Origin of the sequence: Nonomuraea turcica, assembly GCF_030718205.1 — a bacterium.
In the GTDB taxonomy this organism is placed as follows: Bacteria; Actinomycetota; Actinomycetes; order Streptosporangiales; family Streptosporangiaceae; genus Nonomuraea.
This window is the reverse complement of the sequence record NZ_JAUZQF010000015.1, coordinates 56,630-171,972: the sequence shown is the minus strand read 5'-3', so window position 1 is coordinate 171,972 and position 115,343 is coordinate 56,630. Positions and strand designations below refer to the sequence as shown.

Below are 115,343 nucleotides of genomic sequence, written 5' to 3'. Positions count from 1 at the left end.
CGCTGAGGATCGAGACGAAGGAGTGTCGGAGCTCCCGTACCTTCCAGCGGTTCCCGATGCCCGCCTTCTTGGTGATCATTCGCAGGCCGCGCAGGACACGCATGGGATCAAGTGCCCGGCGCGACTTTTTGATCTTGGTGTCGCCACCGACCCGATCGGCGCGAAGAACCGAGATGGACGGTGGAATGGGCGGTTTCGCGTTCGGTCTTCCGTCGAGGTCCACGGCTTCCCAGAGGAGCTTTCGTGCCTCCTCTGGCCGGATGCCTGTGAGGAGGGAGGTAATGACGTACGCGCCGAAACTCTCCCCGTTACAGGCCTTGAGGACCGCTACGGCCAGGTCCAACGTGAGGGACTTGCTTGGCCGGCCTTCCTGCCCGTGTGGTGTCTCACACAAGGCCGAGACGTTCCGACCGACGAGTTCGCGCTTCTCTGCCATGCGGATGGCTCGGGTCAAGAGGTTGTGTATCTGGATGATCGTTTTGGTGGCGAGGCTTTCGGCGAGTTCGTCCAGCCAGAGATCGACGTGTTCGGCACGAAGATCCTTCAATCGATAGTTGCCGATCTTTGGTTTGATCTGGTTCTCGGCCATCGATCGTGCGTGCGTGATGGTGCCAAGGCTACGGCCCTTGAGTCCGTGAGTGAGGAAGTCTTCGACAGCGTCGTTGACGCGGTAGTTGGCCTTGGTCTTGATCCCCTTCTCGGCCTCTTCGCGGAGCTTCTTGATCTTTGGGGTCAGCAGGCGAACGCGGCGGCCTGCGCCGTCGAAGCCGAGGGAGACGGCAGCGATCCAGGCGTTCTTGCTCGCATCGAAGTAGATCGAATAGTCGAGCTCCTCTCTGCTCATGCCGCTCTCCGTTCGAAGGCGAGCGATGTACTCCCTTCGCCGCTCATGGTCGCGGGGACTAGATGCTGTACTTGAACAGCGCTTCCCTGACGAGCCTGAAACCGAAGAGTTTCGCGAACTGCTGCGCTCACTCCGCTGCGCCTCCCGCCAGTCCATCGCCGTCACAGTTGACCATCCATTCCCTGTGAGAACTTTCTTCTCATACTTAAAGCGGCCCTGACCGGGCCGCACGCGCCGCCGACGCGGCACGGGCCGGGCACTCCCGCTTGGGCTCCCATGCCCGACCCGCACAACGCCGGTCGGCTGGCGCGGACGAAGGACAGGGCCGCAAGGGGAAGCGCACTACTCGGGTCACGGGCCGAGCTCATCAGCGCAAGCGCACGCGGTCATGGCGCCTGGCCTTACTTCATTGCCTCCGGCGGGGGCGCTCCGGCTCCGGGCAGGCCAGGGGCTTTGCGAGGGATGTACATGCTTACCGCAGAGATCGACAAGCGGCCCTCGACATACCGCGAATATACCGACCACCACTACGGTTTTGCCACCAGCGCCATTCAGCGAAAGGCGGGCTCGTGCGGAAACCAATCACGTTAGCGACAAGACGACTCACCGTTGGAATAGCCATATCCATGGTCGCCATGGGCACCATGCTGGTCGCTCCGCAAGCGGCTTCGGCATCTCCAGGCTACCTGTACACCAAGTGGGGTGCGACATGCAAGAAGGGGACGGGCAAAAAGTCGTACGACACCGGCATCCCACGACATAAAGTCGACGAGCAACACATCCGATGGGCGTATGGCCCCACAGGGAAGAGTACCGCCCGGCAACGGGCCTACAACCTCGCGAATGTCAGTGCAATCTGCACTAAAGGAATCGGTCCTAATCTCTGGAGGTGGAGGCTGGACTACTACGGCCTTGAACGCGGAAAGGTCAGTCGGCTGAAGTTCGGGAAGCATAGGTGCAATGACGGCGTCTGCGGCCCAGCATACCAAATTACGTACGGAGCGTGGCGAGCGGGCTGGACCCACGAAAAGCTTTGACGTGTGGTTGCCGCAGTCGAGCTGCGGGTTCAACTCTGCGACGAGAGAGACGTGATTGGCTGAGCGTCCGTAGGGGAGCCAAGACGGGAGCCACGCGCGCTGAACGAGCCGGACCGGATGCGAACTCAGACGAACGGGCTGACCTCGCATCTGGATCCGCATGAACTGATCCAAACGGCGGGCAGCTGGTTCGAGTCCTATCGCGGGAGCCACTCATCAAGGCCTCTTCCCGTTCGGGAGAGGCCTTGTTGCTTTGTGGGATCACCTTGACGCGTTTATAGGGATCATAGATCACTGAAGATCACTTCGGGTGTCTTAAGCCCCGCTTCAGGCGCCGCGTACGACCCTCCAGGAGTCCGAATCACCTCGGGGAGGGAGATCCCATGTTGAAGCGGCGCCTCGCGATCGTCGGGACGGCGGTCGTGCTAGGACTGGCCGGCATGGCCGGGACCGCGCTGGCCGACCACGAGCCGATCAGAGTGCACCCCAAGCCGGGCCACGAAGGCTCGGTCAAGGTGCACGCCGAGCCGGCCGAGCCGGTCTTCGTCAGCGGCAAGCTGACGTGCTGGATCAGTGGCCGCGGCAAGGCCGTGACATTCTCCAGGGCCAAGGTCGCCGAGCTCATCGATGAGAAGGTCATCGAACCGGAGAACACCTGGGAAACCGCCGCGGACGGCGTCACGCTCGTTCCCGCCGACCGGGTGTCGATCGCCGTTCCCGCCAAGGAACTGCCGCGTAAGGTCGTCGGCAAGCGCTGGCACGAGCGCCGCGTCCTCCACCTCACCTGCGTGTGGGACGACTTCGTGGCGAAGTAGAGCGTCGTGCCCCCGGAGCCGCCGGGGGCACGCTGCCTTTTCACGCTTTGTGACACGACGAGCACATGATTTTTCATTTGGCGGGACAAAGGCGGGTGGGGCGGGCAAGGATGGAGACACCGGTCCCCTGGGCCGGAGCCGCGGGAAGGTCGAGACGGAGGCGAGGAAAGGGCGCCCCCGCCAAGGACGTGCCGCCGAACCCGGAACCGGCGGGGCGATCCGCTGATGGAGAAGTGCTGGTTGCCGCGTGCGTACCTGGATCACGTCCCTGCGTCCCTTCGACGCGCCCGCCATGCGGTCATGGCTGGAGCGAACCACCGACCTGCGCGAGGCGGAGCGCTTCATCAGGCTCTACCACGCCGAGAACCCCTCCGTGGGCGGCCTCTACGCCCGGCTGCGCGACGTCACCAGGGACGTCGCCCGTACCGGGACCTACACGCACACGTTCGAGGAGCTTGAGTTCGGCGCCCGGGTGGCCTGGCGCAACAGCAGCCGATGCATCGGCCGGCTCTACTGGCGCTCGCTGCGGGTACGCGACCGCAGGCAGGTGAGCACCGCCGAGGGCGTGGCCCTCGAGTGCGTCGACCACCTGCGCGAGGCCACCGGCGACGGCAAGATCAGGCCCACGGTCACCGTCCTGCAGCCCGACACCCCCGCCCTGCCGGGGCCCCGCATACTGAACGACCAGCTCGTCCGCTACGCCGGGCATCGGGTTCGTGGCGGCCAGGTTGTTGGCGACCCGAAGAACGCCGAGCTCACCGACATGGCCAAGGCGCTGGGGTGGCGCGGCGGCACCGGCGGCCGGTTCGACGTGCTGCCGGTGATCATCCAGGCGGCGTTCGGGGATCCGCTCCTGTGCAACCTGCCCGGCGACGCCGTGCTGGAGGTGCCGCTGGTGCATCCCGAGTACCCGTGGTTCGCCGACCTGGGGCTGCGCTGGCACGCCGTACCGGCCATCTCGGACATGTGCCTGGAGATCGGCGGCATCTGCTACCCCTGTGCGCCGTTCAACGGCTGGTACATGGGGACCGAGATCGGCGCGCGCAACCTCGCCGACACCAACAGGTACGACCAGCTCGCGGTGGTGGCCGAGCGGCTCGGCCTGGACACCTCCACCGAGCGCTCGCTGTGGCGCGACCACGCGCTGGTGGAGCTGAACGTGGCGGTGTTGCACTCGTTCGAGCAGGCTGGGGTGACGATGACCGACCACCACACGGAGTCACGGCGTTTCCTCACCCATCTGGCGAAGGAGGAGAAGGCGGGGCGCGTCTGCCCGGCCGACTGGTCGTGGATCGTGCCGCCGCTGTCGGGCAGCGCCACGCCCGTCTTCCACCGCTACTACGACACCAGCGTCCTCACCCCGGCCTTCGCCCACCACCGTTAGCCGCCCGCGCGCGGCTCGCGCGCGGTGAGCCGCTCGCGCAGGGCGGCCAGGTCGGCGGCGCTCACGTGGGCGTCCAGACCGTGGAGGCCGTCGAGCGCCGCCAGCACGGCCTCGCGCGCGGTGGTGCCCGTCCTGGCCAGGTATGCCTGCACTCGCAGGTCGTCGTCGGGCTGGCCGAGCGCGGCGTAGAGCGGGCGCAGGCGGGCCGTCGACCGCTCGTAGTCGGCCAGGATGTCCGGCGCGCCGACCCCGGCCAGCGTGAGCAGCAACAAGGCGATCAGGCCGGTGCGGTCGCGTCCAGCCGCGCAGTGCACGAGCACCCCGCCCGGCGGCGCCTGCGCGACCTCCCGCAGCACGCGGGCACACCGATCCGGGTGACGCTCCAGGAAGGCACGGAGATAGAGCGGCGTGCCGCCGTGCTCGTGGGGCTCGCCGGGCTCGTGCAGCGGCACGTCGATCACGGTCATCCACGGCGGGCGATGGCCCTGGCCCGCCGCCCGGTGCTCGCCCGGCGTGCGCAGGTCCACGATGGTCCGTACGCCGTGAGCCGCTGCCGCCGCCCAGCCCGCCTCGGTCAGCCGGTCGGGCGTGTCGGAGCGCACCACGGCTCCCCAGCGGGTGCGCCGCTCGCCGGCGGCCGGCAGGCCGCCCAGGTCCCGGACGTTGTGGCAGCCGTCCCAGGCGAGGTCTCGGTCCATGGGGACACGGTACTTGCCGTCGCGGGCTAGAACATGGTTCGGTTGGAGCATGGCGGAACGCGTGCTTTCAGCTGTCGACCAGGGCGTGCTCACGCTGACCTTCAACCGTCCCGACACGCTCAACGCCTGGACGGACGCGATGGGGCGGCGCTACTTCGACCTGCTGGCGGAGGCGGAGAAAGACCCCGGGGTGCGGGCCGTGGTGGTCACGGGTGCGGGCAGGGGGTTCTGCTCCGGGGCCGACTTCAAGACCCTGAACGCCATCCAGACCGGCTCCTACGACGAGACCCCGGATCCGCGGCCCACCAGCTTCCCCACGACCATCGGCAAGCCGATCATCGCGGCGGTCAACGGGGCCTGCGCGGGGCTCGGCATGGTGCATGCCCTGGTCTGTGACCTGGTCTTCACGGCCGAGTCCGCCAAGTGGACCACCGCCTTCCCGCGGCGCGGGCTGATCGCCGAGTACGGGCTGTCATGGGTGCTGCCCCGGATCATGGGGCAGCAGCGGGCCATGGACGTGCTGTTGTCGGGGCGCGTGTTCACCGGGGGGGAGGCGTACGAGCTGGGGCTGGTCAACCGGGTGGTGCCGGGGGACGGGGTGGTGGCCGAGGCCCAGGCATACGCGCGGGAGCTGGCCGTGCACAGCTCGCCGGCGTCGATGGCGGTGATCAAGCGGCAGGTGTGGCGGGATTGGGACGTCACGCTCGAGGAGTCCGCCAAGGTGGCCGTCCAGGAGATGATGACCTCCTTCGGCCGCCCCGACTTCGCCGAAGGCGTCGCCGGCTTCCTGGAACGCCGCCCGCCGAACTTTCCCCCGCTGTAGACCCGCGGCGAAGGGGCGGCCTCGTCGGCCGGGCTCGAACCGGCGTCCACCCGGTCCCGAGCCGGGCGCTCTACCACTGAGCTACAACGAGGCCTCGCCATCGCCGACCGGGCTCGAACCGGCGTCCACCTGGATGAAGAGCCAGGCGTTCTACCACTGAACTACGGCGTGGCACCCCTAGTGTGCTCGGTTCCTGCGAACGCGCGCCACCCCTTTACGACGGGTGCTCTTTCACGGGCAGATCGCTGAGCACGACGCCGGACCGCAGCCCGTGCCGGGCGTCGGCGGCCAATTCCTCCTTGACGTGCTGGCCGCTGAACACCCCGGCGCGGCGCAGCAGCGCCGCCCACACCGGGTCGGCGATGGTGACGCCGTGGACCAGCTCCGGCGTGGGCCGGAACACCGCGGTCGCCCGTGCAGGCGCGGGCGCCGTCCAGCCAGAGGAGACCGGATCGAGGCCGGCGCGCCGGCAGGCCGCCTCGACGTCGGCGCGCGTGCAGAGTACGTCGCCGTCGAGTACCTCCCAGGGCGGCGGCAGACCCGCCCACACCTTCGTGTTGGGATCGACGTCGCCGCCGTCGGCACGGTGCCAGGCCGCCAGGTCGGCGGCCATGAGCCGCATCACCTTGCCGGGGCAGGCCGCGTCCAGCAGTTCCAGGGCGTTCAGCGCAGCCAGGCAGGCCAGCCAGCCCGCCCGGGCCGCGTTGTAGGCGACGGCCAGGTTGTTCCAGGTGGTGGAGTCGTGGCCGCGCCGCACGATCATCGTTTCGCGGTCGGTGTCCGGCCGCCAGCGCTCGCGGAGCATGGCCGCGCTGTGCCGCATCACCGACGACCAGCGGCCGAGCAGGAGGCCTCGCTCTTCCTCGTTCAGGTGCTCCAGGACGTCCGGGCTGGTACGCACCTGGGCGATCATCCACCAGTCGGAGCGGCTCGTGCACCGATCCAGCAGGAGCGAAGCGATCTCGTCGAACGGGTTGTCCCGCCCGGCGAGGCTGAACTCCCTGCGCAGCTTGCGGCGCGCGGTGTAGTAGGCCACGAAGCAGGCGGCGTCGGCATCCGCGGCGAACCGCTCGAACGGCACCTCCGCCGCGAATCCAGTGACCCCCACCATGAGCAGGCGCCGCTTTCCCTGCTCGGCAGCAAGCGTCCCAGCCTTGGCCGAGAGCCTGCGCAGCATCCGGAACCGCCGGTTGTACTGCCGCTTGGACAGCTCCATCCCGGCCGCGTCGCGGGCCTGCCGGTTGAGCCGGTCGGCCAGAAAGTCACTATGGCCGGGCGTCCACCGGATCGAGCGGCCCATCCTCGCCGCGAACTCCAGCAACGACTCCGGATCGTCCGGGTCCACCTCCACCGACCGCTCGAACAGCCGGCTGGCCGCCGCCACCTGCCGTGTCCCGCCCACCGGACGGGCATAGTCGGTCGACATCGACGAGAACGACGTCGCGCCCCGCGATGAGTGCTTGGCCGCGCGCTCCAGCACGACGCGCTCGCGCCGGGTCAGCTGCCCCTCCAGTGCCTGCATCACCAGGTCGGCGACGTCTTCGGGGCGGTAGCGACGGTCCAGCGAGCCATGCAACTCGGCCATGATCTCCCGGCGGGACGCCGGCTGATGCCTGCGCTTTGTCATGGCCGCCATCATGACGAGGTCAGCCGTCGGAATCGACTGTTTTACGGAGCTGGACGCTCCTACGCCAGGCGGTGGGCGCCGGGGGCCGGGGTGGCGGGGAGGAAGCGGGGAGGCTGGAAGCCGTGCGCGGCATAGGCGTCCACGACCGACTGCTGGACGGCCTCCAGGCGGTCGTCGGACACCAGGGCGATGGCCGAGCCGCCGAAGCCGCCGCCGGTCATCCTGGCGCCCCGGGCGCCGCCCTTGACGGCGGCCTCCACCGCCACGTCCAGTTCGGGCGACGACACCTCGTACTGGTCCCTGAGCGACAGGTGCGAGGCGTTCAGCAGCGCGCCGATCTCGGTGATGGCGCCGGCCCGCAGCAGGCCGATGAGGGCCTCCACGCGGTGGTTCTCGGTCACGACGTGCTGGGTGCGCTTGCGCTCGTCGCCCTGCAGCAGCTCCAGGGCCGCCGCCAGATCGGTCACGTCACGCAGGGCCGGGACGCCGAGCTTGCGGGCCGCGGACTCGCATTCCGCGCGGCGCTTGGCGTATTCGCCGCCCGAGTGCTCGTGGTGGACCTGGGTGTCGATGATGAGAATGCTCAGCCCGTGGGAGGCCAGGTCGAGCGGGATGTTGCGGAAGCCGAGCGAGCGGCAGTCGAGGAACAGGGCGTGCCCCTCCTCGGACAGGGCAGAGGCGGCCTGGTCCATGATGCCGGAGGGCACGCCGACGAAGCCGTTCTCGGCCTTCTGGCTGAGCAGGGCGATCTCCATGGGCGTCATGCCCAGGTCGTGCAGCTCGTTGAGCGCGGAGGCGACGGAGACCTCGAGGGCGGCGCTGGAGCTGAGGCCCGCGCCCGACGGGATGTCGCCGTCGATCGCGATGTCGGCGCCCGCCACGCGGTCGCCCAGCATGGCCAGGACGCCGACGACGTAGCGGGTCCAGCCCGTGGACTCCTCGTGGTTCGTGATCGTGACGGGCTCGCCGGAGGACTGGAGGGAGAGCAGGCGGATGGTCTTATCCGTGCGCGGAGTGACCGCGGCCGTCACGCCCCACGGCACCGCGAACGGCAGCACGAAGCCGTCGTTGTAGTCGGTGTGCTCGCCGATCAGGTTGACGCGGCCGGGCGCGTGCCAGACGGTCTGGGGGGACGCGCCGTAGGCGGCACGGAAAGCTTCAGCAACGCGCATAATCGAACACTCCTCAACAAAGACCCGACCGTAGACTAGCGCCATGGAGGAGCTCCTGGATCCAGGGCTCGGTCAGGTCCGGGTGTTCCTGATGCATGACGACAACAAGCCGCGCAAACTCAAGCACAACCTGAGCCATCGCCGGCTGCTGACCTTCGGCGGCGCCTACTCCAATCACATCAGGGCCGTCGCGGAGGCTGGGCGCCGGCACGGGATCGAGACGATCGGCGTCATCCGGGGCGAGGAGCATCTCCCGCTGAACCCGACCCTGGCCTACGCCGAGGCTTGCGGGATGACGCTCACCTATCTCGACCGGGCCTCCTATCGGCTCAAGCACACCGAAGAGGTGCAGGCGCGGCTGCGCGCGCGGTGGGGCGGGGACGTGGCGATCCTGCCCGAGGGCGGCAGCAACGCCGCCGCCGTGCGCGGGTGCGCCGAGCTGCCCGGGGAGATCGCCGTGCCGTACGACGTCGTCTGCTGTCCGGTCGGCACCGGCGGGACGCTGGCCGGGATCTCGGCGGGGCTGCCGGAGGGCAAGCGGGCGATCGGGTTCGCGGTGCTCAAGGGCGCGGGGTTCCTCGCCGGCGAGGTGGCCAGGCTGCAGCGGGAGGCGTACGGGCGCACGTGGTCGAACTGGTCTCTCAACCTGGACTACCACTTCGGCGGATACGCCAAGACAACACCAGCCTTGGACGGATTTATCGAGAAATATCGAGTCGAAGGCGTCTATGTCGCCAAGATGCTCTACGGGATCCTCGACCTCGCCCGCCAGGGCGCGTTCGCGCCCGGCACCCGCGTCGTCGCCGTCGTCACCGGTCAGCCCTCGACCCCCGTGGCCAGGTGAGACGCACCGACCGGCTTCGACTCGGGCGACCCGCGCTGGCGCAGATAGATCGACAACACCACCATCGACAACACGGCCAGCAGCTCCGACTGCCAGTTCTGCAGACTCCGGTCCCAGAACTCCGGCGAGGTGACGTACGCGCCCCACGTGACCGGATCCCGCAGGTCGCCGAGCCGCTCGGCGTTGTACGCGGCCTGTCCCGCCACCGACTGCGCCAGCCACGACAACAGGAAGAGCAGCCCCATCACCAGCCCGAGCGAGTTGCTGTACAACCGCAAACGCCACCCCTTGGCCTTGGCCCAGGAGGGGGACTGGGTCGTGGCGTGCGCCCCGATTTGCTGCTGATGGTCGGACTCCGCGCCCATCGCGTCCAGCTTCTTGGACTCGGGCGACCCCTTCTGCACGAGCCACACGGTGAGCATGACGAACAGGAAGAACTGCAGGTACTCCGACTGCCAGTTCTCGGCCACGTTCACCGCGAACGCCGAGGACGCCACGTACTGGAGCACCGAGACCGGCGGGGCCCCCTCGGCCCGCTGCTGGTCATTGAACTCCAGCGTCCCGGCCACCGCCTGGCCGGAGACCGCCAGAAGGAACATGATGAGGAAGGCCAGAGCGAGCGAGTTCTCCTTGACCCACCTCACAGCCTCGACCACCCCACGTAGAAGAACAACGTGAGACCCACCACGATCACGAGCGTGGTGAGGGCGAACATCACGCGCATCAGTCGTCCACCTCGCAGTCGTAGGGAAGGTCGGGCACCGGCTCGCAGCCCGCGGCCCTGACCCGCCAACCGTCGCTGTAGCGGTGCAGGAAGATCGTGTCACCGGCCAGCCGCACCTGGGCCTCGTCCCCCCACACGCTCACCGAGACGACCACGCCGCCGGGTCCCAGCCTGAGCTCACGCAGCGCGTCGGCGCACGACTGGCCGCGACGAGGCAGCTTGTCGGCGGTCTTGCGGGCGAGCATCCCGCACGCGGCCTCGTCCTGGCCCGCGGTGATCAGCGCGTGGAAACGCTCCGCCACCCGCGCGGGGGAGGCCGTGTCGACGGCGCAGCCGGCCAGGGCCACCGCCAGCACGATGAGCAGGATCCTCATGGGGCCCCTGCTACCCCGCCGTTAATCAAACATGCTGGCCGGTCAGCCGCCGAGCTGATCGAGGACGGGGGACACCAGCGCGTTCAGCTCGCGGGCGAGCACCGTCACCGCGCGGTGGGCACGCTGCTCGACCTCGTCGTGCGGGCCCTCCGGCTCCGGCGGCAGGTCCTCGAGCGGCACCGGCGCCTCGACCAGCAGCGACGCCCGCAGGAACGGGATCCTGGCGAGGTCCTGCTGCGACGGATCGACATATTGGCCGAAGGTCTCCTGCCAGCCCAGCCAGCCGCGATCGCGCCACCAGGCCCGCGAGCGGGTCAGCTCCTCGGGCAGCGGGGAGACCAGTCTGACGCGCGCGTAGAGCGTCCCGTCCCAGGTGTTGCGGTGGCAGGTGGCCTCCAGGACGCGGCGGTCCCACCGTACGTATCCGGGTGTGAGGGACGGCGGCGTGGCCAGCCGCCATGCCGCACAGGCGAACCGGACGGGTGCGATGTCGCCCCACTCGAACTTCTCCAGGTTCTTACGCACGTGCACGGCATAGCGCCCGTCACGGTCCCTGTCGAACTCTTGGTCGATCCAGAACGCCTTGGCCATGGGATCTACGCTACGGCGCTCCGGCGTTCCGCAGGGCGAGGACCGGAGATCTCGGAATGTCCTGTGACCGACGCGGCGCATCTGTAGCTTTTTCACATCATTAGCTGACATTGGGGTGGAGAATGGCGTCAGAAGAGCTCGACGCGGCCATGACGTGCTGGAAGGCGGGAGAGCTCGACCGGGCCGCCGCGCTGTTCAGGCAGATCGCGGCCACGGGCGACCCGGAGGCGTCTCACCTGCTGGCCGGTCTGCTGCAGGAGCAGGGTGATCTGGAGGGCGCCGAGGCGGCGCACCGGTCGGTGATCCAGTCGGGCGACCCGGTGTTCGGCCAGCGCTCGGCCATGGCCATGGGCATGATGCTGGTCACGGCGAAGGAGTGGCCGGCCGCGCACCGGGTGCTGACGATCGCCTCGGACGGCGCCGACTTCGAGGTGGCCGCCCTTGCCGAGACGGCGATGGTGCTGGTGTGCACGCAGCTGGGCGACGCGCGGGGTGCGCAGCAGGCGCTGGAGCGGGCCCGCCGGTGCGACAGCCCCGCCGTGGCCGAGCTGGCCGCGCGGCTGGAGCTGCCGGAGTTCCACCAGGACCCGGCCTCGGCCCGCGAGCTCTACGAGCAGGCCGAGGACGAGGACGACTACCGGGTGTTGCTGACCTGCGGCGACCCCCACGTCGTGTCGCTCTCGGCGTTCCAGCTCTACCGGGTGTACGCCGAGGAGGAGGAATTCGACGCCGCTCGCGCGGTATGCGAGCACGCCATCGCCGTCGGCCACCCCGACCACCTGGCCACGGCGCACAAGCTGCTCGGCGCGGTGCTGGTGGACCTGGGCGAATACACCGAGTCCGCGGCCGCCTACCGCGTGGCCGCCGAGGACCCCCGCCCCGACGTCCGGCTGCCGTCGCTGATCGAGCTGGCCAAGGTCACCGCCCAGCTCGGCGACGAGGACGAGACGAAGGCGATCTTCCGCCGGGTGATCGCCAGCGGGCAGCGCGAGTACGTCGTGCAGGCCCAGACGTGCCTGGCCCAGATGCACACCGAGGCAGGCGAGGTCTCCGAGGCGCTGGCCGCGTTGCGGACGGTGCTGGAGGCGGGGGAGGGCGAGTGGGCGTCGGTCTGCGTGACGCTGCTCGGCCTGCTGCTCGTGCAGCATCCGCAGGCGTACGACGAGGTCATGGAGCTGGCGCGGCTGGCCGCCGGGCACGTGGACCCCGACGCCGCGTTCAAGGCCAGGCTGCTGCTCGACCACGACGACCGGCGGCAGCCGCTCGCCGACCCGGTGGAGGAGCAGGCGATCCAGGACATCGACGCGGCGCTGGACCACCTGCGCGCCGGCGACCTGGCCGAGGCCCGGCGGCTGCTGCGCGGGGCCTGCGACTGCGGGGCGCCCGCGCAGTCGATCCGGGCCATGATGGCGCTGGCCGAGCTGGAGCTGGGGGAGGGTGACCGGGAGCAGGCCGACGAGCTGCTGACGTACGTGGCCGAGGGCGAGGACGTCGTGCAGGGCTTCGCCGCGGCGTTCCTCCTGCACCTGCTGCGGATCTCCGGCGAGGACCTGCACCCGGTGCTGCGCGCGGTGATCGACCACCAGCGGCTCGGGCGCGAGGAGGGGCTGACCCGCTACCACGAGACCATGAGCCACGCCGACCCGGCCGTGGCGGCGGTCGGCACGGCGGTCTTCGCCCAGGTGCTGGCCTCCTTCGGCTACGCGCTGTCGGAGACCTCCAGGCTGCTCCACGCCGCGGCCGAGTCCGGGGAGCCGCTCGCCCTGTCGTACGCGGCGGCGCTGGCCAAGGAGATCCTGCCGGACCGGGAGGAGGCGGTGGCGCTGCTGCGGCGGGCCCAGGCGGAGGGGCATCCGGTGCTGGCCCCCTGGGTGGGCTACCTGCTGGGCGGGCTGGTGGAGGACGAGCCTGCCGAGGCGCGGGCGGCGTACACGATGGCGCTGGACAGCGCGCACCAGGGATTGCGCAGCGAGGCGGCCGGGTCGCTGGCGGCGCTGTTCGAGCAGCAAGGGGACCTGCTGGCGGCCTGCCGGCTGCACGAGCGGCGGATCGCCGGGGAGAGCGGTGACGAGGCCGGACGCAGCGCCTGGTTGCTGGGCCTGACCTGGGCGCGGCTCGACGACCTCGCCGCCGCGCGCCGCGCGTTCGAGCTGGCGACGGGCGAGCCACCGGCGATGGGAAGGTTCGCCAGGCGCCTGCTCGACCGGGACTTCGACGGCGCGGCGGAGGCGCTCGCGGACGTGCCGGAAGGCGGCAACGCGCTGCTGACGAGCATGCTCGGGATGGAGAGCGCGCACGCCTGGCAGCGGCGCGGCGAGACGGCCGCCGCCGACGCGGCGCTCTCGCTGGTGGCCGCCGCCGGGCATCCGGGCTTCCGCCAGGAGGCGGACTGTTACCTGGGCGCCTTGCGCAACGAGGCCGGGGACAAACTGGGGGCGATCGAGGCCTGGTCGCGGGCCGCGGAGGGCGAGAACGAAGGACTGGCCGCGATGGCGCTGAGCGACCTCGCGCGGGTGCGGCAGGAGCTGGGGCAGCTGGACGAGGCGGCCGAGGCCTGTCGGCGGGTGGTGCGGGACGGCGACGAGCGGCGCCGGGCGGACGCGACGGTGCGGCTCGCGGACGTGCTGGTGGCGAGCGGCGAGCCCGAAGAGGCCCGCGAGCTGCTGGCGGCGTTCGGGGCCGAGGGCCGGCTGTACTTGGCGAGCATGCTGCGCGACCACGGCGACCTGACGGCCGCCCTGACGGTCCTGACGGCCCCGCACGCCGACGACTCCTCCAGCGCGGACGGCGCGAGCGCGCCATCGGGCGGGGACGGTGGGGGTGAGGCGCGGCTGCTCGGCGAGTTGCTGGCCAGGACCGGTGACCTGGCGGGTGCGAAGGAGGCGTTCGAGCGGGCGGTGGCCGCCGGGTCCGAGTCCGCGGGCGGCACACTGGTGACCGCCGCCCGGCTGCTCGGCGAGGCCGGCGACGCCGAGTACGCCCGCGCCGCCTACCAGCGGGCAGCCGCACTGGACGAGGACGGCTGGGCCGCGGCCGTGGCCCGGGTGCGCCTGGGCACGGGCACGGCCGAGGAGCGGGGATGGGTGCTGGCCGCCGACGGCGACCGGCAAGGGGCGATCGCGGCGCTGGCCGAGGTCGTGGGCTCGGCGGCGCTGGCCGAGCTGGTGCTCGTGCTCGACGACGGCGACGTGCCGCACGCCCGCCGCCTGCTGGCCGCGCTCGCCGGTGAGGACAGGCGCGACGGCCTGGTCCACGCGATGCGTGTGGCAAGGGGCAAGGACGACGAGGCGACGGCCAGACGGCTCTACCGCCTGGTGATCGAGCTGGCCGACCGGGAGACCGCCGAGGCCGCCAGGGAGAGGGCGGCGGAGGTTCGGCAGACGGCCGCGGAGGCGTACCTGTCGCTGGGTGCGAGCTGGGCCGAGGCCGGCGAGCCAGGCCGAGCCGAGCTGTGTTTCCTGCCCGCCACCGAGCATACGGAGACGGCCCACGCCGCCTGGCACAACCTCGCCATCGTCCGGGAGCGCCGCGGCGACCTCGCCGGCGCCGTGGAGGCCCTGCGTTCCGGGATGCCCGGCACGGCCGTCGCGCTCGCCGAGATGCTGGACGAGCGCGGCGACGCGGCAGGCGTACGGCAGGCGCTGGCGGACGGCGCGGCGGGTGGCGACCTGGAGTGCCTGCGCCTGCTGGTCACCCATCTGGTAGGCGAGCGGGAACACGAGGCCGCGGCCCAGGCGGCCGAATGGGCGGTGGCCACCGGCGACCCGCGGACCGTGGCCACGGGCTACTGGGGATGGGGCGACGCCTACCGGGGCCTGGGCGACCTGGCGGGTGCGGCGCAGATGTACCGCAAGGGCATCGACAGCGGTTTCCCGTCGCTCATCCCCGGCCTGCGGACGAACCTGGCCAAGGTCCTGCACGACATGGGCGAGCAGGCAGGCGCGTACGAGCAGGCGGAGGCGGCCGCCGCGGCCGGGGAGCCGGACACCGCCGCCATCGGCCACATCATGATCGGCTGCTGGCGGCACGACGACGGCGACGTGCTCGGGGCTGCCGAGGCGTTCGCCGCCGCCGCGGCCACCGGCGCCGAGCTCGCCGGGGAGGCACTGGGGAACCTGCGTGCCCTCGCCCACGAGGAATTCGAGCGCGGCGCGCACGACGTGGCCGGTCAGGTGCTGGAGCTGATGGGCGAGCTGGGCGCGGAGGTCGCGCGGGAGCTGGGGAGGAAGTGCGCGGACCCGGCCGCCGTACGGGCGTACTTCGAGCGGGCCGGGCGGGGGCCGTTCACCGAGCTGGACGTCGCCGACCGGCTGGCCGCCCTGGGGGAGCGGGCCGAGGCGCGGGCGATCTTCGAGCGGCTGAGCGAGCACGGCGAGCCCGATGTGCGCTTCGTCGCCGGCGGCAGGTTGCTGGAGCTGCTCGACGGCGAGGGTGACGACGAGGCGTTCTACGACGTCGCACGGCGGCAGGCGGCCGACGCCGACAGCCCGATCAGGGGCGTGTTCGGAAGCCTGCTCGGCATGTTGCAGGACAACCGGGGCGACACGACCGAGTCGTTGCGCACGTTGCGGGAGGCGGCCGCGGGCGGTGAGCCCATCGCGCTGGCCACGCTCGCGCAGACGCTGGTCGGCGCCGGGATGGTGGACGAGGGGCGGGAGACGTACCTGCGGGTGCTCGACTCGGGCGACGACGGGCTGGCCGCGCGGGCGATGGTCGCGCTCGGCCAGACCTATCACGACGAGGACGAGGAACGGGCGCGCGAATGGTACGTGCGGGCCGTCGAGGCAGGCGACGGGCACACCGGCGCGCTGGCCGCGATGTACCTGGGCGCGCTGGCCAAGCGGAACCGCGACTTCCCCGAGGCGCTCACCTGGTACCAGCGCGTGATCGACGCCGGCGACTGCGAGTCCGGCATGGCCGCCGCGCACCTGGGCGAGCTGTGCTACTGGCTCGGCGACCGCGACGGCGCCCTGCGTTACTACGAGCTGACGCTGGGGCTGACCGAGCAGGCCGACCTGGTGGCCGAGGCCGCCTGCAGGCTCGGGGAGATCCGGTACGAGCGCGGCGACCTGGCGCTCGCCCGCCGGATGCTGGAGGCGGCGGCGGGCACCGGCGACCCGGCCTTCGCCCCGCAGGCCGAGCTCCTCCTGGAGAAGATGGGGTGAACGTCGATGGCACGCACCTGACGCAGAGCGAGAGCTTCAAGCCTCGACCGCTACCGGCGTGGCTAACCGCCTACGTGGATGCCCGGGCGGCGAGTGGGGTCGGGCTCGCGCTGGCGGATGATCTCGCGGACGACCGGAGGTGTGTCCCCACGTCCCAGGATCAGGTAGCGGAGCAGGTGCATCACCGGAGAGCCCTCGGACCACTCGAAGTAGCAGTGCGGCCGCACGCCGGTGGCGTCCCTGAGGGTGAGCAGGATGGCCGCGATGGCATTGGGTACGGCCGGGCTCTCCGCGCGCAGCACGCGGTGCCCGTCCACCTGGGCTCCGCGCACGCGCAGCACGTCGCTGAAGTCGGACGGGTCGATGACGCCGATCTCCAGGAAGAGAACGTCGGCCCGCCCGGGCACCGGGTTGAGCCCGCGCTGCTCCGCCTCCTTGGCGTCGTATTCAGCCTTGTCACCGGTCTGGCGGCGGTTGGCGATGAGGTTGAGCGCCCCGTCGTAGGCGAGGGAGTCGGTGATGAACCGCCGGGCCGCCTCGTCGAACTCGATGCGGTCGGCCCGCAGCTCCGTCGTGCGTGACACGCGTGAGATCAGCGAGATCACGACGATGCCGAGGATGAACATCCCGGAGATGGCGATGCCGTCGGGCTTCTCCCTGATGTTCTCCGCCAGGGCGTACAGCAACACCAGGGTGAGCACGGTGAAGCCGGCGATGGCGGCCCGCTGCCGTTTGCGGATGGCGGAGATCGTCACCGCCACCGCGCCGGACACCATCATGGCCAGGATGCCTGTGGCGTACGCGCCCGCCTGCGCGTCCACGTCCGCGTCGAACGCGATGGTGAGCACGATGCAGATCGCGGTGTAGACCAGCACCACGGGCCGCACCGCACGCCCCCACTCGGGCGCCATGCCGTATCCGGGCAGGTAACGCGGCACGATGTTGATCAGCCCGGCCATCGCCGAGGCCCCGGCGAACCAGAGGATGAGGATGGTGCTGATGTCGTACGCCGTCCCGAACACGTCACCCAGCTGCCCGTGCGCCAGATATGCCAGCGCCCTGCCGTTGGCCGCGCCGCCCGGCCTGAATTCCTCGGCCGGAATCAGCACCGTGGTCACGAAGCTGGTCGCGACCAAGTAGACGCTCATGATGAGCGCCGCCGCGGTCAGCAGCTTGCGCGTGTTGGCGATGCGCGAGGCCAGCCGCTCCTCGGGACTCTTGCCCTGGGCGGCCACCAGCGGCATCATGCTGACGCCCGTCTCGAATCCCGACAGGCCCAGCACCAGCAGCGGGAAGGCCAGCACCGCCGGCCCGATGATGCCGCCGAGACCGCCACCGCCGCTGGTCAGCGCCTCGATCCAGCGCGACATCGCGTCCGGCGTCGCGAGCACCTCGGCGATCCCGACGGCCACGACGACGGCGTTGAGCCCGAGGAAGAGGGCCACCAGCGGGATCGCCACGCCGACCGCCTCGGTGAAGCCGATCAGGAACACCCCGCCGAGCACCAGCAGCAGCACCACCGTCAGCGCCACCTCGTGGCCGTGCAGGAAGCTCGGGAAGAACGGGTTTTCCACGACGTGCACGGACGCGTCGGCCGCCGACAGCGTGATCGTCACGATCCACGACGTCGCCACGAATCCGAGCAGCACCAGCACGAACACCTTGCCCCGCCAGAACGGCAGCAGCCGCTCCAGCATCGCCACCGACCCCTGGCCGTGCGGGCTCTCCTTGGCGACCCTGCGGTACATCGGCAGCATGCCCAGCAGCGTCAGCGCCACGATGAGCAGCGTGGCCAGCGGCGACAGCGCGCCGGCCGCGAGCGCGGCGATGCCCGGCAGGTAGGCCAGTGTGGAGAAGTAGTCGACGCCGGTCAGGCACATGACCTTCCACCAGGCCTGCGGTACGGCGTGCCCTTCCTGCGTCTCGGGGCCGACCGGCTGGACCTGGTGACGCAGCAACCATCGTGCCACCGGGCTCGACGGGGGCGCCGGGCGCGAAGGGCTGTCGACCACCGCGGGGACGGCCAGGTCACCGGTCACCGGATCTTTCCTCTCGTCGGAATGCACCCACCCTAGAACTTCTTCACCAAACCACCGCGATTGGCTGGGCGATTCTGTGGACAACGCGTCCGGCGCCCCGTAAATCGGTTGCCCGCGCGAAGGGCGCTCTGATGTGCTGGCGTCAGCCGACGACCGCCGACCAGGAGCACGCGATGCTGACAACGTTCATGTCCCCCAGCGAAAGGAAAGCTCGACCCGGAGGACATGACGTTCGTTGCGTACGCTCAACTTGGGGATCCTGGCGCATGTAGACGCCGGCAAGACAAGCCTGACCGAGCGGCTGCTGCACGCCGCCGGCGTCATCGACGAGATCGGCAGCGTCGACGACGGCAACACCCAGACCGACTCGCTGGCCCTGGAACGACAGCGCGGCATCACCATCAAGTCCGCCGTCGTCTCCTTCGTCATCGGCGACACCTCGGTCAACCTGATCGACACCCCCGGCCACCCGGACTTCATCGCCGAGGTGGAGCGGGTGCTGAACGTGCTCGACGGCGCCGTGCTGGTCGTCTCCGCCGTGGAGGGCGTGCAGGCGCAGACCCGCGTGCTCATGCGGACGCTGCGCCGGCTCGGCATCCCCACCCTGGTCTTCGTGAACAAGATCGACCGGCGTGGGGCCCGATACGATGGCCTGCTTGACGACCTCGCGGCCAAGCTCTCCGTCCCGGTCGTGGCCATGGGCTCGGTCACCGGCCTCGGCACGGGCGGCGCCTCGTTCGCCCCCTTCGCGGACGCGCCGGGGTTGCTCGACGTGTTGGCCGACCACGGCGAGGAGCTGGTGGCCGCATACGTGGCGGACGAGGGCTCGGTCTCGTGCAAAAGACTCCGCGCCGAGCTCGTGGCACAGACCGGGCAGGCGCTGGTGCACCCGGTGTTCTTCGGCTCGGCCATCACGGGTGCCGGCGTGGACGCGCTGATCGCGGGTGTCCGAGAGTTGCTGCCCGCGGCCCAGGGCGACCCCGGAGGTCCGGTCTCGGGCACCGTCTTCAAGGTCGAGCGTGGCCCGGCCGGCGAGAAGATCACATACGTCCGGATGTTCTCCGGGACGGTACGCACCCGCGACCGGCTGCGGTTCACCGGCGGGCAGGAGGGCAAGGTCACGGCGATCAGCGTCTTCGACCACGGCTCCGCCGCCCACCGCCAGGAGGTCGCCGCGGGACAGCTCGCCCGACTCTGGGGCCTGACCGACATCCAGATCTGGGACACGATAGGTGAGCCGCCGAAGGGCGCCGCGGAGGGTCACTTCGCGCCGCCGACCCTGGAGACCGTCGTCCTCCCGGCCAGGACTGCGGACAACGGCGCGCTCCACCTCGCCCTGGCCCAGCTCGCCGAGCAGGACCCGCTGATCGGCCTGCGCCAGGACGACCTGCGGCAGGAGGTCTCGGTCTCGCTCTACGGGGAGGTCCAGAAGGAGGTCATCCAGGCGACGCTGCTGAACGACTTCGGGCTCGACGTCACCTTCCGGGAGACCACCACGATCTGCGTCGAACGCCCGATCGGCGCCGGGTCCGCGTTCGAGCTCATCGGTAAGGACCCCAACCCGTTCCTGGCGACCGTCGGCCTGCGGGCCGAGCCCGGCCCGCCTGGGAGTGGCGTGGAGTTTCGGTTGGAGGTGGAGCTGGGCTCGCTGCCGTATTCGTTCATGAAGACCATCGAGGAGACCGTGCACGAGACGCTGCTGCAGGGCCTGCACGGCTGGCAGGTGATCGACTGCGTGGTCACGCTGACGCACTCGGGCTACTGGGCGCGACAGAGCCACATGGGCGGCGTCTTCGACAAGAGCATGTCCAGCACCGCGGGAGACTTCCGCAACCTGACGCCGCTGGTCCTGATGGCCGCGCTGAAGCGGGCCGGGACCAGGGTGTACGAGCCGATGCACCGTTTCACCCTGGAACTGCCCGCCGACACGCTGGGCCCGGCGCTGCCGGTGCTGGCCCGGCTGGGCGCTGTGCCGCGCACGCAGGCGTCGTCCCTGATCGAGGGCGAGATCCCGGCGGCCAGGGTGCACGAACTCGAGCAGCGCCTGCCCGGCTTGACCCGCGGGGAAGGCGTGCTGGAGACCGCCTTCGACGGCTATCGGCCGGTACGCGGCCCGTCCCCGGAACGGCCGCGTACCGACCACAACCCCCTCGACCGGAAGGAGTATCTGCTGCACGTCGTCAGACGTGTCTAAGAGCCGTCCTTGTCGGAGTCGGCGGCGAAGACGATGACGCCGAGGTAGCCGTCGTCCTCCTTGGTGACCTTCATGAGCATGCTGTCGTCGTAGATGTTGTCGTTGTCGTTGAACGTGTCGCGCCCCGTGTGCTCCGAGTACGGCGACATCGCCATGACCGCGCTGTTGAGCTTCTCGTCGAACATCATCTGCGTGGTCAGCACCCGCTCGCTGCTGAAGTGCACCATGGCGTGGATGTGGATCGTCCGCCCCCGGTACCAGCCCGGCCAGATGGTCGTGAACTCCACGATGCCGTCGCTGTTGGTGACCTGCGCGCCGCGCAGGTACCGCTTGTCGTCGGTGGGCGTCAGGTCGGCCATGTCGCCCTCGCCGCCGCCACCGGCCGCCGGGCCGCCGCTCGGCGGGGCCCCGGTGGGCGCGCCGCTCGGGGGAGTGCCGTTCGGCTGGCTCCCGCCGCCGGTGGACTGCGCCTCCGCGCCGGAGTAGAGACCGGCCGCGTCACAGTGCCAGATCTCCACCACCGCGTTCGGCAGCGGCTTGCAGGTCTCGCTGTCCTGCACCTTGATGGCGACCCGCAGCCGCACGCCCTGCTTGTCCTCGCGGATGTCGCTGCGGATCTTGTCCGCGTCGAAGTAGTAGGGGCCCTGCGTCGTGGTCTGGGTCAGCTTGCAGGTGCTCGCCTCGCTGAAAAGTGAGGTCAGGTCGTTGGTGGTGGTGGCCTCCGGCGTCACGGTTGCCCCCGTGGAGGTGGTGACGGCCGTCGCCGTTCCTGTGCCGGCGTCGCTGCCGCACGCGGCGAGCAGGCCGCCCAGCCCGAGCGAGCTGATGCCGGTGATCAGCCGCCGTCTGCTGACCCGCTGACCTTCGTGATCGTGTCCCACTGTCGTCCCTCTCCGCTGATCCGATGGTGCGGACCTCAAGGTAGAAGGCGTGCCCTTGATGACTTCTGTGGGAAAGATGAAGCTTTGATGAGTTCGGGGTTGAGCGGGTCCGCTCGTCGAAACCCTTTTCGGTGATATGAAACCGTGACCAAGCGCTCGTTAGCTGATCAGCGGCCATGAGCCGGAAAACAACCAGCTCAGCTCCTATGCACACAGTTGCAGTCGCCGATTGACAGCCCCTATCGACCCGTTCTACGTTCCCGAAAACCTTTTAGGTTCGCTACGTCGTTCCGGGTCAGTGATGTTAGCGCTAACACACTAAGGGGCACACTCTCATGACACGACGATGGGCGGCGGTCCTCGCCGCGGCACTCCTGGTCATCCTCGGCATCCCGCATCCCGCGCTCGCCGGCGCGCCGATCACCACCGCGATCTACACGGCCGACCCGGCCGCGCTGGTCGTCGGCGACACCCTGTACGTCTACACCGGCCACGACGAGGCCCCGTCCGGCGGCACGAACTTCGTCATGCGCGACTGGCACGTCTTCAGCTCCACCGACGCCACGACCTTCACCGACCAGGGCGCCAAGCTGTCGATCTCCAGCTTCCCGTGGGCGGGCGCCGACGCCTGGGCGGGCGAGGTCGAGCGCGGCGCCGACGGCAAGTACTACTGGTACGTCTCCATCAACGGCAACGGCCCCGGCTGGATGAACATCGGCGTGGCCGTCGGCGACACCCCGACCGGCCCGTTCCGTGACGCCATCGGCGGCCCGCTGGTCAGCGACAGCACCCCCAACTCCTCGCCGCTCAACATCGACCCGACCGTCTTCAGGGACGACGACGGCCAGGTCTACATGTACTGGGGCTCCTACTACGGCCTGCGCGCCGCCCGACTCAACGCCAACATGACGTCGATCAACGGCTCGGTGGTCACCCCGAGCGGCGTGTCGAACTTCTGGGAGGCGCCCTGGATGTTCAAGCGCAACGGCGTCTACTACCTCGCCTACGCGGCCAACGACTCCGGCTGCTCGCAGCCGAACTACGCGTGCATCCGCTACGCCACCGCCGGCAACCCGATGGGCCCGTGGACCCACCGCGGCGTCGTGCTCGACCAGGTCAGCTCGACCACGAACCACCCGGCGATCATCGAGTACAAGGGCCAGTGGTACATGGTCTACCACAACGCTGCCGCCCCGGGCGGGGGCAACTTCCGCCGCTCGGTGACGATCGACAAGCTCTTCTTCAACGCCGACGGCACCATGCAGAAGGTCGTCCAGACCGGCGGCCCGACCACGCCGGGCAACCTGGCGGCGAGCGCCACCCCCTCCACCTCCTACGTCTCGCCGTGGGAGACGCTCGCCGCGATCAACGACGGCTACACCCCCGCCAACTCGGCCGACCACAGCCACGGCGCGTACGGCAACTGGAACCACCAGGGCACCGAGTGGATCGAATACACCTGGCCCACCCCGCAGACGATCTCCAGATCCGAGGTGTACTGGTTCGACGACAACCTCGGCATCGACCTGCCGGCCTCGTGCCAGGTGCAGTACTGGAACGGCAGCGCCTACGTCAACGTGCCCGGCGCGTCCGGCTGCGGCGTGGCGGCCAACACCTTCAACACCACGACCTTCACCCCGGTCAGCACGACGCGGCTGCGGTTGAACATCACCTCGAGGTCCGGTTACTCCACCGGCGTGCTCGAATGGAGGGCCTTCTCATGAGGCGCGCCCTGTTAGCCCTGCTGCTGATCGCCGGGTTGGTCGTCGCCGGTCCGCCGGCCGTGGCCGACCAGACCATCGGCTTCCCCACCTTCGGCGGCCCGGCCGTCCCCGCCCCGCCCGGCTCGTACACGACCGGCAACATGATGCAGGCCATCTACGACGCCGAGAGCTCCGGCACCGACTTCTGGATGGACCGGCTGCTGGCCCGTCCCGGCAACGACCCGGCCGGCACCTGGCTCATGACGCGCGGGCGGGCGCTGTTCATGAAGACCCACACGCCCGGCACGCTCGGCTTCGCCGGGCAGGCGGCGTACTGGGAGAGCATCAGCAACAACAACGCCTTCACCGTCGCCGTCACCCCCGGCACCTTCACCGAGCAGGTGAACTCCCGCTGGCAGGCGCCCAGCCACTGGAAGAGCCGGCACACCAGCGGCTCGATCACGATCGACCAGACCAAGTTCATCACCGACAACAACGTGGCCGTCGCCAACCTGGCCATCTCGAACGGCGGCTCCGCCTCGACGACACTGCAGGTCAGGGCCACCTCGCCGTACGCCACGTCCGGCAGCGGCAGTGAGCTGACCGGCCAGGTCAACGCCTACAACAACCTCACCACGATCTTCCCCAGGCTCACCGGCGACGGGTTCACGGTCTCCAGCGGCGGGCTGAACAGGTCCGTCACCGTCGCCGCCGGCGCCACCGTGACCGTCAAGGTCGTCATGGGCTTCGTCACCAACGAGGTCGCGGCCTCCCGCACCGAGTACGACGCCTACGCCGGCTACACGCCCGCCACGGCGTTCGCCACCCACGTGCGCGCGTACAACCGGTGGTGGGCCGAGAACGTGCCCTACATCGACGTGCCCGAGCCCGGCATCAAGAAGAACATCTACTACCGCTGGTGGCTGATGCGCTACAACCACCTCGACGCGGACATCCCCGGCCAGACCTTCCAGTTCCCCACGTCGATGGAGGGTGTGCTGGGCTACAACAACGCGATCGCGCTGACCCAGCCCATGCACATCGACGACCTCAAATACCTGCGCAACCCGATCTACTCCTACGGCGACTGGCTGAGCGTCGGCCAGACCTCCAAGAACGGCCGCTTCCTGGACAACCCCGGCGACCCGGAGAACTGGTCCAACAGCTACACGCAGTACATCGGCGAAGCCGCCTGGAAGAGCTACCAGATCCACGGTGGCCAGCCCGCCATCGCCGCCAACCTGGCCCGCTACGCCGAGCAGGACGTCAAGGGCCAGCTGTCGTTCTACGACACCGACAACAACAAGCTCATCGAGTACGACTGGGGCGCCCTGACCGGCAACGACGCCGACGCCGTGTCCTTCCACTGGAAGCCGGGCCGTATGGACCGCGCCGAGGCCGCCTACCAGTACAGCGGTGCGCTGGCCGCGGCGCAGGCGTACGAGGCGATCGGCAACACCGCCAAGGCGACCGAGATGCGCACGCTCGCCACCCAGATCCAGAACGCCATCGTCAACGTGCTCTGGAACCCGAGCAGGCAGCTGTTCGAGCACCGGCTGAAGTCCACCAACGAATACGTGCCGTGGAAGGAGATCAACAACTACTACCCGTTCGCCGTCGGCGCGATCCCCAACACCGCCACCTACAAGCAGGCCCTGCGCCTCTTCGACGATCCGGCGCAGTATCCGATCTTCCCGTTCTACACCGCCAACCAGGCCGACAAGGCGGCCTCGGGCACCGGCAGCAACAACTTCTCCACGATCAACTCCACCGTGCAGTTCCGCCTGCTCTCCTCGGTGCTGCGGAACTACTCCAACGAGTGGATCGACACGACCTGGTACAAGAAGCTCCTCTACTGGAACGCCTGGGCCCAATACGTCAACGGCAACACCCAGTGGCCGGACGCCAACGAGTTCTGGGCCGACTGGAACGGCTCCTCGATCACCTACCGTTCCTGGATCCACCACAACATCCTGGGCAGCAGCAACTGGACGGTCATCGAGGACGTCGCCGGGCTGCGGCCGCGTAACGACGCCAAGGTCGAGCTCTCGCCGATCAACATCGGCTGGACCCACTTCACCGTCAACAACCTGCGTTACCGCAACGCCGACCTGACCATCGTGTGGGACGACCCGGCCGACGGCGTCGTGCGCTACCCGGGCGTGCCCGAGGGCTACTCGATCTACATCAACGGCAGCCGGGCGGCCACGGTGTCGTCGCTGGTGCCGTTCACGTGGGATCCGGCCACCGGCGCCGTGACCACCAGTGGCACCGTCACCCACAACGTCGCCGTCCCCGGCCTCCAGTCGCCCGCGCAGGTGAACCACACCGGCGCCCGCATGGTGGACCTGCTCGCCAAGGCCGGCGTCGACCTGACCGCCAACCTCACCAATCTGGCCGCCGACGCCACTCCCACCGCCTCCACCACCGCCTCGGGCAGCTCCATGGCGGGGGCGAAGGACGGGTTCCCGATCAACGAGCCGTTCTGGGGCGGCACCACCGCCGGGCAGGACTGGTACGAGCTGAACTTCGGCGCGGCCCGCACGTTCAACGAGGTCCGGCTCTACTTCAAGGACAGCCGCCCGGCCAGCACCACCTACCGGGCCCCGGCCTCCTACACCGTCCAGTACCACAACGGCAGCGCTTGGGTGGACGTGCCCAGCCAGGCCAAGACCCCGGCCGCGCCGCGGGCCAACTACAACGTGGTGCAGTTCTCCGCCGTCACCGCCCAGCGGGTGCGGGTGCTGGCCACGGCCGCCTCAGGAGCCAGGACCGGGCTCACTGAGATCAAGGTCCACAACCGGGGCGGGGTCCAGCCGGAACCCAACCCCAACCTGGCGCTGCAGGCCACGCCGTCGGCGTCGTACACCTCCTCGTGGGAGAGCGTCGCGGCCGTCAACGACGGGATCGACCCGCCGTCGTCCAACGACACCGTGAACCCGCGCTGGGGCTGCTGGCCGCAGACCGGGCAGCAGTGGGTGGACCTCACGTGGTCCTCGGCGCGCACGCTCAACCGGGCCGAGGTGTACTTCTTCGACGACGACCAGGGCATCGACATGCCGGCGTCGTGGAAGCTGCAGTATTGGAACGGCAGCGCGTACGTGGACGTGCCCGGGGCTTCGGCGTACACGCTGACCAAGAACGCCTACAACAACGTCACCTTCACCGCCACGAGCACGACCCGGCTGCGGGTGCTGCTCACCGGCAACGGCAGCAGCTCCGTGGGCCTTCTGGAGGTCAAGGCCTACGGGGCGTGATGCATCGAGCCGGAAGGGCCACCCCCTGCCCTTCCGGCTCGCTGTAGCCACTCTTTCACTTTCCGTGACGGAGCGCAGGAGAATCGGGCAATCGACGGGAACCTTCTAAAGGGCGGCGATCGCCTCGATCTCCAGCAACCACTGACGGTCATAGATATCAGCGATGATCACGGTCAAGGCGGGGCGGTGGTCGCCCAGGATCTCCCTGCGCACCGCCCCGTTGACGTCCGCGTAGCGGCGGTCCGACAGGTATGTCGTCACCTTGACGAGGTGGGACACGTCCAGGTCCGCCGCCCGCAGGGCCGCCAGGATGTGGGCCCAGACCAGGCGGCACTGCTCCTCGAAACCGCCGGGCACCTTGCCCTCCCGCGTCGCGGGGATCTGGCCGCTCACGAACAGCAGCTTCGACGCGCCCTCGACCGCCAGGGCCTGCGTGTAGCCGCCCTGCGGCTCGGGCACGTCGGGGGAATCGATGCGGGTGTAGGTCGTCACGCGACGGTTCTAGCATGCGCCGGGGCCATTCGGGGTGGCCCCGGCACACCTGCCGCCGTCGTCACATGTGACGGCGGCCGGCGCCCGCTCCCGCCGGGACCAGGGCCTTGAGGGCCTGGGCCGGGTCGATGCGGGTGACCAGCGTCGGGGTCCAGCCGGCGTCCGCGCCGAGCGCCGTGCCGTTGGCGGCGTTGTAGGCGGCGACCAGGTCGGCCGGGGCGCCGTCCACCAGGTTGTCCTTGGCGGTGACCGCGGTGCCGCCGAACACCGACAGCACCTTCGCCGCCGCGATGCCGTCGAAGGCGTTGCTCTCGGCGTAGACCTTCGAGCCGAAGCCCACGCCGATGCTGTATCCGTGCGTGGGGCCGCCCGTGTAGTAGTTGTTGTAGACGTGCACCTGGCCGAAGCGCACCCGGGGCGTGCGCTGGCCGAGGCCCTCGAAGTGGTTGTGGTGCAGCGTGACCTTCAGCTTGTCGGCTTCGCCGTACCTGGTCGGGTTGTCGGTGTTGCCGATCAGCGTCACCTTGTCGTGGCCGCTGAGGTGGTTCCAGGAGAGCGTCACGTAGTTCGAGCCGCGCACCACGTCCAGCAGCCCGTCGTGGACCTGGTACGGGCGCCCGAAGTGGAGCGGCTGCCCGGAGTCCGGGTTGTCGCCGTCGTTGAGCGTGTTGTGGTCCAGCCAGACGTGGGTGGAGCCGGACACCTCGACGTTGTCGAACGAGGCGTTCCAGTTGCCGTCCGCACCGTCGGTCGGGTCCCACTGCGGGAAGCAGTCCGAGGTGTCGGTGATGGTCAGGTTGCGGACGATGACGTTGTCCGCGTTGCTGATCCGCAGGCCGAAGCTCTTCAGCGCCGCGTCCCCGCCCGCACCGACCAGGGTGACGTTGGAGCCGATCGTCACCGTGACGTGCGCGGCCATTTTGTTGTACGAGGCCCGGCGCGCGTCCTCCAGCGGCCCTGACGGCACGCTGGTCCTGCCCCACACGGCCGGGTCGTACGCGGCCAGGTAGGCGGGCAGGCTGTAGCCGTTCACCGCATAGTCCGCGCAGGTGAGTGGGGCGCCGGAGTCGTCGGTGTCGGCGTCGATCGCGCCCCTCACGTAGATGATCTTGGGCGTGTTGTCGGCCGGGTCGCCGAGCGCGGCCCGAAGTTGCGCCCGGGTCGAGACGACGTGCACGTTCTCCGGCCGCGCCGCCGAGCCGCCCGTGGTGCCGGTGGTGGCCGCCGCCCAGCCGTCGTCGCGGGGGAGGGCCTCCCGGCCCATCCCGTACCCGGGGTGCGGGTGGTGGCCGCGCACGGGGTTCCAGCCGTCCGTGCCCGCCAGGTAGCGCTGCGGCGTGAACGTGGCGGCCTGCTCCGCGGTGAGCTGCGGCCGGTCGTTGTTGACCGTCGCGCCCGGGCCGTGGTTGCGGTATTCGGACAGCCGGGCGTCCCGCCAGTTCAAGCCCGACATGTCGGTCCAGGGCGCGTCCTTGAACTGCTGCCCCAGCCACGATTCCCGCACCAGCACCTGCCCGCGCGCCGTCGCCGACCCGCCGGCCGGCCATGGGCGGCCCAGATGGAACGTGCGCGCCGGGGCGTTGCTGGTCAGGTGGCTGCGATAGATGAGGAAGCCGTACGGGTTGCTCAGCTCCGTGCTCGCCGCAGTGACGTAGCCGTTGTTGTCCGTGCTGCCGCGATTGAGCGCCTTGATGACGCAGTTGTCGAAGACGGCGGTGGCGCGGCCGAAGATGAAGTCGACGTCGCCCTCGACGTAGCAGTCGCGGAAATACTGCCGGGCGGTCGTGGCGGCGGACGGGGTGTTGGCGTAGAGGGTGTCCTGGTTGCCGATGAACCTGACGTTCTCGTACACCTGCCGGTCGCCCGTCGTCCGCACCGCCACGGCCTGGCTGTTGCCCTTGGCGGCCTCGTCGTAGGAGTTCTCGAAGGTGAGGTTGCGGGCGGTGAAGTCGGGGGCGCTGATCACGTACGAGGCGCTGCCCGAGGTGCCGTAGGTGCCCGAGCCGTCCGGTTTTGGGGTGGAGGCCGAGGCGTCGAACGTGAGCACCACCGCGCGCGGGTCCCGGGTGTCGCCCACCAGCGAGATGTGCGGCTTGTCGGCGGGGACCACCACTTGCTGCTTATACGTGCCCTTGCGGACCAGGATGGTGACCGGCCAGGCGTTGCCGGACGGCACCGCGTCGACGGCCGCCTGCACGGTCGTGTGGTCGCCGGTTCCGTCGGCCGCGACCACGATCGTGGTGCGGGACTGGGCGGTCGCGGGCGGCGTCATGGCCAGCGCCAGCCCTGCCAACGGGATGAGTAACAGAAGTCGCATGCGCAACCTCGCAGAGTGCGGCAATCGGTTGCACGAAACGTTCGCGTAATGCCGTGTACACGTCAATAGGTGCAGTAAAACTGCACTTTTGCTGCAACAAGCGGTTGCAGGAGCTATCGCGTCTGTGACACATCTTGACCGCATCCGCGCGCCGCATCTACAGTCCGCCTGACATTTATCGGAATATCCCTGAAACTTTCATCCCACCCCGCAGGAGCACTGTGCGCACCCTCCGAGCCCTGGTGGCCGCCGCCCTCTTATGCCTCGTGCCGGTGTTCCCCGCGCACGCGGCGGACCTCACGTACGACTTCGAAGACGGCACGACGCAGGGCTGGAGCCCGCGCGGCGGCGACGTTTCCGTCGCGGTCACCACGGACGCGGCGCACGCGGGCACGAGCAGCCTGCTCACCACGGGACGGACCGCTACCTGGCACGGGGCCTCGATCGCCGCGCCGTTCGTCAAGGGCGTCACTTACCGCGTGACCGCGTACGCGCGGCTCGTCACCGGGCAGCCCGCCAGCACGATCGCGCTGACCGTGCAGCGCACCCCCGCCGGCGGCGAGACCACCTACGAGCGCGTCGCGGCGGCCACCGTGACCGACGGCGAGTGGGTGCGGCTGGCCGGCACCTATCTTTTCACCGCCGACTCCACCGACCTCCAGCTCTATGCCGAGAGCTCCGACGCCACTTCCCAGTACTACCTGGACGACATCGTCTTCAGCCCCCAGGGCGACCCCACCCGCGAGCAGATCAGCACCGACTTCGAGGACGGCACCGCGCAGGACTGGTCGCCGCGCGCCGCCGCCATCCTGGAGTCCAGCACGGCCGCCGCCCACGGCGGCGCCCGCAGCCTCGCGGTCACCGGCCGGTCGGCCACCTGGGATGGGCCCGCCATGAACGTGCTCGGCCGGATGGGCAAGGGCGACAAGTACGCCCTGTCGGTATGGGTGCGGCTCGGCCCCGACACCGCCGCGGGCCGGCTCGGCCTGTCGATCGAGCGGCGCACCGGCGGCACGCCCAGCTACGAGCGCATCGTGCCGCCCACGGACGTGCCCGCGGGGCAGTGGGTGCAGCTCGCCGGCACGTACACGCTCGCGTACGACGTCGACTTCCTCAGCGTCTACCTCGAGTCCGACAGCGGCACCTTCCCCTTCTACCTGGACGACTTCGCGATGACCTACATCGCGCCGAAGCCCATCCAGACCGACATCCCCGCGCTGAAGGACAAGGTGCCCTTCACCATGGGCTCGGCGCTCACCAGGCCCGACACGCTCGGCGTGCACGGCGAGCTGCTCGCCCGGCACTTCAACGGCATCACCCCCGGCAACGAGCTGAAGTGGGACGCCACCGAGCCCCGCGAGGGCGAGTTCGCCTTCGCCGACGGCGACCATCTGGTGGACTTCGGCGTCGAGCACGGCATGACCGTCCGCGGGCACACGCTCGTCTGGCACAGCCAGACCCCGGCCTGGGTGTTCGAGGGCGCTGACAAGGAGACCCTGCTGCGGCGCGTCGAGAACCACGTGCGCACGCTCGTGACCCGCTACAAGGACAAGATCGCGGCCTGGGACGTGGTCAACGAGGTCATCGACGAGAACCAGCCGGACGGGCTGCGCCGCTCCAAGTGGTACGAGATCGCCGGCCTCGACTACATCCGCACCGCCTTCCGCGTCGCTCACGAGGCCGACCCGGACGCCAAGCTCTTCATCAACGACTACAACACGGAGTTCCCGCGCAAGCGCGAAGCCCTCTACGCGCTGGTCAAGCAGCTCAAGGGCGAGGGCGTGCCGATCGACGGCGTCGGCCACCAACTGCATCTCAACATCGAGCAGCCGCCCGCCTCCTACGTCGAGGACACCATCGAGCGCTTCGCCACGCTCGGCGTGGACCAGCAGGTCACCGAGCTGGACGTGAGCATCTACACCGACTTCGTCTCCTCTTACCCGTCGATCTCGCCGGAGCTGCTGGCCGAGCAGGGCCACCGATACAAGGCGCTGTTCGACGTCTTCCGCCGGCAGGCCTCCAAGCTCAGCTCGGTCACCGTGTGGGGCGAGTCCGACGACGTCAGCTGGCTGAACACCTGGCCGATCCCGCGGCTCAACGCGCCGCTGCTCTTCGACCACGACCTTCAGGCCAAGCCCGCGTACTGGGCCGTCGCGGACCCGTCCAAGCTGCCGCCGCTGGTGCGCAAGCTGGAGGCGCCCGCGGGGACGGTGTCGGTGGACGGCAAGCGGGACCTGCAGTGGGACCTGCTGCCCGACGCCCCGCTCGACCGGGTGGGGAACGTGTCCGCGGGCTTCCAGGCGCGCTCTACCGCCACAGGCATGTACGTCCTCGCCGAGGTCAACGACACGACCGTCGGCGCGGGCGACAAGGTGACCTTCACCGTGGACGGCACCGCGCACACCGTGACCCGGGCCGGCGGGCCGAAGGCGGCGGTGAAGCGGACCGCGACCGGCTATCGCGTCGAGGCGCTGGTCAAGAAGGGCGTCGATGTGGACGTGACCGTGCGCGACGGGAGCACCGCCACCTCCTGGACGGGGAAGGTGACCGCTGTGCCCGCCGTCAAGCTCACCTCCGCCGCCCACCGCACCCCCGTTGTGGACGGCGTCGCGGAGCCGGTCTGGCGGGCTGCGCCGGATATCCGCACCGCCACCTGGATCCAGGGCACGTCCGGCGCCACCGCTCGCGTCAGATCGTTGTGGAGCGGGTCGACGCTGTACGTCCTGGCCCACGTCACAGACCCGACCCTGAGCGAGGAGTCCCCGAACCCCTGGGAACAGGACTCCGTCGAGATCTTCGTCGACCCCGGCAACGGCAAGACGAAGGGCTATACGGACGACGACGGCCAGTACCGGGTCAGCTTCACCGGCCGCGTCACGGTCGGCGGCACGTTCGACGCCGCCGGCGTCAAGGACAACGTGACGGCGGTGGCCAAGAGAGTGCCTGGTGGATATGTCGTGGAAGCGGCCATCAAACTGCCCACGATCACGCTGGCGGAAGGGACGCTGCTGGGCTTCGACGTCCAGGTGAACGACGCAACGGGCGCGGCCCGTACCGGTGCGGTGACCTGGAACGACGCCACGGGCCGCACCTACCTGGACACCAGCCACTGGGGCGTGCTCCGCCTGGCCGACTAGCGCGCAACGTGGCCCACCCTCTGACCGGTCAGAGGGTGGGCCACGACGGGCACCGCCACGAGTGCCCGTCGTACTCGACGGCGAAGGGGACTGCGTGTGGCAGCGGCGCTCCCCACACCCGCTCACCCAACCCGCACAGAGGGCTGAGGCCGGTGGTGAGGCTCGCCACATGCCCCACCACAGCGATCGTCTCGCCTGCATGTTCAGCAGCGATCGCCGTGAGCGCGGCGACGACCCGCGAGGTGACGGCGTGCCCGTCCTCTCCGTCGCCCACCGCCTCGCCCAGCCGCCCCTCCACGATCCACGAACGGAGAACGTCTGCGGTGCGGGCCCGAGTCGCTGGATCGGTGGTGCCTTCCAAACGGCCGATCCCCACTTCGACCAGATCGGGCACGAGGACGACGTCCACGCTGAGCGCTTGCGCGATGATCTCGGCGGTTTGCTGGGCCCGCACCGCCGTACTGGCATATATCCGGGCAACCCCCTCGGGGACCAGCCGCTGCGCCGCCTCAGCAGCCTGCAGCCGTCCCTTCGGCGTCAAGCCGGCGAGGGGAAGTGCGCCGGAGACCCGGGCGATGACGTTCTCCGACTCCCCATGGCGCAGGCACAACATCCGTACGCGATCACTCATCCCCTGACCATACGAGCTTGTGGTTGTCCTGGGGCGGCTTCGTCATGTCAGAGTGCTGCGGTGGTTGGTGTGTCTGTGGAACCGTTTGCGGCGCGGCACGCGGCCGAGGCCGCGGTGCTGCGCTTGGCCGCTCGGGGCGGCGACCATGGACCGATCGTGGGTGTGGCCGAGCTGCGGCCCCAGCCGCACGATCCGCGGATCGGCTTCCTGCGTCTGTTCGTGTCGCCGGAGAATCGTCGAAAGGCGCAGGATCCGCTCTGCTGACGGGGATAGTGGACGAAGCTCGCCGTGCCGGGATGGAGCGGATCCAGGGCATCGTGCCGGGCGGCGGGCCTGGGAGGCGTTCGCTTTCGGCCGGGGTGGCGTACCGCGAGCTGCTGCGCCTGGAGCTTCAGGTGCAGCGGATCGATGAGGAGGTGCTGCGCCGCTGCGGTGAGCTGGCGGCGGCGGGTCCGGATCCCGCCGCCTACGCCTTGGCACACTGGCGCGGCCCGGCTCCCGAACCGCTGGTGGTGTCGTTCGGGGATGTGATGGGCCACGTGCTGGACCCGCCTGGCGCGGCGCTGCAGATGGCGGCCCGGGCATGGGATAGGGCAGCGGTGCGTGCCTGGGAGGCGCACCTGACCGCGGGCGGCGACCACCTGATGGTGAGCTCGGTCGTGCACCGACCCACCGGCGAGGTCGTCGCCGCCACGGTGACCACGTCCCGGCAGGGGATGGGCCGGCGGCGCAGCAGCATAACACCGCGGTGCTTCCTCAGCACCGGGGACTCGGTCTGGCCCGCTGGATCAATGCCGAGCAGACCCTGCGGCTGCACTAAGCCTTCTCCTTCCTCCGCACCGTCGCGGCCACCGTCGACCAGGAGAATCTGCCGATGGTGGCGGTGAATCGGGCCGTGGGTTATCGCGCGGCCGGTGAACGGCTCCTGCTGGAAACACTTGTGGTGTGATTCGTCCCGGCGCGAGCTAGTGGACGATGGATTATGTTTCAGGCCGGTGCGACACTCGTCCTATGACCGATCAGGGGGAGTCCACCGGCAAGGTCGTCTTGTCCAGCCGGCCTTTAGGCCGGTGGGTCAAGACAGTTTTCCTAGCGCTCGTGGCTGTGTATGCGGCGATGTGGGGCGCCGAGAAACACGGGATCGCGGTAGGTGCCGTCATCGGGCTGACCTACGCATCCATGGTGGTGGGCCAGTGGATTCCAGCGCTCTCGCTGATGCGCTGGTCTCAAGAACATCCAGCGCTCGACGTGCTCTTCTTTCCCTTTATAGTGTTCAGCGGGCTCGCCCTCTTCACACCGCTTTCGCTTCTTCTGTGCCTAGCATTTGCGATTTCCGGCTACATGGTTCTGTTTGGAATTGGCTGGATCATCCGCCGGTATCGCGTGCGTGACGTGGGCTAACGCCGGTGTCGAGGATCTGCTCGGCGAGTTCGCGGGCGGAGGCGGCAGGGTCGGTGCCGGGCCGGGTGGCTCCGGCCGCGAGTGTGCCGTCGATGAGCAGGAGGAGCTGGTCGGCCGCGTGCGCGGGCCTCGGATGCCCTAGCTTGATGAGCTCGTCCTCGAGGAGTTGGTGCACGCGCCGCCGGTAGTCGCGCGTGATGGCGTGCCCGGGGTGCTCCGGGTCGGCCAGGGCGAGGTCGGCGGCCAGATAGCGGCAGCCGCGGAAGTCCGGCTTGGCGATGATCCCGGCGAGTCCGTCGAAGATGGCCAGGAGGCGGTCGCGCGGGTTGTCGCCCGCCGCCTGCATGGTCTCCTGGTAGCGGGCTTCGTCCTCGGCGGTGCTGCGCCTGAGCACCTCGGCGATCAGTCCGTCCTTGCCGCCGAAGTGCTCGTACAGGGAGCGCCGGGCCACGTTCGCGGTTTTTAGCAGGGTGTCGACGCCGATGCCCACGCCGTGGCTGTAGGTCAGCTTCTGGGCGGCCTCAAGAAGGCGTTCCCGGGGGCCGGGCGTGGCGCGCGTGCTCATGGTTCACAGCCTGCCATCCGTTGACGAGTAGATCAACCGGTCGATATGGTCTCGATAGACCGAACGTTCTATTTCGCGGAGTCTGTATGCGTACCACTGCCGATGTCATCGACCGCTTCAACCGGGCCTTCGTCGAGCACGACCCCGCCGCGCTCAACGGCCTGATCGGCGGCGACTGTGTGATGGAGGCGATCCAACCGGCCCCTGACGGCGCCCGCCACGAAGGCCGCGAGGCCTGCCTGACGTTCTGGCGGGCACTCGCCGAGGATCGGACGACGCAGTTCGAGCCCGAGGAGGTGGTGGTCGCGGGCGATCGGGCGACGATCCGCTGGCGCTACCGCTACGGCGAGGGTCCCGCCGACTCGGTGCGAGGCGTGAACCTCATGCGCGTACGCGACGGTCTGATCGTCGAAGCCCTCGGTTACAGCAAGACCGCAGGCGAGGTCCCGCTGGCCGCCGCTGATGGGGAGGAATCGCATGCGTAGTTATCACGTCGACAGCGGTGCCGGGATCGACGGTCTGTCCATCAGGAAGCACGAGGACCCCGCACCGGAGGCCGGGCAGGTCGTGGTGGCCGTGCACGCCACCTCGCTGAGCTACCGAGAGCTGATGGTGCTGCGCGGCGACTACGTGCTGCCGGTGAAACCCGACGTCGTCCCGGTGTCCGACGGGGCGGGCGAAGTCGTCGCGGTCGGACCGGGCGTCGCCGGGTTCCGCGTCGGGGACCGCGTCGCCGCCACGCTCTTTCCCAGTTGGCAGGACGGACCGTTCGGCGTCCAGCACCTGCCGCAGCGCGGCGGTTCGCTGGATGGCATGCTCACCGAGCTCGCGGTGATCGAGGAGAGCGGGCTTGTGCCGATCCCCGATCACTTGTCGTACGAGGAGGCTGCGACGCTTCCCTGCGCCGCCGTCACCGCCTGGAACGCGCTCACCGGGGACGGCATCGGCCTGCGACCAGGCCAAACCCTGGTGACACAGGGATCGGGCGGGGTGTCGCTGTTCGCGCTTCAATTCGCCAAGGCCCTCGGCGTGCGGGTGATCGCCACCACGAGCAGCCCGGCGAAAACGCAACGCCTGGCTGAGCTCGGTGCCGACGAGGTCATCGACTATCGGGCCACACCGGACTGGCCCGCCGAGGTCCGGGAGCTGACCGGCGGCCGGGGGGCCGACCGCGTCGTGGACGTCGCCGGCTTGCTGGAGCAGTCGCTCAAGGCGGTGACGATCGAGGGTCACGTCGCCTGCGTGGGCTTCGTCTCCAACGCCGCACCGCCCATCGACCCGCGGGTGCTGTTCGCCTCCGGCGCCACCATACGCCCCGTCGCCGTCGGCAGCCGCGCACAGTTCGTCGCGATGAACCGCGCCATCGAGGTCAACCGCATCCGTCCCGTCATCGACCGCGTCTTCGACTTCGACGAGGCGCCCGATGCCTACCGGTACTACGCCTCCGGCAAGGCGCTGGGAAAGATCGTCATCCGCCTCTGAGATGGTATCCGTCAGTACGTGGCGTACTTGACGTACTTACTTCGGAGGGGCATCCTGGAGGCACGCTGCAGTGGAGGTGTCCAGCATGACCGCCGTTCATTTCGACAGCTATACAGATGCCCGTGCGCATCTCAAAGCACTCTTGGACGCGGCTGAACGCGGCCGCGTGGCCACGGTTCGTCGAGAGTCCTCCACGACCGCCCTCGTGGACGTCGACAGACTGCGCCGCTATCTTGCCGCGGTCACTCCATCTCGCGCCCAGGCGGTTCCCGAGGCCGACGGTTGGTCGATCTTCATTCCTGGATTGCCGATCGCGGCCGACGGCCGGACCTTCAATGAGGCTGTTACGGAAATGGTTGACGCGCTCCGCGAATACGCGGAGGACTGGCAAGACCACTTGCTTGATGCCCCTAACCACCACGAGAACTGGGGTCTGGTGCAGTTGATCAGTCTCAGCGATGACGATCAGCTGCGCGAATGGCTGGTGGGGAAGGCTCGATGACCTGGCCCCAGCCCACGCGCGACGACCACGATCGGTTCTGTCAGATTGAAGGCTGGCGTCCGGTACGGAACGCCCGCGGGCGAACGGGGACCCACCATGTCACCTATGAGTTGAACCTTCCCGATGGCCGGATCCTGAGAACGCGGATCTCCCATCCGGTCGATCGAAGCACCTACGGCCCGAGCATATGGGGTCACATACTGCGCGATCAGCTGCAGGTGGACGAGGCAACGTTCTGGGCGTGCGTCAAGAACGGTGCCTTGCCCGACCGCGGCGCACCCCAGCCGCCGTCAAACGCATTGCCCGCTGACCTTGTTCATCTGCTGATCTCTAGAGTAGGTCTGGATGAGACCGAGGTCGCAGCGATGAGCAAGGAGGACGCCGTTGCAAGGCTGCAGAAGTACTGGGCTGAAGGCGTCTGATCCACAACACCTTCGATGACAGCTTGCTGATCGGCGCATGGGGTGTGTGCCGGCCTGCCTGCTACCGGCGGGCGGGTGGGCGTACGGAGTCGCGGACGACGATGTGGGTGCCGAGGACGACATGCTGGCGGTCCTGGCGGTTCAGGGCCAGGCGCACCGCCGTCCGGCCCAGCTCCTCCGTGGGAATGTGCACGGTGGTCAGGCCGGGGGTCAGGTCGGCGGCGAAGGGGATGTCGTCGTAGCCGGCCAGCGATACGTCCTCCGGCACGCGCAGTCCCGCCTCGCGGAGGGCGGCCAGGACGCCGATGGCCACCATGTCGGTGGCGGCGAAGACGGCGGTGAACTCGGCGCCCAGCGCGATCAGGCGGCGGGCGGCGTCGTAGCCGTCGGTGCGGTCGAAGCCCGCCGGGACGACCAGGTCCGGGTCGTGGGGTACGCCGAAGGACTCGTGGGCGCGCATGAAGCCGCGCACCCGATCGAGCCTGGTGGTGCTGAGGTCGTCGGCGGTGGCGCCTACCAGCGCGATGCGCCGGTGTCCCTGCGACAGCAGGTGGCTGGCCATGGCGTACGCGCCGCCCTCGTTGTCGTACTCCACCACCGTGGTGGGCACGTCCTCGCCGAGGGGCGGGCGGCCGCACAGCACGAGGCGGGAGCCTGCCTTGTCGAGGGCGTGGGCGAAGTGCGACATGCGCTCGCGGTAGGTGTCGTCCATCGTGCCGCCGCCGACCAGGATGACCGCGTCGGCCCGCTGCTCGCGCATGGCCTCGACGATGGCCAGCTCGCGGGCCGGGTCGCCGTGGGTGGTGCACACCATGCAGAGCCGGCCCTCGGCGGTGGCCTGCTGTTCGACGCCCTTGGCGACGTGGGCGAAGGAGGGGCCGGTGACGTCGTCGAGGATGAACGCCACCATCTTCGTGCTGGCCCCCGACAGGGCTCGGGCGTGCACGTTGAGCACGTAGTCGAGGTCGCGCATGGCCCGCAGCACTCGTGTCCTGGTGGCCTGGGCGACCGGGTAGTCGCCCTTGATCACGCGGGAGACCGTGGTGGCCGACACCCCGGCCCGCGCGGCCACGTCACGGACGGTGACGCGCTCGTCCGTCGCGCCCACTTCCTTGGGGCTTACTTTTCGCGACAAGGCCGGCCCTTCATGGTCGTTGACGACAGGCTGAGCAGCGGAGGTCCGCGACCTCAACGCAGTCTACGGCGGGAGTGATCCGCTCGGCATCCCCACGCGAGTACGCTCGATCCGCGATACCGCCCGTCTCAAGAGCGGTGGCGTAGAGAGCATCGCGAGCTGTTCCGGGCGCGATGGACGACGCCTTCGGGCGGGGGCGCACAGGGACGTGCCTCCATTCCGGCGATAGAAACCGGTACCTACGGTAGGGGTCGAGACGGGTTGCGGTCAACGGGAGGTTTGGCAAAGAGTGTCCTGGCAGGCGAAGCCAGGAGCCAGATGATTCAAAGGTAACGTGTCTGTAACGCGTTCTTGTGGTCCGTAACTCATCGCCGTAGCGTTCGCGGCGACCGGTTTCTATCCAATGGAGGCAGCCATGACACGGACGGCCATCCGCAACCCCGTCCTGCCCGGCTTCCACCCGGACCCGTCCATCCTGCGGGTCGGCGCCGACTACTACCTGGCCACGTCAACGTTCGAGTGGTACCCGGGCGTACGCGTCCACCACTCCCGCGACCTCGTCAACTGGCGGCCCCTGGGCGGCATCCTCACCGACCACCGGCTGCTCGACCTGGCGGGTGTGCCGGACTCCGGCGGCATCTGGGCGCCCGACCTCACGTACGCGAACGGCCTGTTCCACCTGGTCTACGGCGTCATGGACAACTACGCCCACGGCTACAAGGACATCGCGAACTACCTGATCACCGCCCCCTCCATCGAGGGCCCGTGGTCGGACCCGGTCAGGCTGCCCGGACGCGGGTTCGACTCCGCGCTCTTCCACGATGACGACGGCACCACCTACCTGCTCAACATGGTCTTCGACTCGCGCCCGGGACACGGCTTCGCCGGCATCGAGCTCCAGGAGCTCAACGGCGGCGCGGGAGCAGGCAAGCCGCGGATCATTCTCGAGAACCGGAACGTCACCGAGGGACCGCACATCTACAAGATCGACGGCTGGTACTACCTGATGGTGGCCGAGGGTGGCACGGGCTACGAGCACGGCGCGAGCGTGCTGAGGTCCCGCACGCTGGACGGGCCGTACGAGCCGGACCCGGCAGGACCGATGTTCACCTCCCGCCACGATCCCACCCTGGAACTGCAGAAGGCCGGGCACGGCTGCCTCGTGCGGACCCAGGACGGCGAGTGGTACGTCGCGCACCTCGCCGCCCGCCCCCACACGCAGCGGGGCCGCTGCGTGCTGGGCAGGGAATCCGCGATCCAGCGGGTCGAGTGGGTGGACGGCTGGCCGCGCGTGGCCGGAGCGGTGCCTGCCGTCGAGGTGCCCGCGCCCGCCCTGCCGCCGCATCCGTGGCAGGCCGTGGACCTCGAGCCGGCCGAGCACCACTGGAGCACCCTGCGCCGCCCCGCCTCGCCCGACTGGGTGAGCTTCGACGGCGACCGGGTGACGATCACGGGCGGGCAGTCCCCGTACGGGCTGCGTGCCCCCAGCCTCCTCGCCCGCCGGGTCACCAGCACGACATGCACGTTCCAGGCGAGCCTGACGTTCGAGCCCGACAGCGTGCACCAGTCCGCCGGCATCACCGCCTACTACAACTCCCGCAACTGGTACCACCTCGCGCTCACCACCGACGGCCTGATCCTGACCGGCAGCGATCGGGGCACGCGGACCGTGCACTTCACCGGGGAGCCCGCGACCCGGCTCGGCGTCGAGTTCGACGGCCCGGTGCTGCGCTTCTCCGCCGACGGCCGGCCCATCCCCGTGGAGCTGGACGCCACGACCCTGTCCGACGAGAACGCCGACGAGATCATCGACGGCCAGATCCGGTCCTTCGGGTTCACCGGCGCGTTCGTCGGTCTGTGGGTGCAGGACCTGGCGGGCGAAGCGTGCCGAGCCACCTTCTCCGACGTGACCTACCAGGCCTGATCAGTTCTGGGCCTGGCAGGGGAGGGTGTAGGGCCGGCCGGGGAGGTGTTGCGTCCACTCCTCCCGGGTGATCGACATGCCCGACGACTGGCAGACGCTCTCGCTCGCCTGCTCCACGCTCAGCCCCCACAGCTGAGTGGCCAGGTCGGACGTGCCGGCCAGGACGGTGCCGTCCGGGCCGAACTCCACGTCGTCGACCGCGCTCGCGCCCCCGAGCACCGCCCACAGTGCCGGCCGGGCGCGGTCGGCGACGTTCCACACCCGGATCGTGCGGTCACGGGAGGCCGAGGCGAGCATGCGGCCGTCCGCGCTGAAGGCCACCGCGGACACGTCCGCGACGTGCCCCGGGAGGGTGGCCACCCGCTTGGGCTGCTCGGGGCGGGTGACGTCCCACAACCGCGTCGTCCCGTCCGACGCCGCCGCGGCCAGGGTCTTGCCGTCCCGGCTGAACTGCAGGTCGAGCACGCCACCCGGGGCGGCGGCGAAGTCGGCCAGCCGGCGCGGCTGGGCCGGCTTGGACAGGTCCCACAGCCGCACGGCGGCGGTGCCCGAGCCGGTCGCGAGGACGCTTCCGCTGGGCCGGAACGCGGCCACGTCGAGCCGGTCGTCGGCGGCGCCCGGCGTCGCCACCCGCTTGGGGGTGGCGGGCGTGGACACGTCCCACACGATCGTCCGGCCGTCCCGCCCGGTCGTCACCACGACCTTGCCGTCCGGACTGTACGCCGCCGACCGCAACCCGGCCGTATGCCCCTGGAGCGTCGCCACGAACTTCGGGTTGGCGGGCCGCTCGACCTGCCACAGCCGGGCCGTGCGATCGAGGGACGCCGACACCACATAGCGGCCGTCCGGGCTGAAGGCCACCGCCACGACGGCGTCGGTGTGCCCGCGTAGCGTGGACACGGGAGTGGCCGACGCCGGGTCGGAGACGTCCCACAGCTTGACGGTCTTGTCGTCGGAGACGCTGGCCAGCGTGCGGCCGCCCTTGGCGATCGCCACCCCGTTGACCGGCGCGGTGTGCCGGGCCAGCCGGGCGCGGGCGGCGACCCGGGCGGGGTCGGCGACGTTCCACACGCGGGCGGCGCCGTCGGCGGACGAGGTGGCGAGGTTTTGGCCATTCGGGCTGAACGCCACCCCCGTCACAGTGCCGGCGAAGCCGGTCAGAGTGGCCGCCGGCTGCGGGTCGGTCGGAGTCGAGACGTCCCATAGGCGGGCGGTGCCGTCGGCGGAGGAGCTGGCCAGGACGTTTCCGTCGGCGCTGAAGGCCACGTCGCCGGCCGCCTGCGTGTGCCCGGTCGCGGTGCCGGCGAGCTTGGCCGTCGTGATGTTCCACAGGTGCAGCGTGCCGGTGCTGGAGGCGGTGGCGAGGTGCTGGCCGTTCGGGCTGAACGCCACGCTCCTGACGCCGCCGCCGTCCGGCGCCGTCAGTGCGGCCAGGCTGCTCGGCTTGGCGGGGGTGAGCACGTCCAGGAGCGTGACGCCGGTGGACGAGGTGACCGCGATCATGCGTCCGTCGGGGCTGAAGGCCACCTCGGTGGGGTCGGTGGTCTGCTTGAGCACGGAGACCGCTTGCGGCTTGGCGGGGTCGGCGATGTTCCACAGCCGTACGGACTTGTCGGCGCCCGCGGTGGCCAGCAGGTCGCCCTTCGGGTTGAGCGCCACCGAGACCACCGGCTCGCCGTGGCCCGTGATCGTGGCCAGGGCGCGCGGGCGGGCGGTGTCGGAGACCTCCCACAGGCGGGCGGTCTCGTCCGCCGAGCCGGTCGCGAGGATCTTGCCGTTCGCGCTGAACGCCGCCGCCGTCAGGCCCCTCGTGTGGCCCTTCACGATGCCCGCGCTCTTGGGACGGAGGGGGTCGGCGACGTTCCACAGCCGGGCGGTGTAGTCGCCGGAGACGGTGGCGAGCACGCGCCCGTCGGGACGGTACGCCACCCGCTCGACGGGGGCGGTGTGGCCGATCATACGGGCCGGGAGCGGGCGGGACAGCGTGCCGAGCAGCGCCCCGCGGGCTTCGGGGGTGGCCGAGACGCGGTAGGCGCTCAGAGCCAGCTGGGCGGCGAGCGAGGTGTCGGGCAGGCTGTTGGCGGTGGCGGCGAGCTGACGGGAGAGTGCCTGGTCGCGCTGGCCGGTCGCCTGCTTGGCCTGGGTCGAGGCCTGGCTGGACTGGAGCAGGGCCAGCACGCTGCCGGTCGCGGCCAGGAGGAGGAGCACGGAGAGCGCGGCGATGACGGCCCGGCCGATCAGCGCCCGGCGGCTGTGCCGCCGCACCGACGCCTGGAGGAACGCCTGTTCATGGGGCGTCAGCGGCCCACCCGGCGCCGCCGGGCCGCCCGCCGCCGGACCCGGCGTCGTGGCGGCCAGGGCCTGGGCGGCCGGCAGGCGGTTGTCGGTGTAGAGGTAGGCCGGGTCCTGGCCTTCCCGGTGCCACGTCGCCGCGTCCTCCGACAGGCGGCGGCGTACGAGCAGGGTGGCGCGTTCGGCGTCGATCCAGCCGCCAAGCCGGGGCCAGGCGCGGATGAGCGCCTCATGGGCGAGCTCCGCCTCGCCCCCGGCCACCGTGACCAGCCGCGCCCTGGCGATCTCGGCCAGCACCTGCCCGCCGACCGAAGGCGCGTCGGGAGCCAGCTCGGCCAGCGGGACCCGCCGCGTCGTGCCGCCGACCTGGTCGTCCACGCGTACGAGCCGGACCAGCAGGTCGCGGGCCACCGGCTCGAACTCCGCGCCGAGCCCCCGCAGCGTGTCCTCCGCGCTCATGGCCGCCGCCCCGGTGACGCCGCCGGCCGATCGGTAGCCCGCCATGGTCAGCACGCCGCCGGAGCGCCGCTGCCACGTGGCCAGCAGGGCGTGGGAGAGCAGCGGCAGTGGCCCGCCCGACCGCTCCAGCGCCGCCTCGTTGGCCCGCAGGTCCTCCAGGATCAGGTCGGCGAGGCCGGCCTCCACGCTGAGGCCGGACCGGACGGCCGGCTGCTCGATCACCGCGCGCAACTCGGCCGCGGTCATGGGCGTGACCACCTCCGGCCGCCGCATCGACTCCACCAGCCCGGAGTACGCCGCGCAGCGCCCGAAGAACTCGGCGCGTACCGCGATCACCACGGCCGCCGCACGGGACAGCTCGGCGAGCGCCTCGACGAACCGCGCCCTCGCCGCCCCGTCGGGACAGGCCGTGAACACCTCCTCGAACTGGTCCACCACCAGCAGTAACCGCCCAGGTAGGCCGCGCCGCGCCCCGCTCGGGTCGGACTCGATGATCGCACGCAGCCGCGCGGGGTCGCCGCCGCCGAGCTCGGCCAGCTCGCGGGCCAGCGCGCCCAGCGGATCGGCGCCGGGCGCCAGCATGACGCAGGACACGTCGTCGTCCTGCCGCAGGGCGGGAATGAGCCCGGCCCGCAGCACCGACGACTTCCCGCCGCCCGACGGGCCGGTGAGGATGAGTGGTCCGCCGGCCGCGAACGCCTGCGAGCCGATGACGACGGGCTTGCCGTCCGCCCTGAGCGCCTGGCGCACCCGCGTGGTCAGCGACCTGGTCAGCTCCTCGCGCCCGAAGTACAGCTCGGCGTGCTCAGGGCCGTAGGCGGCCAGTCCGCGATAGGGGCTGGACAGGTCGCCGGGCGAGCCCATCGGCGGGCCCGAGCGGTTGGGCTGCCCCGCATGGGCGGGGTTGGCGGCCAGCGGCGCCCGGTCGCCCACGTCCGTGGCCTGCCGCCGCGGCCGGGGGAATCCGGCGGCGGGCAGGGTGTGGGTCAGCCGGTGGTAGACGTGGTCCAGCGTGAACGCCGGCGGCCCGTCCGCCTCGCCCTCGTTGAGCAGCCTGAGCAGCGCCCCGCTGAGCGCGGTGTGCCGGACGCCGGGCAGCGCCCAGGCGTTGTCGTCCCTGCTGGCGGAGGCCAACACGTAAGCGCTGCGCCCCATGCCCTCGAAGATGCGGTCCGCGGCTTTCGCCGGCGCGGGCCGCCCACCGCCGGTGAAGCAGCAGTCCAGCACCACGACGACCAGCTCGGCCGGCGACGACGACAGGATGGTGCGCACCATGCCGTAGGGGAGCGCCTGGTAGCCGGGCATCCCCTGGCCGAGGTCCACGGTGGCGCGGGTGGCCAGGTGCAGCTCGCCGTCCGGGGTGAAGACGCCGTGACCCACGTAGTAGAACACCAGGACCGACGTGGCCTCCCGCGCTGCCCGCTCCAGCGCCTCGCCCAGGTTGGCCGGGGTCGCCGGGTCCAGCAGCACGGTGAGGTTGGCCGGGGCCAGGCCCGTCCGCTCGACCAGAGCCTGGGACACGTCGTTGACGGTCGCCGGGACGGCGGGGGCCTGCGGCAGCCGGGACTCCGGGCGATGCGCACCCGTGCCCGCCACCAGGACGCGGACGCCATCGGACGACAACAGCAGCGGTGGACCGTTCCACCTGGGCCGAACCAGCCGGGTCGTCTCCAGTGACGCAGACTCGTCCTCGGTCATCCAGCGCTCCACAGCGTGGTCGGCCCACAGTTATCGGGAGTTGTTAGGGTACGGAACTCCCCGTCCCCCGTCGAGTCGGGCAAACCGCCGATGACGGGCACGCATGGGTCACCCGGCCGGCGCTCCGGTCTCGCGAGCGCCGGCCGCGAGAGGCTCACCAGTTGGCCGGCAGTCCCGGGGTCGTGGCAGGCAGGGCGTGGCCCGGCGGATGGATGACGTACGCGATGCCGCCGCTGCTGGAGCTGCGCAGCCAGACGTTCTCGAAGTCGGCCCGCGGATAGACGTGCCGCACGGCGTCGTTGTCCGGGGACGCGGGATCGTTGGCGATCACGTCGCCCGTCGCGGTGAAGCCGATGATCGCCATGAGGTGCCCATTGGTGCCGTACCCGGCGCCCGGCAGCTCGCCTTTCTTGAAGGACTGCGAGGTGATGACCGGGATGCCTGCCTTGATCAGCAGCTCCAGCTCGGTCAGCGACCGCAGCCGGGTGACGAACCCGTCCAAGCCGTACCGGCCCGCGTAGGCGGTGTTGAACGGCCAGTTGCCCGCCCCCTGGTAGGCGTGGTCGTAGGTGTAGCGGGCTGCGTAGTCGACCTCCGGGTTCGGGTCGGACGGATCGACCCAGGCCGTGTCCTGCGCGCTCGGCCACTTGCCCCAGTAGCCCAGCACCATCGTGGTCGAGGTCGGGCTGCACCACGCCTCGCCGCCGCCGTCCCATTCGGGATAGTGGCCCTCGTGGACGTTCTGGGAGCGGCGCGGCACGTTCAGCTCCGTCCCCCAGGCGCCGCCGCCCGGGCTGACCGGCATGGTCTTGCGCTCGGGCACGTTGGAGGCCATGGCGCCGGACGTACGCACCCGCGGCGTCACCGACGAGCCCGGCGTCCGATAGAGCGTGAGGCGCAGCTGGTAGGCGCTGATCTGCTTGCCCGCCGCCGCGACCAGCGTGTCCACGGCGACCGAGGCGTCCGCGTCGCCCTGCCCCGGCACTGACGTGCGCCGGATGTCGCCCTCGCTGTACGCCCAGCGGCCCAGCGAATACCACTTCGTCAGGCCTTCGGCGTTCCTGGCGCGGGTCTCGACCTGCAGCCAACTGCCCGGCTGCAGATCCGCGGTCCAGGAGGCGACCAGCTCGGTCGCGGGGAACCCGATGGCCCGCTCGGGCCCTGTCCAGCGCGCGTACTCCCAGGTCTTGGTGCCGAGCGCGTCGGTGTAGGAGGTGGTGCCGGCGGCCGAGCCGAACGACAGGCCGTCGCCGGTCGTCGTGCCCTCCGGCGTGCCTGCCGAGAAGTCGGCCCGCTGGAAGACCACGTCCGCCGGCGTGGCGGGCGCAGGTTTCGCGCTCGCGGGCGGGGAGGTGGTCGTGAACACGATGAGGAACGAGAGGAACGCGGTCAGCGCACGCATGTACCCACCTTCTCGCAGGGCGCTCGATGGGCCTGAGAGTAAGCACCGAAGCCATGCCAGGCATCGGCAAATGTACGTATCGCGGTGCCGTGCCACGCCACGCGGCTTCTCAGGCGTGCAGGGCAGATGGGAAGGTGACGATGCCCGGAGAATGACCTGACCGCGAAGGCGAAGAGATATGCGCAAATATGTGATCATGGGCGTGCAGGGGAGTGGCAAGGGCACTCAGAGCAAGTTGCTCGCCGCCGACCTCGATCTGGTGCACATCAGCGTCGGCGACATCTTCCGCTGGCATGTCAAGAACCACACCAAGCTCGGCGCCCAGGTACGCCGCGTGGTCGCGGCGGGAGAACTGGTGGGGGACGACCTGGTGGAGGACGTCGTCAAGGACCGCCTCCACCAGCACGACTGGAACTACGGATTCGTCATCGACGGTTTCCCGCGCAGCCGCCGGCAGGCGGAGTTCTTCCTGGAGAGCTACGACATCGACGGCGTGATCCACCTCGATCTGCCCGACGAGGAGGTGCGCCGGCGCGTCCTGGCCCGGCGGCTGTGCTCGCAGTGCGGCATGGACTACAACCTGATCGCGCACCGGCCTGAGGTCGAGGGGCGGTGCGACGTGTGCGGCGGGGAGTTGGTGAGCCGGGAGGACGACAGCCCGGACGCGCTGGCCAGGCGGCTGCGCGACTATCACAGCAAGATCGATCCGGTGATCGAGCTGTTCCGGGGCAAGGAATATGTGATGTCTGTCGACGCGCGGGCCGACAAGTTCACCGTCCAGCAGACCATTCGCGACCGATTCAACCTGCCGCCGTTCGACCCGTCGCGGGGCGGCGAACCTGTGGAGCTACGCGGCTGACCTGCCGCCCCTTCAAGAAGGCAACGGCCCGGCCTGCTTGACGTATCTCATGACGAGGAACACGGGAAACTTGGCGGCATCGGCGCGCTGCGCCGCCCAGTCAGGAGCGGGCTCGGGCTCGGCCATCTCCTCCAGCCAGAGGCCGTGCCGGCGGAAGGTGTTGACGTAGGTCGAGAGCGTGCGGTGGTTGGCGCCGACCTGGCGGCGCAGGGACGACAGCTCGCCGTCGGCCCGCCACCAGCCCTCGGCGTAATAGCTCGCGTCCCCGGACCACGAGCCCGAGACGCCCCGGCCGCCCGGGAAGCACGGGTGCAGGATCGAGCACGCGAAGACGCCCCCGGGCCGGAGCACGCGGGCGGCTCCTGCGATCGCGCCTTCGAGGTCGTCGATGTCGGAGAGGCCGAAGCTGCAGACCACGGCGTCGAACGGGCCGGCAACGCCGGGGATGTCGGATGCGGCCGCGTCGGCGTGGAGATAGCGGATGCCGAGCGGGGCGGCCTGTTCGGCAGCACGTGCCTTCTCGATCAGGGCTGATGAGAGGTCGACGCCCACGACGTCGGCTCCGCTGCGGGCGAGCGCACGGCTGATCCGGCCGTGGCCGCAGGCGATCTCCAGGACCCGGCGGCCGGTGATCGGCTCCAGCAGGGCGAGCAGGCGGACGGCTGCGGGGTCGTCGACGGCGTCCGTCCAGCCGGCTGTGTAGAAGTCGGCGACGTCGTCGTAGCGCGCGGCACCTGGCATGCCCTCGACACAACGCGGCCGAGCACGCCGTGCCCGGCGTTGTTCGTCCAGCGCGCAATGCGCCGGCAAAAGATTCGTCATGACCGTGCATGGTCCAGGTGCGATCGACTCTCCGTAGCGTCCGTGTGATAGCAGGATCGCTCCCGGGTGGACCAGGTACGGGGGACGAAATGGGCGTGCCCGGAATTGCGGCGATCGTCGCGCTCGCTGCGTTGGGCGGAGGTGGCTGGAGCGGCCAGTCCACGGCGGCCGTCTCCCTGCCCGGTGCCGGACCCGAGCTCCGGATCACCACAACAGTCACCCCGGACCCGATGACCACCGGTGGGGTGTCCGTCTACGCGGTGACCGTCACCAACACGGGGGGTGACGACGCCGAGGACGTGACGATCATCGACACCCTCGACCGCGGCACGTCCCCAGGCCGCCTCCCGGACGGCTGCTCCGTTGACGGCCAGGCCATCACCTGCGGCGGACCCGGCCTGTCCATCCCGCCGGGACAGAGCGTGACCTACGACATCCCCGTCACGACCGACCCTTCGCTCCCCGACGACACGGACGTCGTCGCCCGGGTTCACGTCACCGCCTCGAACGCGACGGGCGACACCACGCGGCTGATCAGCCGGACCCGGACGATGGCCGACGTGGAGATCGCCACGACCGGCCCGTCCAGCGTGAAGGCCGGCGCCGGCATCACCTACAGAGTGAAGGTCGGCAACAACGGCCCCTCTCCGGCGGTGGGCGTCACCGTGGAGGACCCCATCGACGGCGACCTGACCACGCCCACGGGTCGCCCGTCCGAATGCCCCGCGGGGAACTGCCGGCTCGGCACGCTGGCTCCTCGCGAGAGCAGGACGCTCGTCTTCACCGCCGCCGCCCCTGACGTCACCGGCGTGATCGACAACTGCGCCGCCGTCTCCACCGCGAGCCACGAGCAGAACACCGGGAACAACCGCTCCTGCACGTCGATCGCCGTCGAGGCGGTCCACAGCCCCAGCCCGTCGCCTGCCCGCACGCTCACCCGCGCCCCACCGGAAAGGCGGGCCCCTGCGGTGGCCGACCGCGCCGAGCCCAGGCCCGGCGGCGACGGTCCGCGTAAGGAGCCGCGCGCCACGGTCACCGGCTCGCGTCCGGGCGCGGACCCGTACGAGCCCAGCCCCGCCCCCGCCGGACAGCCGGCGGCACGCGACCACGAGCACCTGCCGATGACCGGCGTGTCGCTGTGGCTGATCGGTCTCGGCGTGCCGGTGCTGCTCGCGATCGGCCTGCTCGTCCGCTGCCTCTCGAGCCGGGAGTGATCAGGAAGGGCTCCTGGACAACGCCTCCCGGGTCCACGACCCGAGCACCAGCAACGTCTTCGTCCCTGTCACGTCCCCGGCCCGGCGCAGCCGGTCGATGACCTGCTGCAGATGGCCGAGGTCGCGCACCCGTACGTGGATCAGCGCGTCCGGATCCCCCGCGATCGTGAACACCGCCTGCACCTCCGGCACCTCCGTGGCGGTGCGGACGATCTCGCTGACCGGCGTCGTGCCGGGATAGCGCAGCTCGGTGAACGCCTCGATGCCCCACCCGAGCTTTGCGTAGTCGATCTGCACGGTGAACCCCTTGATCACACCGAGCTCGCGCAGCCGGTCCACCCGCCGCTTGACCGCGGCCACCGACAGCCCGACCAGGTCGGCCATCTCCGAGAACGTCCTGCGCCCGTCCTCCCGCAGCAGCCTCAGCACGTGGTGATCGATCTCGTCCACGTCAGCCATGCCAGAACCCCTTCCTCAGGCGCAAAGAACATCAGCCAGACAGCCGGAAGCTTCATATTGTTTGCGTATTTGGGGCACCTTCTCATCTAATACTTGCGGATGTCCTGCCCACGTTGCTGTGCTGGGAATCACCACGTACGAAGCCAGGAGGAGGTACGCGTGAGCGCGAGCGCGACTCCCGCCCCCGTGTCGCTCGACGACAAGTACACAGCACCCGACGGCAGGGTGCTCATCTCCGGCATTCAGGCCCTGATCCGCCTGACGCTGGAGCAGCGCCGCCTGGACCGCGAGCGCGGGCTGGACACACGGGTTTTCGTCACCGGTTACCAGGGGTCGCCGCTGGGAGGTGTGGACCTGGAGATGGGGCGGGCGGCCCGGCACCTGGACGAGGCGGGCGTGGTGTTCCAGCCGGGGCTGAACGAGGAGCTCGCGGCCACGTCGGTGGCCGGCACCCAGATGCTCGCCCAGGTGCCGGGCCGCCGCCACGAGGGCGTGACCGGCTTCTGGTACGGCAAGAACCCCGGCCTCGACCGGGCCGCCGACGCCATCAGGCACGCCAACGCGGCCGGCACCGCACCGCTCGGCGGCGCCGTGGCCTGGATCGGCGACGACCCGGGTTGCAAGTCCTCCACGCTGCCCAGCTCGTGCGAGCCCATGTGCCAGAGCCTGTCCATGCCACTGCTGGCGCCCGGCTCGGTCGCCGAGATCATCGAGTTCGGGCTGCACGCGGTGGCGATGTCCCGCGCCACCGGCCTGTGGACGGGACTGAAGATCGTCGCGGACATCGCCGACGCCTCCGCCACCGTGGACCTGGGCCCGCTGCGGGCCGCAATCCCCGTCCCTGCCCGTACCGCGGGCAAGGCGACGCCGATCCTGCTCGGCCCGGCCGCGCTCGATGCCGAGCACGACATACTCACCCGCCGGCTCGACCTGGCCCGCGAGTACGCCCGCACCCACGGGCTCAACCGGGTGATGGCCGGAGCGGGGAACACCGCGCTCGGCATCCTGGCCTCGGGCACCACCTACGCGGTGGTCCTGCGGGCGCTGGCCGACCTCGGCCTGGACGCGGCGGCCATGGACGACCTGGGGGTGCGGCTGATCAGGCTGGCCATGCCGTTCCCCGTGGACGACGAGGACCTGGCCGCCATGACGGCCGGCCTCGACCGGGTGCTGGTGGTCGAGGACAAGGTCCCGTTCCTGGAGGGGCAGGTCAAGCAGGCGCTGTACGGCGGCGAGCGGGTGCCGGCCGTCGTCGGCAGGGAGTTGCTGACCGCGCGCGGCACGCTCGGCGCCGAGGACGTGGCCAAGGCCATCGCCGCGTGCGTGGGTGCCGACCGGCTCCCGCGGCCGGCGGTCACGGTGACCAAGCGCAGGTCGCTGCCGCTCGTGGCGGCGCGTACCCCCTATTTCTGCTCGGGCTGCCCGCACAACGCCTCCACCCGCACCGCCGACGGCACGCTGGTCGGCGTCGGCATCGGCTGCCACGCGATGATCGCGCTGGACGGGCACGGGCGCGGCACCCAGGTCGGCATCACCCAGATGGGCGGCGAGGGCGCCCAGTGGATCGGGCTGGCGCCGTTCACCGAGGACCGGCATTTCGTGCAGAACCTCGGCGACGGCACCTTCCACCACTCCGGCTCCCTGGCCATCAGGGCGGCCGTCGCCGCCGGGGTGTCGATGACGTACAAGCTGCTCTACAACGACGCCGTCGCCATGACGGGCGGCCAGCGGGCCGAGGGCCGGCTCGACGTGCCCTCGCTCACGCGGGAGCTGGCGGTCGAGGGCGTACGCCGCATCGTGATCACGACGCCGGAGCCGGAGACGTACCGGGGCGTGCGGCTGGCGCCGATCGCCTCCGTACGGCACCGCGACGACCTCGCCGCGGCCGAGCAGGAGCTGGCCGCGCTCGACGGCGTCACCGTGCTCATCCACGACGACCGGTGCGCGGCCGAGGAACGCCGGCTGCGCAAGCGCGGCAAACTACCCACCCCCGTCGAGAAGGTCGTGGTGAACGAGCGGGTCTGCGAGGGGTGCGGCGACTGCGGCGACGTCTCAACGTGCCTGTCCGTGCAGCCGGTCGAGACCGAGTACGGCCGCAAGACCCGCATCCACCAGGCCTCGTGCAACGCCGACCTGAGCTGCCTCAAGGGCGACTGCCCGTCGTTCCTGCTGGTCGAGCCGGGCGCCCCGAAGGCCCGTCAGGCGCCTCCGCCGTTGCCTGTCGATCCGCCGGAGCCGGTTGTCGAGCGTGACGACGTGCTGATCAGGATGCCCGGCATCGGCGGCACCGGCGTCGTGACCGTCTCGCAGATCCTGCAGATGGCCGCCCACCTCGACGGGCTGCACGCGGCCGGGCTCGAGCAGACTGGCCTGGCGCAGAAGGGCGGGCCCGTGGTCAGCGACGTGCGGATCTCGCCGCACCCGCTCGCGGGGTCGGTACGCGCCTCGCACGGGCGCGCGGACGTGGTGATCGGGTTCGACCTGCTGGGCGCGGCCTCCGACGCCAACCTGGCCGTGGCCTCGCCCGAGCACACCGCCGCCGTGCTGAATACCGCCGTCGTGCCCACCGCCGCCATGGTGACCGGCCGGATGCCCGTGCCGGGGCACGCCTCCGCGGTCGCCCGCGTGGAGTCCGCCACCAGGAGCGTCGTGTGCCTGGACGCCCATGAGCTGGCCGAGGCGCTGTTCGGCGATCACATGCCGGCCAACCTGCTGCTCGTCGGCGCCGCGTACCAGCACGGCCTGCTGCCGGTGTCCGCCGCGGCCATCGAGCAGGCCATCACCCTGAACAGGGCCGCCGTCGAGCAGAACCTCGCCGCCTTCCGCTGGGGCCGCGCGGCGGTGGCCGACCCCGAGGCCGTGCGCCAAGCCGTCCTGCCGGCCGCCGACGAGCCGGCCGAGAAGCTGGACGAGGTCGTGGCCCTCCGCGTCGCCGACCTGACCGGCTACCAGAACGCCGCCTACGCCGCCACGTACGCCGAGGATGTGCGCCGCGTGAGCGACCTCGCGGTCGAGCGGGCCGGCGAGGAGACCGGCACCGAGATCGCCCTCGCGTACGCCCGCGGCCTGCACAAGCTCATGGCCTACAAGGACGAGTACGAGGTGGCCCGCCTCCACCTCGACCCCGCCGAGCAGGCCAGGAGGGAACGCGAGTTCGGCGCGGACGCGGTCGTCACGGTGCTGCTGCACCCGCCGGTGCTGCGCGCGATGGGCATGAAGCGCAAGATCAAGCTGCGCCGCTCCGCGCCCGTGCTGTTCCGCGGACTGCGGGCCGCCCGGATGCTGCGCGGGACGGCGTTCGATGTGTTCGGCCGGGCGCGCGTGCGGCGGGTCGAGCGGGAGCTGGTCGGCGAGTATCGCGAGCTCGTGCGTGCCGCCCTGGCCCGGCTCACCCCCGCGACCGCCGGCACCGTCACCGAGATCGCGGGCCTGCCCGAGCTGATCCGGGGGTACGAGGACATCAAGCTCGCCCGCGTGGCCGAGTTCCGCGAGCGCGCCAAGACCGTGCTCGCGCGGCTGGAGGAGCCCGTTTCGAGCGTGGAGGGATCGTGACCGTCGACCGCCTGCTGCCCGGCCAGGACGCCAAGGACCTCATCGACCTGACCCGCGAGATCGCCGACAAGGAGCTCGCGCGGCGGGTCGACGAGCACGAGCGCGCCGAGACGTACCCGGAAGGGCTGTTCGCGACGCTGGGCAAGGCAGGGCTGCTGGGGCTGCCCTATCCCGAGGAGTACGGGGGCGGCGGGCAGCCGTACGAGGTGTATCTGCAGGTCATCGAGGAGCTGGCGATGCGGTGGGCGGCCGTCGCGGTCGCCACGAGCGTGCACACGCTCGCCTGTTTCCCCGTTTTCGCCTACGGGTCGGAGGAGCAGCGGGCGCGGTGGCTGCCCGACATGCTGGCCGGGCGCCTGATCGGCGGCTACAGCCTGTCCGAGCCGCAGGCCGGCTCCGACGCCGGCGCCCTGACCTGCAGGGCCGAGCGGGTCCCTGACGGTTACCGGATCAGCGGCAACAAGGCGTGGATCACGCACGGCGGCATCGCCGACTTCTACGCCCTCTTCGCCCGTACCGGGGAGGGGACGCGAGGCATCTCCTGCTTCCTCGCGCCAGGGGCGGCCGACGGGCTGACCTTCGGGCGGCCCGAGGAGAAGATGGGTCTGCACGCCGTGCCCACGACCAGCGCCCATTGGGACGGCGCCGTCCTGGAGTCCGACCGCCTGATCGGCGCGGAGGGCCAGGGTCTCCAGATCGCCTTCAGCGCGCTGGACTCCGGCCGGCTCGGCATCGCCGCCTGCGCGACGGGCCTCGCCCAGGCCGCGCTCGACGAGGCGGTGGCGTACGCCAAGCAGCGGGAGACGTTCGGCAAGCGGATCATCGACCATCAGGGGCTCGGGTTCCTGCTGGCGGACATGGCCGCCGGGGTGGACAGCGCGCGGGCGACGTACCTGGACGCCGCCCGCCGCCGCGACGCCGGCCTGCCGTACAGCCGCCAGGCCAGCGTGGCGAAGCTGGTGGCGACGGACGCGGCGATGAAGGTGACGACGGACGCGGTGCAGGTGTTCGGGGGGTACGGGTACACGCGGGAGTTCCGGGTCGAGCGGTACATGCGCGAGGCCAAGATCATGCAGATCTTCGAGGGCACGAACCAGATCCAGAGATTGGTGATCAGCCGGCACCTCGCCTAGTGACCTCTGACATGCGAAAACCCCGCCTGCCTGTCTTGGAAGGCGGGGTTCGCTGTTCCGCGAGTCGGCGCTAAACGATCACTGTTCCGTCCCTGTTCCGTGAGAGACCTCGCGCGGACGGAACAGTCGGTCGTCGATCGCCTTGCGGGCGCGGTCATGGGAGTCGGGCATCATGTGGGCGTAGACGCGGAGCGTGAACCGGGCACCGATCGGGTTTCGTAGCGCCTTTCCTATGCGCCCTCTCCTTGGGCGAATATCGCAGTCTCACGGCATCGATGGCGGCCAGGATGCACGGCGTCGAAGCGAGGTCCATACCACCTGTGGATCAGCGCTCTGTGACATCAAGGTGGGCGCCCTCCTGGCTGGTGGCCATGTCGATGTAAGTAAGCGCCTCAACCTCCGTGCCTGTTCGTGTGTTCAAGGGATAAGGCTCGCCGGCCAGCACCGTCGACGAGGTGTCTGTCCTTACGGATCAGAAGGCAGAGCCCAGCGGTGCCGATTGCTGTACAGCAGCCTGGTACAGCAACGCCGACACATATCGGCACGCGCCGCCCCCCACCTGGCGCTTGACCAGGAGGAAGGCCATCCGATGTTGTGTCTGGCTCCCGTTTGCAAGCAGGAAGTCAGGGGTTCGAAATCTCCTAGGCTCCAGTCACATAGAAACCTAGGTCAGATGCTTGGGCATTGATCTTTAGTGAGGCTGTTTTCGCGGTCGCGGGACGATCACGCCCGTACATCAGGCTGAGTAGCCCTGCTCGGGCAGTCGCAGCCAGGTATCGGGGGCGGTGATCGGCTGGGCGTCCATCAGGCGCAGGTCTGTGCCAGCGCAGCAAAACGCCACAGGGTGGTTGCGGTAGAGGTGGGCAGCGAGGATCTTGTCGGCCACGGCGTCAGGGGGGACCATGTAGGCGCTGTCCGGCTCCCAGGCTACGACCGCGCCGTCTCGGGCGGTGTGCCCGAAGATGCCGCCTTTGGGATTGGAGTACATGCTGTAGCAGACCGCGCCCCGTGAGACGCGCTTGACGACGCCGGGCGTGGACGGGGTGTATCCCCAGGGTTGGGTGATGACGCAGCCGCCGGGCACGTCCGTGATGCCTACGATCCTCTCGGCGTCCGGGACGTTCCACCAGGCCTCGTAGAGAACGTCGATGTCCACGTCGTCGGCAGGTGCGGCTTCCAGGCGCGCTGTTGTCTCGGCTGCGCTGACGTCGGCCACGCAGGCCAGGCTCAGGCCGTCGTAATAGAAGTCTCCCAGCGCGGGGATCAGACGTTTGGCTTCCGCTGCGGCGGCGGCCTCGGCCTCGGATAGACCGATCTCCGGAGAGGGAACGGGGAAGAGGTCGGGAGTGGGGCCGGCCAGACTGAGACGGCCGGGGGACCAGCCGTCCATCATGAGGCGCCACGGATCCGCTCCAGCGGCGAGTAGGGCTCGGGCGTTGTCCACGCGGCCTTCGAAGACGGCCATCCACAGCGCGGTCCGGCCTCGATGCTCGGCGTCGACGTCGTCGACCCGCATGGCCAACTCGGCGACCACTTCAGGCGATCCCTGCTCAGCCGCGACATGCAGCGGCTTTTCAAAGATGTTCACGCCGGAGTTGGGATCAGCACCCGCGGCGAGCCGGTCACGGATCAGGTCGAGGTCTGTCCACCCGTCATAGCCGACGATCCACCATCCGACGTCATCAGTAGCAGCCATGGCACTCCTTGGACAACGCAGGGACACGTGCGTCACTGATCATGACCTACAGGGCCGACATTTTGGTCGGCACCTTGCGAGGCATTGGAGATCTGGCGGTCCAAATGGACCCTGCCTCGGAAGCGTTCCGCGCCCCAGACGTCGTGATCTTGCTAACGCTGACGTGGGATGGCCGAGACCAGCGAGAAACGACGAGAGCTAGTCGCAACCGTAACCCCTGATCAAGCTTCTGATCGACAGGTTTCCGCAGGCGGCCATGGAGAGTATCGGAGATCACCCTGATCTACGAGAGACACGTCCTGACGTTGATCCGCGGGGAGTGACGGCAACGCTGACGGCAACGTCGGCCACCAAGCCCACGTGCGGAGCACCACGGACGACCGGCTGGCCCCTGGTAGTTACTGGGGAGCAGGGTGATTGCTACACCTGAAAAGCGGAAGGTCAGATTAACCACCACGTGTGCTTCTCCATTTCCGAACCCGTTCCCTTTCCCTCGGTGACCGGTCGTCATCTGACGAGATCATCCAACCTGATCAACCGACAACTCGAACCTGGCGAACCACGAAGAGCCTGTTAACGGGCGGACCAATCTGGCTCATCGTCGTTCAGGATGGCAGGAGACAGGAACTGCGATCCGCTCAAGCGAGACGTGGATGCCTATTCGGTACTTGCGGCCGGCGGATGCCAGCCTATTATTTCCAGCTCGCTGAAGTCAGCTAGCGGTTGCAAATCAGTCACTTCTGCGCCGGTAAGGTTAAGTTTTCTCAGTGACCGGAGACTTGCTAATGGAGCGATGTCGTTGACCTTGGTCCCACTCAAATCGAGAATGCGTAGATGTTTTAGACCTGCCAAAGGCTTGATGTCGAACACTTTTGTGTCTAGCAGGATCAGCTCGACCAGATTGGACAGGGTCGCGATCGACTTCAGATTGGTGATTCGGGTGCCTTCTAAATTCAGGTATGTTAAATTCCTCAAGCGAGTGACATGGAGTACCGAATCAATGTTGGTCCGTGCAAGATCGAGTCGGACTAGGTTACTGAGAGATGCAAGGTCTTCGGTGTTAACCAAGTTGACGTTCTGACAGGATAGTGATTGGAGGTTATGTAGCTCGGTGAAGGCTGCGCAGTCATAGCTAGCGGCGTCGTTCGAATCGTCGCGCTTTTCCAGGACTAGTGTCAGATCGCGCAAGGTTTTGAGGCGTCCGAGCAGGGGTAAGAAGGCGGATTCGTGCACGGTCACCGGCACATCGGACAGGTTGGTTGCCAACAATACTTCTTCTAGATACTCATGTGGTGAGCGTGAGCGGACCCACAGGTTTACTAGTTCTGCGCGAACCACTGGACTTGGATGGTTGCGGAAAGTCTTCAGCAGCGAGAGCCCGCTCACGCCACCTATCAATCCTGCGGTTACCACTGTGGCGGCGGCCTCTCCGTCCGTCAGAGACGAATGGAGAACAATCTCCGCGAGTAGGTCCAGTACGAAGTCACCAGCCGAGGCCATGCTCTCGGCCTCAGATGCGCTCCGCGGTGGAAGGAGAATTGCGGTGTTCTCCTTGATCGTGCTGGCGATGTCTGGGTCGACCAATTCGACGTCCGAGATGCACGCGGCCGCGAGCAACCAAAGCTGGCGAGACCGGGAGCCAGCGTTGCGGGCCTGCTCTATCAACCCCGCAAGCACTGATGTTTGCCTGGCCTCGTCCTCTTGTGTTTGGCCAGCCACCATGATTAGGACATCGTGGTAAAAAGGGTCATGTGCATTCCGGAGAAGGTGTCCGAGGTTATCCTTGCGGAACGCCTCAACGCCCGCCAGATAGTCCTGAAAGCTGGGGTGGCGGAACTCTAGGAGGTCGATCGTGGGATCCTGAAGGACTCCCGAGCGCTCTAATAGATATTTGAGTACTAAATCAGCGGTTTCCGGAACATGTGGCGGAAACTGATCTCCTCGCAATCGAGGAAGAAACTCCCGAATCTGCGCAAGTGCCGTACTCTTGGGAATCGTCCGGCGTCCCTCAAGAGTCATCCACATCGCCATGTGGGCGAGGAGCGCCTGTGCTTGAGTCTGCGTGAGTTGCACAGGGGCAGCAATTATTCGAGACTCGGTGTCTCGGCGTTCGAGGAGCATTGACAGGGCCGCCCGATAAAGTGCGACCTTGCCTCTAGGGAGCTCCGAGTTCAAGTTGCGATTGAGGGCGCACAGCATCGCACAGAGCAGAGGATTTGTAGCGAGGTTAGCGAGGTCTCTTCTGAGAATTAAAGCGTTTTTCAACGCTGCAGCGCGTTGCGGTAGTTTGGCCAAGTCAAAGGAGGTCGTCGCCACACCTTCGTGCCATTTGTCAATGAAGAGGTCCACCTGTGTAGGAGTCATGGGCTCCAGGCGTGTTGTGATGAACCCGTGTCTTCTGAGTAGGGCCCGATGCCCTTCCGCAAGTGCTGCCGGTCGGGTCGTAACCAGGAATCGGTTTCCCGTGTATACCGCCGAAAGCTCTTCGAGCCATGTCATGACCTCTTCGCGATGAGGCTCCTTCACCTCATCCACTCCGTCAACCATGATGACGGCTCGTCGGTTGGCGAGGACCGAAGAGATCCACCCCGCGGGGGCAGCACCGCTTAAGGGCCAAACGGACGCTTTGACGAACTCGTCTGGTGAGGGCAACCGCAGTGTCTCATCACTCACAAGCGTCCGCAGCCTGAGTGGAAAGGGAACCAGATTGTTCCATTCCGAAAGTGGCGGCGGAAATTCCTGGCGGCAGATATGGAGGGCAAGGCGTTGAAGTAATGTGGATTTGCCTGCTCCAGCGGGTCCCTCTATCAGGATGCGATGGCTCTCTCCGAGGAAGTCTTCCAAGACGTGTCCGGTGATGCGATTTTGGAAGAGGTTGTCGGAGTTGGGAGGGCCGTCCTGTCCATGCTTCTCGTCGGCTTGGTATAACGACAGGTTAACATAGGCTGTGCTCAGCTGATAGGTTTGCTCTTCGGTAGGCAACCCTAGGCCGAACAGGTTCATTTTGTCATAGAGAGCTACTACGGCCTCGCGATGGCGTAACTCGAATTCGCCGAATATTTGATTCTGGGCCGGGATTCGGCTTTTCAGTTCGCCGAGTATACGCGAGTGCTCGAGAGCGGTGCGCGCAGCGAACTCCGGTTGACGCGTGAAGAACTCCACTAGCTGCACACAGCAACCGGCAAGGAGTAAGCTGTAGAGTTCCTTCCCAGCATCGCTGCAGTGGGCGACTGAGACTTTTGACTTGGCGCTCATCTGCTCAGCTAACAGATGGGCGTCCAGATGCGCTGCCTGAACCTCGTCCATGGTGATCTGCTCCAGCGCCATCAGCGCCGCTAGCACGGCATCAAGGACTCGCTCTCCCTCTTCCTCTCCTATATGCCGAAATTCTGGCTTTGCATCAGTCAGACGGAGGCCGACTTGGCGCACAAGCTTACGAACGTCTCTTTCAACTAGGTGCCGTTTGTGGTCGCGACGCCACGAAACGTAACCCTCAAGGCGTATGGGGCTGTCCGTCATTCCGGCGCCAGTTGGTGGTGGGGATATGAGACGCGCGACAAGCTCTTCTCCCACGGCCGAAGCAACCCAGCCCACAACATCCATATGAGTATCCACTCTGCAAGAACATGCGGTGGACGTAGTATGACATGAGACGCGTCGAGATCTGGTGGATTGCGTCTGGCTACGGATCAGATGCCAGCGTCACGTCGTGCGCCAACTGCCCTCTGCGCCAAGCTCAAGTGAGACATGTGGGCCTAAAGTTCATTAACTGGCATGAGTAGGGCGAGAACGGGTATCCATCGCAGCGACCATGATCAGCCATGACTGAGCGCTATGCGTACGGTAGCCGTCACGAGGGCCGGCCATACGGCCATCGCCCGTTCTCCGAACCCACGCGTCCGGCCGTGAGTAGGGAAGCGACACCAGAAGGGCTCGATCCGACACGTCGGCTAGTTCCACCGCGAACGTCATCGGGCCCCAGCTGTTCCCTGGCAATACATGGGCTTACGACGGACGCGCAAGCGGAACATGGTGCCGTCTACGGTGATGAGCCGTGAGCCCTTCTTCGGGATCGCCATGTGCGACCTCCTGTCCTGTTCCGTCAATGTTCCATGGGATGGTCGAGAACAGCGAGAAACGACGATAACCAGCCGCAACAGTAACCCCTGGTCATGCTCCTGATCGACAGGTTTCCGCAGGTGGCCACGGAGAGTATCGGAGATCATGCAGATCTTCGAGGGCACCAACCAGATCCAGCGGCTGGTGATCAGCAGACACCTGGCCAAGTAACCTCCGGGCTGCTTATCAAGCTCGAGCCGCGATGAGTTCTGCGGCGTCCGGCGGTATCGTCGGGCCGGACGGCGGCTTCGACTGGAAGGCGCCCGACGAGGCGGTCTTTCGCTCCCACACCGACGAGGTACGAGAGGTCGACGTCTACCTGTTGGGACGGCGGCTGTACGAGACGATGCTGTAGACCGCCGACCAGAATCCATCGCTCGACTTCTCAACGCTCGAGTGGGCCGCGCTCTGGAAGTCGCTCCCCAAGGTGGTGTTCTCCACCACGCTGTCGGCGGTGCAGGGCAATGCCCGCCTGGCCTCCGGCGGCCTGGCGGAGGAGCTCGAGCGGTTGCGAGCCGAGCCGGGGGAGGGCAACATCGCGATCGGCGGCGCAACTCTCGCCGCCGAGGCGGCCGCGTCGGGTCTGATCGACGAGTACCGGGCCAGGGTCTACCCGGTGCTGGTCGGCGGTGGCATTCCGTTCTTTCCCCAGCGTGAGCACCGGGTGGATCTCGAACTCGTCGAGACCCGCACCTTCAACTCGAGAGTCGTCTGCCTCCGCTACCGCGTGGCGCGCTAGGGCGTGTCCCGTGGATCTTTGATGGCAGTTGGTGTAGATCATCCGTGTGGATGAGGAGCGTCTGAGTCGGCATGATCTGACGGATGAGGAGTGGGAACGGCTGGCGCCGCTGTTGCCGGTCAACCCTCGGCAGGGTGGTCGATGGGCCGATCATCGGACTGTGATCAATGGGGTGTTCTTCCGGACGCGGACCAACATCGCCTGGCGTGATCTGCCGTCCTGCTACGGGAACTGGAAGACCGTCTATAACCGGCATCGTCGCTGGTCGATGGATGGCACCTGGGAGAAGATCCTGGACGGGTTACGGGCCGGCTGTGATGCGGCCGAGGGGGCGGACTGGACGGTGAGTGTGGATTCCACCGTGGTGCGCGCGCACCAGCACGCCGCCGGGGCTCGCCAGGCGCCGCCGGCCGACTTTCCGGTAAAGGGGATGCCGTAGATCACGAACCGGTCAAGGGGCGGGAGGCGCTGGGCCGCTCGCGGGGCGGACTGAGCACCAAGATTCATCTGGTCGCCGACCGGCGTTGCCGTCCGATCGCCACGCTCATCAGTCCTGGCCAGCACGCCGACAGCCCGTACTTCCGGCGGGTCCTGGAACGGGTCCGGATCGTGCGTCGCGGTCTGGGCCGTCCGCGGAAGCGTCCTGGGCGGGTGTTGGCCGATAAGGCGTACTCCTCGCGGGGCAACCGCGCCTACCTGCGGCGGCGCGGCATCAAGGCGGTCATTCCGATCAAGAGGGATCAGCGCGCCAACCGTCTCAAGAAAGGCCGCAGGGGCGGGCGACCGCCCGGCTTCGACGCCGAGCTGTACAAGGAGCGCAACACCGCCGAGCTATGCGTCAACAAGCTGAGGGGCTACCGCGCGGTGGCCCTACGCACCGACAAACGCGCGCGGATCTACCAGGGAACCATCGATGTCGCCTCGATCGGGATCTGGCTCCGCGACCCAGTCGCATGACGACGGGGCATCGCCTATTCACCAGCTTCAACGGCGAGAGGCGTTTCCTCGGGCTCATCCAACGACGACGGCTCCAATGGGCGGGCGCTCAGCACCCACGGGCCTGCCACGCGCGGAAGGCATGCCTGGACGCGCCCATCGGCCGGTTCATCGAGCTCGTCCTGGTCGATCGACCAGTCCATTCTCGGCGAACTCTCGCTCATGAAGATCGCTTCCAGGAAGTCGTTCCATCGCCCATACGAGCTGAGTACTACGAACTCGTCGGGCACATCCAGGTCCAGGACGACATAGCGGCCGTACTCCTCCGGACCATCAGGATTAAGGAGCAGTTCCGCTGTCAACGCCACCCGGTCATCGTGGGTATCCGGCCCAAGCCATGCCCACAACGGCGGTCGGCCCGCGCAGTCGATGCCGCGCCGAGCCATCTCCGCCACCATTTCCTCGTAAGCAGGACGGTATGAATGGCTCAGCACCCTGGCCCAGTCCCCAACTAATTCACCGCTATCCTCCAGCGACTCGAGAACCGTTCGATACTGGACCGTCCACAAACGCACCGGACAAATTATGTCAGCACAGGACAGATGATCCATGGGACACGCCCTAGGCCGTGTCTGCGCCGCCGCGGCTCGCGGTCATCATCGACCGCGGCCGCCTAGTCTCCCTGGTTGGTACTCGGCTTGTCTCGACTCCAGATCTGAGTGCAGCGAGGGAGGTCTTCGATGCCGCCACCTTCCGGGATCATGCCCCGGAGGAAGGGGATCAGGTACTGAGGCGGTTCGCCCAGGAGCACGGCCAGGTCGTCCTCGGTGATGGTGAGGGTGAAGGCCGTGCCCGGTTGCGCCGGGTTCCACCCTTGTTCGACGGCCCGCCGGATGCATCCGTTGACGAGGATGGGACGGACGACGATCGTTCGCTCTCCTGACCAGTTGTCCGGCCGGGCGCAGGGGAGTGACACCACAAGGACGCCTGCCGGCTCCTCGGGAATCAGCGACAAGTAATACGAGACGCCCGCAAGCCTGGTCATCAGCCGCCGCCTGGCCCGCTGATCAACGGTCGGGCGGCGGACTGCTCGTGGGCATACTGATCCCAGGGGGAGGACATGCTGGAGGCATGCGGGGACGTCACCTGGACAGTCGGATGACGGCCGTGCGGCTCCGCCTGGTGGGGGTGGGGGCGATGAACTCCCCGCGCTATCGCCCCGCCGGGCTCCTGGCCAGCTGGCAGGACAACCGGGTCCTGCTCGATGGGGGCGGCGACGCGGCGGGCGGGGAGCGGCTCGACGGCTGGCTGGTCTGCGATGAACGCGCCGAGCTGATGCCCCAGATCCGCCACGCGGCGCGGGGACTCCGGATGACCGCCGGGGTGGCGGTCTACGAGGCTGCGGGGGTGGAGATCGTGCCGCTGCCGGTCAGCCACACCTCCCACCCCACCTACGGCTACCTGATCAGCACGGATCGGGCGCAGGCCGTCTGGGCGCCGGAGTTCTGGGCTTTCCCGCCTGGGCGGCCGGCGTTGACCTGATGTTCGCCGACGCCGCGGGGTGGGACAGGCCGATCCGCTTCGCCGGCGGTGTGGGCGGGCACGCGAGCGTGCTCCAGGTCGCGCGGCAGGCGCGCGATCTCCAGGTGGGGCGGCTGGTCTTCGCCCATATCGGCCGCCCCTCCATCCGGGCGATCGACCGCGGCGAGCGGCCGCCGTTCGGCGAGTGGGGCGTCGAGGGCCGACCCTACCCCCTTGGCTAGCCCCGGCCATTCGCTGATAGGAGCGCGTGCGCGGGCGCTCCGCAGGCCGGGTCGTGCGAGGCTGGAGGGAGAACGGGGGAGGTGCGTGATGGCCAGACACATCGTGATCGGCGTGGACGGGTCCGCACCGGCGACAGCGGCTGTGGAGTGGGCGGCGGCCGATGCCCAGCGCAGAGAGCTGAGCATGCGGATCTTGCACGTGTGCGAGCAATGGCCCTACCGCGTGGACACGACACGATACTGTGCGGGAACGCTGGCCGCGGCGGCCGACCGGGCTCGCGCCCTGACCCGCGGCGTGGAGGTGACCACGCAGTTGCTGTCCGGCAACGTGGTCGACACGCTGATCGGCGAGTCCGGCTCGGCCGACAGCGTGGTGATCGGCAGCCGGGGGCTCGGCGGGTTCGCCGGCATGATGGTCGGCTCGGTCAGCATGGGCGTCGCCGGGCACGCCGCCGGTCCGGTGGTGGTCGTACGCGAGACTTCGGTGGTGGTGCACGGACGGGTTGTCGTCGGATACGACGGCTCGGAGCATTCCGAGGCCGCGATGCGCTACGCCGTCGAGCAGGCGCGTGCTCGCGAGGTTCCGTTGCACGTCATCTATGCCTGGCAGGCCCCGGTGGTCTCGACGTACGCCGCCGCGTACGGCAGCTTTCTGGAGGACGCCTACGAGCAGGAGACCGAGACGGCGCAGGAGCGGGTGGCCCGCTGGCGCGACGGGAATCCGGATGTCGCGATCACCGATGAGACGGTGGTCGGCCATCCGGTCAACTTCCTGATCGAGGCGGGCGGCACAGCCGACCTGGTCGTCGTGGGCTCGCGTGGGCTGGGTGGCTTCGCCTCGGCGGTGCTCGGCTCGGTCAGCCATGCCGTGCTGCACCACCTGAGGTGCCCGGTCGCCGTGGTGCGGCCGGGGATTACGGCCCGCAAAGACGGTCAAATCTCTACCGCCCGGAATAAGGGGGCAGGCGATGGATAAGGAACCTGAATAGCTTTCATCGGCGCCGGCACGATCATCGTGACCACGACGACGAGACGCAAGAACGAGTAGCGCGGACGGGAGGTCACACGGCGTTGTCCGGTCTGCTCTCCGTTGACACGTTCCTGAACATGCTCCCCGAACCCATGCGAAGCGTCCTGCCACGCGCTCGCCGGGTCCGACCCTGTGCGGGCGGGGTCCGGATCGAACTGCGGAACATCGGCGGGCCACGCACCGAGCGGCCGGCCCGCGCTCTCGAAGAGCGGCTGCGCTCGGCGGGAGCGCCGCGCGCCGAGGTGAACGGGGCGCTCGGCTGCGTGTTCGTGGCCTGCGATGAGACGGCCGACGTGGACAAGTTCGTGGCCGTCGTGGAGGAGCTCGACGAGGGCGGCGAGCCGCTGGGGGACGGTCGTGTGCTCGACGGCGTGGAGCAGCAGGCCCGCGCCGCGGTCGGCCTCTGCCTGCACCTCGCCGGCGCCGGGATCGCCATGGCCGGCGCGCTGACCCGCGCACCGCGGCTCCCCGTGGCGGTGCCGAGCGTCCTCGCGCTGATCGAGCACACCCCGTGGGTCCGCGGCGCGCTGGAGGAGCGCGTCGGCAAGCCGGTCGTGGACACGATGCTGGCGACGGGCCGGGTCGTTTCCGCCACGCTGGCCGTGCGACCGCTGTCGCTGCTGATCGACTCCGTCGCCGCAGCCGGCCGGTACGTCGACGCGCGCGCCGGTCGCCAGGCCTGGGAGCGGCGTGAGGAGGAGTTCGCCGCCGAGGAGGGCGCGTACCGGCACACCAGGGCCGCCGCCGCGACGCGCCCGGCCCCGCTGCCGCGCGGCCCCGTGGAGCGCTACGCCGACGCGGCGGGGCCCGCGACGGTGGCCGCCCACGGCCTGACCACGATCGTCAGCCACAGCTACCAGCGGGGTGTGTCCATGCTGGTCTCGGGCATCCCCAAGGCGGCCGGCCTCGGCAGGGAGGCCTTCGTCAGCGCCGTGGCGCGCTGTCTGGCCGGACGTGGCACGATCGTGCTCGACCGCGACGCCCTGCGCCGCATGGACCGGATCGACACCGTCGTGCTGGACGCCGCCGTGCTCACCACGGGAGCGTGGACGATCGACAGCGTCATGCCGCTCGCCCCCGATGTGGACCTCGACGACCTGCATGCCCGGCTCTACGCGCTGCTCGACCTCGCCGACCCCGCGGCCCGGCGGCGGCGCGACGGGTGGAGCGCGGCGCCCGCGCCGGTGGAGGACGTGCCCGAGCGGTGGATTGAGCAGGGGCTCCGGCCGGTCGGGGTGGCCAGGGACGGTGTGCCGATCGCCGTGGTCGGCCTGGCCCGCGAGCTGCATCCCCTTGCCGAGGCCGTGGTCGCGGCGCCCCAGCAGACGTGCCGGGTGGTGCTGGCCGATGCCGATCCGGGACTGGCCGGACGGCTGCGGGTGGAGGAGGTCGTGCCCGGCGGGTCGCGGCTGGCCGCGTCGGTGCGGGCGTTGCAGGCCGAGGGGCACGGCGTGGCCGTGGTGGCGCGGCGCGGGCGGCGCGCCTTGCGGCAGGCTGACCTGGGCGTCGGCGTGCTCGACAGGGTACGGCGGGTTCCGTGGGACGCCGACGTCATGGGCGGGCTCGACGGCGTGCACCTGCTGCTCCAATGCCTGCCGGCGGCCAGGAGGGCAAGTGTGCGCGGCGTGTGGACGGCGGCCGCCGGGTCGATCGCCGGTACAGCAGTGACGTTGCTCGGTCCGGCCGCGACCGCGATTCGACGCGCCCAGCTCGTCCACAACCTGACCGTGCTGGCCGCCCTCGCGACCGGGGAGTGGGCGGGCCGGCGCGTGGGGCGGGCGGAGCCGCCGGTCCAGGCCGACCATACGCCCTGGCACGCCATGGCCGTCCGTGACGTCCTCGCCCGGCTCGGGGCCTCGCCGGACGGCCTGAGCGAGGCCGAGGCGGAGCGCCGCAGGACCGTCTCGATCCGCCCTGTGAAGATCGGCCCGGAGTCCCTGGCCGGCGAGACCGCGAGAGAGCTCGCCAACCCGCTGACTCCGGTGCTGGCCACGGGAGCGGGCGTGTCGGCCGCGTTCGGCTCGGTGCTCGACGCTGTGCTGATCGCCGGCGTGATCGTGGTGGACGCCCTGCTCGGCGGCGCCCAGCGGCGGGGCGTGGGGCGGGCGCTGCGGCGCCTGACGGAGACCACCGCCGTCCGGGTCCGGCTGCGCCGCGCCGCAGGCGAGGTGGCCGCATATGCCGACGACCTGGTGCCGGGCGACGTGATCGAGCTCAGGGCGGGCGATGCCGTGCCGGCCGACGGGAGGCTGATCCAGGCGGCCGGGCTCGAGGTCGACGAGTCGCCGCTCACCGGCGAGTCGCAACTCGTGCCCAAGACCGCGGCGCCCGTCGCGGCGCCCGCCGTCGCGGACCGCGCCTCGATGGTGTACGAGGGCACGACCGTCGCGGCCGGGCACGGGCTCGCCGTGATCGTGGCCACCGGCGAGGCGACCGAAGCAGGCAGGACCGCCAGGCTGGTCCGGCAGGAGCCGCCGCCGAGCGGCGTGGAGCTGCGGCTGCGCGCGCTGAGCCGGCGGATACTCCCGGCCGCGGTCGGCTCCGGCGTGGTCCTCATGCTCGTCGAGCTGCTGCGCGGCTCGCCGCTGACTCAAGCCCTCGCCCCGGCGGTGAGCATGGCGGTCGCGGCGGTTCCCGAAGGGCTGCCGTTCGTCGCCACCGTGGCCGAGCTGGCCTCGGCCAAGCGGCTGTCGACCCGCAACACGCTGGTCCGCAACCCGTCCACGATCGAGGCGCTGGGCCGGGTGGACGTGCTCTGCTTCGACAAGACGGGCACGCTCACCGAGGGCCACATCAGCCTGCGCCTGGTGTCGGACGGCCAGATCGAGCAGGAGGTGGAGGAGGCCGCGCCCGAGCTGCGGGCGATCGTGGGCGCGGCGCTGCGCGCGGGGCCGCGCTTCGGAGGCGGGCGGGCCATCCCGCACCCCACGGACCGCGCGATCGTGGATGGCGCCGAGAGGCTGGGCATCACCCCTCAGGAGGGGCTGCGCGCCTGGCACCGCGTGGCCGAGCTGCCCTTCGAGCCGGTCCGGGGCTACCACGCCGTCCTCGGCCGCGGCGAGGCGGGGCAGCTGCTGAGCGTCAAGGGCGCGCCAGAAGTGGTGCTCGGCCAGTCCACGAACGTCGTGGTGAACGGGCAGGTCGTGCCGCTGGACCTCGCGATCAGGCGGCGGTTGGAGCAGGAGGTGGACCGGCTCGCCCTGCGCGGCTACCGGGTGCTCGCCGTGGCGGAGCGGCCCGCCTCCAGCCGTGCCGATCTCGACGAGTCCCGCATCGAGAGCCTGTGCTTCCTCGGGTTCCTCGGGCTGGCCGATCCGGTGCGTCCGACGGCCAAACGCAGTGTGGAGCGGCTCGTCCGCGCCGGTGTACAGGTCGTCATGATCACCGGGGATCATCCCAGTACGGCGGAGGCCATCGCGGCGGAGATCGGCGCGCTGGACGGCCGGCGCGTGATGACCGGCCCCGAGCTGGAGGAGCTGGACGACGAGGTCCTGGCCAAGGCGCTGCCGGATGTGGCGGTCTTCGCCCGGGTCACGCCCGAGCACAAGGCGCGGATCGTCACCAGGTTGCGCGCGGCGGGCAGGGTGGTGGCCGTCACCGGCGACGGCGCCAACGACGTGCCCGCGATCCGGCTCGCCGACGTGGGCGTGTCCCTGGGCTCGCACGCCGCTCCCGCCACCAAGGCCGCCGCCGACATCGTCATGCTCGACGACCGCATCGAGACGATCATCGAGGCGATCGTCGAGGGACGGGGCATGTGGGCCTCCGTCCGCGACGCGCTGGGCATCCTGCTCGGCGGCAATGTCGGGGAGATCGCTTTCACGCTCGGATCGAGCCTGCTCACCGGCCGCACCGCGTTGAACGCCCGCCAGCTCCTGCTGGTCAACCTGCTCACCGACATGCTGCCCGCCATGGCGGTGGCCATCCGGCCGCCCAGCGCCGCCAGCCCCGAGCGGCTGCTCGCCGAGGGACCCGAGGTCTCCCTCGGCGCCGCTCTGACCAGGGACATCTACCTGCGGGCGGTGGCCACGGGCGTCGCGGCGGGGGCGGCGTGGCTGCTGGCGCGGATGAGCGGGACGCGGGGCCGGGCCGACACGGTCGGGCTCATCGGCCTGGTGGCGGCCCAGCTGCTGCAGACCCTCGCACTGGGCGGGCGGGATCGGGTGGTGGTGCTGGCCGCGCTGTTGTCCCTGGCCACGCTGGTGCTGATCGTCTCGACGCCCGGTCTCAGCCAGGTCTTCGGCTGCCGCCCCGTCGGCCCGCTCGGCTGGGGGATCGGCCTGGGCTGCGCGGCCACCGCGGCGCTGCTCGCCGCGATGATCGAACGGTCTCACGCGGAGTAGTCATCAGCGGGTTTCCACGGGAGGTTCTTCCCGGCTGCGTGATAGTCGGCCGGTGATGGCCGGTACCAGGCCGTGGGGCAGGAACAGCACGACCACGATCAGCACGAGCGCGTACACCGCGTACGACAACACGCTCGGCGCGTACGACGGCATCCCGGGCAGACTGGCCAGGCCGTCGAGTCCTTGCACGAGCAGCGTGATCGCCCCAGCCCCGGCCACGGCTCCCCAGATGGTGCCCAGCCCGCCGACCACGGCCATGACGATGTACTGGATCGAGATCAGCACGGGGAACGAGCCCGGCGCCACGTAGCCCGTGTAGAAGCAGTAGATGCCGCCGGCGAGGCCGGCGAACGCCGCCGACAGGGCGAAGACCACCAGCTTGTAGCGCCCGACCGGGATGCCGGACGACGCGGCGGCGGTCTCGCTCGTGGCCAGCGCCCGCAGGGCGCGGCCCGGCCGCGAGGTGATGACGTTGTACGTCACCAGCATCACCAGCGCCAGCCCTCCCCAGGTCAGGTACGCGTACGCGGCCGCACTGCCCGCCTCGAACCCGCCGAGCGAGAACTGCGGGATGGCCTGCAGACCGATGTCCCCGCCGGTGAACTCCAGCTGCCCGGCGAGCGAGAGCAGGATGAGCTGCATGGCCAGGGTCGCGAACGCCAGGTGGTGGCCGCGCAACCGCAGCAGCGGCATGCCGATCACGAGGGCGAACAGGGCCGCCGCCACGGGGGCGGCGATCAGCCCGGCCAGCGGTGGCACGCCGCTCAGGGTGAGGAGGGCGGCGGTGTAGGCGCCGACGCCGTAGAAGGCGCCCTGGCCCAGCGACACCTGCCCGGCGTACCCCATGAGCAGCGACACCCCGACCGTGACCATGGCGGCCAGGCCGAGCAGGATGTACACGGCCAGCGCGCTGTCGTCCAGCAGCGCGGGCAACGCCAGCGTCACGACGGCCACCAGCCCGCCGGCCACGAGCCTGATCATGTGGACTCCTGGGAGATGGCCGTGCGGCGGCCGGCCTGGACGATCATGACGATGATCATGAGACCCAGCGCGATCTCCAGTTGGTGCGACCCGTAGCCGTAGCCGGCGGCCATGGTCTCGGCCACGCCCAGCAGCAGTGCCCCGAGCAGGGTGATCACCGGCCGGGTGAGGGCGCCGAAGACGGCCGCGGCGAAGCCGTTGACGATGAGCGTGACGTCGGTGTCGAACGAGATCGGCCGCAACGGCGTCACCAGCACCCCGGCGAGGCCGCCGAGCAGCCCGCCCAGTGCGAACGCCACCAGCCCCATGCGGCGGGTGTCGATGCCGACGACGCGGGCGGCATAGGGGTTCGACGCGCACGCGGTCAGTGCCTTGCCCAGGTAGGTGCGTCCGAAGAAGAGCGCGAGCGCGACGAACGTCAGGGCCGTCACCGCGATCACCAGCAGGTGCTGCGTCTGGATCCGCGCCCCTGCCACCGTCACCGAGCCGGCCAGTCCGGGCGCCGAGCGCGGCTGGTCGCCCCACAACACGATGTCGACCGCGTAGGCGAGCACGCCGACGCCGAGCGTGACGATCAGCGACGACAACGGGGTCACACCGGGCTTGCCGATGGCGGCCAGCCCGGTCAGCAGCCCCGCCACCGCCGCGACCAGGATGGCCGTCACCTCGCTCAGCCCGTGCGGGAAGCCCAGCCCGAGCAGCGACGACGTGCACAGCCCGGCCATCACGGCGAAGGTGCCCTGGGCGAAGTTCACCACGCCGGTGACCCGGTGGATGACGACCAGGCCGCTGGCGATGAGCGCGATCGCGCACCCGACCGCCAGCCCATTGAGCAGGTACGTGAGGAACGCGCTCATGTGATCGCACCCCCCAGATAGGCGCCGGCCACCTTCGGATCGCCTGCCAGGTCGGCGGAGTCTCCCTCGGCCACCACCCGACCTGACTCCAGCACGTAAGCCCGCCGGCACAGGTCGAAGGCCAGCCGCGCGTTCTGCTCGATGAGCAGCACCGTCAGGCCCTGCGACCGGTTCAGCTCCGCCAGGTGTCCGGCCAGGTCGGCGGTGACATTGGGGGCGAGCCCCAGGGACAGCTCGTCCACCACGAGCACCGACGGGCGCGACATCATGGCCCGGCCGAACGCGACCATCTGCTGCTCGCCGCCCGACAGCACACCCGCCTGCCGCCTCGCCAGCGAAGCCAGCTGGGGCAGCAGGTCGTAGACGGAGGACGGGTCGCGCTCGCCGGAGCGCCAGCCGCCCAGCGCCAGATTGTCCGCGACCGACAAATCCGGAAATAGCTGGCGGCCCTCCGGGATCAACGCCAGCCTTCCGCCGATCTCCACCGTCCCGGAAGCGGGTTTCAGCAGGCCCGCGAGGGTGTTGGCCAGCGTCGACTTACCGGCGCCGTTCGGGCCGAGCAACGCGACCATCTCGCCCTTGCCGACGTTCAGCGTGACGTGCTCCAGTGCGGTCGCGGTGCCATACGAGACGACCAGGTCCCTGACGTCGATCATGACGCCTGCCCGAGGCTGGGCGCGGCGGTCATGATGCCTGTCCGAGGTAGGCGGCGAGCACCAGCGGGTCGGCCCGCACCTCGGCGGGCGGGCCGTCGGCGATGACCTGGCCGAGGTCGAGCACCACGAGCCGGTCGGCGAGCCGGGTCACGAAGGCGACGTCGTGCTCGATGAGCAGGATCGTCAGTCCGCCCGCGCGCAGCTCCTCCACCAGCGCCGCGAGCCGCTCGCGTTCCTGGCCGCGCAGCCCGGAGGCGGGCTCGTCGAGGAGCAGCAGCCGTGGCCGCGCGCACAGGGCGCGGGCCAGCTGCAACGCGCGCTGCTGCCCGATGGGGAGCCGGTCGGCGGGCCGGTCCGCCCAGTCGGCGAGCCCCACTCTTTCGAGAGCGGAGGATGCCTGGGCCGCGATCTGGCGCTCGTCGCGCCGGTGCCGGGGCAGCCGCAGCGCCGCCGACACGAACCCCGCGCCGGTACGCCCGTGCATCCCCACCATGACGTTCTCCCTGACGGTCATGCCGCGGAACACGCGGGCCGCCTGGAAGACGATCGACATGCCGAGCCTGGCCCGCCGATGCGGCGCGAGCCGGTCCACCCGGTGCCCGAGGAAGGAGATCTCGCCCCGGTCGGCCGCCAGATGTCCGGTGATCAGGTTGAACAACGTGGACTTGCCGGCCCCGTTCGGCCCGATGATGCCGCAGACCTCGCCGTCCGCGACGCTCAGGGAGACGTCGCGGACGGCGTAGACGCCCCCGAAGGAGCGGGATACCCCGGTGACCGCCAGCACGCGCTACCCCGCCGCGTTGACGGTCTTGGTGAGCTGCTCTTTGGCCCAGTCGGTCGGCACGAACTGGCCGTTCTTCACCGTGTTGACCGAGATGAATTCGGGGGAGAGCCCGGAATGGTCGGTGGGGGAGTAGCGGAAGCGGCCGTTCGGCGTGATCAGGTCCATGCTCTCCAGCGCCTGCTGGATCTTGGTCTTGTCGGTGCTGCCGGCCTTCCTGATCGCCTCGAACAGGAGCAGACTCGCGCTGTAGCCGTCCTGCGCGAACTGCGGCGGCGGGTAGCCGTGCTTCTGCTGGTACGGCTTGGCCATCTGGTCGATGATCTGCTTCTGCTTGCCGGCCGGCAGATGGTCCCCGACGACGCCGATGGCGCTCTGCACGGTCATGCCCTCGGCGTCGCGGCCCATCGGCTCCAGCCACAACTTGCTGGCCTGGGACGCGGTCAAGAACAGCGGCGTCTTGAGCCCCGAGGCGACGTACTGCTTGGCGGCCGTCACGCCGGGCGCGCCCGAGCCCCAGAACACCAGCGCCTCGGCGGCGGAGTCGCGCACGTGCTGGAACACCGCGCTGAAGTCGGAGTTCGCGGTCTCGTACGGCTCGTCCACGGCGATCGTCACGTTGTACTTCGGCGCGAGCGCCACCATGGACTTGTGGCCGGAGACGGAGTACGCGCTCTTGGAGTCCCAGGCCACCGCGATCGTCTTGATGCCCTGGGCCTGGATGTACTGCAGGTAGCGCTCGGCGTACATGCTGGACAGGGCAGGCGTGACGAAGATGTACGACTTGATCGGCTCGACCTGCTCCTGCGCGGGCGCCAGCGACAGATACGGCATCTTGTCCCGCTGCGCGAGCGGCTCCACCGCGAGCGCCGAGTTGGAGAACACCGGGCCGATCAGCGCGTCGATCTCGCCCTTGATCTGGTTGTAGGCCACGATGCCCTGGTCGGGAGCGGTCTTGTCGTCCCGGGTGACCAGCTCGACGGTGCGGCCCAGTAAGCCGCCCTGCGCGTTGACCTGCTCGACCGCCAACTCCACGGCCTTCTTGTCCTCGCTGCCGAGCGGCGTGTAGTTGCCGGTCAGGGAGACGATGAGGCCGACCTTGATGGGGCCGTCACCACCTGACCCGCCGGGACTACCGCCGCACGCGGCCACGGCCAGCACGAGACACACCAGAGACGGTAGAAGCCTGCGCATCAGGACCTCCTGGGCCGGATGTCGCCCTGAATGTAGGCAGGTACATTACGGCTGTCAAGACAATGCCCAACATCCGTGGGGGTGGCGGTGTGCGGCCTCAATCGGTGATTCTCACCTTTCTCGGAGATCACGTTTACGGTCGCGGAATCTGCGTCTTCTCGGGCAGCTTCATCGAGGCGTTCGCCAAGGTCGGCGTCTCCGAGGAGGCGACGCGCTCGACGCTGACCCGGATGGTCCGCCGCGGGTTGTTGCGCCGGCAGCGCTCGGGGCGGCGTATGTACTTCGGCCTCACCCCGACCAGCACCGAGGTGCTCAGGGACGGCGAGCGGCGCATCTGGCACAGCGGCGTCGTCAACGACGCCGGCGAGGACCGGTGGACGCTCATCGGCTTCTCGTTGCCCGCCTCATGGCAGCGGCAGCGGCACGAGTTGCGCTCGCGGCTCATCTGGGCCGGGTTCGGGCCGCTGCAGAACGGGTTGTGGATCGCTCCCGGCGAGGTGGAGGCGCCCGAGGTGCCCGGGGTGGAGGTGAAGGTGTTCGCCGCCGAGCCGCGGCGGCCCACCGACATGCAGGCGCTGGTACGGGACGCGTACGACCTGGCCGGGCTGGGCGAGCGTTACCGGGCGTTCCTGCGCCGCTGGGACCAGGCCGATCCCGCGCCCGACGCGCCCGACGACCTGGCCCGCTCGCTGACGTTGCTCACCGGCTGGCTGCAGATCATCAGGACCGACCCCCGGCTCCCGCTGCGTTACCTGCCGCACGACTGGCCCGCGGAGAAGGCCCAGCGGGTCTGCCACGCGCTGCATGAGCGGTTCAGGCCGGAGGCCGCGGCGATCGCCGAGCGGCTCCTCGACACGGTCCCCGACGAAAGTTGGGCAGAACGGTGACAGCGATCGTCTAGTGGCCTAACTTGAGCCTGGAGGAGCACTGATGCGGAACCAGGGGCTTGGATCGTGGCCGGCACGCAGGGCCCGCATGACGCCCGACCGGGTGGCGCTGACCTGCGGCGGGCGCGATCACACCTACCGTGACCTGCGCGAACGTACATATCGGCTGGCTTCCGCGCTGGGCGTGGGGCACGGCGACCGGGTGGCCTACCTCGGGCCCAACCATTGCGCGCTGGTCGAGACGTTCTTCGCGGCCGGGCTGCTGGGGGCGGTGTTCGTCCCGCTCAACACCCGGCTGACCACGCCCGAGTTGCGCTTCATCCTCCAGGACGCGGACGCGTCGGTGGTGCTGCTCGGCGAAGGGCGGGACGGCGAAGGGCTGGCCGGCCGCCACATCCCGGCCGCGGACTACGAGGACCTGCTGGCGTCGGGCTCGCCCGAGCCGATCGACGAGCCGGTCGGCCAGGACGACGTGTGCCTGATCATGTACACCTCGGGCACCACGGGACGGCCCAAGGGCGCAATGCTCACGCATGCCAACCTCACCTGGAACGCCGTCAACCTGCTGGTGGACGTGCCGCTCGCACACGACGAGGTGACGCTGATCAGCGCACCCCTGTTCCACATCGCGGCGCTGGCGCAGACGCTGATCCCGAGCGTGCTCAAGGGCGGCCGGGCCATCCTGGAGCCGTCCTTCGACGTGGAGCGCACGTTCGACCTGATCGAGGCCGAGCGGGTGACGGTGATGTTCGGGGTGCCGTCGATGTTCGCCTTCCTCGCCCAGTCGCCGCGCTGGGCCAAGGCCGACCTGTCTAGCCTGCGCCACCTGCTGTGCGGGGGCGCGCCGGTGCCCCTGCCGCTCATCACGACCTACCAGGAACGGGGGCTGACGTTCCTGCAGGGCTACGGCATGACGGAGACCGCGCCCGGCGCGCTCTTCCTCGGCGCCGAGCACTCCATCGACAAGGCGGGGACGGCCGGTGTGCCGTGTTTCTTCTCCGACGTGCGCCTGGTCACGATCGAGGGCTCGGAGGCGGCCCCCGGCGAGCCCGGCGAGGTCTACGTCCAGGGACCCAACGTCATGCCCGGCTACTGGCGCCGGCCCGAGGAGAGCGCGAAGGTGCTCTCGCCGGACGGCTGGTTCCGCTCGGGCGACGTCGGCGTCGCCGACGAGGACGGTTACGTGCGCATCTCCGACCGGCTCAACGACGTGATCATCTCCGGCGGCGAGAACATCTACCCCGCCGAGGTCGAGAGCGTCCTTTACAGCCATCCCGCGGTCGCCGAGTGCGCGGTGATCGGCGTGCCCGACGACCGGTGGGATGAAGTGGGCAAGGCCCTGGTCGTGTTGCGGCCGGGTGCGACGGCCGAGCCCGAGGAGCTGCTGAAGCACCTGGACGGCCGGCTGGCCCGCTTCAAAATCCCGAAATATCTGGAATTCGTCCCTGAACTGCCCAAGAACGCGGCGGGCAAGCTGCTCAAGGCCCCGCTCAGAAAGCTCTACGGGAGTTGATCCGCAATGCGTACCTCACCGCCTTTCCGCGCCGACCACGTCGGCAGTCTCCTGCGCCCGCAGTCCCTGCTCCGCGCCCGCGAGAGCCTCGCGGGTGACGAACTGCGGGAAGCGGAGGACGCGGCCATCCGAGAGGTGGTGCGCAGGCAGGAGGAGATCGGCCTGCAGAGCGCGACCGACGGCGAGTTCCGGCGGGCCTCCTGGCACATGGACTTCATCTACCGGCTCGGCGGCATCGGCCAGGCCAGCGACGAGCACATCACGGTCCGCTTCCACAACGAGCAGGGCGACATCGAGTTCACCCCGGCGGCGCTGCGCGTGCACGACCGGATCAAGCTGCGCGAGCCGATCTTCGCCGACGACTTCATGTTCCTGCGGGACACCGTGAGCACGGTCGTGCCGAAGCTGACCATCCCGTCGCCCAGCATGGTGCACTACCGCGGCGGGCCGGCCGCCATTGACCCGAAGGTCTACCCGGACGTCGAGGAGTTCTGGCGTGACCTGAGCGCGGCCTACGCCGAGCAGGTGCGCAGGATCGGCGCGCTGGGGTGCACGTACCTGCAGTTCGACGACACCAGCCTGGCCTACCTGAACGACCCGGCCCAGCGGGCGGAGCTGGAGTCGCGGGGCGACGACGCCGAGCACATGCACCTGCGCTACATCAAGCAGATCAACGCCGCGCTGGCGGCCAAGCCGGCCGGGATGACGATCACGACGCACATGTGCCGCGGCAACTTCCGCTCGTCCTGGGCCGCCTCGGGCAGCTACGACTTCGTCGCGGAGGCGTTGTTCGGGGAGCTGAAGGTGGACGGGTTCTTCCTGGAGTACGACGACGAGCGGTCCGGGGGATTCGAGCCGCTGCGATTCGTGCCCAAGGGCAAGATGGTCGTGCTGGGGCTGGTCACGACCAAGCACGGGGAACTGGAGTCGAAGGACACGCTGAAGCGGCGCATCGACGAGGCCGCCAAGTTCATCGACCTCGACCAGCTCTGCCTGTCGCCGCAGTGCGGCTTCTCTTCCACGGTCGAAGGCAACGAGCTGACGGCCGACCAGCAGTTCGCCAAGCTCCGCCTGATCGTCGAGACCGCCCAGGAGGTCTGGGGCTGACAGCAGGGATGCGGCGAGAGCCCGGGGAAACCGGCTCCGGGCTCTCGCCGCCGATCAGCGGACCACGATGGTGGTCAGCGACCGCGGTTGGAGGGTCACCGTGCGGCCGGTCACGGCCGACGGGGTGAGCGAGTTGTCGTTGTTCGTCACGTACGCGGTCGCCCTGCCGCGCACCCCGTCCCACGTGACGGCCTCGGTGCCCGTGTTGAGGGCCACGATCACCTTCGACCCGTCCGTGTTGCGGAACGCCGAGACCTTCAGCGCCGGATTCGCCGCCGAGGCGTCCACCCGGACCGCGCCCGGCCGGATGAACCGGCTGTAGGCCGCCATCGCCCACAACCGCTTCGACACCTTGTAGGTCTTCGCCGTGTCGTCGACCTGCATGAACGCCCTGGTCGTGCCGCGCGAGGCGCCCAGCCAGTAAATGTAGGCGCTGACGTCGCCCAGCGTGAGCGCGTCGTGGATGGCCTGCGCGATCGTGAAGCCGTCGTAGCCGCTGCCGTCGTCCCAGGCCTCGTTCCAGGTCGAGCCGTTGGGGTTCCACTCCGACATCCAGGTCTTCCTGCTGGTCGGCAGCGGGGCGTCCACGGGGCTGGCGTACGTGTGGCCGGCGTGCGTCTTGACCCAGCGGCGGGCCTCGGGATCGGCCTCGATCGCCGCCGTGTACGCCTTGGCCTGGTTCCAGCCGAAGGAGTCGCAGCACACCAGGTTCACGTTGCCCTTGGCGATCGGGCCGAGCACCTTGACGAACTGGGCGGCCTGCTCCGGGGTGAAGCGCATGGAGGCGTACGTGGCCGTCCAGTCGGGTTCGTTCGTGAACCCGAGGTCGGTGATCTTGATGCCTTCCTGCTCGTAGAACTTCGTGTACGCCAGCAGGTAGTTCGCGTACGCCTTCTCCCACTCCGGCAGCAGATTGCCGCCGTTCTTGTCGTCGCCGTTGGTCTTCATGTAGCCGGGCGCGCTCCAGGCGTCGGCGAAGAAGCGCTTCACGCCATACGCCTTGGCCTCCTTGGCCACCCAGACCTGGCTGTTGTCGTCGCCGTCCCACACGTACTTGGGCGGGGCGTCCGGGCCGCCGGGGTTCTCCGGCTGGATCGACACCATGTGGTCGTACGGGCTGCCCGCGGGGGAGGAGCCGATGCCGAGCCGCAGGATGCTGAGGCCGGCCCCCTTCTCCCGGTCGAACCACAGGTCGAGGATCTCCCGCTGCTGCGCCGGCGACAGCGCCTCGAGCAACTCGTTGCGGCGGAACGCCTGAGAGACGCCGAAGCCGTCCATCTGCTGGTGCGTGACGCGCTCGTTCAGGGTGATGGCCGGTGCTGGCGCCGCGTGCGCCGGGTTCACCACCAGGAGACCGAGCACGGTGATGGCGACAAGTCCTCGTAACATGGTGCCTCCGAAAGTTTCGGAAAAGTGGCGAATATTTCACCAATCGTGCCGGAACCGTAATCGGCGTCAAGGTCTGCCGTCAACACCAAGCGGCGCCGTCCCCCGAGGAAGGGGACGGCGCCGCTGGGCTCCCGCGCTCAGCGCGCGGACTCGGCGCGGGACTTGATGGTCTGCATCTGCCTCCGCACGGTCAGGAAGTCGGCCAGGTCCATCCTGGCGAGATAGAGGGTGCCGTTCAGGCCGGGCGCGGCCTTGATCCGTACGCGGAAGACCATCCTGGTCTTGCCGTCGTCGGTCTCGCGGAGCGAGATGGAGCACGTGGTGATGGCCTCTTCGCCCCGATGAACCAGAACGAGCGTGTGCGGCGGATCGGTCTGCTCCACGACGAACCCGGCGCCATCAGGCCCGGAGCGCAGCGTGTCGCCGACCTTGAGCCCCTGCTGCTCCGCTTCCTCCGCAGGAGGACCGCCCAGCTGGACCAGCCAGGGCCAGACGGCCGCAGGGGAGGCCTCGACGGTGATGGCGCGGGTCGCCTGGTACTGCGGCGTGCGGACGATGTCATCACCCGCCATCTCGCCGTAGACCTCGCCGTCGTCGGCGCCCCAGCGCAGGTGCCACGGGCGCACCGCGAGCATGTACCCCGCCGCCGCCCCCACCGCGAACCTGAGCATCGAACGTGTCATGTACCGCGCCATGAACATCGCGAACTCCTTCGTATCGCCGGTCGGAACGCCCAGTCTCCGACGTGAGGCCGCCCTTGGCCAGCGGAACCGCCGTGCTTCAGCGGCCGAAGCAAATGGTGCGGCCCGCGCGTACCCTTTCGCCCTTGTAGCTCACCTGATCGATCGTGTTCCCCCGGGGATCGACGAGGACGAGGCCGTCGCCCTGGTTGCCGAGCTGCAGCGCCCCGTCGAGCGGCACCCGCAGCGTGGTGCCGCCCGCCAGGGCCCCGCTCAGGTCCTTGCGGGTGTTGGCGGCATCCGACAACCACCAGCCCGACAGGTCGACCGGGCCTGGCGTGACGTTGAGCAACGTGACCGACTCCGCGCCGCGGTCGGCGCCCACGGGGTCGGGCAGGGCCGCCACGATCAGCACGTCGCCCAAGGCGATGAGCGGCGGGTTGACGGTCGAGCCCGGCGGCGGGGGATCCGGGTTGATGATGAACGACTCCGGCCACGCCGTGAGCTGGATCTGGTGGCCGGAGGCCCAGACGACGTCGTGCAGGTTGCCCCGTTCGAGCTTGTCGAGCAGGAACAGCTCGTCGTCGCGGTGCACCGGGTCGGCCCGCAGCCACGCGTCGAAGCCGTCGAAGTCGGGGAATCCCGCCGCGAGGTACGGCACGATGCGGCGGAACAGCTTGGGCCACATCACCAGTTGCTCGGCCGCGGCCAGGTCGGGGATGACGGCCACGCCGTCGGGGTCGGCGGTGGAGCGCGGCCAGATGCCGGTGGCGAGCGCCTTCTGCCTGGCCGCCGCCGACACGTCCGCCAGGTGCGTACGCAGCTCGGCGGGCAGGGTCGCGTAGAACGCCGGATAGACCAGCCCGGCGGCGAGCAGCGCGGCGTTGACGGAGGCGTCGGCCAGCCGCCCGTCCAGGAACACCCGCGAGCCGTCCGCCCCCGGGTGGTCGCCCGCGAACACGAACGCGATCAGCCGGCCGTTGGCGTCGATGCCGTTGGTGAGCACGTGGCCGCGGATCGCGTCCTGGTCGGCGGAGCGGACCTTGTTCGGCAGGTCGTCCCAGAAGACCACGTTGGTGAAGCCGAGCAGCCGAAGCAGCTCATCCCTTGCCGCCTCGGCGCCCGTCAGCTCCTGGTGGGTCTCGCCGAAGTGGGTTTCCAGCGCGTCGATGGCCTCCAGACGTGCGGAGATGCCGCGGCGCGTGATGTCCGGCGGCGAGCCGGAGTGCCGGGGCAGCGCCTCGACCAGCGCGGGGTTATCGGGCAAGAACTTGACCGTGTCACCGTCCGGTTCCGGCCCTTGTCGCGGGAGATCCGGATATCGGATGACAAAATTGCCGCGTAATAGCGTGTAACTCATGAATTCCCCCCATATCTCGGCGAGCGGAGCGTAACTCGCGTTTGGGGCATCGTCCATGTATCACGACAAATCAGCGATATACCGCTATTGCTGCCTCCGCGACCAGCGTGTCCACCACGGCGACCAACTCGCCGACCACCCGCGGACTGTCGCGGACGATCTCGCGCAGCCTGCCGACGAGCTCGCTCGACGGCAGGTCGAGGTAGAGCTCCGCCTCCAGTCGCAGCACGGACACCAGCCCGCACAGCGCCGCGCCCCGGGCGTCCGGTTTCTTCCAGCCCTCGACCGCGGAACGCGCCCCCGAAGAGGCGCGTACGACCGAGGCGACGTCGGCGAGCTGATAGCGCGTGGTCGGCAGCACGCCCATCACCCTCTTGGTCACCCGCAGCAACACGCCGGCCGCCACCAGATCCTCCCGGGTGCGGTCGTAGGCCCGCTCGGCCACCTTCTTGATCGGTGACCGCACGTCCCCTGGCTCCCCGGCGACGAGCGCGAGCAGGTCGTCGGTGAGCGGGTCACCGGTGGGGACGACGGGGTCGGAGACCGCGACCCGGCCCCTCGCGACCGCGACGCGACCGTCCAGGGCCAGGTCGAGCAGCGCCGCGCCGGCCAGCCCGAGCGCCATCGAGGACTGATGGATCAAGGGCTTGCCGGACTGGTCGTGCGCGACGAGGTAGAGATCCTGATGAAGCGGCAGCCGGTTCATGGGCGGGTGGATGTGGCATTCGTGCCGTGCACGCCGGGTGTGGCGCTCATGTCATGGAGGCTGGGGCGGCGGCCGAGGGCGTACAGCATGATCAGCACCAGGAGGCCGACGCCGAGCCAGACAAGGCCGACCACCTGCGCCATCACGTTGGCGTTGAGCACGACGAACACGAGGATCGCCATCCCGATCAGCGGCGAGAGCAGGTGCGACCACATGTTGTCCGAGCGCATGCGGAACTCGTAGTGGACGATCACCGACACGTGCAGGACCACGAAGGCGACCATGGCGCCCATGTTGATCAGGCTGGACAGGAGCTCGACGCCGTCGGCGCGGGTGGACATCCAGATCCCGAGCCCGACGGACAGCGCCGCGACGAGGATGATCGCGTTGGCCGGCACCGAGTGCCGGACCGACACCTTGGCCAGGAACGACGGCAGCTGCCTGTCGCGTGCCATCGCGTACAGCAGGCGCGAGACGGCCACCTGGGCGACCAGCGTGTTCGCCAGGCCCCAGGAGAGCGCGGTGGCGGTCGAGGTGACGTGCCTGAGCCACTCGCCGCCCGCGAGCGCGGCCGTGTCGTAGAACGCGGTGTCGCTGCCCTCGCGCAGCAGCCCCGCGGGGTCGGGCACCAGCAGCGCCGCCACCCACACCTGCACGATGAACAGCACACCGGCCAGCGCCAGCGCCACCCGCATGGCCCGGCCCACCTGGGCGGACCCGCCGGTGGACTCCTCGACCAGCATGCTGATCCCGTCGAAGCCGAGGAACGACAGCACGGCGATCGAGACCGCAGCGAACATCACCGGCCAGGAGAACGTCTCAGGATTGAACAGCGGCGTGAGGCTGAAGCCCTGGCCCTTGCCCTGGAGCAGTGCCCAGATGCCGGCCAGCAGGAACAATGCCAGCACGACGAGCTCGAGCGCGATCATCACGCGGGTGAGCTTGACCGTCATCCGGATGCCCCGCAGGTTGATCGCCATGTTGACGACCACGAAAATGACCAGCCACGCCCACACGGGCACCTGCGGCACGCTGGAGTTCATGGCGACGGAGGCGACCAGGTAGAGCAGGCACGGGACGAGGATGTAGTCGAGCAGCACCATCCATCCGGTCATGAACCCGACCGGTGGCGCGATGCCGCGACCCGCGTAGTTGTAGACCGACCCCGACAAGGGGAACGCCTTGACCATCTGCGCGTACGACGCCGCCGTGAACAGCAGCGCGATCACGCCGACCACGTACGCCAGAACCGGCATGCCGCCGGAGTGGGAGTAGACCAGGCCGAAGATCGCGAATGGGGCGATCGGCACCATGAAGACCAGGCCGTAGAACACGAGATCGGTGAGCCCGACCCCGCGCCGTAATTCCTGCTGGTAACCGAACTGTTCGATGCTCTCCTGTGTGCGCACGACAGCCTCTCCGTGTCGTCATGCGGCCATAGGGCGGGGGGTGCCCGGGGCGCGGGGGGTGTATCGACCCGGTGATCCTTCCGTAGCCCGGGGTCACGTCGCAAGGTCCGGCCATGATGTGCCACGCGAATCACATCGTGAGCCAGGCTCGGAACACCCCTGCTCGGGGCGGCCATGCCTCCGGCCGTGGTGAGGCGGGGTCAGCCGGCGGTGGTGCGGAGGCGGGCTTCCAGGCCGTCGAGGAGGCGCTGGAGGCCGTAGTCGAAGTTGTCCTCGTTCTCCGCGGACGGCTTGGCCTCGCGCTGCTCGGCATACAGGGCGCGCAGCCGGGGGAAGTCCCGGACGGCCTGCTCGGCGGCCGGCCACAGCTGCTCGGCCCACGCCTGCTCGCTCTGCCCGCTGCGGGCGACCATGGAGATCCACGCGGCCTCGCTGGTGGAGACGCCCAGCACGTAGGCGATGACGGCGTTCATCGCCCGATCGGCCTCCTTCAGCGAGAAGCCGGCGCCCTCGAACACGGCGAGCAGGTGCTCGGAGCGGCGCAGCACGTTGGGCCCGAGGTAGGACAGCCCCGCCTCGCCGAGCTTGGCGGCGACCCACGGGTGGCGCAGGATCGTCGCGCGCAGTCCGCCGGCGACCTCGGTCACCGTGGCCCGCCAGGCGGCCGGATCGCCCGGCGCGCTCAGCGCCAGCTCGCCATAGACCTCGTCCACGGCCAGCTCGAACAACTCGTCCTTGTTGGCCACGTGCCGGTAGAGCGAGGTGGCGCCCGCGCCCAGCCTGCTGCCCAGGCGGCGCATGCTCAGGGCGTCCATGCCCTCCTCGTCGAGGAGCCGCACGGCCTCGGCCACGATGTGCTCTCTGCTCAGGACCGGCTGCTCCCGCTCCTTGCGCGGGCGGGCCCACACCGACGGAAGCGGTTGCTTGTCTGCTGCCATGGGACCACACCCTAGCGCGTGGCGCACGCCGTACGCAAAGTGGGCACGACGTGCGCCGAGGTTGTCGGCGAGCACGTCGATCTCGAGGCGCTCGCGCGGTTTGATGTTCACGGTGTCCTTGCGCGGCCCCCGCACGCCGTGCGCGTTGAGCTGGAACGGCCAGCCGGTCGTTGAGCGTCCACTCGTTGCCGGACGGTACGCCCTCCGCGGGCGTGGCCGCCCGCCTGCTCGTCCGCACCACCGCGAACGCCCGCGCCTGCTTCCCCTCCGCGACCGCGACGAGGGGAAACGCTCCCGAGCCCAGCTGTACGAGGACGTCGTAGCGCTCGCCCATCCCGATCAGGATCGAGTCCACGGTGACCGGGTCGCACGGGAACCCGTCGGTGTGGGTGACGGTCAGCTCGTGGCCGCCGAGCGCGACGCGGAACGCGGTGTCGGCGGCCGCGGATGGCGCAGCTCCGCCGCCACGCCGCCGAGCGCGTCACTGCGCAGGGTGTCGTCGTGCTGGGTGGTGGAGTTCAGCCGGCGCAGCGCGTCGTCTGGGGTGCCGCCCATGCCGTCCAGTCAGTCGTCGAGCAGCACCATGAACTCCTCGTCGTAGCCGAGCGGCTCACGCGGGTCGGCGACGATCAAGGGTCCGTACAGGCCGCGGTCGTGCTGAGTGCCGACGGCGAGGGTCGATCCTGATGCCGTGCCAGTGCACAGTGGTGTCCGCCGGCAGCGCGTTGATCAGCGGCACTCTGACGATCTCCCCGGGCGGTGGCCTCGATCGGCGGACCCGGCACGACGCCGTTGTACGTCCAGGTGGACACCGTGCGCCGCCCAAGGGAGGCTTCCGCGGGCCGGGCCACCAGCGCCATCCCGCGCGGGCGCGCCGCCGCCGCCGTCCCCGCCGATCCCGTGACCGCGCCCATGGCCGCGAACGCGCAGCCGGCCGCGCACCGCGACGCCTACGTGAAGCACCCCTACTGACGTCAGACCAGCAGCGGAAGGCGGCGCACTCCCGCCATCGTCGGCGTGGGGATGAAGTCCACGGGGTCGTCGGGGTCGGTGCGCAGGGTGGGGAACCGGTCGAGCAGGATGTCCAGCGCGACCCGCCCCTCCAGCCGGGCCAAGGGAGCGCCCAGGCAGAAGTGGATGCCACGGCCGAAGCCGAGATGCGAGTTGGGGTCGCGCCCCGGGTCGAAGGCGTCCGGGTCGGGGAACTGGCGGGCGTCCCTGTTGGCGGTCGCCAGCCAGCACATGACCAGGGTGTCGGCCGGAATCGTCACCCCGCCGAGCTCGGCTTCGCGCATGGTGGCGCGGGCGAGGGCGGCGAACGGGGTGAGATAGCGGAGCGACTCCTCGATGACGGCCGGGATCGTCGTGCGGTCGGCGCGTACCCTCTCCTGCTGCTCGGGGAAGGCGTCCAGACACAGCACCGTGTTGCCGAGCAACATCGTCGTGGTGATGTGCCCGGCCAGCAGCAGGACCATCGCGAAGTTGACGACCTGATCGTCGGGCAGGCGCTCGCCGTCCACCTCGGCCTCGACCAGCTTGGTGAGCAGGTCGGCGCGCGGCTGCCGCCGGCGCTCCGCGGCGTGGCCGGCGAGGTAGGCGAACATGTCCCGCCACGCCGTCATCGTGGCCTGCACGTCCACGCCCCGTTCTTCGGGGGTCTCCTTGAGCGAGAGCTTGGCGTCACGCTGGAACAGCGCGTCGGCCCAGTCCTTGAACAGGGCGCGATCGCTGGTGGGCACGCCCAGCAGCTCCGCGATGACGATGACAGGAAGCGGGTAGGCCAGATCGGTCACGAGCTCGAACCGGTCGCGATCGCGGGCCGCGTCGAGCAGCTCGCGGGTGAGGGCGGCGATCCTCGGCTCGAGATCCGCGATGACCTTGCGGGTGAAGGCGCTGCTGACCAGCTTGCGCAGTTTGCCATGCTCGGGCGGGTCGATCTGGGTGATGAAGCCCGCCAAGGAGATCTCCTCGCCCTCGGGCAGCTGGTCCTTGGGCACGATGCGCATGGTGTCGGAGGAGAAGGTCGCGGGGTCGCCGAGGACCTCCAGCAGCTCCGGGTAGCCGTAGACGCTCCACAGACCGGTGTCGGAGTCATACTCGACCGGCTGGCCGGTTCGCGGTCCGTGCAGCCAGAAGTGTTGCTTGGGAACGTTGTACCGCTCGACGATGGTGGCCATCGCCTCTCCCTCCCCTTGCTCTCAGTCCGACTTGTCGCGATATTTTTCCCAGCGCTGGAGCATCTCGTCCGCGTCCTGCACGGTGAAGGCGAAGAACTTCCGGGTCTCCTCCAGCCGTCCCCGCTGCTCGGGGCGGTCTCCATCGATGATCGACAGTCCGAAGTCGAGGACGTCCAGTGTCTGCCGCACGGCGGCCAGCTGGACCTGCAGGACGTGCGTCCATCCGCCGCCGACCACCCGGTAGCGGTGCTCCCGTTTCGCCGTGGGCGCGCGCTCGATCATCCCGGTCAGCTCCAGCTGCCGGGCCACCGTGCTGGTCGCCGTCTTGCTCACGCCCAGCTCCGCCGCCAGATCGGTGAGGGACTGATCAGGCGGGTCGCAGATGAGCAGCCACGCATACAGCCGGCCCATCGTCCGCGTCCCGCCGAGCCGCTCCATGATCAGCCCCATCCGGTCGACGAACTCGCCCTCCCGCGGATTCATCGGCGCCAACTTCATGAGGTTCGTCAAGTACGTACTTTACGTACGCTACGTCAGCTCTCCGCCTTTGACAATCAGCCGGCGCCGTGCAGGTGGACGGTTTCGAGGTCCCTGTTGGTCAGGCGCATGATGTCGGTCATCTCGTGGTACGGCTGGTCTTGCTGGTTCACCAGGCCCATGTTGAACGACTCGGTGGCGCCCGGCTTCGCCGTCACGGCCTGGTCGTAGTGGACGAACCAGGCGTACCCCACGAACACCGGGCTCTTCGCCTGCGCCTCGACGAACGCCCGGAACAGCTCGCCGCGGTTCGCGATGCCGGTCGCGGTGATCCCCGCGTTGTGCGAGGTGAGGCCCCTGCTCGGATAGCAGAAGGAGAACTCGATGTTGACGATCGGCTTGTCGTAGGTCTCGTACTGCCGCAGGTAGTCGGCGCTCCTGGAATACCAGTCGAAGGAGATCGCGTCGAGGTGCTCGATCCCGCCGACGTTCCACTCGGGGCTGGTCCGCCACGTCGGCACCAGGGACGAGCCGATGAACAGATGGTGCGGGTCCTGCCGCCTGATCGCGGCACTCACCTTCTTGAAGTAGGTCTTCGAGGCCAGGGTGATGAACGCCCGCACGTCCTGTGCGGGCACCCTGGCGATGTCGATCGCGAGGTCGGTGAGCTCGCGGAACGAGCCCGCGCCGGTCCCCAGGAGGTCGTTGACCCGAGCGAGGTCCGCGTACGTCTCCTCCAGGTAGGCGACGAACGACCGCTTCGCCGGCAGGCCCGAGCCCTGCCGCACCACCTCGGCCACGACGTCACGGTTCCAGCCGCGCTCGTTCTCGAAGAAGTAGCCGATCAGCCAGGGATCGTCGCGGAAACGCCGCAGGCCGAAGTCGTCGAAGGCACGATCGAGCTTGGCGGAGAAGTCGTGGTCGAACGGGTCGATGCCCCATCGCACCCTGATGACGTCGACAGGGGTGGGGGCCCTTTCGATGTACGGCATGACCACGGCCGGATCCCGATGCCACTTGCCCTGCGCGTTGAACCCCCAATCGATCATCCGGCGCCTGCTGATGTCGCGCCACCCGTCCCGGTAGTCGTCGCCGTACTTCCGCATCAGGTTGGCCTTGAGGAAGCTCACCGTGTGCAACCCCTGCTCGACGACGGCGTACGCCGCGGCGAACCGGCCGGGGTCGGGCAGTTCCTGGAAGACCTGCCTGGGGCTGCCGTCGGCGTTCTTGTACAGGGTGCCGTAGCCCCACTCGTCAGCAGAAAAGGCGTCCACTGCCTTGAGGAAGAACAGGTGACCGTCGGGTGTGACGAACCACCAGCGCCCGTCCACCTTCTCCAGCCGGAAGTATCCGGTGGCCGCACGACGGCCCAGCCTCTTCAGGCCGCCGTACCGGTCGTAGGTGGTGGTGTCGAAGGTGATCCCGGACAGTCTCGCCCGTTCCTCGGCGTACTCGCGCTTCAACTGCTCGTCCGTGGTGACCTTGCCCGGCCAGTCCTCGTAGAGGTACTGGCCGTACCGGTCGACCAGCAGCGTGCCGGCCGCGGCCGGGCGCCGCCCGGCGAGCACGCCGGCCATCGCCAGGGCGGGTGCGCCGAGTACCAGGTTGCGTCGCGAAATCGGGGACATGTGAACTCCTTTGCCGCGGGTCTTACCGGTCGAAGGGCGTCGGGTCGATCGGGGTGGACACGGTCAGTCCGTCCCAGCCCCAGCGGATGGTGCCGGCCGCCTCCCGCGAGGCGGTCAGGGTGGCGGTGCTGTGGTGCCGTCCCACCCGGATCAGCTCCAGGGCGAAGGCGGCGTGCAGCCGGGCCTGGTGGAAGTCGACGGGCGCGGAGGGGCCTGCGTACAGCACGACTTCCGCGCCCGCCGCCCCGCCCCCTTCCCTGGCGCGCCACGTGCTCGCGGTGCCGAGGAACTCCGCCGGCACGGTGTGCAGGACGGCCTGGCGCGCTCCGGCCGTCAGCGCGAACACGCCGTCGCGCAGCTCGCGCAGCGTGGCTCCGCGGCCCTGCAGCGAGACGCGCAGCCGCAGGTCGCTGACGTGGAAGACGCTGCCGGGCGGGCGGTCGAGCTCGGGGTGGACGTCGCCGGAGTCGTAGCTGAGCCACCAGGCCGACAGCACGCGCGGGCCGTCCTGATGCTGGCGGCACCAGGCGGCGCTCAGGTCGTGGCCGTTGAGCAGCATCCTGGCGCGCAGAACCACCGCGGGATCCTCGGGCGTCCGCCAGTATCCGAGCAGCGGACGCCGCTGAACCCATGCGCACTCCTCGTCGGCGGAGCCCAGGCAGGCGTCCTCGGCGAGCCAGGTAGTGCCGGTGGTGGCGGCGGTGAAGCGGGTGCGCAGCTGGACCGGCGCCTCCTTGAGGGCTCCGAACCGCTCGGCGAGCTCCGGCGGGCAGGGCAGGGGCGGCACGAGGAGCGGGGCGCCCGCCCCTTCCTCCCTTGCGGTGATCGGTGTCCCGGTCTGTGCGGCGAGGTAGACGGCGAGGTCCGGCTGGAGCCGGTCGTGGTAGGCGCGGCTCATCGGCCCGGCGAGCTGGCCGGTGCCCGGATGGAAGCGCTCGGCCAGGGCTGCCCACGTGCGCCGCCTCAGCTCCTCGGCGGTGGCGCGGAAGCCGTCGTCGGCCACGATCAGCGCGGCTCTCTCCAGCTCTTCCAGGACGACTCGCCCGTAGGCGGGGGAGTTGTACTCGGTGAACCCTCCGCTCCGGTCGTGGAGGGCGAGCACGGCGCGCAGGCGTCGCCGGCCGAAGTCGAGCAGGAAGGGCAGGCCGAGGATCTCGGCCGCCGCGGCGGTGGTCACCGCGCCCATCACCGCGATGTTGGTGTAGCCGGGGTCGGCGTTCCGCCGGAAGATCGCCAGCGCGGCGTGGCACAGCGCGGCGCTCACCCGTTCGCGCACGCGGCGGTCGAGCAACTCGTCGTGGACGGCCAGGACCTGCGCCAGCCGTACTCCGATGAAGTCCGCCCAGTTCCAGTCGGCCGGCGCCATCTGCCCGGGTGGCTCCTCCAGGAACCATCCCCAGATCCCGTAATGCTCGGACAGGGGATCGGTCACCTGCAGGCCGGCCAGCGCGTTCAGCACGTCCGCCGCACGGTCGGCCCTGCCGAGTCGCAGCAGCGCGATGGCGTAGTCGGCGGCCTCCTTGGTCTGGTGGACGCGGGTCCCTCTGCGCAGGCGCGTGTGGTATTCGTTCCCCGCGTGAAGAGACCAGGGCATGTGGACGTCCGCTTCATAACGGGCGTCCAGCTCTGCCACGTACACGTCGAGTCCCATTCGTCCTACCTCAGGTCGTTCACGCAACGCAGCACGGGAGCCGAGGTCAGCGCGGCGGGGTCGAGATCCCGGGAACCGCGCACGTGGAAGACGGCCCGCTCCCCGGGCAGCAACGTGATCAGCAGGTCGTCCACGGTGGCGTCCGGATCGAGCCGGTCGGGAAAGAGCGCCAGGTCGCGCAGGATCGTCCGGGCCGTGACCGTGACGAGGTGGCCGTCCGTCACCGGCCGCACCTCCGCCTCGAACTCGGCCGGAGGGAACGCGATCGCCGTGTCCTCGGCGAAGAAGTGCACGGTCCGCGCCTCCCCGAGGACGGCCACCAGCACCTCGGCCTCCGGCTCGGCCGGGACGGGCAGCGGGATCCGCGCCAGGCCGCGCGGCGGCACCCGGACCGGGACGAACTCCTTGGCCAGCGGCTCGCCGGACAGACTGTGGCGGACCAGTTCCAGCTCGCCCGACCACGGGCCGGGACTGTCGTTGATCACGACGACGTCGCCGTCCTGGACGGTCAGCAGGCGGTCGGCGTACGCACGGCGCAGGGCGTACCACGCGGGCTTGCGGCGGCCCTCGCCGTCGACGACGGACCAGGAGGTGACCGGCCAGCAGTCGTTGAGCTGCCAGACGATCACCCCCATGCAGTACGGCATGAGCGCGCGGAATCGCTCGATCCCGAAGGCCACCGCACGGGCCTGGTTGAGCTGGGTGAGGTAGTGCCAGTCGTCGAAGGAGCGCGGCCGAGGCAGGTGATCTCCCAGTCCGCGCAACAGCTTGGCGTCACCGTCCGCCGCCTTTTGGTGGGAGACCGGCGGATCCTGGGAGCTGCCGCGGCGCAGGGTCGCGTGGGTGGGCGGGCCCTGGAAGCCGAACTCGGCCACGAAGCGGGGCCGCCAGTCGGCGTAGTGGAGGTAGTCCCGCTCGTTCCACACATCCCAGATGTGCACGGTCCCGTGCTCGGGCGCGTTGGGATGGCGGCCCGGGTCGCCGGAGTACGGCGTGCCGGGCCAGTACGGTCTGGTCGGGTCCAGCTCGGCGACGATGCCCGGCAGCACGTCCAGGTAGTAGGCCGCGCCCCAGGTACGGCCCTCGAGCCGCTCCTCCCAGCCCCAGTCGGCGTAGCCCAGGAAGTTCTCGTTGTTGCCGATCCACAACGCCAGGCTCGGGTGCGGGGCCAGGCGCACCACCTGCTCGCATGCCTCGGCCGCCACCTCCGAGGAGAGCGGCTCCTCCTCCGGGTAGGCGGCGCAGGCGAACGGGAAATCCTGGAAGACCAGGAGGCCGAGCTCGTCGGCCAGGTCGTAGAAGTCGTCGCTCTCGTAGAGGCCGCCGCCCCACACCCGTAACAGGTTCACGTTGGCCTCGCACGCCTGGGCGAACCGCTCGGCCAGTTGATCGTGGGTTGTCCTGGCGGGGAAGCAGTCGTCGGGTATCCAGTTGGCGCCGCGTACGAAGACCGGCTCGTCGTTGACGACGAGGGTGAAGGCCGATCCCTCCGCGTCCGGTGAGGTGTCCAGCCGGACCGAGCGGAAGCCCACCTGGCGCGTCCAGGTCTCCCCGGTCTGCTCCAGCGTCACGGTGAGCGGATACCGGGCCTGTGCGCCGTAGCCGCGCGGCCACCACAGGCCCGGTTCCCGTACCCGCAGTTCCAGCACGGCTTCGTGCTCACCCGCCGCCAGCGACGCGGCTGCGACCGTACCGGCCACCGCGGCGGTCACCGTGAGGGGGACGTCGGCGGCCCGCTCCACCGCCACGTGGACCCGGACCAGCCCGTCGCGCCCGTCAAGGGTGATCTCGGGGCGGACCTCGGCGAGCCTCGCGATCCTCCACGTGTGCAGGCCGACGGGCCGCCAGATGCCGGCGGTGACGAGGGCGGGACCCCAATCCCAGCCGAAGTTGCAGGCCATCTTGCGGATGAACTGGTAGGGCGCCGGATAGGGCCCAGGGCGGTCGCCGACCGTGGCACGCTGCCGCTCGGCGTGGTCATAGGGCGACTCGAAGTCGACGGCCAGCGTGTTGCCGCCCGTGCGCAGCAGATCGCGCACGGGGAAGCGGTAGGTCCTGTGCATGTTGGCGGTGGAGCCGAGCTCGACGCCGTTGAGCGACACGGTGGCGACCGTGTCCAGCCCCTCGAACACCAGGTCGATCTGGTCGTCGCCGGGCCCGCCGAAGGCGAACTCGGTCTCATACCGCCAGCTCGTGCGGCCGATCCAGGACTGGCGGTCCTCGTTGTCGTCCAGGTAGGGGTCGTCGATGAGACCGGCGGCGAGCAGGTCGGTGTGCACGCAGCCGGGAACGGTGGCGGGCACGCGCACGACAGGCGGCTCGGCCGCGACGGCGGTCACAGCCCAGCCGCGGTCCAGCGGGCGGTACACGCTCACATGATCTCCACAGGTCGAAGGATGTAACTTAAGCGCATAAGTAGTCGGACCATATGATCGGCGTGCGATCGCGTCAACCCCCAGTTCAGATGGGCATCTGCGTTTATGAGGCGCTTCATATCTCTCTATTGACAGCCCGATGCTCGTTAATGCACAGTGACGGCCATGTAAAGAAGGCCCACCCCCTGAACGGAGCTCTCATGCGAGAACGACTGCCGGGCCTGTTCGCCGCCGTGCTCGCCGTTGCCACGGTCGCCGGCTGCTCGTCCGGCTCCTCATCCGAGCCCACCGCCGGCAAGACGCTGATCACCATCGCGGACCTGCCGCCCACGACCCAGCAGAACGTGCGCCAGCAGTTCCTCGACCAGGTGGCGGCGTTCGAGAAGCAGAACCCGGACATCGACATCGAGCCGCGCGAGTCCAAATGGGAGGCCAAGACCTTCGCCGCCCGCCTGGCCGGCGGGCAGCTCGAGACGGTCTTCCAGGTCCCACTCACCGAGCCGCTGGGCATGGTGAAGCGGCGTCAGGTCGCCGACATCACCGGCGAGGTCGAGAAGCTGCCACACGCGAGCGAGTTCGACAAGCGGGCGCTCGCGCCGGCCACCGACCAGGCCGGGCGCATCTACGGCCTGCCCACCAGCGAGTTCGCCCTCGGTCTTGTTTACAACAGGGAGCTGTTCGGCAAGGCGGGGCTGGACGTCGACAAGCCGCCGGCGACGTGGGACGAGGTGCGCGCCGCGGCCAAAGCGATCACGAAGAAGACCGGGGTGCCCGGCTTCGCCGTACCGGCCACCAACAACACCGGAGGCTGGATCTTCACCGCGATGACCTACACCTTCGGCGGCCGCCTCCAGCAGGAGACCGGCGGCAAGGCGGTGGCCACCTTCGACACAGAGCCGGCTCGCGGCGTGCTCGGCCTGCTCAAGGCGATGCGCTGGGAGGACGACTCCATGGGCACCCAGCACCTGCGCAACGCCGCCGACCTCGCCAAGGACTTCGCCGCCGGCAAGGTCGCCATGATGATCGCCACGCCGAGCTCGTACACCGAGTTCGCCACCCAGTTCGGCGGCACGCCCGAGGTGTTCGGCATGGCCGCCCTGCCCTCCGGAGGCACACCCGCCACCCTGCTCGGCGGGAAGGTGGCCGTCGTCAGCCCCAAGGCCACGGCCACCGAGCGTGCCGCGGCGGTGAAGTGGATCGACTTCTTCCACCTCAAGCCGAAGTACGACCCGCAGTTCGCGGGGAGCGTGGCCGCCGCCAAGAGCGCCGACAAGGTGCCCATCGGCTTCCCCTACGTCTCCCTGTACGGCGCGACCGTGGCGGAGCCGGTCATCGAGGCTGAGCGTAAGCACGCCAACGTGCCGGTCGCCAACTTCGAGCCCTACGAGACCGGCGTGGCCGCGCAGGAGTTCGTCACCGAGCCGGCCGTCGCGGGCCAGGACACCTACGCGGCGCTGGACACCGCCGTGCAGGCGATCCTGACGCGGCAGGACGCCGACCCGGCCGGTGAGCTGGGCAAGGCGGAGGAGAAGGCCGCCGCCGCGCTCGACAGGGCCCAGCGGTGACGACGCTGCAAACAGCGAGGACGCGGGACCGGGCCGCCCCGAGGGCGACCGGTCCCGCGCGCCGTAGTCCCTTCCGGCCGGCGGGCTGGTTGTTCATGCTGCCCATGGTCGCCGTGTTCTTCCTCTTCGCCTGGTGGCCGATCCTGCGCAGCGTGCTGCTCGGCTTCCAGCACACCAATCTGGTCGATCCGCCGGAATGGGCAGGCCTGGACAACTTCGCGGCGCTGCTGGCCGACCCGCTGCTGTGGATCACGGTGCGCAACACGGTCTGGTTCGTGCTGCTGGCGTTGCTCTTCGGCTTCCCGGTGCCGATCGTCCTGGCCGTGGTGATGTCCGAACTGCGCAAGCTCGGCGGCCTGTTCCGGGTGCTGGTGTACCTGCCGGTCGCGGTGCCGCCCGTGGTGGCGGTGCTGATGTGGAAGTGGTTCTACGATCCTGATCACGGCCTGTTCAACCAGGCACTCGGCGTGCTCGGGCTGGGGCCGTACCCCTGGCTGCAGGACACCGCGACCGCCATGCCGAGCCTGGTGCTCGAAGCCACGTGGGCGGCCGCGGGCTCCACGGTGCTGATCTACCTGGCGGCGCTGTCCTCCGTGCCGGGCGAGCTGTACGAGGCGGCGGAGATCGACGGCGCCTCCATCGGGCGGCGGGTCTGGCATGTCACGCTGCCGCACCTGCGCGGCGTGTTGCTGATCATGTTGCTGCTGCAGATCATCGGCACGTTCCGGATCTTCACCGAGCCGTTCGTGCTGACCGACGGCGGCCCGGAGGACTCCACCGTGACGATCCTGCTGCTGATCTACCGGTACGCGTTCATCTACGGCGACTACGGCACCGCGGCCGCGCTCGGCGTGCTGCTGGCGGTCGCCCTCGGCGTCATCTCCGCCGTCTACCTGCGCCTGACGAGGAAATGGAGCAGCGTATGAGCGACGCCCGCGCCAGAGGCATCGTCTCGGACGTCGACCGACGACGGACGGGCGTGCGCTGGTGGCTGCGGCTGACCCAGGGATTCCTGCTGCTGGCCACGCTGGCGGTCGGCCTGGGTCCGATCCTGTGGACGGCCAAGGGCGCCCTGTCCCCGACCCAGGACCTGCTCCGCGAGCCCTTGCGGCTGTGGCCCTCCTCGCTGCAGCCGGAGAACCTCACGGCGGCGTGGACGGAGCTACGGGTCGGCCACTACCTGTTCAACACCGTCGTGCTGGTCGGCGGATCCTGGCTGGTGCAGCTGCTGGTGGCCGCCACCGGCGCGTTCGCGCTCTCGGTGCTCAAGCCCCGCTTCGGCCGCCTGGTCTACGGCGCGGTGCTGGCCACGCTGTTCGTTCCCGGGACGGTGTCGCTGGTCGCCCTCTACCTGACCGTTCTCGACCTGTCGCTGGTGGACACCCCATGGGCGGTGTGGCTGCCCGCCGGGGCGCACGCCTTCAACGTGCTGATCATGAAACAGTTCTTCGACGCGCTGCCCAGCGAGCTGTATCAGGCCGCCCAGGTCGACGGGGCGGGACCGATCCGGCTGTTCTGGCAGATCGTCATGCCGATGTCACGGCCCATCCTGGCCGTGGTGTCGCTGCTCGCCGTGATGGACGCATGGAAGGACTTTCTATGGCCGATGGTCGCCATCTCCGACGCCGAGAGCCAGCCGCTGGCGGTCGCGCTGCCCCGCCTGGCCGAGACCGCCGAGCAGAATCAGGTGATCGCCGGCATGCTCGTCGCGATCGTCCCGCCGCTCCTGCTGTTCCTGACCTTCCAGCGCCACATCGTCCGCGGCATCGGCTTCACCGGGATCAAGGGGTGAGAGACATGAGCTGTCCCGTACGGCGGCCGGGTAGGGTTTGCCCGTGAAGCGGCCCACCATCGCGGACATCGCCCAGCGGGCGGGGGTCTCCCAGGGCGCCGTGTCCTACGCGCTCAACGGGCGCCCCGGCGTGTCGGAGAGCACGCGGGCGCGGGTGCTGAAGGTCGCCAACGAGATGGGCTGGCGTCCCAGCGTCGCCGCCCGAGCGCTGACCGGCGCCCGCGCGGGCGTGGTCGGCCTCGTCCTGTCCAGGCCGCCGAGCATTCTCGGCGCCGAGCCGTTCTTCATGGAGCTGTTCAGCGGGATCGAGACGGCGCTGAAGCCGCACGCGTGCGCGCTGATGCTGCAGATGGCCGACGACCAGGACGCCGAGATCGAGGTCTACCGCCGCTGGTGGGCGGAGGGCCGGATCGATGGCGCGATCCTGGTGGAGGTGCACGTCTCCGATCGGCGCCTGCCCGTGCTCGAGCAGCTCGGCATGCCGGCTGTGGTGATCGGCGGGCAACCCGGCGTCGGCTCGCTGCCGTCGGTGCACTCCGACGAGAGCGGGCCCGTCCACGAGACCGTCGAATACCTCGCCGCGCTGGGCCACCGCAGGATCGGCCGCGTCGCCGGGCTGCCGCATCTGGTGCACACCACCGTGCGGGACGAGGCGTTCACCGCCGCCTGCGCCCGGCTCGGCCTGCCCGAATGCGTCACCCAGTACACCGACTACACCGGTGAGGAGGGCGGGCGCGCCACCCGCCGCCTGCTCAGCTCTCCCGACCGGCCGACCGCGATCGTCTTCGACAACGACATCATGGCCGTCGCCGGGCTGTCCGTCGCTCAGGAGATGGGCCTGCGCGTGCCCGGCGATCTGTCCCTCGTCGCGTGGGACGACTCGCAGCTGGCGCAGGTCGTGCGCCCGGCGCTCACCGCGGTGCGGCGCGACGTCCCCGCGCTGGGGTCGGCCGCCGCCCGCCACCTGCTGTCCCTCCTCCACGGTGATCCCGTGCCCGACGTCGAGACGGAACCGGCCAGGCTCACCGCACGGGGAAGCACCGGTCCGCTCACCTGACATCCCGGCGAGCGCGGTGCCTCCCTCTTGGCCCATGGCCGAGCGGCCGACGGCACCACGTGATCGCGCGCGTTGACCGCCGCCGACGCGTCGGGCGACGCGACGAGGGAGCACGCGCAAGGCGGCGGACTCGCCTCCGAGGAACAGCAGCGGTGTGAACAGGTGCGAATACAGACTGGGGGAATCCGTCCGGCGGATGTCAGAGGAACCTCGCTCGCAGATCGGGCCGGAGGAAGGCGGCGGGGGAGGCGATGGACAGGCCGCCGTCCACCGGGAGGGTCGCTCCGGTGATGAAGGACGCCGCAGGTGAAGCCAGGAACGCCACCGCGGCCGCCACCTCCTCCGGCGTTCCTGTACGGCACAGCGGATATCCCTCGGCCGCCCCATCCAGGTCCTCACCGCCGATGAGCCCCGGTGAGACGATGTTGGCCCTGATCCCGCCCGGACCGTACTCCACGGCGACCTGCCTGATCAGCGCGTCGAGCCCGCCCTTCGCCGCGGAGTAAGCCGGAAGCCCTGGCGCGTGCAGGAACGAGTTCACCGACCCCACCGCGACGATCGCGCCGCCGTTCGTCATGTTCGGCACAGCAGCACGACACAGGTGAAACGCCGCGTCCAGCGTCGAACCGATCGCCTTGCGCCACTGCTCGTCGGACGTCGCCGCCACGGAGGCCACTGGCATCGCCGCCGTCGCCGTCACCAGCACATCCAGCCTGCCCAGCACCTCCATGGCGGCTGTGACCAGCGTGTCGACCTGGCCGGGATCCGAGCAGTCGGCCGTCCGGAAGCCGGTGAAGGCGGCGTCGTCACAGGGCTGGAGCCCGACGCCGAAGACCTGATCTCCCCCGCCCGCGAAGGCACGCGCGATGGCCAGGCCGATGGGCGAGTTGCCCCCGGCGAGCAGCACTCCGCGGCCTTGCCTGGGCCCCGGAGTCAGCTGAGCACCCACACCCGGCTGATCGCCGGCAGGGGGCAGGCCGCTCACCATCCCAGCACGCCCAGGATGCGGTCGAGCGCGTCGCGGCTGTCCGCATCCAGCGGCTTGGCGGGCAGGCGGACGGTGGCGGAGTCGATGAGGCCGCGCCGGACCAGCACCTCCTTATGCACCGCCCAGGCGATGCCCGGCTGCATGCCGAAGCGGATCAGCGGGAGCAGCCGGGTGAAGGACACCGCGGCGTCGTGGGAGCGCCAGTCCTGGAGGATGGGGGCGAGAAGATCGGTGAACTCGCAGGCCGGCATGGTGCCGATCGCGCCGCGCGCGTACTCCTCCAAGCAGAACAGCGCGTTCTGGCCGCCGAACACCGCGAAGGCCGAGGCGACCTTGGCCGCCACGGCGCCCACCTTAGGGGCTGTCGGCGGGGCTTCCACCTTGACCGAGGTGACCCCGTCCAGCTTGCTCAGCTCCACGATGAGCGACTCCGGCATGCTCACGCCGGTGGCGCCGGGAGCGTCCTGGACCATGATGTCCACCTGGCACCGGGCGGCGAGCTCCCCGTAGAAATCGATGAGCTGCCCGCCGGACGGCTTGACCAGGTAGGGCGGCAGCACCATCAGGGCGTCGGCCCCGCCGTCCACCGCGGCCAGGGCCTGCTCCAGCGCCGTGGCCGTGCTGGTGGAGCCCACGCCGGCCACCACTGGAGCGTCCCGCACCGCCGCGCGCACCTCGCGGAGGATGCACGCCCGTTCCGCAGCGGTCAGGGCGAAGCCCTCGCTGGCCATGCCGAACACGGCGACGCCGTCGGCGCCCGCCGAGAGCTGCCATTCGGCCAGCCGCCGCAGGCTCGGCACATCCAGCTCACCCTCCTGGGTGAACGGCGTGGCCAAGATCGGGATAAGTCCAGACAAGGTCACTTATGACTCCTTCGCGAGAGCGGTAACGACGTCACGATCGACCTCCACGCCGAGCCCCGGTCCGGCCGGTAACGGGAATCCCGTTGCATCACCTGCAAGGGGATTTCGCAGAATCTGGGACGCCACCTCACAGGTGGTCGGCTGGTATTCGAAGAACGCCAGATTCGGCAGCGCCGCGCTGACCTGCAGGCCCGCGGCCAGCGCCACTCCCAGCCCGGTGGAGTGGTGCGGCGCGACCGGCACGTGGTGCGCGGCGGCCAGCTCGCCGATCGCCATGAGCTCGGTGATGCCGGTCCTGCCGACATCCGGCTGTGCCAGCTGCAGCGCCCGGCGCCCCAGCCAGCCGGCGAACTCGTACCGATTGCGCAGGCTCTCGCCCACCGCGACGGGCAGCTCGGCGCGCGCGCACAGGTCACGATGCCCTTCGACGTCCTCCGGCGCCAGCGGGGCCTCCAGGAACAGGGCGCGCCGCTCGGCCAGGCCACGTGCCAGTCGCACGGCCTCGGGCAGCGAATAGGCCCAGTGCGCGTCGACGGCGACGTCGAGGCCCGTGGACAGCACGGCCTCCACAGTGGCCAGGTCCTGGTCGACGCCGTAGCCGAGGTGCAGTTTCACCCTCGTCGCGCCTTTCGCCGCCCACTCCTGGGCGAGCTGGACGCGCTCGGCGTCGCTCGGCCGCGGCAGGCCGCTGACGTAGACGGGAACCACCTCACGGAACGCCCCGCCCAGCAACTGCGCCACGGACAGGCCGGTCAGCCGGCCGCACAGATCCCACAGGGCGATGTCGACCGCGGCCAGGGCGTCGGCCTGATGCCCCGTGAGGTGCCCGCGCTCGCGCATCAGCCCGGTCAGCCGCTGCCACAGCGGCCGCACCCGCGTGGGATCCTCGCCGATCAGGACCGGCGCCAGCAGCCGCTCCACGACGGCGGCGGGGATCTCGGGGCCCACCGGGGCCAGCGCCTCGCCCCACCCCGTGGTGCCGTCGGCGCAGGTCACGGCCACCAGCAGGGTCTCGAAGCGGGCCGAATAGAGCGACTTCCACGGCGGCCGCACGAAGTAGCGGTCTTCGACGGCGGGGGTGCCCAGGTACGCGTCCACATGGCGGATCTTTATCGGAAAGCAACGCACTTCCGTGATGGACAGGGGTTGACTCCCTTGCAACATGTGCGTAACCATCCCACATATCGCAAATCAATTGCAATGGAGCTAGGTTGGCTTCCGAACAGAGCAGCAATCAGAGCGTTGAGCGGGCCGCCGCGGTCCTGCGAGCGTTCCTGTCCGGCCGGCCCGAGCTGCGGGTGTCGGACGTCGCCAAGGCGACCGGGCTCGGCACCTCCACCGCCTCTCGGCTGCTGGCCACGCTCGAGTCGCTGGAGTTCGTCGAGCGCGACGAGCTCAGCGGGCTCTACCGGCTCGGCACCGCGCCCATCACCCTCGGCGGCGTCGCGCTGAACCAGCACCCGGTCCACCGTGAAGCGCGCCAGGTGGCGCAGGACCTGGCCGCCACGCTCGGCCTGGGGGTGAACGTGGCGATCCGCCGCGGCGACTCGATGTTCTATCTGCTGAACTTCGAGGGGCGGCTGGCGCCGCGGTCGTTCGTGCTGACCGGGCAGCGCAAGCCGCTGTACGCCACCGGCATCGGCAAGTGCCTGCTGCTGGCGTTGACGCCTGAGGAACGCAGGACGCTGCTGCCGTCGATGTACGGGTTCACCTCCCACACGATCACCACGCATCAGAGGCTGGACGAGGAGCTGGCCGCGTGCGCGGCGCGGGGCTACGCGACCGAGGTGGAGGAGCTCGCCTTCGGGCGGGCCTGCGTGGCGGCGCCGATCAGGGACCAGACGGGGGAGATCGCCGCGGCCATCTCCATCTCGGGCCCGCTGTCCGCCATCGACCTGCCGGCTCGGGAGGCGGAACTCGCCCGGACGGTGATCGAGACGGCCGACTCGGTCAGCATCGCGCTGGGATACGTGGGGCCGATGCACCTGGCGGGCACGCGATGAGACGGTTATCCGATGCCCAGTTCGCCTGGCTGCTCATGCTGCCCGGGCTGGCGCTGTTCGGCGCGATCATCGCGTATCCGCTGGTGTCGGCGCTGGTGACGGGACTCTTCGAGCAGAGCCTGGTGCGGCCGGGCCGGCTGTTCGTGGGCCTGGGCAACTTCGCCGACGTGCTGGGCGGGGACTTCTGGCCGGTGTTCAGGAACACCATGATCTTCACGTTGGGCGCCACCGTCGCTCCCTTCGTGCTGGGGTACGCGCTGGCCCTGGCGTTGAACGCGGGCATTCGCGGGAGCGGCTTCCTGCGCGGGCTCTTCCTCTTCCCCTGGGTCATCCCCGGTGTGGTGGTGTCGTTCCTCTGGCTCTGGATCTTCAATGCGAACTATGGGGTGCTGAACGGCATCCTCGGCACGCGCTTCAGCTGGCTCGGGGATCCGGACACGGCCATGCTGGCCGTCATCGTCACCAAGACCTGGGCGAGCTTCCCCTGGATGATGATCATGCTGCTGGCCGGGCTGCAGACCATGCCGAAGGAACTGCACGAGGCGGCCTCTGTGGACGGCGCCGGCACGATCCGCCGCTTCTGGTCGGTGACCGTGCCCCATATGAAGGGCATCGCCGGAATCGTGTTCCTGCTGGAGTTCATCTGGAACTTCCAGCACTTCGACACCATCTATGTGCTGACCGGCGGCGGCCCGGCGGGCGCCACCAAGACCTTCGCGGTGGCCGTCTACGACACCGCCTTCAAGGGCTTCGACCTCGGCCACGCCAGCGCCCTGGGCGGGCTCTGGATGCTCCTGCTCCTCATCCTCGTGGCCATCTACCTGCGCCGTGAGAAGGAGGACGCCCGATGACCGTCACCGCCACCCGGTCCCGTACGACGACCCTCGCCCGGCCCGTCCGGGCCCGGCGGCGGCCTGACGTGGTCAGATCAAGGGCGGCGGCCTGGGTCGCCGTGGGGCTCATCGGGCTCTTCGGGCTGGCGCCGATCTACTGGCTGGTCGTCACGGCTCTCACACCCGACGAGACGGCGTTCAGTTTCCCGCCGTCCTTGATCCCGACCGAGGTCACACTCGAGCATTTCGTCAACCTGGCGAAGAACGAGCAGCTGTTCGGCTACCTGATCAACAGCGTCATCGTCTCAGTGATCACTGCGGTTCTGAGCGTGATCGTCTCCGCCTACATGGCCTACGCGTTCTCCAAGTTCCGATACCGGGGACGCACCTCGCTGATGCACCTGGTGCTGGCCTCACAGATGTTCCCGCAGGCGTTGCTGCTGATCACGCTCTACGCGGTGTTCAGCGCCACCGGCCTGCTGGGCTCCTACGCCGCGCTGGTCCTCAGCTTCACCACGTTCACGCTTCCGCTGTGCGTGTGGATGCTCAAGGGCATCTTCGACACCGTCCCCAGCTCCCTCATGGAGGCGGCCGCCATCGACGGCGCCTCACGCTGGAGAACCCTGCACCAGGTCGCACTCCCCTTGGCCGCCCCCGGTCTCGTCGCCGCCGGCCTGTTCGCCTTCGTCAGGGCCTGGAACGACTTCATCTTCGCCCTCACTCTCGCCGACCCCGAGCGGCAGACCTTGCCGCCCGGGCTGGTGCACACCTATCTCGGGGAGTTCCAAACCGCCTGGCCAGACCTGATGGCCGCGTCTTTCGTCGTCTCGCTCCCGGTCATCGCCGCGTTCATGTTCCTGCAGCGATACCTGGTCGGCGGGCTGACGGCCGGCGCCGTCAAGGGCTGACCCTCTTCAGAGGAGAAACCGATGCCCCCCATGAACCGCAGGGACGCCCTGCGCCTCCTCGGCCTGTCCACGCTGGGCGTCACGGCCCTGTCCGCCTGCGCCCCCGACGCCACCGGAGGCGGCGCGGCGCGGTCTTCGGGTGACGCCGCCGCCAAGACCTTCGGCTTCACCTCCTGGTCGCTGAACGAGGAAGCGCAGAAGGCGGCCGTGCAGGCGATCGTGGACGCCTACGCCTCAGCCGGCAAAGTCACGATCAACACGGCCTCGTTCCCGTATAACGAGTATCTGAACCAGGTCACCCTCAAGATCAGGGGTGGCCAGCTCAGCGGCGCCGTACAGCTCGACGTCGCCTGGCTGGCGGCGATGGCCTCGCTGGGCAAGCTGCGCGACCTGTCGCCGCAGGCGGCGCAGGGCGGCTACACCGAGGTGGCCCTGTCCAGCGGGCAGTACGGCGGCAAGCAACTGGGCCTGCCGTGGACCACCGGCTCCATCGGCCTGATCGCCAACACCGAGATCCTGCAGAAGGCCGGCGTGTCCGAGCTGCCTGCCACGACCGAGGAGTTCGAGGCGGCGCTGACCAAGGTCGCCAAGCTCGGCGACGGCATCGTGCCCTACGCGGCGGCCACCAAGGCGGCGCAGCTGAAGGACATCCTGCCGTGGATGAAGACCTTCGGCAGCCCACTGCTGGACGGCGACCAGATCACCGTCGGCGACGACGCGTCGGTGGCGGCCGTCGAGTGGTACAAGCAGCTGTACGACGCCAAGCTCATCGCACCCGACGTGGACCGCTTCGACGCCCGCGCGCTGTTCGCCCAGGGCAAGGCCGCCTTCTACGACGACGCGATCATCGCCAGGGGCGTGGTGGCCGGCCAGTCGCCGGACAAGTCGCTGACCGAGAAGATGAAGCCGCTCCCACGCCCGGTGCTCGATGCCGGCGGCACACCGCAGGCGCTGCTGTGGGGCCACGTGATCGTGGTCGTGGAGGGTGAGGGCGCCGAGGCCGCGGCCGACTTCGCGAAGTTCGCCACGTCCGACACCGCCACCGTCGCCGGCTTCTTCGAGAAGGTGAAGCTGCCGCCGACCACCACCGCCGGCCTGGCCGACCCCAAGGTGGCCGGCGACGCCTTCACCGCCGAGTGGACCGAGAAGATCACCAAGACCGCTACGCCGAACCCGTTCTGGCGCTATGCCGGATACGGCCAGATCGAAACGGCCATCGCCGAGCAGGTGCAGGCCGTGCTCGTGGGCCAGGCATCGGCCAAGGACGCGCTGGCCAAGGCGGCCGAGACCGCCAAGGGCCTGCAGAAATAAGAGAGCCGCCCGGCAGCGGACACGCGCGGAACCGCCATTCCCGCGTCTCCACCGGGCGGACTCCCGTACACCATGTGAGAGGTGTGTTCTTATGTTCGCACGCATACTGCTCGTTCTCGGATTAACGCTGCTCGCCGTACAGATCCCGGCGACCGCACAGGCAGCCGCGCCGGCCGGCTACACGCTGGTGTGGTCGGACGAGTTCAACGGCACGTCCGTCGACACCAGCAAGTGGAACTACCGCACCGACGTGAAGGGCTGGAGCGCCCAGCGGCCCGAAAACGTCACCGTCGGCAACGGACTCATGACCATCCACCTCAAGGAAGAGCCCTATAACGGGATGGCGTACACAGGCGGCGGCCTCATCAGCAAGAAGCCCTTCCGCTACGGCTACTACGAGACCAGGGCCAAGACCAATGTCGGTTCCGGCTGGCACACGTCGTTCTGGGCCATGGCCGGTGACGGGAGCAACACCTACCACTCCGGCCGGCGTACCGAGATCGACGGGTTCGAGATGGACTCCCACCTGCCGGGACGCCTGACCCACAACGTCCACGGCTGGAAGCCGGACGGCACCAAGACGACCGTCAGCAGCGGGCACTACACCACCGGGTTCGACACCTCGGCCGCGTTCCACACCTACGGCTTCGAGTGGGCCGAGACCCAGGTGAAGTTCTACGTCGACGGGGTGCTGAAGTACACCGGGAACTACTCACCGACCTGCTGCACCCAGCATGACTTCATCAACGTCTGGCTGACCACCATCGCGATCAACCTGCAGAACAGCCCGGGTGTCGACACCTCGGCGCTGCCAGGCCAGGTGCAGTTCGACTACTTCCGCTACTACCAGCGCGACGGCTACACCGACAACGAGGGCCCCACGGCCTACCGCTACGCCGAGACCGGCACCTGGACGACCAGCAGCATCCGCGGCCACACGCTGGAGAACACCTCGCGCTACAGCAACGAGCCGGCCGCGTCCGCCACGTGGGGCGCGTGGCTGCCCGCCGCCGGCACCTACGACGTCTACATCTACAAGATCGTGTATCCCGGTAGCGACACCGGCTCCAGGATCGACGTCACCCACAGCGGCGGCACCTCGACACAGACCCTGGACTACACGGCCGGAAGCACAGGCTGGGTCAAGCTCGGCACCTGGTCGTTCGGGGCGGGGGAGAGCGGCTCGGTCAAGCTCACCCGGAGCAACGGCAACGCCCGAGCGGACGCCGTGAAGTTCGTGCGAGTGTCTTGAGGGAGCGAGAGCTAGTGCCGCGCTCCTCCTGGCAGGACGACGGCGGCCTGGCCGGGGACCTCGAACAACAACCGGCGTCCTGAGGGGGTGATGGACTCCAGCTTCTGCCGTTCCTTGGCCTGGTCCTGGGGGACCTGGATGACGGCGAAGCCGCCGTCTACCGGTCCAACTGGGAACTGGCCGGCCGGCAGCGGCAGGCGGGCCACCGGCTTGCCCGTGAGGTCGAACTCCAGGACCGTGATCTGGTCGCCGGAGTACTCCAGCGTGAAGACCCGCTCGCCGTGTACCTGGATCGACAACCCGTGGTCCGTGTCGGCGAGAACACCCGCTCCGGACGTCAGGGTCACAGGGCGGCTGGAATGCTCGAGTGTCACGCGCTCGAGTGGCAGCTTGTCGTGCTTCTCCTCATCGAGGAGAAGCACGTCACCCGAGGGCAGCAGGCCGACCGGCTCGTGCCCAGAAGGTGCTTGGAGTTCGCTGGTGCGGCCGCTCGGGAGCTCCAGCGTCACGTACTTGCCGACGTTTCCGCTGGCGTGGTAGCCGACGAGCAGCCGCTGCGAGTCGGCCGACCACGCCCACGGGCTGTAGGCGCTGTCCGCGTCGCCACCGGCCGGGGGCTGGAGTGTGTGCATCGCGCCGGCCAGGAGGTCCCTGACTTCGTAGCCGCCGTTGACGGGCCGGCCGAGCCAGCGCCCGTCAGGGGAGAGCGTGATGTTGCCCGGCGGATTGACGGTCCGCTCGCCCAGCAGATACTGCCGGCCGTCGGTGAGCAGCAGGAAGGTGGGGCACTGCCCCTGACAGGCCGTGTACACCATGGCGCCCTGCCCGACGGTGCCGGTGGCGGGGAGCGGCGGCGCCTCGGCGGGTGGCTCCACGACTTGCGTCGGGGGCGCCACTGTCGCCGCGGCGTCCGGAGGGGCGGGCTGGCGCTGCTGGACGGCGACTCCGGCGGCGACCACCACGAGGGCGGCCGATCCGGCGATCACCGCCCTGCGGATTCTGCGGGCGCGCAGCGTGGCAAGCGCCTTGCCGGCGTCGGCGTAGTCGCGTACGTCCTGGTCGAGTTCGTCATAGGCGGTATCGAGGGGCGGTTTCACGAGCGCACCTCCATCTCGAGTAGTTGCGGAGCCACCTGACGCAGGCGTTTGAGCGCGTCATGGGTGTGGCGTTTGACCGTACCGATGGAGCAGCCCAGCTCGGCGGCGACCGCGCGCTCCGTGAGGTCCTCGTAGAATCTGAGGTAGAGCACGATCCGCTGCTTGCGCCCGAGCACGCTCAGCGCCCGCAAGAGCGCGATCTTCAGCTCCGTCTGCGCGGACTCGTCCGTGGACGGCGACGGCTCGGGGAGGTCCGCGGTCGGGACGAACGCCAGCCTGCGGGGGCGCCGCCACGTCCGCAGCTGATTGATCAGGACTTTGCGGACGTAGGGCTCCGGGTCGCCTTCCTTCGTCAGCTTCCGCCAGCGTGCCGCGACCTTGACCAGGGTCTCCTGCACCAGGTCTTCGGCCAGGGCGTGGTCTCCCGTGACCAAGTAGGCCATGCGCGACAGTGCCAGACCACGCGTGGCCACGAACTCGCGAAAGCCGTCATCTGTCACCGGCCCAGCCCTCCGTCGGGGACGCCTCATCTACAACACTCAACGACCGCGGTAAAAGGTTGAGTGGCTCTCAGGCCGCGACGCTCCACAACGTCAATCCCATCAGCAGGACGAGTGCCGCCCGGGCCCACGTGCGCATCGACGCGCGTTCCCGGCGGCCGAAACACAGGCAGTGCGCCTGATCGCCCACGGTCAGGAGATACGTCTGCGCGGCCGTGAAGGACGCGCCCAGAATGGTGGCGATCACGCCCACGACCACGTCGCCGACGGGAGCGAAGACGGTCAGCGCGGCGAGCGCCTCCACGGTCACCACCGTGAAGGCGCCCACCTGGGCGATCCGCCCGTGGAGCCCGAAGGGCGCCAGGCTGGTCTGGAAGGCGGCGAAGTGACGTGCCTTCCCGAGGACGGCCAGCGCCAGGAGGATGCCCAGCCCGTAGCGGGTGACCATGACGATCATCCGATCACCAGCATCGTCACCACGGGCAGTGCGAGAACGACGAACAGCACCTTCAGCCTCGGCAGGGTGAAGTAGAACGCCGTGTCCGCCTCCATCTTGTCCCGTGCCGCGGCGAACGTCAGGAGCATCAACGCCCGCGCCGCCGCGAAGCCGGCGCCCGCGAGGAGTGCTTCCTCCCAGGACGCCAGGAACAGGATCGAGATCGCCAGGATGTGCGGCAGCCCCGTCGGTGAGTACGTGCGCATTCCCGTGCCCATCTCGGCGCCGAACTGCACGGCGCCCCAGAAGGGAATCCTGGGGACGAACTGCGGCACCAGCCGCGCGTTCTGGAGCAACGGGAAGGAGAGCACATCCAGCTCACGAAGCAGGAAAACTACCGCCGCCGCGGCGACGAGGATCTGCAGAACCACCGTCGGGAACGGCGCTCGAAGCACAGATCCGACGAGCACCAGCACGAACGTGACGGCGCCCGCTCCTGCGAACAACCCGGCGATGAAGCCGGCGATATCAGCACCCCGCCGGACCGACGAGGACAGCACCCAGGCGCTGTTCAGGCTTCAAACGGAGCCGGAGAGGGAGAAGCCGGCGACGAGGGCCGCCACCAGCCAGGTGAAGCCCCTGGTGTCCGCGCCCGCGAGTCTCAGGGACAGCACCAGTGCCTCCGCCGCCACGATCAGTGCCATGCCGGGCACCAAGAGGCGGGCGGATGTGGTCGTGGAATCGCTCATCGAGCGCGGTCAGATCGCCGTACGGCAGATGGAGAAGCGGGAGACCCGGCCGCCGCCGCAGTCGTTGTACTCGTACCAGCCGTCGGAGCACTTGCGGCGGGTGCTGGTGGTGCTGCCGCCGGTCCACTTCCACGCGTTGTGGCCGTCGCAGGTCGTGGCGTAGTGGGTGTAGCGGAAGTTGTAGCAGGTGCCGGACCCGCCGTCGTTGCGGTGCCACGAGCCGGAGCAGTTGCCGGAGTACAACGCGGTCGAGGGCGTGCAGACGGTGCTGGCGTTCACGTAGCCGTGGCAGGTACTCCACGCGGTGTAGGCGGCGGCCGTCGCGGCGCGCGGCTTCGACCATGGGAGGAGGTCGAGGACGCCCAGCCCGGTCGCCACTGCGGCTCCGGTGGCCAGGCCCAGGATGCGCCGCCTGCTCCACCCTTCCCGCTTGGCGCCCACGAGGGTGGGTAACGCCTGCTCGGGCATCTCGTGGGCGTTGGGAATCTGATCGAGGATGGAGATCTGCTTTTCGGCCTTCACAGCTGCTTTTCCTTTCTGTTCGCTACCGCACGCTCGACTATCTCCACGAGCGCCTCTCCGGATCCCACCGGGGAGGTGAAGCCCACGACGCCGTTCTCGTCCACGACGAGCAGCGCCGGGGTGTACGGCACGCCGGCCGCTCGCCAGGTCGCCGGATCCTTGATCACCCTGATGGAGTCGGGCAGGGGTTTGTCGAACCCTGGATCGTCGGACAACACCGCGAACGACAGGTCCGGAGGGAGGCCGGTCGCCAGCTTGGCAGCCGCGAGCAGGACATCGTCGCAGATGGGGCAGCGACGATTGACTTTGATGACCATGGTGGTGCCGCCGGGAACGGCCAGTCCGTTCGCCGGCGTGTCGGGGCCGGTGGTCAGGCGCGCACCGACGCCGCTGTAGGTGGCCAGTTCCAGTTCACGGACCCGCCGATAAAGCCCGGCGCCGGCCGCGAAGAGGAGGATGACGAGAATGGACAGGATGATGACGGCCGCCGTCAACGGCTCCACGTCATGCCTGCCACTCGACGCGCTTGACCTTGCTCAGGAAGCCAGCGGCGGTCTCCGCACTGCCTGCCGCGGCGCGAGCCGACACGCTCGCCTGGCCGGCGCTCGGGGCGTCCCAGGGGTAGAGGGTGGCGATGGCGGACTCGGTGACCAGGAGGAACGGCGTCTCATCGCCCGTGGGGGGCGCGGGCATCCGCCACAGCTCGCCCGAGGCCGCGCCGTACCCCCGCCAGTTGGGGATCCGGCTGATTCCGGCCTGCTTGGATTCGACCATCATGGTGCCGACGCCCGCGATCCACGTCGCGTAGAACTCCATGGAGACGTCGAAGCGCGAGCCGCCGTCGGCCGTGAGCCCTTCGGGGGTGTCGACCCACGTCACACGGCTGAAGGTGTCGACGATGTCGGACGATTCCCATTCGGGGGCGTAGAAGAGCCCGTGCGCCATGTGCCACGGGCCCAGCCACGCGGCCCATCGGGCGTCGGCCGGGTCCTCACAGTCGTAGACGACGACCTCGCCGCCGTTCAGCGAGAAGCGCTCACGTTCCCGCCCGCGGACGGAGTTGACGCCTGCCGCGAGGGAGGACTTGGGGGCCAGTTCGAGGCCCCAGCTTTCGGCGGTCGTCGTCCGGCCGCCGTACTTCGGGGTGTAGCGGACGTGGCCGGTCCATGGGGTCAGCGAGGCGGCTTCCGCGTCGTCGACCTCGAGACGGACAAAGGAATTCGAAACCGTTCTGAGGGTGGATAAATGCCCCATTCGTCCCCTGGCCCTTCGTGGCAGTTGTGGGAACTAGATCATTTCGCTCGCAGCGTGACATGATCCGCATGCCTGGTCAAGACATGATTTTTTCGGTCTGTTAAAGATCGAGGTCAAACGCGTTCGGAGCATTCAGCGATGACGAAGAACGTCTGCGAGCGCTCGTGCTGATCCTCAAATGACGGGTTGATCCGTAGTGAGGGGAAGGAGTACGGTCGTGGTGACCAGCGATGTTAATCGTTTAACAGCACAGCGGTGCCGAGCGGCCCGCTCTCGAGCCGCCCTGACCACTCCCACGAGATGAAGAGAAGAGAATTACCTTGTATCCCTGTCGGGAATGCTATGTTATTCGACTAGCATGAGACCTACAGCACGACAAGTGGCCGAGCTCGCGAACGTGTCCGTCGCGACCGTCTCCTACGTGCTCAGCGGCCGGGACCGCCCCGTAGCCGCCGAGACGAGGCAGCGGGTGCTGGACGCCGCCAGGCAACTCGGCTACACCCCCAACCAGGCCGCGAGGAGCCTGCGCAAGCGCCGCACCCAGCGGGTCTGCCTGGTGCTCAGCTCCATCGGCGGCGTGCCCTCCGACGAGCGGCTGGCCAGGGACCTGCACGAGATGGCCGACGCCCGCGGCTACTCCGTGATCACCCTGGCCGTCTACTCCGAGGCCCGGGCGAACGCGGCGATCGACGTGCTGCGCGGCGGGATCGCCGACGGCGCGCTGATCAACGTGGTCGGCGACCACCTCACGCACGACCTGCTCAGCGGGCTCGCCGCCACCGGCCTGCCGATGGTGGTGCTGAGCAACGAGAGCGGTCTCGAGGGTTGCGACGTCGTCCGCACGCCGGAGACGGAGGCCTGTGTGGAGGCCGTCGAGCATCTGCTGGCGCAGGGCAGGCGGCGCATCGCGTACCTGGCGCACCGCCACGAGCTCTACCGGGACCGGCCGGTCGGCAGGCTGCTCGGCTACACCACGGCGCTCGACCGGCACGGTGTGACGGAGCGCATCATCACCTCGGGCGCGGACGACCGCGTGGCGGCGTACCAGACCGCGACCGAGCTCCTGCGCTCTCCCGACCGCCCCGACGCGATCTTCGCGGCCTCCGACCGCGCCGCGATCAGCGCGATCTCGGCAGCGCGGGACGCCGGGCTGAGCGTGCCCGGCGACGTCGCGATCGTCGGCGCCGGCAACATCGACGAGGGTCTCATCACCAATCCGCAGCTCAGCACCGTCGGCCCGCTCAGGCACGACTACACCGACGTCGTGCGACTGCTGTTCGACCGCCTCCAGGCCGAGGAGGCTCCGCCCGCCCGCGAGATCGTCCGCTCCTGGACCTTCCTGCGGCGGGGCTCTTCCTAGAAGGGAAACACGAGATGTCCCCCACTCTCTCCCGCCGTGACATGCTCCGCCTGGCCGGGGCGGCCGCCGCCGTGCCCGTCCTGTCGTCCTGCGCGGGCGCGCCGACCGCGCAGAACACCGCCGCGCCCGGCACGTTCACCGTCTACTGGAACGCCGGCCACGACTACCAGGCCTACCGCAAGGTGATCGCCGAGTTCGAGCAGGCCAACAAGGTCAAGGTCAACCTGCAGAAATACCAGTGGCCGGACCTGCGCACCAGGCTGCTGGCCGACTTCGCCTCGGGGACCGTGCCGGACCTGGTGGAGGAGCCCGGCGGGTGGGTGCAGGAGTTCGCCATCTCCGGCAACGCCCGCTCGCTGCAGGACTTCGTGGACCGCGACGGCCAGGCGATGGGCTTCCCGTCCGACTGGCAGCCGGTGACGGTCGAGCGCAACTCGTACCAGGGCAAGGTGTACGGGGTGCAGCTGCACTTCACCTGCAACACGCTCCTGTACAACAAGGCCATGCTGCGGGACGCCGGGGTGGAGGTGCCCACCACCTGGGAGGAGTTCCTGGCCGCCGCCCAGAAGCTGACCAAGGACGGCGTGTACGGCGTCGCGCTCAACCAGGACTACACCTACGTGTGGCCATGGCTGAACCAGGCCGGCGTCACCCCCTACGACCCGCAGACCGGCAAGGTCATGACGCCGATGGAGGACGCGGTCGCCGCCCTGCAGTTCCAGGCCGACCTCGTCCACAAGCACAAGGTGGCGCCCGTCCCGGTGTCGAGCACGGACTACTCGGGACCGCAGAAGTTGTTCTCAGCCAAGCGCGCCGCGATGATCCTCACCGGCCCGTGGGACCTCGACCCCATCAGGAAGACCAGTCCCGACATCGAGCTGGGCGTCGCTCCGCCGCTGAAGAACAAGGTCCAGGCCACCCAGGCGGCCGGCGTCAGCATGTTCGTGCCGGCCAAGGCCACCCGGCCCGAGCTGTCGTGGGACTTCATCAAGCGCATCACCGCCATCGAGGTCGAGCAGGCCGCGACCAAGGAGACCGGCATGCTCATGCCGCGCGTCTCCTGGACGGAACTCCCCGAAGTGCAGTCGAACGAGGTCATCAAGGTCTTCGCCGACGCGCTGCCCACCGCCAAGGACAACGGCCAGAAGGTGCGGCTCACCGGGCAGCTGGGCAAGTGGGAGGAGCAGCTCAAGGTCATGTACCAGCAGGTGCTCATCCAGAACAAGCCGGCCGCCGAGGTCCTGGCCACATTCGCCCAGAGCGCGGAGGGCTTCCTCAAGTGAGACCCCGCACCCTGGCGGGCCGCTACGCCAGGACCGCCTACCTGTTCCTCCTCCCGGCGATCCTGTTCTTCGCGGCCTTCTTCTACCTGCCGATCGGGAACGTGGTGGCCACCAGCTTCCGCACCGGTCCGCAGGCCGACCAGTGGACCGGGCTCGGCAACTACACCCAGGCGCTGGCCGACCCTGCGGTGCGGCACTCGTTCCTGATCACGGTGGCGTTCTCGGTGCTGGTGGTGATCGGGTCGATCGTGCTCGGGCTGGCCCTGGCCCTCGCTCTGGACCAGCCGCTCAAGGGGCGGGTGGTCTTCCGGGTGCTGCTGCTGGTGCCGTACCTGACGTCGGTGGCGATCGTCGGGCTGCTGTGGCGCAACATCCTGGACCCCGAGCTGGGCGTGCTCAACCGGATGCTGGGCGCGGCCGGGCTGCCCGAGCAGCAGTGGCTCAACACCGCGCCGCTGCTCACGATCGCCGCCGTCACGTTGTGGCAGAACGTCGGCTACACCATGGTGTTGTTCCTGGCCGGGCTGCAGGGCATCCCCGAGACCTACCACGAGGCCGCCAAGATCGACGGGGCGGACGCCTGGCATCGCTTCTGGCGGATCACGCTGCCGCTGCTGGCGCCGACGACGTTGTTCGTGTCGGTGATGGCGGTGATCTCGGGGCTGCAGGCGTTCGGGCAGGCGTACATCATCACCAACGGCGGACCCGGCGACGCCACGGACCTGTCCGTCTTCCACATCTTCAACGTTGCCTTCCGCGCCAGGGACTTCGGCTACTCCTCGGCGCAGTCGGTGCTGCTGCTGATCGTGATCGTCGCGTTCACGCTGGTGCAGCTGCGTGCCGGGCGGCGCGGGGAGGTCACCTACTGATGCGCAAAGCCCTGCTCTACACCCTGCTCGTGCTGGCCTCCGTCATCACGATCGTGCCGCTGCTCTACATGCTCTCGCTGTCGCTGCAGACCGAGACCGAGACGCTGTCGGCGGACGCGGTGCTGGTGCCGGACTCGCCCCAATGGGGCAACTACGCGGAGTTGTTCACCCGCGCGCCGTTCGGCAACTTCGTCGTCAACAGCCTCGTCGTGGCGGGCGCCATCACCCTCGCCCACCTGGTGTTCGACCCGCTCGTCGGGTACGTGTTCGCCAAGTTCCGCTTCCCGCTGCGCAACACCCTGTTCGTGGCGCTGCTGGCCACGCTGATGGTGCCGTTCTTCGTGCGGATGATCCCGCTGTACGTGCTGATGGCCAACATGGGATGGCTGAACACGTACCAGGGGCTGATCACGCCGTTCCTCATGGACGCGTTCGGGATCTTCCTCATGCGGCAGTTCATCCAGCCCATCCCCGACGACCTGATCAGCGCGGCCCGCATCGACGGCGCCTCGGAGCTGCGCATCTACCGGAGCGTCATCCTGCCGCAGACGCGGCCCGCCCTGGCCGTGCTCGGGTTGTTCACCTTCGTCTTCCAGTGGAACGAGTTCCTCTGGCCGCTGGTCGCCACCACGACGCCCGAGATGCGCACCATCCCGGTCGGGCTCACCCTGTTCAACCAGGAGTACTTCACGCTGTGGCACCTGACGGCGGCCGGCTCGGTGATTCTTTTCGTCCCCACGGCCGTGCTGTTCCTCTTCACCCAGCGATACTTCGTGCGTGGCATCGCGCTGACCGGCCTTCGTTAGTTAGTTAGGAGTCGTTTTCTTGCGTCCGAACGTGATCGTCGTCTTCACCGACCAGCAGCGGTGGGACACCGTCGGCCCGCTCACCCCCAACCTCGACAGGATGGCCAGGCACGGCACCCAGGCCACGGTCGCGCTCACCCCTCAGCCGGTGTGCGCGCCCGCCCGCGCCGCCCTGCAGACGGGCCGCTACCCGACCACGACCGGCGTCCACCGCAACGGCCGCGTCCTGCCTCCTGAGGAGCGCACCCTGGCGCACCACTTCGGCGGGGCCGGCTACGCCACCGGCTACATCGGCAAGTGGCACCTGGCCGGCAGCGAGCCCGTGCCGGCGGACCAGCGGGGCGGCTACCAGTCGTGGCTCGCGGCGAACGCGCTGGAGCACACCTCCGACGCCTACCGCACGGTCGTGTTCGACGAGGCGAACGACCCCGTCATGCTGCCCGGCTATCGCTCCGACGCGCTCGTGGACGCGGCCATCAGGTTCGTCGCCGACCACCACGACGAGCCGTTCTACCTGTTCGTGTCGTTCCTGGAGCCGCACCACCAGAACGAGGTGGACAACTACCCGGCGCCCGACGGCTACGAGGAGCGCTATCAGGGCACCTGGATGCCGCCAGACCTGGCCGCGCTCGGCGGCACCGCACACCAGCACATGGGCGGTTACCTGGGGCAGGTCAAACGCCTGGACGAGGGGCTCGGGCGGCTGCTGGACGCGCTGCGCAGCATGGACCTGCTGGACGACACGATCGTGGCGTACACCTCCGACCACGGCAACCACTTCAAGACCCGCAACGGCGAGTACAAACGCTCCTGCCACGACGCCTCGCTGCGCGTGCCGCTGGCGCTACGCGGGCCCGGCTTCGACGGAGGGGGCGCGATCTCGCGGCCGGTCAGCACGCTCGACCTGCCGCCGACGCTGCTGGAGGCCGCCGGACTGCCCGTACCTGCTGAGATGCAGGGACGGTCGTTCCTGCCGCTGGTCCGCGACCCTCGGGCTTCCTGGCCTGACGAGGTCTTCTTCCAGGTCAGCGAGTCGGAGGTGGGGCGTGGCATCCGTACGTCCCGCTGGAAGTACTACGCGGTCGCCGAACACGCCCACCCGTGGGACGACCCATCCGCCGATCGCTACCGCGAGCAGGCCCTGTACGACCTGGAGAACGACCCGCACGAGCTCGTCAACCGGGCGGGGCTCCCGTCACACACCGGGGTGGCGGCCGAGCTTCGGGAGCGGCTCGTCCGCAGGATCGCGGAGGCCGAAGGGACCGAGCCGGTGATCGAGCCGGCCGTCGAGCTCCCGGCCCGGCCCCAGGCGATGACCGACCCGGAGGTCCGGCTCCGCGGTCCGAAGCCGGTCAGGTTCGGCCACCAGCGCAAGTGACACGATGGCGGTGAGAAAGTAGCCATCGACGTTCAGATGGAGTGTCCCCGTATGTCCATAGAGCTCCAGTCCACTGGCACGTTCACCATTGGCGGCAAAACCGTGCACCGGCTCGGCTTCGGCGCCATGAGCCTCACCGGGCCCGGAGTCTGGGGGCCGCCTCGTGACCACGGCGAGGCCATCCGGGTGCTGCGCCGGGTTGTCGAGCTGGGTGTGGACTTCATCGACACCGCCGACTCCTACGGGCCCTACGTCAACGAGGAGCTCATCCGGGAGGCGCTGCATCCGTACCCGGAGGAGTTGCTCGTTGCCACCAAGGCCGGGTTCGTCCGGACCGGGCCGGGCGAGTGGCATGCCGTGGGCCGGCCCGCGTACCTGCGGCAGGAGGTCGAGATGAGTCTGCGCCGGCTCGGGGTGGACCGGATCGACCTGCTCCAGTTGCACCGCATCGACCCGCTGGTGCCGCTGGAGGAGCAGGTCGGTGAGCTCAAAGCGCTCCGGGACGAAGGCAAGATCGCCAATGTCGGTCTGTCGGAGGTGAGCGTCGAGGAGCTGGAACAGGCGCGGCGCATTGTTGAGATCGTCACTGTGCAGAACCGCTACAACCTCACCAACCGGTTCTCCGAAGACGTGCTGCGGCACTGTGAGGAGCAGGGGATCGGGTTCATCGCTTACAGCCCCATCGCCAAGGGCGCGCTGGCGGCGCCGGGCGGTCCCGTGGAGCATGTCGCCAAGGTCGTCGGGGCCACGCCCGCCCAGGTCAGCCTGACCTGGCTGCTGGCCCACTCCCCGGTGATGCTCACGATCCCCGGCACTTCGTCGGTCGCCCACCTGGAGGAGAACCTCGCCGCATCGACGGTGTCCCTGACACCGGAGCAGGTGAGCGAATTGGGGCGTTGACAACTGGAAAAGGGCCGACTCGTCGTGGAGTCGGCCCTTTTCGTGATGAAGGTCAGCCCAGGCCATTCCTCATGGCCGTGAGCAGTTCGGCGTTGGTGGTGTCACCGCTGAGCTCCCAGAAGAACGCGCCGCCGAGGCCCTGGTTCTTCGAGTAG

General features: G+C 69.5%; 97 protein-coding genes, 2 tRNA genes and 2 pseudogenes (2 of these 101 running past the window's edge). 47 read left to right on the top strand and 54 right to left on the bottom strand.

Translation table 11 applies throughout. The features are described from left to right. Window positions 1–844: the 5' portion of a tyrosine-type recombinase/integrase gene (locus Q9G87_RS34815; RefSeq protein WP_305920803.1), read on the bottom strand. The gene continues 155 nt to the left of window position 1, outside the view; only the first 844 of its 999 coding nucleotides appear in the window; the start codon lies at window positions 842–844; the stop codon falls past the left edge of the window. A 1,420-nt stretch (window positions 845–2,264) separates the two neighbouring features. On the opposite strand from Q9G87_RS34815, the gene Q9G87_RS34810 reads away from it, so the two are divergent. Together Q9G87_RS34810 and Q9G87_RS34805 are read left to right on the top strand one after the other, a co-directional pair. Continuing rightward, window positions 2,265–2,696 (top strand): hypothetical protein, encoded by a 432-nt coding sequence (locus Q9G87_RS34810; protein WP_305920802.1) that lies wholly within the window; start codon window positions 2,265–2,267, stop codon window positions 2,694–2,696. 247 nt (window positions 2,697–2,943) lie between these two features. Next, window positions 2,944–4,080 (top strand): nitric oxide synthase oxygenase, encoded by a 1,137-nt coding sequence (locus tag Q9G87_RS34805; RefSeq protein ID WP_305920801.1) that lies wholly within the window; start codon window positions 2,944–2,946, stop codon window positions 4,078–4,080. On the opposite strand, the gene Q9G87_RS34800 is transcribed toward Q9G87_RS34805, so the two are convergent. Continuing rightward, entirely contained in the window at window positions 4,077–4,778 is a 702-nt protein-coding gene (locus Q9G87_RS34800; RefSeq protein ID WP_305920800.1) for a tyrosine-protein phosphatase, read from the bottom strand. The two genes, Q9G87_RS34805 and Q9G87_RS34800, sit on opposite strands and share 4 nt — an antisense overlap. 61 nt (window positions 4,779–4,839) lie before the next feature. Between Q9G87_RS34800 and Q9G87_RS34795 the strand changes: the two genes are divergently transcribed. Further along, the gene (locus Q9G87_RS34795; RefSeq protein ID WP_305920799.1) at window positions 4,840–5,601 is read left to right on the top strand and encodes an enoyl-CoA hydratase-related protein; all 762 of its coding nucleotides are present in this window, start codon (window positions 4,840–4,842) and stop codon (window positions 5,599–5,601) included. 19 nt (window positions 5,602–5,620) lie between these two features. Here Q9G87_RS34795 and Q9G87_RS34790 read toward each other — a convergent pair. The 4 genes from Q9G87_RS34790 to galK all read right to left on the bottom strand — a co-directional run bounded on the left by Q9G87_RS34790 (window position 5,621) and on the right by galK (window position 8,400). After that, window positions 5,621–5,692, bottom strand: a tRNA-Pro gene (locus tag Q9G87_RS34790). Between the two features lie 6 nt (window positions 5,693–5,698). Next, a tRNA-Lys gene (locus Q9G87_RS34785) sits at window positions 5,699–5,772 on the bottom strand. A 43-nt stretch (window positions 5,773–5,815) separates the two neighbouring features. Further along, on the bottom strand, window positions 5,816–7,228 hold the full coding sequence (locus Q9G87_RS34780) for a hypothetical protein (RefSeq protein WP_305920798.1): 1,413 nt from the start codon (window positions 7,226–7,228) through the stop codon (window positions 5,816–5,818). Between the two features lie 59 nt (window positions 7,229–7,287). Then, complete coding sequence (galK, locus tag Q9G87_RS34775) at window positions 7,288–8,400, bottom strand: galactokinase (RefSeq protein ID WP_305920797.1); 1,113 nt, start codon at window positions 8,398–8,400, stop codon at window positions 7,288–7,290. A gap of 43 nt (window positions 8,401–8,443) precedes the next feature. On the opposite strand from galK, the gene Q9G87_RS34770 reads away from it, so the two are divergent. Beyond that, window positions 8,444–9,244: a 1-aminocyclopropane-1-carboxylate deaminase/D-cysteine desulfhydrase gene (locus tag Q9G87_RS34770; protein WP_305920796.1), complete on the top strand. Its 801-nt coding sequence runs from the start codon at window positions 8,444–8,446 to the stop codon at window positions 9,242–9,244. Here the strand turns inward: Q9G87_RS34770 and Q9G87_RS34765 are convergent. The 3 genes from Q9G87_RS34765 to Q9G87_RS34755 form a co-directional block, all read right to left on the bottom strand. Then, window positions 9,217–9,900, bottom strand: a complete 684-nt coding sequence (locus tag Q9G87_RS34765; RefSeq protein WP_305920795.1) for a DUF6766 family protein — start codon at window positions 9,898–9,900, stop codon at window positions 9,217–9,219. The genes Q9G87_RS34770 and Q9G87_RS34765 overlap by 28 nt on opposite strands. Before the next feature lie 67 nt (window positions 9,901–9,967). Then, the gene (locus tag Q9G87_RS34760) at window positions 9,968–10,342 is read right to left on the bottom strand and encodes a hypothetical protein (RefSeq protein ID WP_305920794.1); all 375 of its coding nucleotides are present in this window, start codon (window positions 10,340–10,342) and stop codon (window positions 9,968–9,970) included. A gap of 42 nt (window positions 10,343–10,384) precedes the next feature. Beyond that, window positions 10,385–10,933 (bottom strand): hypothetical protein, encoded by a 549-nt coding sequence (locus Q9G87_RS34755; RefSeq protein WP_305920793.1) that lies wholly within the window; start codon window positions 10,931–10,933, stop codon window positions 10,385–10,387. Window positions 10,934–11,055: 122 nt separating this feature from the next. Here Q9G87_RS34755 and Q9G87_RS34750 point away from each other — a divergent pair, with 122 nt between their 5' ends. Beyond that, window positions 11,056–16,098, top strand: coding sequence for a hypothetical protein (locus Q9G87_RS34750; protein WP_305920792.1), 5,043 nt, complete (start codon window positions 11,056–11,058; stop codon window positions 16,096–16,098). 62 nt (window positions 16,099–16,160) lie between these two features. Here the strand turns inward: Q9G87_RS34750 and Q9G87_RS34745 are convergent, their stop codons facing one another. Beyond that, window positions 16,161–18,137 carry an APC family permease gene (locus Q9G87_RS34745; RefSeq protein ID WP_305920791.1) on the bottom strand — a complete coding sequence of 659 codons (1,977 nt, stop codon included), beginning with the start codon at window positions 18,135–18,137 and terminating at the stop codon, window positions 16,161–16,163. 235 nt (window positions 18,138–18,372) lie between these two features. On the opposite strand from Q9G87_RS34745, the gene Q9G87_RS34740 reads away from it, so the two are divergent. Next, window positions 18,373–20,331, top strand: coding sequence for an elongation factor G (locus tag Q9G87_RS34740; RefSeq protein ID WP_305920790.1), 1,959 nt, complete (start codon window positions 18,373–18,375; stop codon window positions 20,329–20,331). On the opposite strand, the gene Q9G87_RS34735 is transcribed toward Q9G87_RS34740, so the two are convergent. Then, window positions 20,328–21,212: an intradiol ring-cleavage dioxygenase gene (locus Q9G87_RS34735; protein ID WP_305920789.1), complete on the bottom strand. Its 885-nt coding sequence runs from the start codon at window positions 21,210–21,212 to the stop codon at window positions 20,328–20,330. The genes Q9G87_RS34740 and Q9G87_RS34735 overlap by 4 nt on opposite strands. A 335-nt stretch (window positions 21,213–21,547) precedes the next feature. Between Q9G87_RS34735 and Q9G87_RS34730 the strand changes: the two genes are divergently transcribed. After that, a complete protein-coding gene (locus Q9G87_RS34730; protein ID WP_305920788.1) occupies window positions 21,548–22,936 on the top strand; it encodes a glycoside hydrolase family 43 protein in 1,389 nt (462 codons plus the stop codon). Further along, window positions 22,933–26,172: a galactose-binding domain-containing protein gene (locus Q9G87_RS34725; protein WP_305920787.1), complete on the top strand. Its 3,240-nt coding sequence runs from the start codon at window positions 22,933–22,935 to the stop codon at window positions 26,170–26,172. Before Q9G87_RS34730 ends, Q9G87_RS34725 begins: the two co-directional genes overlap by 4 nt. Window positions 26,173–26,277: 105 nt before the next feature. Here the strand turns inward: Q9G87_RS34725 and Q9G87_RS34720 are convergent, their stop codons facing one another. After that, the gene (locus Q9G87_RS34720; protein ID WP_305920786.1) at window positions 26,278–26,664 is read right to left on the bottom strand and encodes a RidA family protein; all 387 of its coding nucleotides are present in this window, start codon (window positions 26,662–26,664) and stop codon (window positions 26,278–26,280) included. A 61-nt stretch (window positions 26,665–26,725) separates the two neighbouring features. Beyond that, on the bottom strand, window positions 26,726–28,981 hold the full coding sequence (locus Q9G87_RS34715; RefSeq protein WP_305920785.1) for a pectinesterase family protein: 2,256 nt from the start codon (window positions 28,979–28,981) through the stop codon (window positions 26,726–26,728). Between the two features lie 221 nt (window positions 28,982–29,202). Between Q9G87_RS34715 and Q9G87_RS34710 the strand changes: the two genes are divergently transcribed. Continuing rightward, entirely contained in the window at window positions 29,203–32,118 is a 2,916-nt protein-coding gene (locus Q9G87_RS34710; protein ID WP_305920784.1) for an endo-1,4-beta-xylanase, read from the top strand. A gap of 28 nt (window positions 32,119–32,146) precedes the next feature. Here the strand turns inward: Q9G87_RS34710 and Q9G87_RS34705 are convergent, their stop codons facing one another. After that, window positions 32,147–32,749, bottom strand: a complete 603-nt coding sequence (locus tag Q9G87_RS34705; RefSeq protein WP_305920783.1) for a histidine phosphatase family protein — start codon at window positions 32,747–32,749, stop codon at window positions 32,147–32,149. 75 nt (window positions 32,750–32,824) lie between these two features. On the opposite strand from Q9G87_RS34705, the gene Q9G87_RS34700 reads away from it, so the two are divergent. The 3 genes from Q9G87_RS34700 to Q9G87_RS34690 all read left to right on the top strand — a co-directional run bounded on the left by Q9G87_RS34700 (window position 32,825) and on the right by Q9G87_RS34690 (window position 34,150). Beyond that, window positions 32,825–33,013 (top strand): GNAT family N-acetyltransferase, encoded by a 189-nt coding sequence (locus tag Q9G87_RS34700; protein WP_305920782.1) that lies wholly within the window; start codon window positions 32,825–32,827, stop codon window positions 33,011–33,013. A gap of 32 nt (window positions 33,014–33,045) precedes the next feature. Next, window positions 33,046–33,636: a hypothetical protein gene (locus Q9G87_RS34695; RefSeq protein ID WP_305920781.1), complete on the top strand. Its 591-nt coding sequence runs from the start codon at window positions 33,046–33,048 to the stop codon at window positions 33,634–33,636. A 124-nt stretch (window positions 33,637–33,760) separates the two neighbouring features. After that, a complete protein-coding gene (locus Q9G87_RS34690) occupies window positions 33,761–34,150 on the top strand; it encodes a hypothetical protein (protein WP_305920780.1) in 390 nt (129 codons plus the stop codon). Here the strand turns inward: Q9G87_RS34690 and Q9G87_RS34685 are convergent. Continuing rightward, the gene (locus Q9G87_RS34685) at window positions 34,116–34,715 is read right to left on the bottom strand and encodes a TetR/AcrR family transcriptional regulator (protein ID WP_305920779.1); all 600 of its coding nucleotides are present in this window, start codon (window positions 34,713–34,715) and stop codon (window positions 34,116–34,118) included. The two genes, Q9G87_RS34690 and Q9G87_RS34685, sit on opposite strands and share 35 nt — an antisense overlap. Before the next feature lie 86 nt (window positions 34,716–34,801). Here Q9G87_RS34685 and Q9G87_RS34680 point away from each other — a divergent pair, with 86 nt between their 5' ends. From Q9G87_RS34680 to Q9G87_RS34665, 4 genes are all read left to right on the top strand, one after another. Beyond that, on the top strand, window positions 34,802–35,200 hold the full coding sequence (locus Q9G87_RS34680) for a nuclear transport factor 2 family protein (protein WP_305920778.1): 399 nt from the start codon (window positions 34,802–34,804) through the stop codon (window positions 35,198–35,200). Then, window positions 35,193–36,197: a zinc-dependent alcohol dehydrogenase family protein gene (locus Q9G87_RS34675; RefSeq protein ID WP_305920777.1), complete on the top strand. Its 1,005-nt coding sequence runs from the start codon at window positions 35,193–35,195 to the stop codon at window positions 36,195–36,197. Before Q9G87_RS34680 ends, Q9G87_RS34675 begins: the two co-directional genes overlap by 8 nt. Window positions 36,198–36,282: 85 nt before the next feature. Continuing rightward, on the top strand, window positions 36,283–36,699 hold the full coding sequence (locus tag Q9G87_RS34670) for a prevent-host-death protein (RefSeq protein ID WP_305920776.1): 417 nt from the start codon (window positions 36,283–36,285) through the stop codon (window positions 36,697–36,699). Next, window positions 36,696–37,121 (top strand): cytotoxic translational repressor of toxin-antitoxin stability system, encoded by a 426-nt coding sequence (locus tag Q9G87_RS34665; protein ID WP_305920775.1) that lies wholly within the window; start codon window positions 36,696–36,698, stop codon window positions 37,119–37,121. Before Q9G87_RS34670 ends, Q9G87_RS34665 begins: the two co-directional genes overlap by 4 nt. A gap of 61 nt (window positions 37,122–37,182) precedes the next feature. Here the strand turns inward: Q9G87_RS34665 and Q9G87_RS34660 are convergent, their stop codons facing one another. Continuing rightward, entirely contained in the window at window positions 37,183–38,256 is a 1,074-nt protein-coding gene (locus Q9G87_RS34660; protein ID WP_305920774.1) for a LacI family DNA-binding transcriptional regulator, read from the bottom strand. Between the two features lie 415 nt (window positions 38,257–38,671). Here Q9G87_RS34660 and Q9G87_RS34655 point away from each other — a divergent pair, with 415 nt between their 5' ends. Then, window positions 38,672–40,180, top strand: coding sequence for a glycoside hydrolase family 43 protein (locus Q9G87_RS34655; protein ID WP_305920773.1), 1,509 nt, complete (start codon window positions 38,672–38,674; stop codon window positions 40,178–40,180). Here the strand turns inward: Q9G87_RS34655 and Q9G87_RS34650 are convergent, their stop codons facing one another. Both Q9G87_RS34650 and Q9G87_RS34645 read right to left on the bottom strand, forming a co-directional pair. Then, window positions 40,181–44,629, bottom strand: coding sequence for a caspase, EACC1-associated type (locus Q9G87_RS34650; protein ID WP_305920772.1), 4,449 nt, complete (start codon window positions 44,627–44,629; stop codon window positions 40,181–40,183). A gap of 154 nt (window positions 44,630–44,783) precedes the next feature. Beyond that, window positions 44,784–46,031 carry a C39 family peptidase gene (locus Q9G87_RS34645; protein ID WP_305920771.1) on the bottom strand — a complete coding sequence of 416 codons (1,248 nt, stop codon included), beginning with the start codon at window positions 46,029–46,031 and terminating at the stop codon, window positions 44,784–44,786. A gap of 178 nt (window positions 46,032–46,209) precedes the next feature. Here Q9G87_RS34645 and Q9G87_RS34640 point away from each other — a divergent pair, with 178 nt between their 5' ends. Beyond that, window positions 46,210–46,890 (top strand): adenylate kinase family protein, encoded by a 681-nt coding sequence (locus tag Q9G87_RS34640; RefSeq protein ID WP_305920770.1) that lies wholly within the window; start codon window positions 46,210–46,212, stop codon window positions 46,888–46,890. 12 nt (window positions 46,891–46,902) lie between these two features. On the opposite strand, the gene Q9G87_RS34635 is transcribed toward Q9G87_RS34640, so the two are convergent. Then, entirely contained in the window at window positions 46,903–47,631 is a 729-nt protein-coding gene (locus tag Q9G87_RS34635; protein ID WP_305920769.1) for a class I SAM-dependent methyltransferase, read from the bottom strand. A gap of 176 nt (window positions 47,632–47,807) precedes the next feature. On the opposite strand from Q9G87_RS34635, the gene Q9G87_RS34630 reads away from it, so the two are divergent. Further along, entirely contained in the window at window positions 47,808–48,926 is a 1,119-nt protein-coding gene (locus Q9G87_RS34630) for a hypothetical protein (protein WP_305920768.1), read from the top strand. Here the strand turns inward: Q9G87_RS34630 and Q9G87_RS34625 are convergent, their stop codons facing one another. Beyond that, entirely contained in the window at window positions 48,927–49,385 is a 459-nt protein-coding gene (locus Q9G87_RS34625) for an Lrp/AsnC family transcriptional regulator (RefSeq protein ID WP_305920767.1), read from the bottom strand. A 159-nt stretch (window positions 49,386–49,544) separates the two neighbouring features. On the opposite strand from Q9G87_RS34625, the gene Q9G87_RS34620 reads away from it, so the two are divergent. Both Q9G87_RS34620 and Q9G87_RS34615 read left to right on the top strand, forming a co-directional pair. Then, the gene (locus tag Q9G87_RS34620; RefSeq protein WP_305920766.1) at window positions 49,545–52,937 is read left to right on the top strand and encodes an indolepyruvate ferredoxin oxidoreductase family protein; all 3,393 of its coding nucleotides are present in this window, start codon (window positions 49,545–49,547) and stop codon (window positions 52,935–52,937) included. Beyond that, complete coding sequence (locus Q9G87_RS34615; RefSeq protein ID WP_305920765.1) at window positions 52,934–54,070, top strand: acyl-CoA dehydrogenase family protein; 1,137 nt, start codon at window positions 52,934–52,936, stop codon at window positions 54,068–54,070. Before Q9G87_RS34620 ends, Q9G87_RS34615 begins: the two co-directional genes overlap by 4 nt. Before the next feature lie 736 nt (window positions 54,071–54,806). Here the strand turns inward: Q9G87_RS34615 and Q9G87_RS34610 are convergent. After that, window positions 54,807–55,766 carry an ankyrin repeat domain-containing protein gene (locus tag Q9G87_RS34610; RefSeq protein ID WP_305920764.1) on the bottom strand — a complete coding sequence of 320 codons (960 nt, stop codon included), beginning with the start codon at window positions 55,764–55,766 and terminating at the stop codon, window positions 54,807–54,809. A gap of 657 nt (window positions 55,767–56,423) precedes the next feature. Next, window positions 56,424–59,369 carry an NACHT domain-containing protein gene (locus tag Q9G87_RS34605; protein ID WP_371825865.1) on the bottom strand — a complete coding sequence of 982 codons (2,946 nt, stop codon included), beginning with the start codon at window positions 59,367–59,369 and terminating at the stop codon, window positions 56,424–56,426. Between the two features lie 718 nt (window positions 59,370–60,087). On the opposite strand from Q9G87_RS34605, the gene Q9G87_RS34600 reads away from it, so the two are divergent. The 3 genes and pseudogenes from Q9G87_RS34600 to Q9G87_RS34590 all read left to right on the top strand — a co-directional run bounded on the left by Q9G87_RS34600 (window position 60,088) and on the right by Q9G87_RS34590 (window position 61,581). Next, window positions 60,088–60,240, top strand: a complete 153-nt coding sequence (locus tag Q9G87_RS34600) for a hypothetical protein (RefSeq protein WP_305920762.1) — start codon at window positions 60,088–60,090, stop codon at window positions 60,238–60,240. Between the two features lie 69 nt (window positions 60,241–60,309). Continuing rightward, window positions 60,310–60,624 (top strand): annotated as a pseudogene (locus Q9G87_RS34595) (dihydrofolate reductase family protein); the annotation flags it as partial. A gap of 61 nt (window positions 60,625–60,685) precedes the next feature. Then, window positions 60,686–61,581 (top strand): IS5 family transposase gene (locus Q9G87_RS34590; RefSeq protein ID WP_371825870.1). Its coding sequence is split into 2 segments (ribosomal slippage): window positions 60,686–61,033 and window positions 61,036–61,581, totalling 894 coding nucleotides; the frame shifts between segments, so codons are not numbered across the junction. A 14-nt stretch (window positions 61,582–61,595) separates the two neighbouring features. Here Q9G87_RS34590 and Q9G87_RS34585 read toward each other — a convergent pair. After that, entirely contained in the window at window positions 61,596–62,135 is a 540-nt protein-coding gene (locus Q9G87_RS34585; RefSeq protein WP_305920761.1) for a DUF3841 domain-containing protein, read from the bottom strand. 98 nt (window positions 62,136–62,233) lie between these two features. Then, window positions 62,234–62,605, bottom strand: coding sequence for a hypothetical protein (locus tag Q9G87_RS34580; protein ID WP_305920760.1), 372 nt, complete (start codon window positions 62,603–62,605; stop codon window positions 62,234–62,236). Window positions 62,606–62,691: 86 nt separating this feature from the next. On the opposite strand from Q9G87_RS34580, the gene Q9G87_RS34575 reads away from it, so the two are divergent. From Q9G87_RS34575 to Q9G87_RS34560, 4 genes are all read left to right on the top strand, one after another. Continuing rightward, on the top strand, window positions 62,692–63,102 hold the full coding sequence (locus Q9G87_RS34575) for a hypothetical protein (protein WP_305920759.1): 411 nt from the start codon (window positions 62,692–62,694) through the stop codon (window positions 63,100–63,102). Further along, window positions 63,102–63,323, top strand: a complete 222-nt coding sequence (locus tag Q9G87_RS34570) for a hypothetical protein (RefSeq protein ID WP_305920758.1) — start codon at window positions 63,102–63,104, stop codon at window positions 63,321–63,323. The genes Q9G87_RS34575 and Q9G87_RS34570 overlap by 1 nt, the downstream gene beginning before the upstream one ends. An 88-nt stretch (window positions 63,324–63,411) precedes the next feature. Next, complete coding sequence (locus Q9G87_RS34565; protein WP_305920757.1) at window positions 63,412–64,299, top strand: universal stress protein; 888 nt, start codon at window positions 63,412–63,414, stop codon at window positions 64,297–64,299. A gap of 131 nt (window positions 64,300–64,430) precedes the next feature. Further along, window positions 64,431–68,696 (top strand): cation-translocating P-type ATPase, encoded by a 4,266-nt coding sequence (locus Q9G87_RS34560; protein ID WP_305920756.1) that lies wholly within the window; start codon window positions 64,431–64,433, stop codon window positions 68,694–68,696. 3 nt (window positions 68,697–68,699) lie between these two features. Here the strand turns inward: Q9G87_RS34560 and Q9G87_RS34555 are convergent, their stop codons facing one another. Genes Q9G87_RS34555 through Q9G87_RS34535 form a run of 5 tightly spaced genes read right to left on the bottom strand, consistent with a single transcriptional unit; the run spans window position 68,700 to window position 73,165 of the window. After that, window positions 68,700–69,677 carry a branched-chain amino acid ABC transporter permease gene (locus Q9G87_RS34555; protein ID WP_305920755.1) on the bottom strand — a complete coding sequence of 326 codons (978 nt, stop codon included), beginning with the start codon at window positions 69,675–69,677 and terminating at the stop codon, window positions 68,700–68,702. Next, a complete protein-coding gene (locus Q9G87_RS34550; protein ID WP_305920754.1) occupies window positions 69,674–70,534 on the bottom strand; it encodes a branched-chain amino acid ABC transporter permease in 861 nt (286 codons plus the stop codon). The genes Q9G87_RS34555 and Q9G87_RS34550 overlap by 4 nt, the downstream gene beginning before the upstream one ends. Beyond that, window positions 70,531–71,190: an ABC transporter ATP-binding protein gene (locus tag Q9G87_RS34545; protein ID WP_305920753.1), complete on the bottom strand. Its 660-nt coding sequence runs from the start codon at window positions 71,188–71,190 to the stop codon at window positions 70,531–70,533. Before Q9G87_RS34545 ends, Q9G87_RS34550 begins: the two co-directional genes overlap by 4 nt. A gap of 28 nt (window positions 71,191–71,218) precedes the next feature. Then, entirely contained in the window at window positions 71,219–71,974 is a 756-nt protein-coding gene (locus tag Q9G87_RS34540) for an ABC transporter ATP-binding protein (protein WP_305920752.1), read from the bottom strand. Window positions 71,975–71,977: 3 nt separating this feature from the next. Continuing rightward, on the bottom strand, window positions 71,978–73,165 hold the full coding sequence (locus Q9G87_RS34535) for an ABC transporter substrate-binding protein (RefSeq protein ID WP_305920751.1): 1,188 nt from the start codon (window positions 73,163–73,165) through the stop codon (window positions 71,978–71,980). Window positions 73,166–73,269: 104 nt separating this feature from the next. Here Q9G87_RS34535 and Q9G87_RS34530 point away from each other — a divergent pair, with 104 nt between their 5' ends. Genes Q9G87_RS34530 through Q9G87_RS34520 form a run of 3 tightly spaced genes read left to right on the top strand, consistent with a single transcriptional unit; the run spans window position 73,270 to window position 76,672 of the window. Then, window positions 73,270–74,052, top strand: a complete 783-nt coding sequence (locus Q9G87_RS34530; RefSeq protein WP_305920750.1) for a PaaX family transcriptional regulator — start codon at window positions 73,270–73,272, stop codon at window positions 74,050–74,052. A 43-nt stretch (window positions 74,053–74,095) separates the two neighbouring features. Beyond that, a complete protein-coding gene (locus Q9G87_RS34525; RefSeq protein ID WP_305920749.1) occupies window positions 74,096–75,565 on the top strand; it encodes an acyl-CoA synthetase in 1,470 nt (489 codons plus the stop codon). 6 nt (window positions 75,566–75,571) lie between these two features. Then, entirely contained in the window at window positions 75,572–76,672 is a 1,101-nt protein-coding gene (locus Q9G87_RS34520; RefSeq protein WP_305920748.1) for a 5-methyltetrahydropteroyltriglutamate--homocysteine S-methyltransferase, read from the top strand. A 54-nt stretch (window positions 76,673–76,726) separates the two neighbouring features. On the opposite strand, the gene Q9G87_RS34515 is transcribed toward Q9G87_RS34520, so the two are convergent. The 8 genes and pseudogenes from Q9G87_RS34515 to Q9G87_RS34480 form a co-directional block, all read right to left on the bottom strand. Further along, the gene (locus Q9G87_RS34515) at window positions 76,727–78,061 is read right to left on the bottom strand and encodes a glycoside hydrolase family 30 protein (protein ID WP_305920747.1); all 1,335 of its coding nucleotides are present in this window, start codon (window positions 78,059–78,061) and stop codon (window positions 76,727–76,729) included. Between the two features lie 137 nt (window positions 78,062–78,198). Beyond that, window positions 78,199–78,762 carry an SRPBCC family protein gene (locus Q9G87_RS34510; RefSeq protein ID WP_305920746.1) on the bottom strand — a complete coding sequence of 188 codons (564 nt, stop codon included), beginning with the start codon at window positions 78,760–78,762 and terminating at the stop codon, window positions 78,199–78,201. A gap of 79 nt (window positions 78,763–78,841) precedes the next feature. Further along, window positions 78,842–80,008, bottom strand: a complete 1,167-nt coding sequence (locus tag Q9G87_RS34505; RefSeq protein WP_305920745.1) for a lamin tail domain-containing protein — start codon at window positions 80,006–80,008, stop codon at window positions 78,842–78,844. 163 nt (window positions 80,009–80,171) lie between these two features. Then, window positions 80,172–80,807 (bottom strand): GOLPH3/VPS74 family protein, encoded by a 636-nt coding sequence (locus tag Q9G87_RS34500; RefSeq protein ID WP_305920744.1) that lies wholly within the window; start codon window positions 80,805–80,807, stop codon window positions 80,172–80,174. Continuing rightward, window positions 80,804–82,216, bottom strand: a complete 1,413-nt coding sequence (locus Q9G87_RS34495) for an APC family permease (RefSeq protein WP_305920743.1) — start codon at window positions 82,214–82,216, stop codon at window positions 80,804–80,806. Before Q9G87_RS34495 ends, Q9G87_RS34500 begins: the two co-directional genes overlap by 4 nt. Before the next feature lie 200 nt (window positions 82,217–82,416). Then, window positions 82,417–83,265, bottom strand: a complete 849-nt coding sequence (locus tag Q9G87_RS34490; RefSeq protein ID WP_305920742.1) for a TetR/AcrR family transcriptional regulator — start codon at window positions 83,263–83,265, stop codon at window positions 82,417–82,419. Between the two features lie 199 nt (window positions 83,266–83,464). After that, window positions 83,465–83,554 (bottom strand): annotated as a pseudogene (locus Q9G87_RS34485) (hypothetical protein); the annotation flags it as partial. Beyond that, window positions 83,551–83,709: a hypothetical protein gene (locus Q9G87_RS34480; RefSeq protein WP_305920741.1), complete on the bottom strand. Its 159-nt coding sequence runs from the start codon at window positions 83,707–83,709 to the stop codon at window positions 83,551–83,553. The gene Q9G87_RS34480 and the pseudogene Q9G87_RS34485, both read right to left, overlap by 4 nt. 204 nt (window positions 83,710–83,913) lie before the next feature. Here Q9G87_RS34480 and Q9G87_RS34475 point away from each other — a divergent pair, with 204 nt between their 5' ends. Continuing rightward, window positions 83,914–84,126: a hypothetical protein gene (locus tag Q9G87_RS34475; protein ID WP_305920740.1), complete on the top strand. Its 213-nt coding sequence runs from the start codon at window positions 83,914–83,916 to the stop codon at window positions 84,124–84,126. Between the two features lie 2 nt (window positions 84,127–84,128). Here the strand turns inward: Q9G87_RS34475 and Q9G87_RS34470 are convergent, their stop codons facing one another. The 5 genes from Q9G87_RS34470 to Q9G87_RS34450 are packed head-to-tail and all read right to left on the bottom strand — an operon-like array spanning window position 84,129 to window position 91,462. Beyond that, on the bottom strand, window positions 84,129–85,331 hold the full coding sequence (locus tag Q9G87_RS34470) for a cytochrome P450 (RefSeq protein WP_305920739.1): 1,203 nt from the start codon (window positions 85,329–85,331) through the stop codon (window positions 84,129–84,131). Between the two features lie 21 nt (window positions 85,332–85,352). Further along, on the bottom strand, window positions 85,353–85,841 hold the full coding sequence (locus tag Q9G87_RS34465) for a GbsR/MarR family transcriptional regulator (protein WP_305920738.1): 489 nt from the start codon (window positions 85,839–85,841) through the stop codon (window positions 85,353–85,355). 44 nt (window positions 85,842–85,885) lie between these two features. Continuing rightward, window positions 85,886–87,436, bottom strand: coding sequence for a hypothetical protein (locus Q9G87_RS34460; RefSeq protein WP_305920737.1), 1,551 nt, complete (start codon window positions 87,434–87,436; stop codon window positions 85,886–85,888). Between the two features lie 22 nt (window positions 87,437–87,458). Further along, the gene (locus Q9G87_RS34455) at window positions 87,459–89,087 is read right to left on the bottom strand and encodes a hypothetical protein (RefSeq protein ID WP_305920736.1); all 1,629 of its coding nucleotides are present in this window, start codon (window positions 89,085–89,087) and stop codon (window positions 87,459–87,461) included. Window positions 89,088–89,092: 5 nt separating this feature from the next. Continuing rightward, entirely contained in the window at window positions 89,093–91,462 is a 2,370-nt protein-coding gene (locus Q9G87_RS34450) for a glycoside hydrolase family 2 protein (protein ID WP_305920735.1), read from the bottom strand. 200 nt (window positions 91,463–91,662) lie between these two features. Here Q9G87_RS34450 and Q9G87_RS34445 point away from each other — a divergent pair, with 200 nt between their 5' ends. The 4 genes from Q9G87_RS34445 to Q9G87_RS34430 all read left to right on the top strand — a co-directional run bounded on the left by Q9G87_RS34445 (window position 91,663) and on the right by Q9G87_RS34430 (window position 95,876). Further along, window positions 91,663–93,027, top strand: a complete 1,365-nt coding sequence (locus Q9G87_RS34445; protein WP_305920734.1) for an ABC transporter substrate-binding protein — start codon at window positions 91,663–91,665, stop codon at window positions 93,025–93,027. A 95-nt stretch (window positions 93,028–93,122) separates the two neighbouring features. Continuing rightward, window positions 93,123–93,953, top strand: coding sequence for a carbohydrate ABC transporter permease (locus Q9G87_RS34440; protein ID WP_305920733.1), 831 nt, complete (start codon window positions 93,123–93,125; stop codon window positions 93,951–93,953). Next, complete coding sequence (locus Q9G87_RS34435) at window positions 93,950–94,819, top strand: carbohydrate ABC transporter permease (RefSeq protein ID WP_305920732.1); 870 nt, start codon at window positions 93,950–93,952, stop codon at window positions 94,817–94,819. The genes Q9G87_RS34440 and Q9G87_RS34435 overlap by 4 nt, the downstream gene beginning before the upstream one ends. Before the next feature lie 43 nt (window positions 94,820–94,862). Beyond that, window positions 94,863–95,876, top strand: coding sequence for a LacI family DNA-binding transcriptional regulator (locus Q9G87_RS34430; protein ID WP_305920731.1), 1,014 nt, complete (start codon window positions 94,863–94,865; stop codon window positions 95,874–95,876). 199 nt (window positions 95,877–96,075) lie between these two features. Here Q9G87_RS34430 and Q9G87_RS34425 read toward each other — a convergent pair whose 3' ends face one another. From Q9G87_RS34425 to Q9G87_RS34415, 3 genes are read right to left on the bottom strand one after another with little or no spacing between them, the layout of a single operon-like run. Next, complete coding sequence (locus tag Q9G87_RS34425) at window positions 96,076–96,825, bottom strand: SDR family NAD(P)-dependent oxidoreductase (RefSeq protein ID WP_305920730.1); 750 nt, start codon at window positions 96,823–96,825, stop codon at window positions 96,076–96,078. 32 nt (window positions 96,826–96,857) lie between these two features. Then, window positions 96,858–97,727, bottom strand: coding sequence for a dihydrodipicolinate synthase family protein (locus tag Q9G87_RS34420; RefSeq protein WP_305920729.1), 870 nt, complete (start codon window positions 97,725–97,727; stop codon window positions 96,858–96,860). After that, window positions 97,728–98,825, bottom strand: a complete 1,098-nt coding sequence (locus Q9G87_RS34415; RefSeq protein ID WP_305920728.1) for a mandelate racemase/muconate lactonizing enzyme family protein — start codon at window positions 98,823–98,825, stop codon at window positions 97,728–97,730. Between the two features lie 113 nt (window positions 98,826–98,938). Here Q9G87_RS34415 and Q9G87_RS34410 point away from each other — a divergent pair, with 113 nt between their 5' ends. From Q9G87_RS34410 to Q9G87_RS34390, 5 genes are all read left to right on the top strand, one after another. Further along, entirely contained in the window at window positions 98,939–99,730 is a 792-nt protein-coding gene (locus Q9G87_RS34410; protein WP_305920727.1) for an IclR family transcriptional regulator, read from the top strand. Continuing rightward, complete coding sequence (locus tag Q9G87_RS34405) at window positions 99,727–100,581, top strand: carbohydrate ABC transporter permease (protein WP_305920726.1); 855 nt, start codon at window positions 99,727–99,729, stop codon at window positions 100,579–100,581. The genes Q9G87_RS34410 and Q9G87_RS34405 overlap by 4 nt, the downstream gene beginning before the upstream one ends. Then, window positions 100,578–101,471, top strand: a complete 894-nt coding sequence (locus tag Q9G87_RS34400; protein WP_305920725.1) for a carbohydrate ABC transporter permease — start codon at window positions 100,578–100,580, stop codon at window positions 101,469–101,471. Before Q9G87_RS34405 ends, Q9G87_RS34400 begins: the two co-directional genes overlap by 4 nt. A gap of 21 nt (window positions 101,472–101,492) precedes the next feature. Beyond that, the gene (locus tag Q9G87_RS34395; protein ID WP_305920724.1) at window positions 101,493–102,782 is read left to right on the top strand and encodes an ABC transporter substrate-binding protein; all 1,290 of its coding nucleotides are present in this window, start codon (window positions 101,493–101,495) and stop codon (window positions 102,780–102,782) included. Window positions 102,783–102,873: 91 nt separating this feature from the next. After that, window positions 102,874–104,034 (top strand): glycoside hydrolase family 16 protein, encoded by a 1,161-nt coding sequence (locus Q9G87_RS34390; RefSeq protein WP_305920723.1) that lies wholly within the window; start codon window positions 102,874–102,876, stop codon window positions 104,032–104,034. An 11-nt stretch (window positions 104,035–104,045) separates the two neighbouring features. Here the strand turns inward: Q9G87_RS34390 and Q9G87_RS34385 are convergent, their stop codons facing one another. From Q9G87_RS34385 to Q9G87_RS34350, 8 genes are all read right to left on the bottom strand, one after another. Further along, the gene (locus Q9G87_RS34385) at window positions 104,046–105,131 is read right to left on the bottom strand and encodes a hypothetical protein (protein WP_305920722.1); all 1,086 of its coding nucleotides are present in this window, start codon (window positions 105,129–105,131) and stop codon (window positions 104,046–104,048) included. Further along, window positions 105,128–105,631, bottom strand: a complete 504-nt coding sequence (locus Q9G87_RS34380; protein WP_305920721.1) for a SigE family RNA polymerase sigma factor — start codon at window positions 105,629–105,631, stop codon at window positions 105,128–105,130. Before Q9G87_RS34380 ends, Q9G87_RS34385 begins: the two co-directional genes overlap by 4 nt. A gap of 70 nt (window positions 105,632–105,701) precedes the next feature. Continuing rightward, complete coding sequence (locus tag Q9G87_RS34375) at window positions 105,702–106,088, bottom strand: MauE/DoxX family redox-associated membrane protein (protein WP_305920720.1); 387 nt, start codon at window positions 106,086–106,088, stop codon at window positions 105,702–105,704. Next, window positions 106,085–106,627 (bottom strand): hypothetical protein, encoded by a 543-nt coding sequence (locus Q9G87_RS34370; RefSeq protein ID WP_305920719.1) that lies wholly within the window; start codon window positions 106,625–106,627, stop codon window positions 106,085–106,087. The genes Q9G87_RS34375 and Q9G87_RS34370 overlap by 4 nt, the downstream gene beginning before the upstream one ends. Before the next feature lie 18 nt (window positions 106,628–106,645). Beyond that, entirely contained in the window at window positions 106,646–106,771 is a 126-nt protein-coding gene (locus Q9G87_RS34365) for a hypothetical protein (protein WP_305920718.1), read from the bottom strand. A gap of 54 nt (window positions 106,772–106,825) precedes the next feature. Beyond that, window positions 106,826–107,338 carry a hypothetical protein gene (locus Q9G87_RS34360; protein WP_305920717.1) on the bottom strand — a complete coding sequence of 171 codons (513 nt, stop codon included), beginning with the start codon at window positions 107,336–107,338 and terminating at the stop codon, window positions 106,826–106,828. Continuing rightward, on the bottom strand, window positions 107,335–107,841 hold the full coding sequence (locus tag Q9G87_RS34355) for a hypothetical protein (protein WP_305920716.1): 507 nt from the start codon (window positions 107,839–107,841) through the stop codon (window positions 107,335–107,337). Before Q9G87_RS34355 ends, Q9G87_RS34360 begins: the two co-directional genes overlap by 4 nt. A 1-nt stretch (window position 107,842) precedes the next feature. Then, window positions 107,843–108,592: a hypothetical protein gene (locus Q9G87_RS34350; RefSeq protein ID WP_305920715.1), complete on the bottom strand. Its 750-nt coding sequence runs from the start codon at window positions 108,590–108,592 to the stop codon at window positions 107,843–107,845. Between the two features lie 379 nt (window positions 108,593–108,971). Here Q9G87_RS34350 and Q9G87_RS34345 point away from each other — a divergent pair, with 379 nt between their 5' ends. The 6 genes from Q9G87_RS34345 to Q9G87_RS34320 are packed head-to-tail and all read left to right on the top strand — an operon-like array spanning window position 108,972 to window position 115,188. Continuing rightward, on the top strand, window positions 108,972–109,952 hold the full coding sequence (locus Q9G87_RS34345) for a LacI family DNA-binding transcriptional regulator (protein ID WP_305920714.1): 981 nt from the start codon (window positions 108,972–108,974) through the stop codon (window positions 109,950–109,952). A 14-nt stretch (window positions 109,953–109,966) separates the two neighbouring features. Beyond that, window positions 109,967–111,235, top strand: a complete 1,269-nt coding sequence (locus Q9G87_RS34340; RefSeq protein WP_305920713.1) for a sugar ABC transporter substrate-binding protein — start codon at window positions 109,967–109,969, stop codon at window positions 111,233–111,235. After that, window positions 111,232–112,104, top strand: a complete 873-nt coding sequence (locus Q9G87_RS34335; RefSeq protein ID WP_305920712.1) for a carbohydrate ABC transporter permease — start codon at window positions 111,232–111,234, stop codon at window positions 112,102–112,104. The genes Q9G87_RS34340 and Q9G87_RS34335 overlap by 4 nt, the downstream gene beginning before the upstream one ends. Then, window positions 112,104–112,910 (top strand): carbohydrate ABC transporter permease, encoded by an 807-nt coding sequence (locus Q9G87_RS34330; RefSeq protein WP_305920711.1) that lies wholly within the window; start codon window positions 112,104–112,106, stop codon window positions 112,908–112,910. The genes Q9G87_RS34335 and Q9G87_RS34330 overlap by 1 nt, the downstream gene beginning before the upstream one ends. 19 nt (window positions 112,911–112,929) lie before the next feature. Further along, the gene (locus Q9G87_RS34325) at window positions 112,930–114,288 is read left to right on the top strand and encodes a sulfatase-like hydrolase/transferase (protein WP_305920710.1); all 1,359 of its coding nucleotides are present in this window, start codon (window positions 112,930–112,932) and stop codon (window positions 114,286–114,288) included. Window positions 114,289–114,339: 51 nt separating this feature from the next. Further along, window positions 114,340–115,188 carry an aldo/keto reductase gene (locus Q9G87_RS34320; protein ID WP_305920709.1) on the top strand — a complete coding sequence of 283 codons (849 nt, stop codon included), beginning with the start codon at window positions 114,340–114,342 and terminating at the stop codon, window positions 115,186–115,188. Window positions 115,189–115,240: 52 nt separating this feature from the next. Here Q9G87_RS34320 and Q9G87_RS34315 read toward each other — a convergent pair whose 3' ends face one another. After that, on the bottom strand, window positions 115,241–115,343 hold the 3' portion of the coding sequence (locus Q9G87_RS34315; protein ID WP_305920708.1) for a glycosyl hydrolase family 18 protein. The gene runs 1,835 nt beyond the window's last position; the window shows 103 of its 1,938 coding nt (coding positions 1,836–1,938); its start codon lies off the right edge, out of view; the stop codon is at window positions 115,241–115,243.

What these genes read in the sequence shown, in the direction of transcription:
- Q9G87_RS34810 (WP_305920802.1), top strand. Translation starts at nt 2,265, where the DNA reads ATGTTGAAGCGGCGCCTCGCGATCGTCGGGACGGCGGTCGTGCTAGGA.
- Q9G87_RS34800 (WP_305920800.1), bottom strand. Translation starts at nt 4,778, where the DNA reads ATGGACCGAGACCTCGCCTGGGACGGCTGCCACAACGTCCGGGACCTG.
- Q9G87_RS34780 (WP_305920798.1), bottom strand. Translation starts at nt 7,228, where the DNA reads ATGACAAAGCGCAGGCATCAGCCGGCGTCCCGCCGGGAGATCATGGCC.
- galK (WP_305920797.1), bottom strand. Translation starts at nt 8,400, where the DNA reads ATGCGCGTTGCTGAAGCTTTCCGTGCCGCCTACGGCGCGTCCCCCCAG.
- Q9G87_RS34770 (WP_305920796.1), top strand. Translation starts at nt 8,444, where the DNA reads ATGGAGGAGCTCCTGGATCCAGGGCTCGGTCAGGTCCGGGTGTTCCTG.
- Q9G87_RS34760 (WP_305920794.1), bottom strand. Translation starts at nt 10,342, where the DNA reads ATGAGGATCCTGCTCATCGTGCTGGCGGTGGCCCTGGCCGGCTGCGCC.
- Q9G87_RS34755 (WP_305920793.1), bottom strand. Translation starts at nt 10,933, where the DNA reads ATGGCCAAGGCGTTCTGGATCGACCAAGAGTTCGACAGGGACCGTGAC.
- Q9G87_RS34750 (WP_305920792.1), top strand. Translation starts at nt 11,056, where the DNA reads ATGGCGTCAGAAGAGCTCGACGCGGCCATGACGTGCTGGAAGGCGGGA.
- Q9G87_RS34730 (WP_305920788.1), top strand. Translation starts at nt 21,548, where the DNA reads ATGACACGACGATGGGCGGCGGTCCTCGCCGCGGCACTCCTGGTCATC.
- Q9G87_RS34725 (WP_305920787.1), top strand. Translation starts at nt 22,933, where the DNA reads ATGAGGCGCGCCCTGTTAGCCCTGCTGCTGATCGCCGGGTTGGTCGTC.
- Q9G87_RS34715 (WP_305920785.1), bottom strand. Translation starts at nt 28,981, where the DNA reads ATGCGACTTCTGTTACTCATCCCGTTGGCAGGGCTGGCGCTGGCCATG.
- Q9G87_RS34705 (WP_305920783.1), bottom strand. Translation starts at nt 32,749, where the DNA reads ATGAGTGATCGCGTACGGATGTTGTGCCTGCGCCATGGGGAGTCGGAG.
- Q9G87_RS34695 (WP_305920781.1), top strand. Translation starts at nt 33,046, where the DNA reads ATGGAGCGGATCCAGGGCATCGTGCCGGGCGGCGGGCCTGGGAGGCGT.
- Q9G87_RS34690 (WP_305920780.1), top strand. Translation starts at nt 33,761, where the DNA reads ATGACCGATCAGGGGGAGTCCACCGGCAAGGTCGTCTTGTCCAGCCGG.
- Q9G87_RS34685 (WP_305920779.1), bottom strand. Translation starts at nt 34,715, where the DNA reads ATGAGCACGCGCGCCACGCCCGGCCCCCGGGAACGCCTTCTTGAGGCC.
- Q9G87_RS34680 (WP_305920778.1), top strand. Translation starts at nt 34,802, where the DNA reads ATGCGTACCACTGCCGATGTCATCGACCGCTTCAACCGGGCCTTCGTC.
- Q9G87_RS34675 (WP_305920777.1), top strand. Translation starts at nt 35,193, where the DNA reads ATGCGTAGTTATCACGTCGACAGCGGTGCCGGGATCGACGGTCTGTCC.
- Q9G87_RS34670 (WP_305920776.1), top strand. Translation starts at nt 36,283, where the DNA reads ATGACCGCCGTTCATTTCGACAGCTATACAGATGCCCGTGCGCATCTC.
- Q9G87_RS34665 (WP_305920775.1), top strand. Translation starts at nt 36,696, where the DNA reads ATGACCTGGCCCCAGCCCACGCGCGACGACCACGATCGGTTCTGTCAG.
- Q9G87_RS34655 (WP_305920773.1), top strand. Translation starts at nt 38,672, where the DNA reads ATGACACGGACGGCCATCCGCAACCCCGTCCTGCCCGGCTTCCACCCG.
- Q9G87_RS34650 (WP_305920772.1), bottom strand. Translation starts at nt 44,629, where the DNA reads ATGACCGAGGACGAGTCTGCGTCACTGGAGACGACCCGGCTGGTTCGG.
- Q9G87_RS34645 (WP_305920771.1), bottom strand. Translation starts at nt 46,031, where the DNA reads ATGCGTGCGCTGACCGCGTTCCTCTCGTTCCTCATCGTGTTCACGACC.
- Q9G87_RS34640 (WP_305920770.1), top strand. Translation starts at nt 46,210, where the DNA reads ATGCGCAAATATGTGATCATGGGCGTGCAGGGGAGTGGCAAGGGCACT.
- Q9G87_RS34635 (WP_305920769.1), bottom strand. Translation starts at nt 47,631, where the DNA reads ATGCCAGGTGCCGCGCGCTACGACGACGTCGCCGACTTCTACACAGCC.
- Q9G87_RS34625 (WP_305920767.1), bottom strand. Translation starts at nt 49,385, where the DNA reads ATGGCTGACGTGGACGAGATCGATCACCACGTGCTGAGGCTGCTGCGG.
- Q9G87_RS34610 (WP_305920764.1), bottom strand. Translation starts at nt 55,766, where the DNA reads ATGGCTGCTACTGATGACGTCGGATGGTGGATCGTCGGCTATGACGGG.
- Q9G87_RS34605 (WP_371825865.1), bottom strand. Translation starts at nt 59,369, where the DNA reads ATGGATGTTGTGGGCTGGGTTGCTTCGGCCGTGGGAGAAGAGCTTGTC.
- Q9G87_RS34600 (WP_305920762.1), top strand. Translation starts at nt 60,088, where the DNA reads ATGAGTTCTGCGGCGTCCGGCGGTATCGTCGGGCCGGACGGCGGCTTC.
- Q9G87_RS34580 (WP_305920760.1), bottom strand. Translation starts at nt 62,605, where the DNA reads ATGACCAGGCTTGCGGGCGTCTCGTATTACTTGTCGCTGATTCCCGAG.
- Q9G87_RS34575 (WP_305920759.1), top strand. Translation starts at nt 62,692, where the DNA reads ATGCGGGGACGTCACCTGGACAGTCGGATGACGGCCGTGCGGCTCCGC.
- Q9G87_RS34570 (WP_305920758.1), top strand. Translation starts at nt 63,102, where the DNA reads ATGTTCGCCGACGCCGCGGGGTGGGACAGGCCGATCCGCTTCGCCGGC.
- Q9G87_RS34565 (WP_305920757.1), top strand. Translation starts at nt 63,412, where the DNA reads ATGGCCAGACACATCGTGATCGGCGTGGACGGGTCCGCACCGGCGACA.
- Q9G87_RS34560 (WP_305920756.1), top strand. Translation starts at nt 64,431, where the DNA reads ATGCTCCCCGAACCCATGCGAAGCGTCCTGCCACGCGCTCGCCGGGTC.
- Q9G87_RS34555 (WP_305920755.1), bottom strand. Translation starts at nt 69,677, where the DNA reads ATGATCAGGCTCGTGGCCGGCGGGCTGGTGGCCGTCGTGACGCTGGCG.
- Q9G87_RS34550 (WP_305920754.1), bottom strand. Translation starts at nt 70,534, where the DNA reads ATGAGCGCGTTCCTCACGTACCTGCTCAATGGGCTGGCGGTCGGGTGC.
- Q9G87_RS34545 (WP_305920753.1), bottom strand. Translation starts at nt 71,190, where the DNA reads ATGATCGACGTCAGGGACCTGGTCGTCTCGTATGGCACCGCGACCGCA.
- Q9G87_RS34535 (WP_305920751.1), bottom strand. Translation starts at nt 73,165, where the DNA reads ATGCGCAGGCTTCTACCGTCTCTGGTGTGTCTCGTGCTGGCCGTGGCC.
- Q9G87_RS34525 (WP_305920749.1), top strand. Translation starts at nt 74,096, where the DNA reads ATGCGGAACCAGGGGCTTGGATCGTGGCCGGCACGCAGGGCCCGCATG.
- Q9G87_RS34520 (WP_305920748.1), top strand. Translation starts at nt 75,572, where the DNA reads ATGCGTACCTCACCGCCTTTCCGCGCCGACCACGTCGGCAGTCTCCTG.
- Q9G87_RS34515 (WP_305920747.1), bottom strand. Translation starts at nt 78,061, where the DNA reads ATGTTACGAGGACTTGTCGCCATCACCGTGCTCGGTCTCCTGGTGGTG.
- Q9G87_RS34510 (WP_305920746.1), bottom strand. Translation starts at nt 78,762, where the DNA reads ATGTTCATGGCGCGGTACATGACACGTTCGATGCTCAGGTTCGCGGTG.
- Q9G87_RS34500 (WP_305920744.1), bottom strand. Translation starts at nt 80,807, where the DNA reads ATGAACCGGCTGCCGCTTCATCAGGATCTCTACCTCGTCGCGCACGAC.
- Q9G87_RS34480 (WP_305920741.1), bottom strand. Translation starts at nt 83,709, where the DNA reads ATGGGCGGCACCCCAGACGACGCGCTGCGCCGGCTGAACTCCACCACC.
- Q9G87_RS34470 (WP_305920739.1), bottom strand. Translation starts at nt 85,331, where the DNA reads ATGGCCACCATCGTCGAGCGGTACAACGTTCCCAAGCAACACTTCTGG.
- Q9G87_RS34460 (WP_305920737.1), bottom strand. Translation starts at nt 87,436, where the DNA reads ATGTCCCCGATTTCGCGACGCAACCTGGTACTCGGCGCACCCGCCCTG.
- Q9G87_RS34455 (WP_305920736.1), bottom strand. Translation starts at nt 89,087, where the DNA reads ATGGGACTCGACGTGTACGTGGCAGAGCTGGACGCCCGTTATGAAGCG.
- Q9G87_RS34445 (WP_305920734.1), top strand. Translation starts at nt 91,663, where the DNA reads ATGCGAGAACGACTGCCGGGCCTGTTCGCCGCCGTGCTCGCCGTTGCC.
- Q9G87_RS34440 (WP_305920733.1), top strand. Translation starts at nt 93,123, where the DNA reads ATGCTGCCCATGGTCGCCGTGTTCTTCCTCTTCGCCTGGTGGCCGATC.
- Q9G87_RS34435 (WP_305920732.1), top strand. Translation starts at nt 93,950, where the DNA reads ATGAGCGACGCCCGCGCCAGAGGCATCGTCTCGGACGTCGACCGACGA.
- Q9G87_RS34405 (WP_305920726.1), top strand. Translation starts at nt 99,727, where the DNA reads ATGAGACGGTTATCCGATGCCCAGTTCGCCTGGCTGCTCATGCTGCCC.
- Q9G87_RS34400 (WP_305920725.1), top strand. Translation starts at nt 100,578, where the DNA reads ATGACCGTCACCGCCACCCGGTCCCGTACGACGACCCTCGCCCGGCCC.
- Q9G87_RS34395 (WP_305920724.1), top strand. Translation starts at nt 101,493, where the DNA reads ATGCCCCCCATGAACCGCAGGGACGCCCTGCGCCTCCTCGGCCTGTCC.
- Q9G87_RS34390 (WP_305920723.1), top strand. Translation starts at nt 102,874, where the DNA reads ATGTTCGCACGCATACTGCTCGTTCTCGGATTAACGCTGCTCGCCGTA.
- Q9G87_RS34375 (WP_305920720.1), bottom strand. Translation starts at nt 106,088, where the DNA reads ATGATCGTCATGGTCACCCGCTACGGGCTGGGCATCCTCCTGGCGCTG.
- Q9G87_RS34365 (WP_305920718.1), bottom strand. Translation starts at nt 106,771, where the DNA reads ATGGCACTGATCGTGGCGGCGGAGGCACTGGTGCTGTCCCTGAGACTC.
- Q9G87_RS34350 (WP_305920715.1), bottom strand. Translation starts at nt 108,592, where the DNA reads ATGGGGCATTTATCCACCCTCAGAACGGTTTCGAATTCCTTTGTCCGT.
- Q9G87_RS34340 (WP_305920713.1), top strand. Translation starts at nt 109,967, where the DNA reads ATGTCCCCCACTCTCTCCCGCCGTGACATGCTCCGCCTGGCCGGGGCG.
- Q9G87_RS34330 (WP_305920711.1), top strand. Translation starts at nt 112,104, where the DNA reads ATGCGCAAAGCCCTGCTCTACACCCTGCTCGTGCTGGCCTCCGTCATC.
- Q9G87_RS34320 (WP_305920709.1), top strand. Translation starts at nt 114,340, where the DNA reads ATGTCCATAGAGCTCCAGTCCACTGGCACGTTCACCATTGGCGGCAAA.